Genomic DNA, 85,834 nt, shown 5'->3' on the forward strand with positions numbered 1-85,834 from the left:
TCTTTACCGGGATGCGTGCGACCTTTTCGGCGCCGCGCAGTTTGACGCCGGCTTCCACCTTGCTGGGGCGGGCGGGCGGGGTAAGGGTCTGGACGCTGTCTTGTACTGTAGTGGTCATGTCAATCCGATTCCAGGGTGATCGGTTCGGGGTAGCCCAGGCGCAGACTCAGGTGACGGACCAGAGACTCGCGGACCTCGTCGAAAGCTAGTGGCCCGGTCACCAGATCGCGGAGCTGGGTCATGGCCAGGCCGGCATAACCGCAGGGGTTGATCCGGCGGAAGGGTGCCAGATCCATGTCAACGTTGAGCGCCAGGCCGTGGAAGGACCGGCCATTGCGGATGCGCAGGCCCAGGGAGGCGATCTTGGCGCCATCCACATAGACACCCGGCGCATCGGCCCGGGCCGCGGCCTGCACGCCCCAGTCGGCGAGCAGTGCGATCAGGCTGTCTTCCATGGCACTGACCAATTCTCGCACGCCCAGGCCCTTGCGGCGAACATCCAGCAGCACATAGGCGATGAGCTGACCGGGACCATGGTACGTGACCTGGCCGCCGCGATCGACCTGCACCACCGGAATGTCACCCACGGCGAGCAGGTGCTCGGGCTTGCCGGCCTGCCCCTGGGTGAACACCGCGGGGTGCTGCAGCAGCCAGAGTTCGTCGGGGGTCGCGGGGCCGCGCTCGTCGGTGAAGCGGCGCATGGCCTCCAGGGTCGCCTCGTAGGGCCGCAGGCCCCAGCGGCGCACGCCCAGGCTGGCCGGGGCGGGAGTGCTCATCAGATCACCATGTGCACGCGGCCGGTGGCGCGCAGATCCTGGTGGATGGCCTGCAGCTGATCCACGCCGGTGGCGGTGATGAGCACCTGTACGGAGAGGAAACGGCCGTTACGACTGTCGCGGGTCACCAGGGTGTCGCGCTCCAGATCCGGTGCATGGCGCTGGACGATGTCGAGCACCAGCTCGGCGAAGTCGGCACCGGCATCGCCGATCACCTTGATGGGATAGCGCGGGCAGGGAAATTCGATCTTTGGGGGTTGAACGTCTTCGGTCATGCGGACTTCCAGGCCGATCGCTGTCGGCAGGGGGTGAAAGGCCCGCGGATGCGGGCCTTTGCAGGGTGACGGATCAGTTGAACAAGCCGTAGAAGAACAGGCGAATGCTATCCCACAGGCGACGGAAGAGGCCACCCTCCTCGACCGGCTGCAGGGCAACCAGGTCGGCGGTGTGCACCACCTTGTCATCCAGCTTCACCTCGACCTTGCCGATCACCTGGCCCTGGGCGATGGGTGCGATCAGCTGCGGATTGAGCACCATCTCGGCGTGCAGCTTCTTGGCCTGGCCGCGCGGCAGGGTCATGGTCAGGTCGTTGGCCAGACCGGCCTGGACTTCGCGGGTGTCCCCCTTCCATACCGGCGCCTTGGCCAGCTCGGTGCCCTTCTTGTAGAAGGACTGGGTTTCGAAGAAGCGGAAACCGTAGGTCAGCAGCTTCTGGGTCTCGGCGGCGCGGGCCTGTTCGCTGTTGGTGCCGAACACCACGGCGACCAGGCGCATGCCATCGCGCACGGCCGAGGCCACCAGGCAGTAGCCGGCTTCGTCGGTGTGGCCGGTCTTCAGGCCGTCGACGGTCTTGTCGCGCCACAGCAGCAGGTTGCGGTTGGGCTGCTTGATGTTGTTCCAGAAGAATTCCTTCTGGGAATAGATGGCGTAGTGCTGGGCATCGGCATTGATGATGGCGCGCGCCAGGATGGCCATGTCATGGGCCGAGGAATAGTGATTCGGGTCCGGCAGGCCGGTGGCGTCCATGAAGTGGGTGTTCTGCATGCCCAGCTTCTGCGCGGTGGTGTTCATCATGTCGGCGAAGGCGTCTTCGCTGCCGGCGATGTGCTCGGCCAGGGCGACGCTGGCGTCGTTGCCGGACTGGATGATGATGCCGTGCAGCAGGTCACCGACCGACACCTGGGTGCCGACCTTGATGAACATCCGCGAACCACCGGTACGCCAGGCGTGCTCGCTGACGGTGACCATGTCCGATTCCTTGATGCGCCCCCGGTTGATTTCCAGGGTGGCGATGTAGGCGGTCATCAGCTTGGTCAGGCTGGCCGGCGGCAGGCGCTGGTCGGAGTTGGATTCGGTGAGCACGGCGCCGCTGTTGGCATCCATGAGAATCCAGGCCTTGGCGGCCAGCTGGGGCGCTGCCGGAACCATTGTCTCGGCCGCCCAGACGGCCGGGACACAGGCGATCGTTACTAGGAGGAGCAGGCGTCGAGCGAGTTTTGCGATTGTCATCCGAATCTCTGAAAGGTTGGGGTATGGCAGGAGCAGCGGACCCAGACCGCTCGGTCCACGTCGATCCGCGCGAGGCGGATCACGACGGCTGGGGCCGGCGACTGGGCGTCATGAAGCATCCCTGCTTCAATCCGGTTGCACGAGAGACGCCTGACCCAGGCGGGCCACGCGTACGCTGTTCTGGAGCTGGGAGACCTCAGCCGGCTGGACCGGTCCGAGGCGGACCCGATGCAAGGTCTGCTGGTTGCGCACCGTCGAACTGATGAACACCGGGGCACCGGTCAGGTCGCTGAGCTTGTCCTTGAGCAATTCCGCAGCGTCCGGATTGGCGAAGGCCGCCACCTGCAGATAGAGCCCAGCGGCTGGGGCAGAAACGTTTTTTTTTGCGTCGACGGCTGCGGGCGTCACCGGTTCGGCATGCTGGTTGACCGGTGGCGTATAGGTCTCGATGGCGCCGAAGGTCTGCGTCTCGGTGGTCTTCTGGGCCACCGGTGCCTGGCGCGGCTGGGCCAGCACCATGGGCACCGCCTGGCCACGCTGGGCCCAGTACTGCTGCGGATCGATGCCTTCGACGCTGACCCGGGCGGTGCCGATCTCGGCGTAGCCGAGCTTCTTGGCGGCGGCGAAGGACAGGTCGATGACCCGGTCGGAATAGAAGGGACCGCGGTCGTTGACGCGCAGGATGACGCTGCGGCCGTTGTCCAGGTTGGTGACCCGCACATAGCTGGGCAGCGGCAGGGTCTTGTGCGCCGCGGTCATGCCGTAGAGGTCGTAGGTCTCGCCGTTGGCGGTGGCCTGACCGTGGAACTTGGTGCCGTACCAGGAGGCGGTGCCGGTCACCCGGTAGTTGCGCGAATCGGTCAGCGGGAAATAGGTCTTGCCCAGCACGGTGTAGGGATTGTTCTTCAGCGGCCCGTTGTAGGGCATGGGCACGGCGTCGGGGATCCGGCTGACGTCCACGTCCCACCAGGGCGCGCCGTCACGGTGCGGACGCAGGTAGCCGCCCGGCCCGGCCACGCCCTTGCTGGTCGGCTTGGGCGCCTGGCTGGAGCAGCTCACCAGCAGCAGGCCGACGCCCAGGCAACCGGCCAGGCGCGCCAGGGCAGTCAGGCGCATCACGGCTTGGCACCCTCCGCGGCATGGCGCTCGGCGATGGCGTTCGCCAGATCGGTCACCGCCATGGCGTACATGACGCTGCGGTTGTATCGGGTAATGGCGTAGAAATTGGGCAGGCCCATCCAGTACTCCGGTCCCTTGTCTCCGTCGAGGCGGAACGAGGTTACACGCAAATCGTCACGCAGGGCAGGGTCTTGGGCGTTCCAGCCCAGGGCGCGCAGCTCGGCGACGCTCTTGACCGGCTCGATCCCGGCCACCACGCCCTCCTCCACCCGCTCGCCACTGACCTGGGCGCGGATGGCGGTCGGTCCGCGACCGGACCAGCCGTGGCGCTTGAAGTAGTTGGCCACGCTGCCGATGGCGTCGGTGGGATCGGACCAGATGTTGATGTGGCCGTCGCCGTCGAAATCCACCGCATAGGCGCGGAAGCTGCCCGGCATGAATTGCGGCAGGCCCATGGCGCCGGCATAGGAACCGGTGAGGCTGAGCGGATCGACCTGCTGTTCGCGGGCCAATAGCAGGAATTCGCGCAGCTGGCTGCGGAAGAAGGGCGCGCGGGGCGGATAGTCGAAGGCCAGGGTCGAGAGCGCGTCCAGCACCCGGTAGTTGCCGGTGTTGCGACCGTAGAAGGTTTCCACGCCGATGATGGCGACGATGAACTGGGCCGGCACGTCGTATTCGCGCTCGGCGCGGGCCAGGGCTTCTTCGTGGGCCTTCCAGAAGTCGACGCCCTGGGCGATGCGCCGATCGGTGATGAAGATGGGCCGGTATTCGCTCCAGGGCTTGACCCGCTCGGCCGGTCGCGAGATGGCGTCGAGGATGGCCTGCTTGCGCTCGACCTCGCCGAACAGCGCCTGCAGCTGTTCCGGGGCGAAGCCATAGCTCTGACTCATCTCGGCGATGAAGTCGCGCGTCAGCGGTGCCGCGTCGTAGTCACCCGCGACGACGCCGGTCGTCACGCCCATCGCCCCCGCGAGCCCGAGGCTCAGCAGGCAGCGACGCATCCATCCCATTGTCGGCATCTAACCCTTCTTTGTTGCGTGTTAAACCTGGGCGATCCACTTGCGGTGCGTGTGGATCGACATCAAAACTCCGAACCCGGTGAACAAGGTGACCACCGAGGTGCCGCCATAGCTGATGAATGGCAGCGGTACGCCCACCACGGGCAAGAGCCCGCTGACCATGCCGATGTTGACGAAGACATAGACGAAGAAGGTCATGGTCACGCCGCCGGCGAGCAGCTTGCCGAACAACGTCTGGGCCTGCACCGTGATGGTCAGGCCGCGACCGATCAGCAGCAGATAGAGCACCAGCAGCAGGCAGACGCCGACCATGCCGAACTCTTCGCCGAGGACGGCAATGATAAAGTCCGTGTGACTTTCCGGCAAAAAATCCAGATGAGACTGGGTACCCAGCAGCCAACCCTTGCCGAACACCCCGCCCGAGCCGATGGCGGCCTTGGACTGGATGATGTTCCAGCCGGCGCCCAGCGGATCCATCTCCGGATCGAGGAAGGTCAGGATCCGGCGCTTCTGGTAATCGTGCAGGACGAAGAACCACATGGCCACGGCCATGGGTACCGCGGCGCTCACCGCGCCGATCAGCCAGCGCCACTGCAGGCCGCCGACGAACAGCACGAAGCCGCCCGAGGCCAGCACCAGCATGGCGGTGCCGAGATCGGGCTGGTCGAGGATCAGCACGAAGGGCACCACCACCAGCGACAGGCTGACCAGGCTGTGCTTGAAGTTGGGCGGCAGGCTGCGCTTGGACAGGTACCAGGCCATCATCATGGGCATCAGCAGCTTCATGAATTCCGACGGCTGGAAGCGGATGACCCCGGGAATGTTGATCCAGCGGGTGGCACCCATGGCGTTGTGGCCCATGACGTCCACCACCACCAGCAGGGCCACGCCGATCACATAGCCGAGGGGCACCCAGCGTGCCATGAAACGCGGTTCGAGCTGGGCGACGACGGCCATGGCCACCAGCCCGAGGCCAAAGGAGCTGGCCTGCTTGAACAGCAGGTCGAGATTGCGCCCGCCCGCGGAATAGAGGACGAACAGCCCGGTCGCCCCCAGCATCAGCAGCAGGATCAGCAGCGGCCCGTCGATGTGCAGGCGCTGCAGCAGGGTGGCGCGCCGCTTCATCACGTCCCCTTCGGGGATGGTGCGATCGAAGTTGGGAGCAAGACTCATGGCTGCACCTTGGTCGCGGCGGCGGTGGCCGCGGCGGTAGTGGGCTTGGCGTACTCGGCCTTGAGATGGCCCTGGTCATCAAGCAGCCAGGCATCCAGTACCTGGCGCACCACCGGGGCGGCCACGCCGCTGCCCGACTCGCCGTTCTCGACCATCACCGCCACGGCGATCTGCGGATTGTCGGCCGGGGCGAAGGCGACGAACAGGGCGTGGTCGCGGTGCCGCTCCTTGAGCGCCGCCGAGTTGTACTTCTCGTTCTGGCGAATGGCGACCACCTGGGCGGTACCGCTCTTGCCGGCGATGCGGTACTGGGCGCCGACATTGATCTTGTGGGCGGTGCCGCGCGGATTCTGCACCACCATTTCCATGCCGTGGACGGCCCTGTCCCAGTAGGTCGGGTCCCTGAGCTCGATGTCGGGCATGGGATTGCTGTCCACCGGCGGCTGGCCATCGAGGGTCCTGGCGAGGTGCGGACGGATCCACTTGCCATGGTTGGCGATCAGGGTGGTGACCTGGGCCAGCTGCAGTGGCGTGGTCTGCATGTAGCCCTGGCCGATCCCGAGGATCAGCGTCTCGCCGGGGAACCAGGCCTGGCGGCGGGTGGCACGCTTCCACTGGCGCGAGGGCATCAGGCCCGGTGCCTCCTCGAACATGTCCAGGGAGACCTTCTGGCCGAGACCGAACTTGCCCATGTACTCGGAGAGGCGATCGATGCCGATCTTGTGGGCGAGATCGTAGAAGTAGGTGTCGTTGGATCTCATCAGCGCCATGTCCAGATCCACGTAGCCGTCGCCGCCGTGGTTCCAGTTGCGGTACTTGTGATCGTAGTTGGGCAACTCGTAGTAGCCCGGATCGAAGACCCGCGCCTGGGGCGTGGTGGCGCCGCTGTCGAGACCGGCGATGGCCACCGCCGGCTTGATGGTCGAACCGGGTGGATAGAGGCCGCGCAGCACCCGGTTGTAGAGCGGGCGATCGATGGAGTCGCGTAGCTCGGAATATTCCTTGAAGCTGATCCCGGTGACGAAGGGATTGGGGTCGTAGCTCGGCTGGCTGACCATGGCCAGCACCTCGCCGGTCTTGGGCTGGATGGCGACGATGGCGCCACGGCGCCCACCCAGGGCGGCTTCGGCGGCGGCCTGCAGGCGTGAATCGATGGTCAGGACGATGTCCTTGCCCGGCTTGGGGTCGGTGCGATTGAGTACCCGCAGCACCCGGCCGCGGGCATTGGTCTCCACCTCTTCGTAGCCCACCTCGCCGTGCAGCTCGGGCTCGTAGAAGCGCTCCACGCCGGTCTTGCCGATGTGGTGGGTGCCGCTGTAGTTGACCGGATCCAGGCGCTTGAGCTCCTGTTCGTTGATCCGCCCGACATAACCCACCGAATGGGCGAAGTGCTCGCCCATGGGATAATGACGCACCAGTTGCGCCGTCACCTCGACCCCGGGCAGGCGGAACTGGTTGACGGCGATCTTGGCGATCTGCTCCTCGGTCAGCTCGAACAGCACCGGCACCGGCTCAAAGGGACGCCGGCCCTGCTTCATGCGCTTCTCGAACAGCTCGCGATCTTCCTCGGTCAGGCCGAGCACCTGCACCAGGGTATCGAGGGTCTGCCGCCAGTTGTCGGCCCGCTCGCGGGTGATGGTCAGGCTGAAGCTGGGGCGGTTGTCGGCGACGATGATGCCGTTGCGGTCGTAGATCAGGCCACGGGTGGGCGGGATCGGCTGGACATGGACCCGGTTGTTTTCCGACAGGGTCGAGTGGTAGTCGTGCTGGATGACCTGCAGGTAGTACATGCGCGCCACCAGTACGCAGGCGAGCACGAGAAAGAGCACCGCCCCGACCGTCACGCGGGCGCGGACGAGCTGAGCGTCTTTCTCGTGGTCCTTGAGGCGTATGGGTTGCGACATCGCAGGTACGGACTACTTGTGATACGGATGGCCGGCCAGTACGGTCCAGGCGCGATAGAGCTGCTCACCGACGAGGATGCGCACCAGCGGATGCGGCAGGGTCAGCGGCGAGAGCGACCAGCGCTGTTCACTGCGCGCCTGCACCTCGGGCGCGAGACCCTCGGGACCGCCGACCATGAGGTTGACGGTGCGGGCTTCCAGGCGCCACTGCTGGAGTGTTTCAGCCAGTTGCTCGGTGCTCCAGGGCTTGCCGGTGACCTCCAGGGTCACCACGCGTTCGCCCGGTTGCACCTTGGCCAGCATGGCCTCACCCTCCTGGCGGATCAGCCGGGCGACGTCGGCGTTCTTGCCACGGGTCTGCAGCGGGATCTCGACGAGTTCCAGCGGCAGTTCCGGTGGCAGACGCTTGACGTACTCGTGCCAACCCTCTTCGACCCAGCGCGGCATGCGCGAGCCGACGGCGATGAGACGCAGGCGCACCGGCGTTATTCGCCGTGGGCGGCGCGGCTCTGCTCGGCACCGCGCCAGAGGCGCTCGAGGTCATAGAACTCGCGGGTGGTCGGCAGCATCACGTGGACGACCACGTCACCGAGGTCGAGCAACGCCCATTCACCGCCTTCCAGGCCTTCGCTGCCCAGCGGGCGTACGCCCTGCTGCTTGACCTTTTCCAGCACGTTGTCGGCCAGCGACTTGACGTGGCGGCTGGAGGTGCCGCTGGCGATGACCATGATATCGGTCACGCTGGTCTTCTCACGGACGTCCAGGGAGATGATGTCCTGGGCCTTCATGTCTTCCAGGGCGGCGATGGCCACCTGGACGAGTTGTTCGCTTTGCATGGTGTAACTCTTACCTCGGTTCGGAGGACGCCGGATAGAGGCCGTGCGTCCGGATGTAATCAAGCACGGCATCGGGCACCAGGAAGCGGATGGACTTCCCGGTGGTCAGGAGGCCGCGGATCTGGGTGGCGGACACCGCGAGCGGGTTCTGCCAGATAAAGGTGATCTGCCCGCCCGGTCCCTTCAGGGCCTGGGGATCGGGCTGACTGCGCGCCGCCAGGAAATCGCGCAATTCCTGGCAGGGCTCGCTGTCGGCGTCGGGTCGTTGCAGGACCAGGATGTGGCACAGCTCCAGCAATTCGCGCCAGCGGTGCCAGCCCGGCAGGCCGCAGAAGGCGTCCCAACCCAGCATGAGCAACAGCTGCACCTCATCGCCGAGTTCGGCGCGCAGGCTTTCCAGGGTCTCTATGGTATAGGAGTGGCGCGTCCGGCGCAGTTCCCGGTCATCGACCACCAGGGTCGCGACGTCGGCCACCGCCAGTCGCACCATCGCCAGGCGATCCTCGGCGGAGACGCTGGGCGCCTCGCGATGGGGCGGCCGGGCGCTGGGGATCAGCCGCAGTTCGTCCAGCGCCAGGGCCTCGGCCACCTCGAGTGCGGCGCGCAGGTGACCGATGTGCACGGGATCGAAGGTACCGCCGAACAGGCCGATGCGGGTGGGCAGGCTGCTCATCAGCTACGGACGTGACCGTCGCCGAAGACCACGTATTTCTCGCTGGTCAGCCCTTCCAGGCCCACCGGCCCGCGGGCGTGCAGCTTGTCGGTGGAAATGCCGATCTCGGCGCCCAGGCCGTATTCGAAGCCATCGGCGAAACAGGTCGGCGCATTGACCATGACCGAACTGGAATCGACTTCGGCCAGGAAGCGCCGCGAACGGCCGAGACTTTCCGTCACGATCGCATCGGTGTGATGGGAGCCGTAGTGGTTGATGTGCTCGATCGCCCGGTCCAGACCATCGACGATGCGGATGGACAGGATGGGCGCCAGATATTCGGTGGACCAGTCGGCCTCGGTGGCGGGCAGGGCCTGGATCAGGTCCCGCGTACGCTCGCAGCCCCGCAACTCCACGCCCCTCTCTTCGAAGCGGCGCGCCATGGCCGGCAGGAAGGCCTCGGCCACCTTGGCATCGACCAGCAGCGTTTCCATGGCACCGCAGATGCCATAGCGGTAGCACTTGGCGTTGAAGGCAATGGACTCGGCCTTGGCAAGGTCAGCAGCCTCGTCGACATAGACGTGGCAGATTCCGTCGAGGTGCTTGATCACCGGGACGCGGGCATCGTTGCTGATGCGCTCGATCAGATTCTTGCCACCCCGCGGCACGATGACGTCGACGAACTCGGGCATGGTGATCAGGGCGCCGACGGCAGCCCGGTCGGTGGTCTCAACTACCTGGACTGCAGCGGCGGGCAAGCCGACCTCGGCCAGCCCTTTCTGAATGCAGGCGGCGATGGCGCGATTCGAGCGAATGGCTTCGGAACCACCGCGCAGGATGGTTGCGTTGCCCGATTTCAGGCAGAGACTGGCCGCGTCGATCGTCACGTTGGGCCGGGATTCATAGATGATGCCGATGACCCCCAGCGGCACGCGCATCTTGCCGATCTGGATCCCGGACGGCCGAGCGCTCAGGTCACGAACGGCGCCTACCGGATCCGGCAGGGCGGCAACCTGCTTGAGGCCGTTGATCATCGCGTCGATCCGCGCCGGCGTCAGCGTCAGGCGATCAAGCAGTGCCGACTCGAGTCCAGCAGCCGTAGCGGCCGCGACATCCTCGGCATTGGCGGCGACCAGCGCTTCGCGATCGGCACCCAAGGCATCTGCAATGGCGTTCAGCGCCAGGTTCTTCTGGCCGGTGGACGTACGAGCGAGGACCCGCGACGCAGCACGGGCAGCCTGGCCAAGACGGGTCATGTAGGCGGAGACGGACTCGGTCATGGTCGGCGGCCTGCGGAAGACGGTGGGAAAGCCGCAGAGTATAGCGTCGCCGGGCCCTGCGCGGCCAGCGCCGGGGGGCCTGGCGGTGGCATTCGTCTGCGCTATTTGGTTGACTCGCCACGGCCTGTCGGGAATCATCCCCGGCTGTATTTGCCGTTCAGCTTGCGTTCAGCTATTCCCTAATAGCCGAAATCGTTCCAGCTCTGCGCCAGGTGCTGCAGCGACGCCTACCAGCCTTCACGGAAAGAACCATGCCCAAGCACCTCACCTTGTCACTTGGTCTGCTCGCCCTGCTGATCCATGCCGACGCGACCTGGGCCGCCGCTGCCGACGCCGCGCCGACCGCGGCCGCCGTCCAGGCGCTGGAAGCCCAGCTGAAGAAGACGCCCCAGGATCCGGATGCCCTGGGCAAGCTGGGCAGTGCCCGCCTGGCGCAGCAGCGCTGGACCGATGCCGAGCAGTTGCTGACCCAGGCCGTGCAGAAAGGGGGCAAGACCTGGCAGCCGGCGCTGGACGAGGCGCGCTACCATCACCTGCTGGAACGCGCCCACGCGGCCGAGAACAAACGCGAGCTGGACCAGGCGCGGGATCTCAGCGTGGAAGCCATCCGGCTGAAGCCCGAAGCGGTCGAGGCGCAGCTGTTCCTCGCCGGCATCCAGAGCCAGAAACGCCAATGGGAACTGGCCGAGGCCACCTACCGCCAGGTGCTGATGCGCGAGCCGGCCAACGTCGACGCCTACTATGGGCGCATCGCCGCGCTCAACGAGCTGGGCCGCACCGAAGAAGCCCTGCAACTCACCAAGAATCTGCAGCCGAGCGCCAAGAGCCCGATCAAGGGCCTGGATCGCCTGCGCGCCGGCCAGGCCATGCAGGAAGCCGAAGCCGCCGAAGCGCGGGGCGATCTGCAGGGCGCCTCGCGGCTGCTCGAACAGGCGCGCAAGGAAGCCCCGGAAGATCCCTGGCTGCGCCTGGCCCAGGCCCGCCTGGAGGTTCGTCAGGGCCGGCCGCGCGCCGCCCGCGATCTGGTGGACAGCCTGGTCAAGGATGGCGCCCAGCGCCCCGAGGTGCTCTATGCCAGCGCCCTGCTGTCCAACGAGCTGGGTGAATACCCGCGCGCCATGCAGACCCTGATGCGCATTCCCCAGGCGCAGCGTTCGCCGGACATGAACGCCCTGGCCGCGCGCATCACCTTCAACGAACAACTGGCCGAAACCGTGGCCCTGGCCAAGCAGGGTCGCCGCGAGGAAGCGCGCAGCCTGATGCAGCGCCTGGAAGCCCGCGCCGGCCGCAATCCGGATCTGATCGGCGACCTGGCCGAAGCCTTCGCCACCGCCGGCGATCCCGAGCACGGCCTGGCCCTGCTCAAGCCGATGATCACCGGCGATACCCGCCCGGCACCCGCCATGCAGCTGCACTACGCCAGCATCCAGCTGCAGCTGAACCAGGACCAGACCGTGGGCAATGTCCTGCGCGACCTGCAGGGGGTGGTGCTCGACAGCGGCGAGAAGCAGCAGTACGACGACCTCCTCGCCCGCTACCGCATTCGTCAGGCCGATCGCCTCACCGACCAGGGCAAGCTGGCTGCCGCCTACGACACCCTGGCGCCGGCGCTCAAGGCCCGTCCCGACGACAAGGCCGCCCAGGCCGCCCTGGCACGCATGTACCTGGCCAGCGGCGACACCCAGAAGGCCCGCCAGCTCTATCGCGACGTGCTCAGCGACCAGCCGAAGGACGCCGAGCTCTATCTGGGCGCCGCCGAAATCGCCGCCAAGTCCCAGGACAGCGTCACCGCCCGCCAGTACCTGGACCAGGCGGTCAAACTCGGCCAGAGCGATCCCCTGGTGCTGCGCCGCGCCGCCCTGCTCTACCGCGACATCGGCATGGCCGGCACCGCGACCGGCCTGCTGGAGCAAGTGGTGCAGGTGGAGCGCAAGGATCGCGAGTCCGCGGCCCGCGCCGCCGGCGCCAGTGACAATCCCTTCGCCACCCTGCCCGGGCAGACCCGCAGCGATGACGCCCTGGCCGCCGTTCCGGCCGCCGCGGGTGGCAACGCCGCCGGCGGCGACTACGCCTGGAGCGATCCGCTGCAGGCGCAGAAGGCTGCCAACAACCCCTTCAACGACCTGTCCGTGGTACCTACCAGCAGCCTGTCGAGCAGCCTGGCCACCGAGCAGATCCTCGGCCAGCTGCAGCGCGAGCGCAGCATCCGCATCACCCAGGGTCTGAGCGTACGCAGCTACGATCCCAGCGGCAGTTCGCGCCAGACCACCGTCAGCGCACCGCTGGAGATCTCCTTCCCCGCCGGCGACCAGCGCCTGGCCGTGCGCGTCACCCCGACCCGCATCAACGACAGCAGCAGCGACGGCAGCCAGAAGGAAAACGGCGTGGCGGCATCCATCGCCGTGGAAGATGCCGGGCGCGGGCTCAAGGGCGACATCGGCGTCTCGCCGGTGGGCCTGAGATACAGCACCGTGGTCGGCGGCGCGACCCTGGAACGTCCGCTGAGCAGCCTCAGCGAGAACCTGCTCTATGCCATGAGCGTGTCGCGGCGTTCGGTGACCGATTCCCTGGCGTCCTACGGCGGCATCCGCGATCCGCGTACCGGCCAGGAGTGGGGCGGCGTCACCGCCAATGGCGGCCTGGCGCGGCTGAGATACGACGATGGTCGTTACGGCTCCTACATCTACGGCGCGGCCCATCGTCTGACCGGTCATGACGTCAAGGACAACGACCGCTTCGAGATCGGCACCGGCGTCTACTACTACCTGCGCAATGGCCCGGACAGCCTGTTCACCGTGGGCCTCTCGGCCACCGCGATCGGCTATGACAACAACCAGAACCACCTGACCTACGGTCATGGCGGCTACTTCAGCCCGCAGCGCTACTTCGCCATCGGCGTACCCCTGGTGTGGGCACAGCGGGGCGATCTCTGGGCCTATCAGGTGCAGGGCATGCTGGGCGTGCAGACCATTCGCCAGGACGCCGCGGATCGCTATCCGGACGACGCTGCCCTGCAGGCGGCCGCGGAAGCCGCCGGCGAAGGCCAATACGGCAGCAAGAGCAAGACCGGCGTGGCCTACAGCCTCTCCGCCAATGGCGAATACCGCCTCAGCGGGCAGTTCGCCCTGGGCGGTCGCCTGGGCATGGACAATTCCCAGGACGAGCGCGACGTCAACGGCAACCTCTATCTGCGCTACTTCTTCGAAGAGCAGGAAGGCCGACCGCAACTCTCGCGGCCGCAGCCCTACCGCTCGCGCAACGAGGAATAAGGAAAAAGGCCCGCACCCGCGGGCCTTTTTTTGCCTCGGCACGCGGTCCGTTGCCGCCGAAACAACCGCTCGTCCCCACGCTCGTCGCCCCCGCGACCGCCCCGTCCCCGGGCCACGCCTTTCGTCCGCACGGCGCCAGGCGTGACGTTGACGGCTGCTTGAGGTGATCTAAACATTGAAGTGAACCGGCGCTAAAAAGCGAGACTATCCGTTCGCTCCGCTTCAATGCCCGCATACGCATTTTCAATTGGTGCGTCACGAACTCCGCGTGACAGTATCCGCAAAAAATGACACCTGATGGCTTTTAGCCATAATTTTGACGTCAAGCACCTGCCCAAACCCTTCACCTTTTCGGAATCCGCCATGGTCCGTTCGCTGGATATTGCCAATCTGTTCCGCTCCTTCGGCGGTGATCCCCAGCGTTACCATGAGTTCGAAACAGCCGAGCCGGCGCTGCACGAAGCGACCCCGCCGGCCGCGTCGCAGCCACAGCCACAGCCACAGCCACAGCCACAGCCACAGATCGTGCCGAGCGCCCAGGGCGAAGCGGTCATCACGATGGCCGAGGCGGCCAGCCAGGCGGAACCGGGCGCCCTGCCTCCGCTGTCGCGAGAGCTGGCGCAGCTGCATAGCAGCCGCCAGGCCAGCCAGGCGGTCGTCGCCCTGGATCAGGCGCTGAGTCGCGCGCTGCCGCCACTGGCCAATCCGGTCCTGGCGTTGATGTCGGCGCGCGGCGGCACGGGCAAGACGGTCATCGCCGCGGGGCTGGCCCAGACGCTGAGCCGCAGCGGTCAACCGGTGCTGCTGGTGGAGCTGGATAGCCAGAACGTGCTGTCTTCGCTGTTGCTGCAGGAAGCTTCGTCCACCACCGGCTCGATCAGGGCGCCGCTCTCCGTCTGTCTGGCGGTGGACGACCGCCTGCGCCTGGTGCCCTTCGGTGCTCCCGACGAGCTGGATCTCCAGGCCCTGGAACAGGCCCTGGCCACCGACACCCAGTGGCTGACCCGACGCCTGCAGGCGCTGGACGTCCCGGCCGATACCCTGGTGATCCTCGATTGCCCCACCGGCTCGACGCCTCTGAGTCGTCAGGCCATGGCCCTGGCCACCCGGATCCTGGGGGTAACGACCGCGGATGCGACCGGCTACGCCAGTCTGCCGCGCCTCGAACGCCAGTGGCAGCGCTGCAGCGGTCAGGTCACTCCGCTGCACCTGCTCAACCGGGTCGATCCCGCCCGGCCCCTGAGCCAGGATATCGCCGCCATCGTGGCGCACTCCTGGGGCGAACGCCTGCTGGGTGTTCTGCCGGAAAGCCCCGACCTGGAACAGGCCCTGGCGCTGGGCCAGGGCCTGGCCAGCGTCCAGGATGCCTGGGCACGCGGCCTGGCCGAGCTGGGCGAGGAATTGCTGGGCGATCGCCGCTCGCCCGCGCTGCACGCCGCGCGCGCCTAGCCATGAGCTTTCTCGACCGCCTGGAACAGGTTCGCCAGCGCCGCGCGGCGCGTGCTGCCGAGGCAACGTCCACCCCGCCAGCGGCGCCTTTGTGGCTGCAACTGCTGGCCTGGACAGCCGCCGCGTTGCTGGGCGTTCTGCTGGTGAGCGTGCCCCTGGCACTGGAAGAGCAGGCGCTGTTCGCCATCGGCTGCTTCGGCGCGGCCCTGCTGCTGCGCCGGCTGCCCGGGCGGCTGCCGGTGATCGCGCTGGTGCTCTTGTCGCTGCTGGCGTCACTGCGCTACCTCTACTGGCGCCTGACCAGCACCCTGGGCTTCGAGACGCCGCTGGAGATGGTGCTCGGCTACGGACTGGTGGCCGCCGAACTCTATGCCCTGGCGGTGCTGGTGTTCGGCTATCTGCAAACCATCTGGCCGCTGCGCCGCACCCCGGTCCCGCTGCCGGAGGATCCGCTCACCTGGCCAACCGTGGACGTCTTCATCCCCACCTACAACGAAGCCCTGAGCATCGTGAAGCTGTCGATCCTGGCTGCCCAGGCCATCGACTGGCCGCGTGACAAGCTCAGGGTCCACGTGCTCGACGACGGCCGGCGCGAGGATTTTCGCCTCTTCTGCGCCACGGCGGGAGTCTCCTATCTGGTGCGGGAAAACAACGAGCACGCCAAGGCCGGCAACCTCAACGAAGCGCTCAAGGTGACCGATGGCGAGTACGTCGCCATCTTCGATGCCGATCACGTACCGACGCGCTCCTTCCTGCAGGTCTGCCTGGGCTGGTTCCTCAGGGACCCCAAGCTGGCCATGCTGCAGACGCCGCACTTCTTCTTTTCCCCCGACCCCTTCGAGAAGAACCTCAAGACCTTTCGCACCGTGCCCAACGAAGGCGAACTGTTCTACGGCCTGGTGCAGGACGGCAACGACCTGTGGAACGCCACCTTCTTCTGCGGCTCCTGCGCGGTGATTCGCCGCTCGATGCTCGAGGAGGTCGGCGGGGTGGCCACCGAGACGGTGACCGAGGACGCTCACACCGCGCTGAAACTCAATCGCCTGGGCTACAACACGGCCTACCTGGGCATTCCCCAGGCCGCCGGTCTCGCTACCGAGAGTCTGTCGCGGCACATCGCCCAGCGCATCCGCTGGGCCCGCGGCATGGCGCAGATCTTTCGTACGGACAATCCGCTGCTGGGCAAGGGCCTCGCCCTCGGGCAGCGGCTCTGCTACCTCAACGCCATGCTGCACTTCTTCTATGGCCTGCCACGCCTGGTGTTCCTTACCGCGCCCCTGGCCTATCTGCTGTTCAGTGCGCAGATCTTCCACGCCTCGGCGTTGCTGATCACCTGCTACGTGCTGCCTCACGTACTGCACTCGAACCTGACCAACTCGCGTATCCAGGGCGAATTCCGCCATTCCTTCTGGAACGAGGTCTACGAGACGGTGCTGGCCTGGTACATCCTGCGGCCCACGCTGCTGGCGCTGATCAACCCGCGGCTGGGCAAGTTCAACGTGACCGACAAGGGCGGCATCATCGCCAGCGATTACTTCGACTGGGAGCTGGCGCGCCCCTACATCGCGCTGCTGGCGCTCAATCTGCTCGGCCTGGGGGTGGGCATCGGCCGGCTGTTCTTCGGCGATCCCGAGGCGGTGACCACGGTCGCCATCAACCTGGTCTGGACCCTCTACAACCTGGTGATCGCCAGTGCCGCGGTGGCCGTGGCGAGCGAGACACGTCAGGTGCGCGCCGAACCCCGCGTGGCCGCCACCTTGCCGGCCGGACTCATCCTCGCCGATGGCAGCCGCCTGGACTGCAGCACCCTGGACTTTTCCCAGAGCGGCCTGGGGCTGAAGCTGCCCGAGGGTGTCCAGCTGCCCGAGGGCTGTGCGGTCCAGGTCGAGCTCAGTCGCAATGGCCGCAGCCGACGCTTTCCCGCCACCGTGGCCTTCAGCCGCGCCGGTGCCGTGGGCACTCGCTTCGGCGACCTCAGCGTCACCGAACAGCGCGAACTGGTACGCATGACCTTTTCCCGGGCCGACCTCTGGGCCGAGGCCTGGGGCAATCACCGTCCGGATTCCCTGCTGGGCTCGCTACGCGAGGTCAGCCTGATCGGCCTGCGCGGCGTCGCCGACCTCAACCGCAACCTCTGGCGGGTGAGCAGCCGTTCCTGGCGCAAGACACCCCCTTCTACCGCTCCCCTGGATCGCCCATGACCGTGTCGCTCCGCTTCGCCCCGCTCCTGCTTGTCGCCCTGGCCGGCGCGCCCACCCTTGCCCTGGCCCAGACCGCTCCCCCGGTAGCGGTGGCCGGCACTGGCTACGACAACAGCTTCAAGCAGCTCGGCGCGGTCTATCCCTTCAACCTGCGCGGCATCGATAGCCGCGACGGGGTCAGCTTCGACGTCCGCGCCGACGAGATCGTCAGCGCCGCCAAGGTGACGCTGAACTACACCTATTCCCCGGCGCTGCTGCCGGAGCTGTCCCAGCTCAATGTGCTGGTCAACGACGAGGTCGCGGCCAGCATTCCCTTGCCCAAGGAAACCGCCGGCACGCCCCAGACCCGGGTGGTGGACATCCCGCCGCGGCTGATCACCGAATTCAATCGGCTGAGCATCCAGCTGATCGGCCACTACACCATGCAGTGCGAAGATCCGCTGCATTCCAGTCTCTGGGCCAAGGTGAGCAACGGCAGCCGCCTGGATATCCAGGTCAGCCATCTAGACTTGGCACCGGACCTGGCACGCCTGCCGCAGCCGTTCTTCGATCGCCGCGATGCCCGCCAGCTGGAGCTGCCCTTCGTCATCGCCGGCGCGGCCGACAATGGCACCCTGGAAGCCGCCGGTACCCTGTCGTCCTGGTTCAGTGCCCTGGCCAGCTATCGCGGCGCGCGCTTTCCCAGCAGCCAGACCGCCCTGCCAGCCAAGGGCAATGCCGTGGTGCTGGTCACCAGCGAGGAACGTGCCAAGACCCTGGGCCTGAGCCTGCCGGCACCGGCGGGGGCGCGGGTCGATATCCTGGTCAATCCCTTCGATCCCCAGGGCCAGTTGCTGGTCATCTCGGGACGCGATGCCAACGAACTCAAACGCGCGGCCGCCGCCGTGGCGCTCGGTCATCAGACCCTCGCTGGCCAGAGCATGACCATCGACACCCTGCAGATGCTGCAGCCGCGCAAGCCCTACGATGCCCCCAACTGGCTGCCCAGCGATCGTCCGGTGCGCCTGGGCGAGCTGGCGACGCCCAAGGAGCTCGCCGTCTCCGGCTACGCTCCGGGTACCGTGTCCGTGCCGTTGAGGCTGCCGCCGGATCTGTTCCTCTGGCGCAACCAGGGCCTGCCGCTGCACCTCAGATACCGCTACACCCCTCAGCCCGTAGCGACCAATTCCTCGCTGCTGGTGAGCTTCAACGACCGTTTCGTGCAGTCCATTCCCCTGCCGTCCCAGGAGCACCTGAGCCAGGGCCTGCTGGGTCTGATCAAGGACGAGGAGTTGCCCCGCGAAGCCGAGGTGCGGTTGCCGCTGGATGGCGAAGCCCTGCAGGCGCGTCTGCAATTCCGCTTCATGTACGACTATCTCAAACAGGGTGAATGCCGCGACGTCATCATCGACAACATGCGCGGCACCCTGGAACCGGATTCCACCCTGGACCTGTCCGGCTATCGGCACTTCATCGCCCTGCCCAACCTGGGCGTGTTCAAGGACAGCGGCTTTCCCTTCACCCGCCTGGCCGATCTGAGCGAAACCGCGGTGATCCTGCCCGACACCCCCAGCGCGGCGGAAATCGACACCTACCTGAACGTGCTCGGCCGCTTCGGCAGTTCCACCGGCTATCCCGCCGCCGCGGTGACGGTGGCCCGCGCTGGCGAGGTCGAGGGCCTGGCCGACAAGGACCTGCTGCTGATCGCCAGCGGCGCCGACCAGCCGCTGCTGCAACGCTGGGCCGCCCAGTTGCCGGCCGGCTTCGCCGGCAACGGCCAGCGCTTCGAGGTTTCCGACCTGGCCTTCAAGGTGCGCCAGTGGTTCAGCAGTGACAACGAGATCAGTCTGGAGCGCAGCCGCGCGGCGCTGAGCGCCAGTGGTGGTGCCGGTGGCGCCTTCGTGGCCGGCTTCGAGTCACCGCTGAAGAGCGGTCGCAGCGTGGTGGCCCTGGTCGCATCCCGCCCGGAGGGCCTGGCCGACATCAGCCGCGCCCTCACCACCCGGGAGGACTATGCCCAGGGTTTGCAGGGCAGCCTGGCCATGGTGCGTGGTCAGCAGGTGGAGAGCCTGGTAGCCGACGAGACCTATCACGTCGGCAGCCTGGGGCCGCTGCTCTATGTCCGCTGGCAGCTGGCGCGTCATCCCCTGTTGATGCTGGGCCTGAGCGCCCTGGGCGTGGCCCTGCTGGCCGGCCTGCTGTATGCGGCGCTGCGCGCCCGTGCCCGTCAGCGGCTGGAGCGCTAGACCATGACCCGTGCACCGCTGCTGGCTACCCTGCTGACCGGTCTGCTGCTGCCACCGCTGGCCCTGGCGGCCGGCACCCCCGAAACGCTGCTCATCGAGCAGGGTCACTTCTGGCAGGCGCGCAAGAACGCGCCCCGCGCCCAGGAGACCTGGAACAAGCTGCTCGAACTGGATGCGCAGCAGCCCGAGGCGCTGTACGGCCTGGGGCTGATCGAGGTACAGGCTGCGCGTCTGCCAGCGGCCCAGGCCTATCTGCGTCGCCTGCAGGCGCTCAAACCCCTGCCCCAGCAGGCCTTGCAACTGGAACAGGACATCGCCCTGGCCAGTGGCGACAACCCCCAGCGCCTGGTGGATGCCCGCCAGCTCGTCAGCGAAGACAAGCCCGTACAGGCACTGGCGCTCTATCGCCAGCTGTTCGCCGGTCGGCCGCCCCAGGGCGATCTGGCGCGGGAGTACTACGACATCCTCGCCTATACCCCCAATGGGTGGCAGGAAGCCGGTCCGGGTATCGAACGCCTGCGCAAGCTGCGGCCCCAGGATCCGGCATTGATGCTGATCCAGGCCAAGCACCTGGCGCGCTTCCCGGCCAGTCGCAGTCGCGGCATCCAGGCCCTGGCCGAGCTCAGTTCGCGCAAGGACATCGGTGGTGAGGCCGCCGAATACTGGCGTCAGGCGCTGGTCTGGAGCGGTCCGCCTGGTCCGGCCGAGACACCGCTGTTCGAGGCCTACCTGCGCCAGCATCCGGATGACGCCGAGTTGCGCGCCCAGCTGGACAAGGGCCGTGCCCTGAGCCGTAGCGGCGGCCTTGATCCGCAACTGGCGCGCGGCATCGAAGCCTTGCGCCGCAATGAGCTGGGCGAGGCCGAAAGCGCCTTCCAGGCACGCCTCAAGACGGCCCCTAACGATGCCAACGCCCTGGGCGGACTGGGTATCGTCCGCCAGCGCCAGGAGCGCTTCAGCGACGCCGAGGATCTCTTGAGCCGCGCCAGCCGCCAACCGGGCGGTGCGCGCTGGCAGGCGCCCCTGGCCGAGGTGCGCTACTGGGCCCTGCTCGCCCAGGCCCGCAAGGCCCAGCAAGCCAACGACTTCACTACCGCCCGCGCCCGGGTGGAGCAGGCGCTGCGGCTGGATGCCAAGCGTCCGGAGGCACCGCTGGCCCTGGCCGGGCTGCAGGCCCAGACCGGCCAACTGGATGCCGCCGAGGCCGGTTATCGGCGAATCCTGCAGCAGGATCCGCGCAATCTCGAAGCCCGTCGTGGCCTGATCGACCTGCTCGCCGAAAGCGATCGTCCCGCCGAGGCCCTGCGCCTGCTCGACACCCTGACGCCAGCCGAGCGTGCCAAGCTCGGCAACCTGGATCGGCTCAAGGCCACCCAGGCCCTGCAGGAAGCCAAACTGGCCGAAGGCCGTGGCGATCTCCAGGGCGCCCGGCGCGCCCTGGAAGACGCCCGGCGTGCCGATCCGGACGATGTCTGGACCTTGCTTGCCCTGGCCCGTCTGCAGCTGCGTCAGGGCCAGGCCCAGGCCGCCCGCCAGACCCTGGACAGCGGCCTGGCCAAGGATCCCCAGCGTCCCGAGGCGCTCTATGTACGCGCCCTGTTCGCCTTGGAGCAGAACGATCCCGCGGCGGCGCGCGAGCTGCTCGGTCGCATCCCGTCGGCCCAGCGCAGCCCGGCCATGAACGGCCTGGCCGCCGATCTCGACTTCGACGCCAAGGTCAGCGCCGCCCGCGACCTGGCCCGCCGCGGCCAGCAGCAAGCCGCGCGCCGCCAGCTGGCAACCCTGGAACCGCAGGCCGGCGAACGCGCCGCGGCCCTGGGCGGCCTGGCGGCGGCCTATGCCGAAGCAGGCGACGTCGAGCGCGGTCTGCGCCTGCTGCGCGATGTCCTGGCCCGCGAGCACACGCCCGATCCCGCCTTGCGCCTGCAATATGGCGAGGTGCTGCTGCGCAGTGGCGCAGACGACGAGGTCAACGCCCTGCTGCACGAGCTCCAGGGTCAGCGCCTGAGCGCCGCCCAGCGCCAGGGCTATGAAGACCTGCTCTATCGCTACCGGGTGCGTCAGGCCGACCAGCTGCGCGAGCGTGGCGATCTGGTGACCGCCTACGACACCCTGGCGCCGGCCCTTGCCCAGCGCCCGGACGACGATCTGGTCAACACCGCCCTGGCGCGGCTCTACCTCGCCAATGGCGACGCCGACAAGGCGCTACGGCTCTATGAACCGCTACTGCGCCGCGCGCCCGACAATCCCCGCCTGCAACTGGGCGCGGCCGATGCCGCCGTGCGCGCACGAGACACCGCCTTTGCCGAACGCGCCCTGGATCGCGCTGTCGCCCTGGGCGCCGACGACGTGGCGGTGCTGACCGATGCCGCCCGCCTCTATCGCCAGCTGGGCCGGGAAGGCCGGGCCACCGAGTTGCTGCGTCAGGTGGTTGCCGTGCAGCGCCGGGATGCCGAAACCGCACGCCCCCTGGCGGATGCACCCGCCAATCCCTTCGGTCCACGACGCGGTAGCGCCACGCTCGCCAGCCAGGCCATTCCGCCGACCGCCGACCAGTTGCTGGTGGCGGCCAAGACCGCCCCGCCAGCGGACGTAGCCGAGGCCCCGCGCGACAGCGCCGCCGAACGCGCCCTCGACGACCTGCTGCAGACGCGCAGCGCGCGGATCACCCAGGGCCTGACCGTGCGCAGCAACGATAACGAGCGCGGCCTCGGCAAGCTCACCGACGTGGAAGCGCCACTGGAGATCGACTTCCCGCTGGGCGACGTGCGCCTGGCCGTGCGGGTGACCCCGGTCAGCCTGAACGCTGGCAGCGTCGGCCGCGATGCCCGCAGTCGCTTCGGGGGCGGTCCGGCCGCCACCCAGGCCGCGCCGGAGGGTTCACCGGGCAGCCAGAGCGACAGCGGCGTCGGCCTGGCGGTGGCCTACAGCGATCCGCAGCTCGGCCTCAAGGCCGACGCCGGCACCACGCCCCTGGGCTTTCTCTATTCGACGCCAGTGGGTGGGGTAAGCCTGGACCGGCCGCTGACCGACCACAGCCGCTATACCCTCTCCGCCTCGCGCCGGGCGGTGATCGACAGCCTGACCTCCTTTGCCGGCAGCGAAGACACTCGTACCGGTCAGCAATGGGGCGGCGTGACCGCCAACGGCGTGCGCGGCCAGCTCGGCTATGACGACAGCCAGTTCGGCGCCTATGCCTATGCTTCCTGGTACCGGCTGCTGGGCAACCATGTCGCCGACAACAGCCGCACCGAATTGGGCACCGGGCTGTATCGCTATCTGATCAACAGCGAAGACAGCCGCCTGACCCTGGGCCTGTCCCTCACCGGCATCGCCTACGACAACAACCAGGCCTTCTTCACCTACGGCCATGGCGGCTACTTCAGTCCGCAGCGCTTCTATGCCCTGGGCGTGCCTTTGACCTGGTCGCAGCGTACCGACCGCTGGACCTGGCAGCTGCGCGGCGCGGTGGGCGTGCAGCGCATCGTGCAGGACGGCGCCGACTTCTACCCGACCGACGCCCGGCTGCAGGCCGCGGCGAGCCAGGCGCTCGGCGCCCCGGCGGTCTATGGCGGGCAGAACAAGACCAGCCTCGGCTACAGCCTCCATGGCGCCACCGAGTACCAGCTCGGGCGCCAGCTGTTCGTCGGCGGCAACCTCGGCGTCGACAACGGTCGCGATTTCCAACAGCTCAATGGCGGCGTCTATCTGCGCTATACGCTGGAACCCCAGGACCGTGCACTTGCCCTGCCGGTCAGTCCCTATCGTTCCCCCTACGACAACTGATTCACGGAGCTCCCATGGCAGCCAGCCTCCTCACCGGCCTTACCATTCTCATGATCGGCGACAGCCACCTGGCCACGCCCGACTACCTGATCGGCACCCTGCAGGACAGCCTGGTGCAACAGGGCGCCAAGGTGCACACCCTGGGTATCTGCGGCACCAACGCCGGGGACTGGCTCAAGGTCACCCCCGGCACCTGCGGCGGCGCCGAGCGGCGCAACGGCGACAAGGCCGTGGTGCTTGGCGGCAAGGCCGCCACCCAGCCGATCAGTGAACTCATCGCCACCGACAAGCCCGACCTGGTGCTGATCGTCATGGGTGACACCATGGCCAGCTACACCAATCCGAGCTTTCCCAAGACCTGGGTCTGGCAGCAGACCACCAGCCTGACCAAGGCCATCGCCGCCACCAAGACCCACTGCGCCTGGGTCGGCCCGACCTGGGGCACCGAGGGCGGCAAGTACGGCAAGACCTTCGAGCGGGTCAAGCTGATGTCCGGCTTCCTCGCCAGCAACGTCGCGCCCTGCAGCTACATCGACTCGCTGAGCTTCGCCAAGCCCGGCCAATGGGCGACCATCGACGGCCAGCACCTGACCGGTCCGGGCTACAAGTCCTGGAGTTCGGCCATCGTCGACGCCCTCAACAAGCTGCCCGCCGACAAGCTCAAGGGAGCCGCCCAGTGAAGGCCCTGCTGCTGCTCGGCCTGCTGGTGGGCGGGATCGCCCAGGCCGAGGTGTCCCTCTACCCCACCGGTCCCAGCGAAGACTCGGCCTTCCTCCGCTTCGTCAACGCCGGCAGCCAGCCCCTGGCGCTGCAGGCCTCCGGCTCCGCCGCGCGGCTGCAGCTGGAGGCCGGCAAGCCGGTCTCCGACTACCTGACCGTGCCGGCGACCAAGACGATCAAGGGCGAACTGGTCCAGGGCGCGGCCAAGGCGCTGCTTGAGCTGACCGTGGCCGCCGGTGAATTCGCCACCCTGGTGGTCCTGCCCGGCACGCCGCTGGCGCAACGCCTGGTGCGCGAGCAACCCGACGACTTCAACGCCCTCAAGGCCTCGCTGGCCTTCTACAGCCTGGATCCGCAGTGCGCGAGCCCGGGTCTGCAGGCGGTCGGGCGCAATGCCGAGATCTTCAAGAACGTGGTCGACGGCACCCTGCAGCGCCGCAGCCTCAACGCCGTGGCGCTCAAGGTGCAGCTGACCTGTGCCGGCCAGGCCACGGGCGAGGCGCTGGACCTGGGCGAACTCAAGGCCGGCGAGCGCTACAGCGTGCTGCTGCTGCCCGGCGCCAGCGGTCCGCGGCTGCTCGCCACCCAGGACGCTATCGCCCACTAAGGACAGCCGCTCGATGGTCTTCGCCTCGCTGGAATTCCTCACCCTCTTCCTGCCGCTGTTCCTGCTGGTCTATGCCCTGGCGCGGCCCGGCGGGCGCAACGGGGTGCTGCTGGTGGGCAGCTGGCTGTTCTATGGCTGGCTGAGTCCGCTGTTCCTGCTGCTGCACATGGCCCTGGCGTTGCTGGCCTGGGTCGGCGGGTTGCTGGTGGATGGCGCGCGCGAAGGCTCGCGAGCAAGGCTGCGGCTGCTCGCCGGGCTGATCGTGATCAACCTGGCGGTGCTCTGCTGGTACAAGTACGCCAACATCGTCGCCGCCACCTGGAGCCAGGTGCTGGTGAGCGCCGGCGCCCTGCCGCTGGACTGGCAGAAGGTGGCCTTGCCGGCCGGACTGTCCTTCATCGTGCTGCAGGCCATCTCCTACCTGGTGGATGTCCATCGTCACGTGGTCCCGGTGGAGCGCAGCTTCGTCAACTACGCTACCTACATCTCCATGTTCGGCCATTCCATCGCCGGGCCGATCATCCGCTACGACTGGGTGCGCCGCGAACTCAACCAGCGCTGGTTCAATCGCGAGAATTTCGCCCTCGGCGCGCGCCGTTTCATGATCGGCATGTGCATGAAGGTGCTGGTGGCCGACACCCTGTCGCCACTGGTGGATGTGGCCTTCCACCTTGACCAGCCGTCTTTCGCCGACGCCTGGATCGGCTGCCTGGCCTATTCGCTGCAACTGTTCTTCGACTTCGCCGGCTACAGCGCCATGGCCATCGGCCTGGGCCTGATGCTGGGTTTCCACTTCCCGGAAAACTTCAACCGGCCCTATCTCGCCCGCAGCATCCAGGACTTCTGGCGGCGCTGGCACCTGTCACTGTCCAGCTGGCTGCGCGACTACCTCTACATCTCCCTGGGCGGCAACCGCGGCGGTCGCTGGCGCACCTATCGCAACCTCTTTCTGACCATGGCCATCGCCGGTCTCTGGCACGGCGGCGACAGCTGGAACTACCTGCTCTGGGGCATGCTGCACGGCCTGGCGCTGTGCCTGGACCGGCTCTGGGACGAACTCGGCGGCCGCCCGCTGCCGCGGCTCCTGGCCCATGGCCTGACCCTGCTGTTCGTGGCCCTGGCCTGGACGCTGTTCCGCGCGCCGAACTTCGCCACGGCGCTGTCCATGTACGCCGGCCAGTTCGGCCTGCACGGCTTCGCCCTGGGCGATGCCCTGGCCGTGACCCTGAGACCGGTGCACGGCCTGGCCGCCGCCCTGGGCGTGGCCTGCGTCCTGGCCCCGCTGTGGCAGGCGCGCATCGAGGCGCGTCTGCCCGGTAGCGCCCTGCTGCGCGGTGTCGGTGCCCTTTGGCCGGTAGCCGGCTTCCTGCTCTGTTTCGCGCTGATCGCCAGCCGCGAAGCCGTGCCCTTCCTCTACTTCCAGTTCTGAGGCCGCCGTCATGAGCGCTCCCGCCCTGCCGCCCTCACCCGCACCCCAGCCGCCCAGCGCCAGCAGCATACGCCTGGCCCCGCTCGCCGGGGTGGTCTTCGCCCTATTCCTGGCGATCGGCCTGCTGTCCTGCGCCTGGGCGCTGCTGACCGATCGCCTCTCGCTCTGGCCGGAACAGGTGGATCGCCACGCCCTGCTCGAAGGCGAGCTCACCCACCACATCGCCAAGGAACTGGCCAAGGCGCCGCTGCCGGAAGCGGCCGCCCGCCTGGAGCGCGGCGCCAGCTGGCTGCTGCTTGGCGACAGCGGACCGCGGGTGCGCCAGGGTTGCCCCGGGTGGCTGTTTCTCGCCGAAGAACTCGAGGTCCCGCGCCACGCCGACGTTAATGCCCGGGCCCGCGCCCAGACGGTGATCGAGCTGCGCCAGCAACTGGCCGCCCGGGACATCCAGCTGCTGGTCGCCGTGGTGCCGGACAAGAGTCGCATCGCCGCCGACCAGCGGTGCGGACTGCGACGCCCCGCTGCCTTCGCCAACCGGGTCGCCGACTGGACGCGGATGCTGAGTGCCGCGCGCGTGCCGGTGCTCGACCTGACCACGGCACTCACGCCCCTGGGCAGCGCCGCCTTCCTGCGCACCGATACCCACTGGAACGAGGCCGGTGCCGAGGCCGCGGCCCGCGCCCTGGCGCTGCGCATCCAGGCGCTGCCCTTCCAGGCCAGCCCGGCACGGACATTCGCTCGCACGCTGCTGGCGCCGGCACCGCGCCCCGGAGACCTGGTGCGCCTGGCCGGCCTGGACTGGCTGCCGCCACGCCTGCAAACCGCCCCCGAGGTGCTGCGCCTGACCCAGGTCGACAGCCGCGCCCCGGCCGAGGCCAGCGATGACCTGTTCGGCGATGGCGACCTGCCCAACGTCGCGGTGATCGGCACTTCCTTCTCGCGCAATTCCAATTTCCTGCCGTTCCTGGAGCAGGCCCTGGGCGCCAGCGTCGGGCGCTTCGCCAAGGACGGCGGGCATTTCGCCGGCGCGGCGCGCGACTACTTCGCCAGTCCCGCCTTCCGACAAACCCCGCCACAGTTATTGGTCTGGGAAATTCCCGAGCGCGATTTACAATCCCCCGGCCCCGAGGCGTTGCGTCTCGATCCGCGTCCTTGAGGCAACCAAGGCTTTCTCCATGGGTCTGAGGACGCAACCCCCAGCCCCAGGAAGCCTTTCGATGACGGAACTGCTAGACGGCCTGACCCAGTGGATCAACCAGCACCACCAGTGGCTGGGCGTGGCCATCTTCATCATCTCCTTTCTCGAGTGCCTGGCCCTGGCCGGGCTGGTGGTACCCGGCACGGTGATCCTGTTCGCCGTGGCCATCGCCGCCGGCAATGGCGCGCTCAACCTCTTCGATACCCTGCTGCTGGGCTTTCTCGGCGGCATCCTCGGCGACGCGGTGTCCTATTTCATCGGTCGGCGCTTCCATGAAGGCATCCGCCGTCTGCCCGGACTGCGCACCCATCCGGAATGGATCGGCTCGGCCGAGGGCTTCATCCACAGATACGGCGTGGCCAGTCTGCTGGTGGGTCGTTTCATCGGTCCGCTGCGCCCGCTGCTGCCGCTGATCGCCGGCATGCTCGACATGCCCCTGGTCAAATTCGTCAGCGTCAGCCTGGTGGCCGCCGCCGGCTGGTCCATCGCCTATCTCGGCCCGGGCTGGGTGACCGGTGCGGCCTTCCGCCTGCCGCTGCCGGAGGGCTTCTGGCAACAGGCCGGCATCGTCTTCGGTGGTGCGGCGGTGCTGCTGACGGTGGTGGCCCATGGCGCCTGGCGCGAGCGCGCTGGCACCACGCTGATCAGCGGCGCCCTCTGCCTGGCCGGGCTGCTGGCGCTGCTGTTCGGCTGGCACCACCTGCGCGCCTTCGACGAAGGCCTGATGGCGCTGGTCCAGGAGCATCGCGAAGGCTGGCTCAACCTGGTCGCCGTGGTCATCACCCGCATGGGCGATTTCCGCACCCAGCTGATCCTGGCCGCCGTGCTGATCCTGGTGCTGGCCGCCTACCGCCAGTGGCGCCCGCTGCTGTTCGCCCTGGGCACCACCCTGGGGACCGCCCTGGCCAACGGCCAGTTGAAGAATCTGCTGGCCCGCGCCCGCCCCGACGTGCTCGCCGAGCCGCTGACCACCTACAGCCTGCCCAGCGGCCACAGCTCGGCCTCCTTCGCCTTCTTCCTGACCCTGGGCATCCTCGTCGGGCGCCGCTACGGTCCGCGCGGGCGCCTCGCCTGGCTGGTGATCGCTGCCCTGCCAGCGGTACTCATCGCCCTCAGCCGCGTCTACCTGGGCGTGCACTGGCCCACAGACGTCCTCGCCGGTGCCCTGCTCGCCGGGGGCTTCTGCGGCCTGAGCCTGGCGCTGCTGCAGAAGACCGGCGGCAATCGCCTGGAGCCGATTCCGACGCGGACCTGGTGGGTGCTGCTGCCACTGGTGGTGCTGGTGCTGGCCTTCGCCGCCGGCTGGGCCCTGCCAGCGTCCATCGAGCGCTATGCGCCCCGGCTGTAAGGCCGCCGCCAACCAAAAAATCCGCTCAGGTTCCTGCAGTTTCGCCTCTCTTGTGGTCTGAACGCCTGGAATTGCAGAGGTGGCCGGGGGAGGCTCGATAGATGGCAGCGCAGATTGCCGACTGGAACGAACTGGACTTTCTCGCCGGCGGCGGCGAGATGGGTGCCCGCTTGCGCACCCACGACTGGTCGGATTCGCCCCTGGGCCCGCCGTCGCAGTGGCCGCAATCGCTACGCTCGGCCCTGAGCATCTGCCTGAATTCCAGCTTTCCCACCGCCATCTACTGGGGCCCCGACCTGCTGCTGCTCTACAACGATGCCTGGGCACCGATTCCCGCGGAACGTCACCCCTGGGCCTTCGGACGTCCCGCCCAGGAGGTCTGGCAGGACATCTGGCCGGTGGTCGGACCGCAGTTCGAGCAGGTCCTGAGCAGCGGCCAGGGCTTTTCGGTCTTCGACCAGTTGCTGCCGATGGTGCGCCAGGGTGTGGCCAGCGAGACCTACTGGAACTACAGCTTCACGCCGATTCGCGGTGAGGGCGGCGAGATCGCCGGGATCTTCAACCAGGGCCACGAGACCACCCAGCGCATCCTCGACGAGCGCCGGCGCGCCGCCGAGGCCGCGCGCCAGCGGCGGATGTTCGAGCAGGCGCCCGGCTTCGTCGCCATCGTGCGCGGGCCGGACCACGTCTTCGACTTCGTCAATGTCGCCTACAGCCGCCTGTTCGATGGCCGGCCCCGTGAAGGCCTTACGGTGCGCGAAGTCTTTCCCGAATTGCAGAGTCAGGGCTACCTCGAGTGGCTCGAACAGGTCTATCGCAGCGGTCGCCGCTTTGTCGCCGAGCACCAGCCCCTGCGCCTGGAGACCGTGGGCGAACCGGTGCGCACCCTGTATCTGGATTTCATCTACGAACCCCTGACCGACGAAACCGGCCAGGTGATCGGCATCTTCTGCCAGGGGCAGGACGTCACCGAGGCCCATCTGGCCCGGGCTGCCCTGGAAGCCAGCGAACGACGCTTTCGCACCGCCCTGGAAATCGAGACGGTGGGTGCCCTCTGCTTCGATGCCGAGGGCCGGCTGATCGATGCCAATGACGCCTTCCTGCGCATGAGCGGCCATGACCGCGCGGACCTGGCCGCCGGGCGCATCGCCTGGCCGGCACCGAGACTGCCACGCGCCGACGCCCAGGCGCCGCCCGAGGAGCGTTGCTATCGACGCCGCGACGACTCGACCGGCTGGGCCCTGGTGGCCGCCAAGCGCCTGCCCGATGGCAGCGCCTTCGAATTCCTGGTCGACATCAGCGACCGCAAGCAGGCCGAAGCCGAGTTGCGCGAGGAAACCCGCACCCTGGAAGCCCTCAAGCGCATCGACACGGAACTGGCCAGCGAGCTGGATCTGGCGCATCTGGTGCAGACCGTGACCGATGCCGGGGTGGAATTGACGGGCGCCCACTTCGGCGCCTATTTCAGTCATCAGGTCACCGGCGATGGCGGCGGCCTGCGGCTCTTCACCCTATCCGGTGCCGAGCGCGTCGATTTCGAGTGCCTTGGCGAGCCCGGCGCCACGGCCATGTTCGCCCCCACCCTGGAGAACGCGGGCGTGGTGCGAGCCGACGATGTGGCTACCGATCCGCGCTATGGCCAGTCCGCACTGCACCAGGGCCTGCCGCCTGGACGTCCGCCGGTGCGCAGCTATCTGGCCGTCGCCGTGGTGGCCCGTGACGGGACGGTGCTGGGTGGACTCTTCTTCGGCCATGCCGAACCAGGGCGTTTCAGCCTTCGCCATGAACGGCTGATGGCGGCCCTGGCCGCTCGCGCGGCCATCGCCATCGAGCAGGCCCAGTTGTTCCAGGCGGTGCGTACCGCCAACGAGACCCTCGAACAGCGCGTCATCGAGCGCACCGCCGAGCTGACCCAGGCGCAGCAGGCGCTGCATCAGGCGCAGAAGATGGAAGCCATCGGCCAGTTGACCGGTGGCATCGCCCATGACTTCAACAACCTGCTGGCCGGCATCATCGGCAGCCTGGAACTGATCGAGCGCCGTCTGCAGCAGCAGCGTACCGACCAGCTCGACCGGCTGCTCGGTGGCGCCCAGGCCTATGCCGCACGCGCCGCCTCCCTGACCCAGCGGCTGCTGGCCTTTTCCCGGCGGCAGACCCTGGAACCCAAGCCCACCGACGTCAACGAGCTGATGCTGGCCATGGAGGAATTGATCCGCCGCAGCGTCGGCCCGGCGATCGACGTCCAGGCCGAGCCGGCGGAACCGCTGTGGTCCACGGTGATCGATGCGGTGCAACTGGAAAGCGCCCTGCTCAACCTGGCGATCAATGCCCGGGATGCCATGCCCCACGGAGGACAGCTGCGGTTGTCCACGGCCAATCTGCCCGAGGACGCGCCTGAGCGACCGGACGATCTGCCTGCCGGAGACTATGTGCGGGTCAAGGTAAGCGACACCGGTAGCGGCATCGCGCCGGAAATCCTGGAACGGATCTTCGATCCCTTCTTTACCACCAAGCCACCGGGTCAAGGCACCGGATTGGGCCTGTCCATGGTGCATGGCTTCGTGCACCAGTCGGGTGGCCAGATCCAGGTCGATACCACGCCTGGCATAGGGACCTGCATCTCGCTCTATCTGCCGCGAGCGCCGGAAGGCGACGCCCGCACGTCCTGAGCGACGCCTGGCGGCGCCGCTCAGCCGATGCTAGAGGCCGGCACCATGGGGCGTGGTGCCGCCCTTCATCTGCGATTGCAGGTAGTTCTGCAGGCCGATCTTGTCGATCAGGCCCAGCTGCTGCTCCAGCCAGTAGGCATGATCTTCCTCGGTGTCTTCCAGCTGCACCACCAGGATCTCGCGGGTGACGAAGTCCTTGTGCTGGTTGCACAGGGCCACGCCCTGGGCCAGGGCTTCCCGTACCTCGTATTCCAGCGCCAGGTCGGCGCGCAGCATTTCCGGTACGGTCTGGCCGACGGTGATGGCATTGGGACGCATGTCCGGCGTGCCTTCGAGGAACAGGATGCGGCGCAGCAGCGCATCGGCGTGCTGGGTTTCCTCTTCCATCTCGTGGCCGATCCGCTCATACAGGCGCATCAGGCCCCAGTCCTCGTACATCCGCGAATGGATGAAGTACTGGTCGCGTGCCGCCAGCTCGCCGCGCAGCAGCTGGTTGAGGTAGTTGATGACGTCCGGATGGCCTTGCATGAAAAGAGTCCTGTGCTGTTCAGTGCCCAGTTTAGCGCGCTGGCGCCCAGAGGACGCCGTTCATCGCCCGACCACTGGGGCCGTTCGTCTCATCGCAGCGCTAATCGTTCTGCTTCACGATCAGCTTAGCCACGGCGGTGGCGGCTCTTCGCGCACACTGGGCTCATCCTGTTCGCGACGCGCCGCCTGCCGTCGTTCCTCGTCACGCCGCGCCGCCTCGATCTCGCGCATCACCGCATGGACATCGGCCTGGTCTTCGCGCTCGGCGAACTCGCCGGTCAGGCGGGTATTGGCGAACAACTCGCCCTTCTCGAACAGCGCCCACATCTCCGGCGCATAGCGGGTCGTGCGCAACTCAGGCGCGAAGCGGCCAAAGTAGAGCGCCATGTTCTCCACATCCCGCGCCAGCAGGCGGAAGGCGTGGTTGTTGCCGGCCGCGTCCACCGCCTGGGGCAGGTCGATGATGACCGGGCCGTCCTCGGCCAGCAGCACGTTGAATTCGGAAAGGTCACCGTGGACCAGTCCGGCGCAGAGCATGCGCACGATCTGGCCGATCATCAGCTCGTGATAGCGCAGTGCTTCCTCGGCGGTGAGGGTCACGTCGTTGAGTCGCGGCGCGGCCTCGCCATTGCCGTCGGTGACCAGGTCCATCAGCAGCACACCGTCGAGGAAGTCGTGGGGCTTGGGTACCCGTACCCCGGCGTCGGCCAGGCGATAGAGCGCCGTCACCTCGGCGTTCTGCCAGTTGTCCTCGCGCTCGCGCCGACCGAACTTGGAGCCCTTGGCCATGGCGCGGTTTTCCCGACTGCCACGCACCTTGCGCCCCTCCTGGTACTCGGCGGCCTGGCGGAAGCTGCGCTTGTCGGCCTCCTTGTAGACCTTGGCGCAGCGCACCTGGCTGCCGCAGCGCACCACGTAGACCGCCGCCTCCTTGCCACTCATCAGGGGCCGTATCACCTCATCGACCAAGCCGTCCTCGATCAACGGCTCGATGCGTTTGGGAGTTTTCATCGCCGGTTCCAGCTCCTTCTTGTCGGTCGTCACAGGGGGACGTGTGAGGCAAGTTTCAAGCCAGACGCTGAGAAAGGGAAGTCGGCGTCGCCCCTGAGCGTGCGACTCATCGAAGCGGACAAGATTCCTCGGCCGTGACCGACTGCGTGTTCAACCCCCGAAGAAGGCCAGGAAACGCCGCCACTCGGCCTGGGCCACGGCCAGTTCCACCGGGGCGAAGCGAACCTCGTGATGGGCCGGGCACTGGGCCAGGCGCGCCAGGTCCAGTGGATGGATGAAGCCCAGCAGCGGATAGCCGCCCATGGTCTGGCGATCGGCCATGAGCACGATGGGCTGGCCGTCGGGCGGTACCTGGATGGCACCGGTCACCACCCCCAACGACCACTGGCGGCGGGGCGGCGCCAGGGGTACGTCGCCAGCCAGGCGGATACCCATGCGATCGGATTGCGGACTGATCCGCCAGGGTTGCGTGAACAGCGCCTGCTGCTGCGCCGGTCCGAAGGCCTCGGCGTCGCCGCCAAGGATCACCCTCAGCGTCGGCACCTGGCGATAGTCCGGCACGAAGCGCGCAGCCGGACCGCAGCCGTGGCTATGCAGCTCGCTCACCGCCGCACAGGTCAGCCGCTGACCGGCCGCGAGCGGCGCGCCCCTGCCCTCCAGCCCACCCAGGCCTTCGCGGCGATTGCTGGCCACGCTGCCCAGGGTCGCCGGCGCCTGGAAACCGCCACCGGCGGCGGCCAGGTAGGCGCGCTGTCCGGCCTGGGCGAAGCCCAGGCGCAAGCGCGCGCCGGCCTGTACCGGAAAGCACGACCAGGCCGGCAGCGGCTCGCCATCCAGCCGGGCGTCCAGCGGCGCACCGGTCAGCGCCAGCCAGGTGCCGGTCTCGCTTTCGAATTCGGCACCGCCCAGGGCGATCTCCAGCAGCGGCGCCGTTACCGGATTGCCCACCAGCCGATTGGCCCAGCGCGCGGCATGGCCGTCCATGGGCCCCGAGGGCGCCACGCCCAGGTGTTGCCAGCCCTGGCGCCCCAGGTCCTGCAACAGGGTCAGGGGACCGGACTTGATGACCTTGAGACCACTCATGGCTGACCTCCCTGGGCGCGAAAGGCGGCTTCGTCCACCGGGACGAAGCGCACCCGATCCCCGGGCGCCAGCAGGCACGGCGGTTCGGCCTGGGCATCGAAGACCGTCCACAGGCAGCGGCCGATGAGATTCCAGCCGCCCGGCGAGGCCTGCGGATAGACCGCGGTCTGGCGCTCGGCGATGGCCAGACTGCCGGCGGGCACGCTGGTACGCGGCGTGCTGCGCCGGGGCAGCGCCAGGCGCTCGTCCAGCTCGCCGAGAAAGGCGAAGCCCGGCATGAAGCCGATGGCGCCCACCTGATAGTCACGCCCACTGTGGAGGCCAATGACCTCGGCCGCGCTCAGGCCACAGCGCTCGGCCACCTCGGCCAGGTCGGGACCGGCATAGAGCGTCGGCACCTGGTGCAGACGCCCGCCCTCGCCCGCCTGCGCGGCGCCCGGCCAGTCGGCCAGCAGGGGGGCGAGGCCGGCCTGCAGCTCGACCAGGGTCAGTTGCAGGGGATCGTAGTGCACCAGCAGGCTGGTCCAGCCCGCCACCAGATCGGTCACCGCCAGGCCGAAGCGCTGGCGAATCCGTTCGCCCAGGCGGGCGATACGCGGGGGCAGCTCGGCGTCGGGATGCTCGGCCAGCTCGAGCAGCAGCGCCGCGACGCCAAAGGGTTTGCCGACGATCATAGGGCATCCAGTGCGGCGCGCAGCCGACGCAGCACTGCCAGGGATTCGGCATTGTCGCCATGCACGCAGAGGCTGTCGGCCTGCAGCCGCATGGGCTGGCCATTGAAGCCGGGAAAGTCCTCACCGCGGGCGATGGCGACGGCCTGGGCCAGGATGCGCTCGGGGTCATGGTGAACGGCGCCAACCTGGCCACGCGGCGCCAGGGAACCGTCGGCCAGATAGGCGCGATCGGCGAAGGCTTCCAGCAGCAACGGCACCCCGGCGGCTTCGGCCAGTCGGCGCTCGCGGTCATTGTCGGCCTTGGCCAGCACCATCAGCGGCAGCCCCTGGCGATAGCGGGCGCAGGCAGCGAGCGCGGCGGTGAGCAGGGCATCATCCTTGACCAGGGCGTTGTAGAGGGCGCCATGGGGCTTCACGTACTCGACGCGCACGCCTGCGGCGCGACAGAAGGCGTCCAGCGCGCCGATCTGGTAGAGGATCATGGCTTCCACCTCGGCCGGGGTGCAGGCCATGGGCCGCCGACCGAAACCCACCAGATCGGGATAGGCCGGATGGGCGCCGATCTGCACGTCATTGGCCACCGCCAGGGTCACGGCGCGCTGCATGGTCAGGGGATCGGCGGCGTGGAAGCCGCAGGCCAGGTTGGCCTGGTCGACCAGGGGAATGGCATGGGCGTCGTCGCCCATGGACCAGGCACCGTAGCTTTCACCGGAATCGCAATTGAGGAGCAGGCGAGCGGACATGACAGGATCCTCTGAGGAAGTAGCTGGAGTGTCGGAAAGCCGGGGCGCCGCTGTCCAACAAAAGATTCCGGGCGCTGGCGATAAGAAGCCGTTGAAACACCCGGGCTAGACCAGCACCGGCAAGGCGCGCTCCGGGCCCAGCCGCGTACACCAGTCGGCCACCACCGTCTGGCTCAGGGCCACCACCGCCTCGCTCAGCGCCAGGCCAGCGCCGCCATGCCAGCTGGCCTGGACATCGAAGGGCGGCGGCCCGGCCAGTGGCAAGGGCATCAGGCTGCCACGGGCCAATTCCTCGATCACCAGGGCCGGCGGCAGGGCGCCGATGCCGAAGCCCTCGCCCATCAGCTTGATGATGGCCGCCACCGAGTTGATGCAGCAGACCCGTGGTTCGGCGATGCCCTCGCGCTGCAAGAGGCCGAGGATGTCCTGGTGCGGTCGCGAATGGCGGGAAAAGGTGATCAGGCGCTCGCCAGCCAGTTCGGCCAGATTGGCGTAGGGTCGCGCCAGATGACTGTCACTGGCCACCAGCCAGCGCACCGGATAGCTGGCGAGGTGCAGATTGCGGATGCCCTCGGCGCGCAGCAGATCGGTCTGGAAGATCAGGTCGAGCTGCCCGCGCGCCAGTTGCTCGGCCAGATTCAGCGCCGTGTCCGCGGTCAGTTCCAGCTCGATGGCCGGATAGGTCTGGGTGACGGCGGCGATCAGCTGATCCAGCCAGCTGTGGATCACCGTATCCATCACGCCGATGCGCAGGCGGCCCTCCAGGGTCTGGCCATGCCCCAGGGCCTCGTGCAGCTCGCGCTGGGTGGCCAGCATCCGCTCGGCGTAACCCAGTACCCGATGACCCTCGGCGGTCAGACTCACACCGCGGGAATCGCGCAGGAACAGCTGCACGCCCAGTTCGCTCTCCAGCACGGCGATGCGACTGGAGATGGCAGCCTGGGTGGTGGACAGCTTTTCCGCCGTCAGACGGAAACTGCCGAGCCGGGCGACCCAGACGAAGGTATCGAGAAAGCGCAGATTCATGGGGACCTCGACAAGGCTATCCCGCCACTTTACCCCCACCAGCAGCCTTGTCTGCCCCGCTTTTCCCTATCGGCGGCGAACAGTTTTATTTGCTGGACGCCACCTCCACCGGCGGCGAAAGATGCCAGCCGGCGTTATGCCACATGACGCCTGACAACAATAACGAGCCGTGCCTGGGGCACTGCCTGGATCAGCCGAAGCCGTCCGCGGCTTCCTACCGTCCGCCGCACCGTCTGCCCGGAGCGCGGTGGACCCGCTGGAGACATCCACCCATGCAAACCACCGTCAACCTCTGGCCGCTGCTGGGCGTGCTGGTCATCGTGGTCGGCTTCCTGCTGAGATTCAATCCGCTGCTGGTGGTGGCCCTGGCCGCCGTGGCCACCGGGATCGCCGCCCAGTTCAGCCCCGAGGCGCTGCTCGCCGCCATCGGCACCGGCTTCATCAAGGCGCGCGCCCTGCCGCTGATCATCCTGCTGCCACTGGCGGTGATCGGCCTGCTCGAACGCCACGGCCTGCGCCTGCATGCGCAGAACTGGATCGCGCGTTTTCGCAACGCCACCGTCGGCCGCCTGCTGATCTTCTATCTCTTCGTCCGCGAGACCACCGCCGCCCTGGGGCTGACCAGCCTCGGCGGCCATCCGCAGATGGTGCGGCCGCTGCTGGCGCCCATGGCCGAAGGCACCGCCGAAAAGATCCACGGCCGCCTGCCCGAGGCCCTGCGCCAGCGGCTGCTGGCCTTTTGCGCCGCTACCGACAACATCGGGCTGTTCTTTGGCGAGGACATCTTTGTCGCCTTTGGCGCCATCGCCCTGATGCACACCTTTCTGCTCGGCGCCGGACTCGATGTCGAACCCCTGCACATTGCCCTCTGGGGCATTCCCACGGCGCTCTGCGCCTTTTTCATCCATGCCCTGCGCCTGCACCGCTTCGATCGCCAGCTCTACCGCGAGCTGACCGCGCGCAAGGAGGTGCAGCCATGATCCTGTCGATCCAGTATCTGTTCTGGCTGGCCGGCGCCATCCTGGCGCTGACCGCGGTCATGACCCTGGCCGATCGTCAGCATCCCAAGCGCTGGACCAGCGGCCTGTTCTGGAGCCTGTTCAGCCTGGTCTTCCTGATCGGCGATCGCCTGCCGCCGGCCTGGGTGGGCGCCGGGGTGCTGCTGATGGCGGTGCTGGCCGGCTGCGGCGCGGTGGGCAGTGGTCACCACGTGACGCGCCCGGAACGCGAGACCCGTGCCAGCGCCGGCCGCCTGGGCAATCGCCTGTTCATTCCGGCCCTGGCGATTCCCGTGGTGACGGTGATCGGCAGCGTGCTGCTCAAGGACGTGCAGATCGCCGGCCTGCCACTGCTCGATCCCAAGAACGTCACCTTCGTCTCCCTCGGCCTGGGCGCCCTGGTGGCCCTGGCGCTGGCCTGCTGGCTGACCCGTGACACCCCGATCCAGGCGATGCGCGAGTCGCGCCGCCTGACCGATGCCCTGGGCTGGTCGCTGGTGCTGCCCCAGGCCCTGGCCATGCTCGGCCTGGTCTTCACCGATGCCGGCGTCGGCAAGGCGGTGGCGCATCTGGCCACCGCCTACGTGGCCCTCGATCTGCGCCTGGTGGCGGTGGTGGTCTATGTGGTGGGCATGGCCGCCTTCACCGTCATCATGGGCAACGGCTTCGCCGCCTTCCCGGTGATGACCGGCGGCATCGGCGTGCCGGTGCTGGTGGGTGTCTACCATGCCGATCCGGCGGTGATGGCCGCCATCGGCATGTTCTCCGGCTACTGCGGCACCCTGATGACGCCCATGGCGGCCAACTTCAACATCGTCCCGGCGGCCCTGCTGGAACTGGACGACAAAAACGCCGTGATCAAGGCCCAGGTCCCCACCGCCCTGGCGGTGCTGGCCTGCAACGTGGTGCTGCTCTATCTGCTGATGTGAGGTCCCATGACCCTGTTGCTCACCGGTTTCGCCCCCTTTGGCGGCGAGGCCCTCAACCCCTCCTGGGAAGCCGTGCGCCGCCTGGATGGCGAATGTCTCGGCGATCTACCGGTGGTCGCGGCGCAGCTGCCGACCGCATTCGGCGCGGCGCTCCGGGTCCTGGATGAGCTGCTCGACCGCCATCGCCCGACCCTGGTGGTGGCGGTCGGCCAGGCCGGCGGGCGAGCCGAGCTGTCGCTGGAACGCATCGCCATCAATGTCGACGATGCCCGCATTCCCGACAATGCCGGGCGCCAGCCGATCGACGAGCCGGTGGTGGCCGGCGGCCCCGCGGCCTACTTCAGCACCCTGCCGATCAAGGCCATGACCCGGGTCCTGCGCGACGCCGGCATCCCCGCAGCGGTGTCCCAGACCGCCGGCACCTTCGTCTGCAACCACGTCTTCTACGGCCTGCAGCATCGCCTGCAGGGCAGCGGGGTACGCGGTGGCTTCATCCACATCCCCTACCTGCCGGCCCAGGCCGCACACCAGCACGGGGCGCCGTCCATGGCCCTGGAGACCCTGGTCGCCGGCCTGCGCCTGGCGCTCACCTGCGCGGCGACCACCCAGGCGGACCTGCGCGAAGGTGGCGGGCAACTGGACTGACACCCGCAGGCGCGGCGGCGGAGGACCACCCGGTCCGGCTGGCCTACAATGCGCCCTCCGCCGCCGCTGCGATTAGCCCATGTCCACCCTGCTTGCCGACTGGCGTCATCCCCTGCTGCACCGTCGCGTCTGGGCCCTGGCCGCGCCGATGATCCTGTCCAATCTCAGCGTGCCGCTGGTGACCCTGGTCGACAGCGCCATCGCCGGCCATCTGCCCGAAGCCCGCCAGCTCGCCGCGGTGGCCATGGGCGGCGCCTTCTACACCGCCCTGCTCGGCATCCTCGGCTTCCTGCGCATGGGCACCACCGGTTTCGCCGCCCAGGCCAGCGGGCGGCGCGATGGCGCCGCCCTGCGCCAGATTCTCCTGCAGGCCGGCCTTCTCGGGCTGGGCCTGTCGCTGCTCCTGCTGCTGGCCGCCAGCCTGGCGCTGGAACCGCTGTTCGGCTGGCTCGGCCTGGATCCCGCCTTCGCCGACCTGGCCGCGCGCTTCCTGCACCTGCGCCTGCTCGGCCTGCCTGCCGCGCTGCTCAGCTACGCGGTGATCGGCTGGCTGCTCGGCACCCAGGATGCGCGCACGCCGCTGGTGCTGCTGCTCACCACCAATGCCCTGAATCTGCTGCTGGTGACCGGCTTCGTGCTCGGCCTCGGCGCTGGGGTACAGGGCATCGCGCTGGCTTCGGTCCTGGCGGAATGGAGCGGCATGCTGCTCGGCCTCTGGCTGGTGCTGCGCCGTCTGCGGCTGTGGCCCGGCCGGATCGACCGCCTGGCGCTGCGTCGCCTCGCCAGCTGGCGGCCGCTGCTGGCGGTCAATCGCGACATCTTCATTCGCTCCCTGGCGCTGCAGGCGGTATTCCTGCTGTTCGCCGCCCAGGGCGCCCAGCTGGGCGAGACCACGGTGGCGGTCAACGCCCTGCTGCTCAATGGCCTGCTGGTCACCGCCTTCGCCCTCGACGGCCTCGCCCATGCGGTGGAGGCCCTGGCCGGTCATGCCCTCGGCGCCCGCGAAGGCGCCACTCTGCGCCGGGTGCTGGTGATCGCCGGCGGCTGGTCGCTGCTGGCCAGCCTCGGCTTCGCCCTGGCTTTCGCCCTCGGCGGCGATCTGTTCGTCGCCCTGCAGAGCGACATCGCCGAGGTGCGCCAGGCGGCCCACGCCTACCTGCCCTATCTGGCCGTGCTGCCGCTGATCGCCATGGTCAGCTACCTGCTGGACGGCCTCTTCATCGGCGCCACCCGCGCCCGGGAGATGCGCAACTCGATGCTGCTGGCCCTGCTACTGGCGCTGCCGCTCGGCGGCCTGCTGCGCGGCCTCGGCAATCACGGCCTGTGGCTGGCCTTTCTCGCTTTCATGGCGCTGCGTGGCCTGATCTCCGCGCTGCTCGCCTGGCGCCTGGCCCGCCGCGAAGGCTGGCTCAGCGACGACGGCGGCGGCGGCTGATCCTGCGGAACCGCCGGGGCGGCGCTCCCCTCAAAGTCGGACATCCCCTGCCGAGAGCGCTGCCATGAGCGAAGACACCCGCGATCAGGAACCCCTGGACACCCCCGCCGACGGCGACGACGTCCCCGAGCACCAGAAGCCGGAAAATCTGGAAAAGCTCAAGGACTACGGCAAGGATCAGATTCCGCCCGGCATCGCCTGACGCCAACCCTGAACCCCTCGACAAAAGCCGTCGACAGCGGTGGCAAAGCCCCGGCGGAGCTCTTAGCATCCGTCGGGTTGAGTGGGCCTGCGGGCCTTCGTGAAGGGAATCCAGATCACCATGACCGTCAGGTCCTACCTGTCGCCTCTCCTTGCGCCCCTGTTGGCGCTGCTGGTGCTCGTCCCCGCGCCGGCCAGGGCCGTGGACGGCTACGCCGGCATTGCCTTCGGCACTGACCAGAAGGCCTTTCTGGCGAAAAAGCTCTGCACCTTCCAGCCGCGCAAGATCGATGTGGTCGGCGTCGAGTATTTCGAATGCACTGACCTCGGCTTCGCCGGTGAAAAGGTCGAGGCCGGCGCCTTCTTCATCGATGGCCGCTTCCTGCGCCTGTCCATCGTCACGCCCCTGGCGCAGTCCTTCCTGATTGCCGAAGGCCTCACCCAGAAGTACGGCAAACCCTCCTCCCAGTCGTCGGCCGCCGCCTTCGAGCGTCTGAACCAGGACGACGACGCCCAGGCCTATCTGGCCTTCGATCACGACACCGTCGTCTACAAGTTCAGCGCCCAGGCGGCGCGCAAGAAGCAGGTCCTGCTGATCTATACCTCGCCGCGCTACGAGCCCCTGCTCAAGGAGAAGCAGCTGCAGTTCGTCAAAGATTCCCTTTAAACATCCGGTTACAGCTCGTCGGACAATTGCCCCTCGGGCGGCCAAAGTGTCGTCCCGGTCACGCATCGCCGGAAACAGGCCATGAACAATGGCAGATAGCCACGGTCAGAACGCGGGCAAGGAGCCCCTTCCTGTAACCGGCTACTTACGGACGTCGTTCCTTCGGGAGTCCTACCATGACCGAACCTGTCGCCACGCGCGCCCTGGCGCCGCAGCGTCCCTGCTTTCGTTTGCCCCAGTGCTTTGGCCTCAGCTGCACAGGTTCTCTTTTGAAAAGGATCATTCAATGAACACTCGCAATCTCTGGGTCGACTATGCGAAAGCCATAGGCATCGTGCTGGTCGTCTATGGCCATGTCGTCCGCGGCCTGCTCAACGCCGGCATCCTGCAGGACGCCGAATTCCACGGCCTGGTGGACAGCGTCATCTACAGCTTCCACATGCCGCTGTTCTTCTTCCTGTCCGGCCTGTTCTTCTACAACTCCTTCGTCAAGCGCGGCACCGGCGGCCTGCTGGTGAACAAGATCGACACCATCGTCTATCCCTTCCTGGTGTGGTCGCTGCTGCAGGGTTCGGTGGAGGCGCTGATGTCGCGCTACACCAACGGCGGCGTGAGCTTCAGCGAAGTCCTGACGGTCTGGGAGCCACGCCAGCAGTTCTGGTTCCTCTATGCGCTGTTCCTGGTGTTCTGCCTGGCCATGCTCGCCTATCGCTGGGCCAAGCCGCTGGCCTTCTTCGCCGTGTTCGCCTTTGGCGCCCTGGTCTATCTGTTCCAGAACGCCGGCCCGGAAGACTTCTTCTTCACCTTCACCGCGCAGAACTTCGTGTTCTTCGCCTTCGGTGTCTGGTTCAACAACTTCAAGCAGGCCATCGAGGAGCAGGCCGGCCGCGTGATGCTGGGTTCGGGTCTGCTGTTCGTGGTGCTCGAATACTGGTTCCACGGCCTGCTGGGCCTGGTCTACACCGATCGCGGCCTGGCCACCCTGGTGCTGGCGCTGAACGGCATCGTCTTCGTCAGCGCCACCTGCATGGTGCTGGCGCAGCGGCCGCTGCAATGGGTACTCACCCTGGGCGCGCTGTCCATGCCGATCTACGTGATGCACGTACTGAGCGGCAGCGGCGCCCGCATCATCCTGAGCAAGGGCCTGCATATCAACGACGGCCTGCTGCATATCGTCGCCGGCTGCGCCTTCGGCATCCTGGTGCCGGTGGCCATCGCCAAGCTGCTGGAAGCGCGCGGCATCAACGGTCTGTTCGAGGCGCCGGCGTGGATCTCCGCCCGGCGGTGGCTTCGGCCCAAAGCAGAAACCCCCCGCCCCGCCGTCTGAGTGATGGCACCGGCCAGGGCGCCCGGCGCGCCCGGCCGGAGCGACAGCCCTCTCGAATCACCGCGCGAGCGCCAACAAAAAACCCGCTACCAGTTGCCTGGTAGCGGGTTTTTTGTGCCTGAAGCTCTGGGGACTTCAGCCGCTGGCGCGGATCACTGGCTGGCCAGCACCTGGCCGTTCTTCACTTCCAGCTGCTTGCCCGGCTCGTGGTCCATGCGGACCTGGCCGATCTTGCCATCCAGCAGGTACTTAACGTCATAGCCGACCACCTGGTCCTTGCTATCATTGACCGTGCTGCAGCGGGTCTGGCTGGTGGTGTAGGTGTCGCGGTTCTGCATGTATTCCTGACCCTTGTTGCCGGCGTAACCACCGCCAACGGCACCGGCGATGGTCGCCAGGGTCTTGCCGCTGCCGTTGCCGACCTGGTTGCCCAGCAGACCGCCGACGACCGCGCCTACGGCGGTCCCGGCGATCTGGTGCTGGTCCTGAACCGGCCGACGGTGAGTTACCGCGACCTCCTTGCAGACCTCGCGCGGGGTCTTGACCGTTTCCTTGACCGGCTGGACGGCGACGACCTCGGCGTACTGAGGCCCGCGGTCGACGAAACTGTACGCCACGGCGCCACCTGCGGTGGCGACGATGGCTCCCAGAACCGTACCTACGAGCATCGACTTGTTCACTACAACCTCCTGACTACTCTGTCATAGCGGGCACCTGGCCCTTTGCCATGCCTGGGACATCAGGGACGCTCGTCGAGTTCCTTGGCTTGCGGCGGGATCAGGTCTTCGCTCTTCAGGTCCAGCCAGATCAGCACCACGTTGGCGATATAGATCGACGAGTAGGTACCGGCCAGCACGCCGATGAACAGCGCCAGCGAGAAGCCGAACAGGTTGTCGCCGCCAAAGAACAGCAGCGCCGCCACGGCCAGCAGGGTCGAGATCGAGGTCGCCAGGGTACGCAGCAGGGTCTGGGTGGTCGAGACGTTGATGTTCTCGATCAGACTGGCCTTGCGCAGCACCCGGAAGTTTTCCCGCACCCGGTCGAACACCACGATGGTGTCATTGAGCGAGTAGCCGATGATGGCCAGGACCGCTGCCAGCACCGTCAGGTCGAAGGTGATCTGGAAGAACGACAACAGACCCAGGGTCACCACCACGTCGTGCACTAGCGAAATGATGGCGCCCACGGCGAACTTCCACTGGAAGCGGAAGGCCACGTAGAGCAGCACCCCGCCCAGGGCCAGCAGCATGCCCAGGCCGCCCTGGTCACGTAGCTCCGCGCCCACCTGCGGACCGACGAACTCGGTGCGGGTCAGGGAAAAGCGCTCGGTGCTCGCCTTCTGCAGCGCGCCGGTCACCTGCTGACCCAGCTGCGGGTTGTCACCCGGCATCCGTACCAGCACATCGGTGGTGGCGCCGAAACTCTGCACCACGGCTTCTCCGAAGCCGGCGCCCTGCAATTCCTGACGGATCTTGCCAAGGTCGGCGGGCTGCTCGTAGCGCAGCTCGATCAGGGTACCGCCGGTGAAATCCAGGCCGAAGTTCAGTCCCTTGTAGAACCAGCTGAACAACGCCAGAACGGTCAGGAGGGCGGTGATGGCGAACGCGATATTGCGTACGCCCATGAAATTGATGGTCTTTTTCATCGCCGCGTCCTCAAATCCACAGCTTCTTGACGTTCCGGCCGCCATAAATCAGGTTGACCATGGCACGGGTCACGAAGATGGCGGTGAACAGGGAGGTGAAGATACCCAGCGACATGGTCACGGCGAAGCCCTTGACCGGCCCGGTGCCCATGGCGAACAGGATGGCGCCCACCAGCAGGGTCGTCAGGTTGGAGTCCAGAATCGCCGTGAAGGCGCGACTGAAGCCCTCATGGATGGCGCGCTGGATCGGCATGCCGTTGGCGATCTCTTCGCGGATCCGCGAGAAGATCAGCACGTTGGCGTCCACCGCCTGGCCCATGGTCAGGACGATACCGGCGATACCCGGCAGGGTCAGGGTGGCATGCAGGATGGACATCAAGGCCATCAGCAAGACCATGTTGAAGCCCAGGGCGATGGTCGCCAGCAGCCCGAAGAAGCGGTAGATGGCAATCAGGAACAGCGAGACGAAGACCATGCCCCACAGCGAGGCGTCGATGCCCTTCTCGATGTTGTCGGCGCCCAGGCTCGGGCCGAGGGTGCGTTCTTCGGCGAAGTACATGGGTGCGGCCAGGCCACCGGCACGCAGCAGCAGCGCCAGTTCCGAGGCCTCGCCCGAACCGTTCAGGCCGGTGATGCGGAAGCTGTTGCCCAGGGCCGACTGGATGGTCGCCAGGCTGATGATGCGCCGCTCTTCCTCGAAGCCGGGCACCGCCACTTCCTTCTGCACGCCATCCACGGTCTGGGTGGTGTAGCGGGTGACCGGACGCTGCTCGATGAACACCACCGCCATGCTGCGGCCGACGTTGCTGCGGGTAGCGCGGTTGATCAGATCGCCGCCATGGCCATCCAGACGGATGTTGACCTGGGGCCGGCCGTTTTCGTCGAAGCTGGCCGAGGCGTCGGTGACCTGGTCACCGGTGATGATGACGTTACGCTCCAGCGGCACCGCCGGGCGACCGGGCTCGCGGAATTCGAAGCTCTCGGTGGAGGCCCGCGGGGTGTCCGCGGTGGCGGCCAGGCGGAATTCCAGGTTGGCGGTCTTGCCGAGGATGCGCTTGGCTTCGGCGGTGTCCTGCACGCCCGGCAGCTCGACCACGATGCGGTCGGCGCCCTGACGCTGCACCAGCGGCTCGGCCACGCCCAGTTCGTTGACCCGGTTGCGCACCGTGGTCAGGTTCTGGGTGACGGCATAGTTGCGGATCTCGCGCAACTTGGCCTCGGTCAGCTGCAGACGCAGCACCTGCAGGTCGCCCCGGGTATCGGTGGTGAGCTCGAAATCAGTGTAGTTCTTGCGGATCAGGCTCTGCGCCTGCTGCAGGTCGGCGGCGTCGGTGAAGCCGAGCTGCAGGGCACCGTTCTGGTCGGGCATGCTGCGATAGCGCACCTTCTCGCGACGCAGCAGGGTCTTGACCTCGTTGTCATAGACCTTCAGGCGCGCATCCACGGCCTTGTCCATGTCAACCGCCAGCAGGAAGTGCACACCGCCGGACAGGTCCAGGCCGAGCTTCATCGGGCTGGCGCCCAGCTTGCGCAGCCACTGCGGCGTGGTAGGAGCCAGGTTCAGGGCAACCACGAAGTCGTCGCCGAGGGTACGCCGGACCACTTCCTGGGCCGGCAGCTGATCATCGGCGCGGGTCAGGCGGATCAGCACCCGGCTGCCATTGGCGTTGAGATCACTGGACTTCACGGCGAGCTTCGCCTGCGCCAGGGCCGCGTCTACACGCTGGACCTCGGCGGGGGTCACCGCGCGTTCGGTGCTGGAAGCGCTGATCTGCAGGGCCGGATCGTCGGGGTACAGATTAGGAACCGAATAGATGGCGCCCACGACCAGTACGGCCAGGATCAGCAGGTACTTCCAGAGGGGATATTTGTTGAGCATGACACCGCCCGAGATAAAGGCGGGGCGCCTTGCGCGCCCCGGTGTTAGCTAGATTGAGGAAGGCTCAGAGCGCCTTCAGGGTGCCTTTCGGCAGGGTCGCGGCAATGGCGCCCTTCTGGAATTTCAGTTCGACGTTGTCGGACACTTCCAGCACCACGAACTCGTCGGTGACCTTGTTGATGCGGCCGGCGATACCACCGGTGGTCACCACTTCGTCACCCTTCTGCAGGCCGCCGATCAGGTTCTTGTGATCCTTGGTGCGCTTGGCCTGGGGACGCCAGATCAGGAAATAGAAGATCACCACGAAGCCGATCAGGAAGATGAACTGAATGTATTCACCTCCCGGTGCAGCGTTGGCGGCCGGCGCGGCAGCTTCCTGGGCCTGGGCCGTGGAAATCAGAAAACTCATTGCACTACTCCTTGCAGAGTTGGATGACGGAAAAAGAAGAGATGCCGGGGGTCGCTCGCAGCCGTTCCGACCGCCTCGGGACCCCGCTCACGCACCCGGCGAAGGACGCGCGAGCGCCGTTTCGCCTGGACGATCGGACAGGGGCTTTCAGCGGTCGAGCGGCGGCGTAGGCAGGCCGCGCCGTGCATAGAAGGCGTCCACAAAGTCGGCCAATTTACCCTCTTGGATAGCCTGGCGCAAACCGGCCATCACGCGCTGGTAATACCGCAGGTTGTGGATCGTATTCAGCATACTCCCCAGCATTTCCCCGCATTTATCCAGATGGTGCAGATAGGCCCGGGAGAAATGTTTGCAGGTGTAACAGTCGCAGGTGGGATCCAGCGGCGTCTCGTCGTGACGGTGCACGGCGTTGCGCAGCTTGAGCACGCCGGTATCGATGAACAGATGGCCGTTGCGGGCGTTGCGGGTGGGCATCACGCAGTCGAACATGTCGACGCCGCGGCGTACGCCTTCCACCAGGTCTTCCGGCTTGCCCACGCCCATCAGGTAGCGCGGCTTGTCCGCCGGCAGGTGCGGTGGCAGGAAGTCCAGCACCCGGATCATCTCTTCCTTGGGCTCGCCCACCGACAGGCCGCCGATGGCATAGCCGTCGAAGCCGATGCCTTCCAGCCCCTCCAGGGATCTCAGGCGCAGTTCTTCGTGCATGCCGCCCTGGACGATGCCGAACAGCGCCGAGGGATTGTCGCCATGGGCTTCGCGGGAGCGCTTGGCCCAGCGCAGCGACAGTTCCATGGAACGACGCGCGGTGTCGAAGTCCGCCGGATAGGGCGTGCACTCGTCGAAGATCATCACGATGTCCGAGCCCAGGGCGCGTTGCACCGCCATGGATTCCTCGGGGCCCATGAAGACCTTGGCGCCGTCCACCGGCGAGGCGAAGTAGACGCCCTCCTCCTTGATCTTGCGCAGCGCGCCCAGGCTGAACACCTGGAAGCCGCCGGAATCGGTGAGGATCGGCCCCTGCCACTGCATGAAGTCGTGCAGGTCGCCATGGCGCTGGATCACCTCGGTCCCAGGCCGTAGCCAGAGATGGAAGGTGTTGCCGAGGATGATCTGGGCACCGATATCGGCGACGCTGTCGGGCAGCATGCCCTTGACCGTGCCGTAGGTACCGACCGGCATGAAGGCCGGGGTCTCGACCACGCCGCGGGGAAAGGTCAGGCGACCGCGACGGGCCTTGCCCTCGGTGGCCAGCAATTCGAAATTCATGAAACTCATATCAGCTCTCCGGGCCCTGGGCCCCGGGATTGCGGGTGATGAACATGGCGTCGCCATAACTGAAGAAGCGATAGCCCTCGGCCACGGCCGTGGCATAGGCGGCCATGGTCTCGCGGTAACCGGCGAAGGCCGACACCAGCATCAGCAGGGTCGACTCGGGCAGGTGGAAGTTGGTCACCAGCGCATCGACCACGTGGAAGGGCCGGCCGGGATAGAGAAAGATGTCCGTCTCGCCAGCGAAGGCCTTGAGCTCGCCGTCACGGGCGGCGCTCTCCAGCGAACGCACGCTGGTGGTGCCGACCGCGACCACCCGGCCGCCACGGGCGCGGCAGGCGGCCACGGCATCCACCACGGCCTGGTCGACCTGCAGCCACTCGCGGTGCATGTGGTGGTCTTCGATCTTTTCCACCCGCACCGGCTGGAAGGTACCGGCACCGACGTGTAGGGTGACGAAGGCGGTCGTCACGCCCTTGGCGCGGATGGCGTCCAGCAGCGGCTCGTCGAAGTGCAGTCCGGCGGTAGGCGCGGCCACGGCGCCGGCATTGCGCGCATAGACGGTCTGGTAGCGCTCGCGATCCTCGGCTTCGTCGGGCCGGTCGATATAGGGCGGCAGCGGCATGTGGCCGACCCGCTCCAGCAGCGGCAGCACCGGCTCGGCGAATTTCAATTCGAACAGCGCCTCGTGGCGCGCCACCATCTCGGCCTCGGCGCCGCCGTCGATCAGGATGCGGCTGCCCGGCTTGGGCGACTTGCTGGAGCGCACATGGGCCAGCACCCGCTCTTCGTCCAGCACCCGCTCCACCAGGACCTCCAGCTTGCCGCCGCTGGCCTTCTGGCCGAACAGCCGCGCGGGTATCACCCGGGTGTCGTTGAACACCATCAGGTCGCCGGGTCGCAGATAACCCAGCAGATCGGCGAAGTGGCGATGACTCAGCTCACCGCTGGGGCCGTCGAGCACCAGCAATCGACTGCCGCGGCGCTCGGCCAGCGGATGACGGGCGATGAGGGATTCGGGGAGGTCGAAATGGAAGTCGGCGACGTGCATGGCAGGTAGATCTCGAAAGGCCGCACAGCTTACCGGAAGCGACCTTTTTCACCAAAGCACTTTGGATTGACCGGGCCTGCCCGCGTCCCTATACTCCGCCGCCATTGCCCCGGTGGCGGAACCGGTAGACGCGGCGGATTCAAAATCCGTTTCCGAAAGGAGTGGGAGTTCGAGTCTCCCCCGGGGCACCAAGTTGTACCTTCCAGGCCGCCGCTGAGAGGCATGGAAACTGAAGAAACCGCCCATTGAGGCGGTTTTTTTGTGCCTGGCAATCGACCGTGCAAGAGTTGGTATCGCCGGGTCATCTGCCGCCTTGCAGCAAAAGACTGCGCCCCTAGTAGCAGCGACTAGACTGCCCTGACCGGTCCGCCAACGTCTCGTCCAGCGCAGGGCGAGCGTCCCTGGAGCCGGACCTTCCATCACCGGAGCCAACCGATGATCAAACTCGTCGTTGTCGCTGCACTCCTACTGCTCGGCGGCTGCGCTGCCAAGGTTACCTCCTCTGCGGATCAGACGCCGATTCCTGTCTATGCCGATGCCAAAACCACGCTGGTGGTGCTGTTCAAGGCCGATGCCAAGGTTCAGGCCAACGAAAAATGGCCGCTGCTGAAGAGCGAATGGCTGGAGGCCCTGCGTATCCGGGGCCAGGCCAAGGGGCTGCAGGTCCTGACCGAGCGGCCGAAGGCGGCAGCGACTCTAGCCACCATCGAGGTTACCAACTTTCGCTACATGAGCTCAGGCCTGCGCTATTCGGTGGGAGTGATGGCGGGTAATGCCTGGATCAGCGCCCAGGTGCGCTACCAGGACGCAACCTCGGGGGAAACTCTGGCGACGCGCAACTACGACACCTCGTCCAGCGCCTGGGAGGGTGTATTCTCGGCGATGACGTCCGATCAGATTAAGGCGCTGGCGACCACGATCGTCGATGACGTGACCATCAACTCAAGCAGCAAACCACGCCGAAGCCCTTAGTAAGCGCCGCTTACCCGCCCAGTGAGCCCCCGACTGCTCGTCCAGGCTCACCGGCGGCGTTACCTATCCTCACCCGAGAAGACTGTGTGAAACCGCTCCTGCTATGCCTCGCCCTGCTACTGACCGGCTGCAACCACTACAGCCCAGCCGGCTCCGTCTGCGAACCCAGTCCGCTGAGCGGCGAGGACTGCAAGCACCGGCAGGCGGTCGGTGACCACCTGATGGACAAGTATCGGGAATGGCAACGTTACCAGTAGGCTGGTCCCTGCCTGAGCTTTGCCGAGACCGGAAGATGCGTTTGTGCCCTCCCCTGCTGCTCGTCCTACTGCTGATCCTGGGTGGCTGCGCCGTGCAGCAACCGGCCCAGCCAGCCGGTGCTGGCATAGACCTGAGTCGCTCGCCCAGCTGGACGCTGCAGGCCCGGTTGCACAGCGCCCTCTATGGTTGCGAATTGCTGGTGCTGCACGGCAACAACGCTCGCCTGGCGGGCGAGCAAGGGCGGCTGGCGGACTTTCGTCAGCGGCTGAGCAGTTGCCAGACCCGGGCCGCTGCCGAAGAGAAGTCTGCTACGGACCAGTTACCCGCCGGCCAGGATCGACTGCTGCGCAATGCGCAGAAGGCCTATCTGGCCGCCTGGCAGAGCTATCTGGCCGGGCTCACCATCGATCATCCGGCCGACTTGCAGCAGAAGCAGTCTTATCTTAAGGCGCGTTCAGCGCTGCTCGACGTGGCGACAGAAGCACCCGGACATCCGCGCTGAGCCCTGGAAACGACCGGATAGCCAGCTGACCACCGGCAGCTGAAACGCAGGGGCAAAGCATGCAATAGTAAGACATCGATACGGACGCGAGATCTTGCGCATGGAAACGCTCTCCCCCCTCTCCCAGGTGGCGGTCAAGGACCTGGAAACGGCCCAGACCCCCGCCCGCTTCTCTCCGGCCTTCATCGAGCGACTGCTCTCGCGTTGCGAGACGCGCATTGACGAGATGGAAGCCTGCCCCGACATGAGCGCGGATCTGCGCCTGATCCACATGCAGAACGTCGATCTGCTGGTGCGTACCGTGGTGGGCGAATGCCGCCATCGGGATCAGATCCGCCGGGTGCAGCGGATCCTGAACTTCTGCGAAGCGCACGCCGGCTGGTTGCAGCCGCAGCCGGCAGCGAGCAAGGGCGCCGCCTAGAGAGCGGCGCTAGCCGGCCCGGCGCAGCAACAGCACCCCGGCCACGGCGCAGAGCAGCGCCGGTGCCAGCACGGCCAGCAGCGGCGAGAAGCCGAACACCAGGCTGGAGGGCCCGAGCAGATCCTGGAAGATCCGCAGGGCGAAGCCGATGATCACCCCGGTGAAGATCCGCTGGCCCAGGGTCACCGAACGCAGCGGACCGAAGATGAAGGAGATCGCCATCAGCACCAGGGCGGCGGTCACCAGCGGCTGGAAGATCTTCGACCAGAACGCTAGCCAGTAGCTCTTGTTGCTCAGTCCCTGATCGGCCAGGTAGTGGATGTACCACCACAGCCCGGAGATCGACAGCGCATCCGGCTCCATGATCACGGTGTCGAGCACCTGCGGTGTCAGCTCGACGTTCCAGATCACCTTGGGCTCCTGGCGGATGCTGGTCTGGCGATTGCCGAAGTCGGTGATGCTGACGTTTTCCAGCTCCCAGTGATCGCCGCGATAGATGCCGCGCTGGGCGAAGCTGGATTGCAGCAGGTGGCGATTGTCGTCGAATTCGTAGCGCGTCACGCCCAGCAGCAGGCCATTGGGCTGCACCGCGTTGACGTGGGTGTACTCGTGCCCCTGACGATGCCAGAGGCCATGGCGCGAGCTCTGCGCCTTGCCGGCGCTCTGCGCCAGGGCGCGGCCGCTCTGCGCCAGGTTTTCCGACCAGGGCGCCACGTACTCGCCGACCAGAATGCCAGCGATGAGCAGCACGAACATCGGCTTCATCACCGCCCAGACGATGCGTCCCAGGGAAACACCGGCGGCGCGCATCACGATCAATTCGCTGCTGCTGGCCAGGGTGCCCAGGCCGATCAGGCAGCCGATGAGCGCGGCCATGGGCAGCATCTCGTAGGCGCGCCGCGGCGAGGTCAGGAGGACGAACTTGAGCGCCTCGGCGACGCCGTAGTTGTCATCGAAGTCGCCGAGCTGGTCGATGAAGGCGAACAGCAGGGCCAGACCGACGATCACGCCCAGCACCGCGAGGATGCTGACGAAGACGGTGCGCCCTATGTACCAGTCGAGCTTGTTCATGCCGCCACCTCCGGCTTGTGACCGCGCAGACGCGCCTTGAGCGGTTCCCAGAAGGCCAGCAGCAGGCCGAGCACCAGGAACAGCAGGTGCACGCCCCACAGGCCGATGGCCGGTGGCAGGCGGCCCTTGTCCAGGGCGCCGCGGGCGGCGATCAGCAGCGACAGGTAGGCCATGTACAGCAGGATTGCCGGCAGCAGCTTGAGGAAGCGGCCCTGGCGCGGATTGACCTTGGCCAGGGGCACGGCGATGAGGGTCACGATGAACACCAGGATCGGCAGCGACAGCCGCCATTGCAGTTCGCCGCGATACTGCAGCTCGTTGCTGCGCATGAGTTCGCCGGTGGTGACGGCGTCACGCTCGCTGATGTCCTCGCTGACCGCGGGCTTGGGCAGGAGCACGCCATAGGTGTCGTACTGCACCGCGCGGTAGTCGGCCTGGCCGGGGACGCCGTCGTAGCGGAAGCCGTTCTGCAGGATCAGGTAGCGACTGCCGTCCGGGTGAATTTCCTGCCGGCCGGTGTCGGCCACCAGCACGCCTACGCCACGGTCCTTGCCACCCACGGTGGAGGTATTGCGCTCGGAAATGAAGACGCCGCCCAGTTGGCTGCGATCCGCCGAGAGGCGCTCGGTGTAGGTGACCCGCGAGTTGTCCCGCAGCGACTGGAAGCGGCCGGGTTCGAGGGTGTCGAACTCGGTCATGGCGTCCTGCTGGTTGAGGATGGTGGTGACCTTCTGCACGCCCAGGGGCGCCAGCGACAGACTCAGCCAGGCGACCACCAGGGCCACCAGCGCGGCGGGCGCCATGCTGTAGGCCAGCAGGCGGCGCGGACTCAGGCCGGTGGCGGTCAGCACGGTCATCTCGCTATCCAGGTACAGTCGGCCATAGGCCAGCAGGAAGCCGAGAAAGAGCCCCAGCGGCAGGATCAGCTGCAGGAAGCCCGGAATGCGGTAGGCCATGATGAGCAGCAGCACACCCGGATCCAGCAGGCCCTGAGCCGCCTGGGCCAGGTACTTGATGAAGCGGCCGCTCATGATGATCACCAGCAGCACGGCACTGACCGCACCGAGGGTGGTGAGAACTTCTCGAGACAGATAGCGGAAGACGATCAAACAGGATTCTCCAGGGTTGTCAGGCTCTGGCGCGAACGCTCACACTAGCTCGGCTGCATGGCTTGCGTTGCAAGGCCCACCCGTTGAAGGCCGATCGCCGGGAAAGGCCCTGGCGAAAGCCCCGCATTATATCCTGCGAACTCATGTGTTTGTCTTGGGGAGCTTCTCCTAATGGAATTCGTCGTCAAAAACGCTCGTCCGGAAACCCTGAAAACCGCCACGCTGGTCGTGGCCGTCGGTGAAGGCGGTGCGCTCGACGCAGCGGCCAGCGCCGTGGACGCTGCCACTTCCGGCGCCCTGAGCGCGGCCGTCAAGCGCGGCGACATCGCCGGCAAGGCCGGCCAGACCCTGCTGCTGACCAACCTGCCCGGCCTCAAGGCCGAGCGCGTGCTGCTGGTGGGTAGCGGCGCCAGCGAAGGGCTGTCTGACCGCCAGTACCGCAAACTGGCCAGCGGCGCCCTGAGCGTGCTCAAGAGTCTGGGCGGCAGCGACGCCGCCATCGCCCTCGGCGATGTGCCGGTCAAGAATCGTGACGGCTATGCCCGCCTGCGCCTGCTGGCCGAGACCCTGGCCGACGGCGACTACGTCTTCGATCGCTTCAAAAGCAAGAAGGCCGAGCCGCGGCCGCTGAAGAAGCTGACCCTGGTCACCACCAAGGCCTCCCAGCCGGAAGCCGAACGCGCCCTGGCCCATGCCCTGGCGATCACCCACGGCACCGCTTACGCCAAGGACTTCGGCAACCTGCCGCCGAACGTCTGCAACCCGGTCTATGTGGCCGATCAGGCCAAGGCCCTGGGCAAGCAGTTCAAGGACGCCGGGCTCTCCGTCGAGGTGCTCGACGAGAAGAAGATGCGCGAACTGGGCATGGGCTCCTTCCTCGCCGTGGCCCAGGGCAGCGCCCAGCCGCCGCGCCTGGTGGTGCTGCAGTACAAGGGCGGCGCCAAGAATGCCCAGCCCTACACCCTGGTCGGCAAGGGCATCACCTTCGACACCGGCGGCATCAGCATCAAGCCCAGCGCCGGCATGGACGAGATGAAGTACGACATGTGCGGCGCCGCCAGCGTCCTGGGCACCTTCCGCGCCCTCATGGAGCTCAAGCCGGCGATCAACGTGGTGGGCCTCCTGGCCCTGGCCGAGAACATGCCCAGCGGCACCGCTACCCGTCCGGGTGACATCGTCACCAGCATGAGCGGCCAGACCATCGAGATCCTAAACACCGACGCCGAAGGCCGCCTGGTGCTGTGCGATACCCTCACCTACGCCGAGCGCTTCCAGCCCAAGGCGGTGATCGACATCGCCACCCTCACCGGCGCCTGCATCACCGCGCTGGGTTCGCTGGTCTCGGGCCTGATGGGCAACGACGACGCCCTGATCGACCAGGTCAAGCAGGCCGGCGATCGCGCCGACGACCGCGTCTGGCAACTGCCGCTGCACGACGAATACCAGGAGCAGCTGGACAGTCCCTTCGCCGACATGGCCAACATCGGCGGCCCCAAGGCCGGCACCATCACCGCGGGCTGCTTCCTGGCGCGCTACGCCAAGGCCTATCCCTGGGTGCACCTGGACGTGGCCGGTACCGCCTGGATCAGCGGCGGCAAGGACAAGGCCGCCACCGGTCGTCCGGTCCCGCTGCTGGTGCAGTACCTGCTCGACCGCACCGCCGAGGCCTAAGCACCTGCTCAAAGTCTGCTGCGCGTCGGCCAAACGGCGTTGAAAGACCTTCGGAATGCTCATTTACGTTTTGTAAACTCGAGCGCGAGTCCGATCCGCTTCCTCAGGTCTTTTCGCCTTGTTTGGCTCTAGCTCGCGAGACTTTGAACACGCGCTAACGCCTATAGAGGCCGCGACGCCCCTACGTCGCGGCCTTGCCGTTTCCCTCCCCTTCTTCGTGATCCGCCATGACCCGTGTCGACTTCTATGTTCTGCCTTCCACCGATCCCGCGGCGCGGCTGGCCTTCGCCTGTCGGCTGGTGGACAAGGCCTGGAAGCAGGGCATGCCGGTCTATGTGCATTGCGCCGACGCCGAGCAGCGCCAGCGCCTGGATGACCAGTTGTGGGCCTTCCGCCCGGACAGCTTCATTCCCCACGATCTTGCGGAAACATCCAGCGACAGCCCGGTGGTGCTCGGCCTGACCACGCCCGCCGAGCAGAGGGGTGAGCTGCTGATCAACCTCAGCCTGGCGCCGCCGCCCTGCCATGCGGGTTTCGCTCGGATCGCCGAAGTGGTCGTCGAAGCCCCCGAAGTCCGCCAAGCGATGCGCGAAGGTTTTCGCTTCTACCGCAAGCTTGGCTATGCTCTACAGGACCATCAGCTGTCACGTGTCTGATTTCATGACCAGCACCAAGCCTCCCGCGCACGTCCTGCAAGACCTCGAAGCCATCCGCCAGGTACTCGACAAGAGCCGTAACACGGTCCATCCGAGCAGCGCCGATGGTATTCCCATCCTCTCCGATGTCATCGCGCCCAGCGCCGAGCGGCTCAAGGCCATTCCGCCGCTGCTCGACCAGATCGTGCCGGACGTGATCGAAGAGGTGACGCCCAGCGCGCCCCATGAAGACCTGGCCCAGGTGCGCCTGCGCCAGGAAGCACCGGCCATCCTCCAGGAACTGCTCGACGAGCAGTTGCCACGCCTGGAAGCCGAATTGCAGCGCCGTCTCCAGCAGCGCCTGGAAGAACTGCTGCAGCGTCCCTGAGCGCGGGGCGCCAAGGCGCCCTGCCGTCGGCGGGCCGGAGTCGCTATACTCGGAGGCTTTCCTCTTCCAGCGACAAAAGCCCCCTCCATGGACAAGACCTACCAGCCGCACGCCATCGAAACCTCCTGGTACCAGACCTGGGAACGCCAGGGCCATTTCGCGCCCCAGGGGTCGGGCGAGCCCTACACCATCATGATCCCGCCGCCGAACGTGACCGGCAGCCTGCACATGGGCCATGGCTTCAACAACGCCATCATGGACGCCCTGATCCGCTTCCGCCGCATGCAGGGTCGCAACACCCTCTGGCAGCCGGGCACGGACCACGCCGGCATCGCCACCCAGATGCTGGTGGAACGCCGCATTGGCGCCGAGGGCCTGTCGCGCCATGACCTGGGCCGGGAGAAATTCCTGGAGAAGGTCTGGGAATGGAAGAACGAATCCGGGGGCAACATCAGCCGGCAGATCCGCCGCCTGGGCTCCTCAGTGGACTGGTCGCGCGAGCGCTTCACCATGGACGAGGGCCTCTCCGAAGCGGTCAAGGAAGCCTTCGTGCGCCTGCACGAGGACGGCCTGATCTATCGCGGCAAGCGCCTGGTCAACTGGGACACCAAGCTGCACACCGCCATTTCCGACCTGGAAGTGGAAAGCCATGACGAGAAGGGTCACCTCTGGCACCTGCGCTATCCGCTGGCCGATGGCGCCCGCACCGCCGAGGGCATGGACCATCTGGTGGTCGCCACCACCCGCCCCGAGACCCTGCTGGGCGACGCCGCCGTGGCCGTGCACCCGGAAGACCCGCGTTACAAGGACCTGATCGGCCAGTACGTCGAGCTGCCCCTGGTGGGCCGGCGCATCCCCATCGTCGGTGACGACTACTGCGACCCCGAATTCGGCACCGGCTGCGTCAAGATCACCCCGGCCCACGACTTCAACGACTATGAAGTCGGCAAGCGACACAACCTGCCGCTGATCAACATCTTCGATGCCGATGCGGCCGTCCTCCCCGGCGCCCAGGTGTTCAACCTGGACGGCAGCGTCAACGGCATGTTCGACGCCACCCTCCCCACCGCCTACGCCGGGCTGGACCGCTTCGAGGCGCGCAAGCGCATCGTCGCCGACCTGGAGGCCGCCGGCCGCCTGGAAAAGATCGACGACCACGCCCTCAAGGTGCCCAAGGGCGACCGCTCCGGCACCGTGATCGAGCCCTGGCTGACCGACCAGTGGTACGTCTCCACCAAGCCCCTGGCCGAGAAGGCCATCGCCGTGGTCGAGAGCGGCGAGGTGCAATTCGTGCCCAAGCAGTACGAGAACATGTACTTCAGCTGGATGCGCGACATCCAGGACTGGTGCATCAGCCGCCAGCTCTGGTGGGGCCACCGCATTCCCGCCTGGTACGACCAGGCCGGCAACGTCTACGTCGGTCGCGACGAGGCCGAGGTACGCGCCAAGCACAACCTGGGTGACATCGCCCTGCGTCAGGACGACGACGTGCTGGACACCTGGTTCAGCTCAGGCCTGTGGACCTTCTCCACCCTGGGCTGGCCCGAGCAGACCGAGGCGCTGAAGACCTTCCACCCCACCGACGTGCTGGTGACCGGCTTCGACATCATCTTCTTCTGGGTAGCCCGGATGATCATGCTGTCCACCCACCTGACCGGGCAGATCCCGTTCAAGACCGTCTACGTCCATGGCCTGGTGCGCGATGGCCAGGGCCAGAAGATGTCCAAGTCCAAAGGCAACGTGCTCGACCCGCTGGACATCGTCGACGGCATCGACCTGGACACCCTGCTGGAGAAGCGCACCAGCGGCCTGATGCAGCCCAAGCTGGCCGAGAAGATCGCCAAGCAGACCCGCGCCGAATTCCCGGACGGCATCGCCAGCTACGGCACCGATGCCCTGAGATTCACCTTCTGCTCCCTGGCCACCACCGGCCGCGACGTCAAGTTCGACATGGGTCGCGTCGAGGGCTACCGCAACTTCTGCAACAAGCTGTGGAACGCGGCGAACTTCGTCATGGAGAACGTCGAGGGCCAGGATACCGGCGTCAACGACGAACCGGTCGAGCTGTCCTCGGTGGATCGCTGGATCATCTCCCAGCTGCAGCGCACCGAGGCCGAGGTGACCCGTCAGCTCGACGCCTTCCGCTTCGACCTGGCCACCCAGGCGCTCTACGAGTTCGTCTGGGACGAGTACTGCGCCTGGTACCTGGAACTGGTCAAGCCGGTGCTGTGGGACGAGAACGCCTCCATCGAGCGTCAGCGCGGCACCCGCCGTACCCTGGCGCGGGTACTGGAAGTGGTGCTGCGCCTGGCGCATCCCTTCATGCCCTTCATCACCGAGGAAATCTGGCAGCGCCTCAAGGCGCCGGCCGGTGTCCAGGGCGAGACCCTGATGCTGCAACCCTGGCCGGTGGCCAACGAGGTGCGCATCGATGCCGCCGCCGAAGGCGACATCGAGTGGGTCAAGGCGCTGATGCTGGGCGTACGGCAGATCCGTGGCGAGATGAAGATCTCCATGGCCAAGCGCATCGACATCATCGTCGCCAATGCCAGTGCCGAGGACCAGCGCCGCCTGGCCGACTTCGAGCCGCTGCTGAACAAGCTGGCCAAGCTGGAATCGGTCCGCGTCCTGGCCGCCGGCGAGGAAGCGCCGATGTCAGCCACCACCCTGGTGGGCGAGATGGAAGTGCTGGTGCCCATGGCCGGCCTGATCGACAAGGACGCGGAGCTTACGCGCCTGGACAAGGAGATCGGCCGCCTGGAAGGCGAGGTCAAGCGCGTCGGCGGCAAGCTGGCCAATGAAGGCTTCGTCGCCAAGGCCCCAGCCGAGGTGCTGGAGAAGGAGCGCGCCAAACTGGCCGAGGCCGAACAGGCCCTGGCCAAGCTGGTGGACCAGCGGCAGCGCATCGCGACGCTGTAACGCAAACGCCGCAGTCGGATACGACTGCGGCGTTTTCTCTTATGCAGGTCGGTCAGCCGTCACCCCACTGCCTGGGAAGCCGACAACGAGGTAGCGAGTTGGAAGCCCTCGCCGATCCATGCCAGACTGACTCGAATCTCCTCTGCCGAGGTCAGGACCTTGGAACGCGACGTCATTCTGGCCAAGCTTCGCCTCAGCAAGCCCTATCTGGCCGCGCGCTACGGGCTGGTTTCACTCGCCCTGTTCGGCTCGGCTTCGCGAGGAATGGCCAGAGCCGACAGTGACATCGACATCCTGGTCGACTTCGACGGACCGGCCACCTCGGAGCGTTACTTCGGCGTGCAGTTCCACCTCGAAGATCAGCTGGGGCACCCCGTCGATCTGGTTACTGAAAAAGCGCTACGCGGCGAGTTACGTCCGCTCGTGGAGCGAGATGCCATCCATGTCTGAGGAGCGCCTCTGGACTTTCTATATAGAGGACATGATCGACTTCACTAAGAAGGCCATTACCTATTGCGCGGGATTGAGCAGGACTACCTTCGTGGCCAATACCCTGGTCTATGATGCGACGCTGCGCAATCTCGAGTTGATCGGCGAGGCGGCGACACGCATCCCAGCGGTAGTGCGTGAGAATTACCCAGACATTCCCTGGCGCCAGGTCATAGCGACGCGCAATCGACTGATCCATGGTTACCTGGGTATCGACGACGACATCCTCTGGAGCATCATCCGGGACGATCTGCCCGGGCTGCTGGATCAGCTTCGCGCCGTGAGAGACGCTAACTGAGGGTGCCTTGAGCCGGACGGAAGACACGCTTTCCCCACGAGTCTCGGATCCTCTTCCAACTGTTTTGAAATCAACGCTTAGCGCTCATCAGGATCAATGACATGGACGTGAGCAAGACCAAGACCAGCTTCTATCGCCGCCTCTATGTGGCCTGGCTGGTGTCCAGCGGCACCGCCACCAGCGTGCCGGCGTTGATGGCCGCTACCGGGATGCCAAGGCGCACGGCCCAGGACACCCTGCTGGCGCTGGCCGATCTGGATATCGACTGTCAGTTCGTGCAGGGCGACGGCGCGCGCAACAACGCCGGCGGCTACGAGATCCGCGACTGGGGCGCGGTGGATCCGCGCTGGGTCGAGCGGGAGTTGCCGCGGATCAGGACGGTTCTGGGTTATCCCTGACGGCTAGAAATCCAGCACCTGCACCACGTCATAGGCCGGCGTCTCATAGGGATGCGCCCCCTTGAGCGCCGCCACGGCCTGGCGGGCGACTTGCTCGTCGGCCAGTACCAGTTCCACCCGCCATTCGACGACCTGTTCGAGACTGCCGTGCTCGCCCAGGTGCGGCTGGCTGCCTGGCAGTGGACGGAACTGGCCGAGGCCCTGGACCTGCCAGCAGCAGCTGTCGTACAGGCCGATGCGGCCAGCGCCCACGGCGAAGATCGCCTGCTTGACGGCTTCCAGGTGGGAGTCGGGGACATAGAAGCAGAGTTTGAGCATGGTGACGCTCTCCGGCTGGGCGACCCTCACCCCAGCCCTCTCCCTGAGGGAGAGGGGGTAAGAGCGCAGCGGCGGATGCCGGGTGGCTCGCCGTCGGTTTGGAAGAGAGCCTATGAGCCAGGCTCACCCGACCGCAGGTCGAGCAAGCCTGGCCAGACGCCGAACCCTCAGTCGACCCAGACCCGCGCATTGCGGAACAGGCGCATCCAGCCGCCGTCCTCGCCCTGCCAGTCGGCGGGAATCCAGGAGTTCTGCACGGCACGGAAGCAGCGCTCAGGGTGCGGCATCATCAGCAGGACGCGACCGTCCTGGCTGGACAGCCCGGTGATGCCCAGCGGCGAGCCGTTGGGGTTGGCCGGATAGGTCTCGGTGACCTTGCTGTGGCCATCGACATAGCGCAGCGCCACGGTGCCGGAGACGTCAGCGGCGACCAGCGCCTGCTGGTTCGGATACTCGGCGAAGCCTTCGCCATGGGCGATGGCGATGGGCAGCCGCGACCCGGCCATGCCGGCGAGGAACAGCGAAGGGGAATCCTGCACCTGGACCATGGCCACCCGCGCCTCGAACTGCTCGGAGCGGTTGCGCACGAAGCGCGGCCAGAATTCGCTGCCGGGCACCAGCTCGCGCAGGTTGGCGACCATCTGGCAGCCATTGCACACGCCCAGGGTGAAGGTGTCGGTGCGCTCGAAGAACTGCTGGAAGCCGTCACGGGCACGGGCATTGAACAGGATGGACTTGGCCCAGCCACCGCCGGCGCCGAGGACGTCGCCATAGGAGAAGCCGCCACAGGCGACCACGCCCTTGAAGTCCGCCAGGTCGATGCGACCGGCGAGGATGTCGCTCATGTGCACGTCGATGGCGGCGAAGCCTGCGCGATCGAAGGCCGCGCCCATCTCCACCTGACCGTTGACGCCCTGCTCGCGCAGGATGGCGACCTGCGGCCGCACGCCCTTCTTGATGTAGGGCGCGCAGATATCTTCGTTGGGGTCGTAGGCCAGCTTGGCCGACAGCCCCGGATGATCTTCTTCCAGCAGGGCATCGAATTCCTGCTGGGCGCACTCGGCGTTGTCGCGCAGGCGCTGGATCTGGAAGCTGGTCTCGCTCCAGACGCGCTGCAGCATGCGCCGCTCGGCCCGGTAGAGGTGCTCGTCGTGGTAGTGGATGTTGATCTCGTAGCCGTTGACCGGGTTGCCGATCACCGCCACGCAGTCTTCCAGACCGGCCGCGCTGAACTGGGCCAGCACCTCGTGGGTGAAGTCCTGGGGCACCTGGATGACGGCACCCAGTTCTTCGGCGAACAGCGCGCGGGTCAGCTCGTCACGGTCGGCGGCCAGGGCGTCCAGGCGCAGGGCCAGGCCGCAGTGACCGGCGAAGGCCATTTCCACCACCGTGGTGATGAGGCCACCGTCGGAACGGTCGTGGTAGGCCAGCAGCAGGCCGTCCTGATTGAGACCCTGGATCACCGCGAAGAAGGCCTTGAGGTCTTCGGCCTGGTCGACGTCGGGGGCCTGCTGGCCGAGCTTGCCATGGGTCTGGGCGAGGATGGAGCCGCCCAGGCGATTCTGGCCGCGACCCAGATCGATGAGGATCAGGTCGGTCTGGCCCTTGTCCAGGCGCAGCTGGGGGGTCAGGGTGCGACGGATGTCCTGCACCGGGGCGAAGCCGGTGATCACCAGCGACAGCGGCGCGGTGACGCTCTTGTCTTCGCCACCGTCCTGCCAGCGGGTCTTCATGGACATGGAGTCCTTGCCGACCGGGATGGTGATGCCCAGCTGCGGGCACAGCTCCATGCCCACCGCCTTGACGGTTTCATAGAGACGCGCGTCTTCGCCGGGGTGGCCAGCAGCGGCCATCCAGTTGGCGGACAGCTTGATGTCGCCGAGCTTCTCGATGCGCGCGGCGGCCAGGTTGGTGATGGTCTCGCCGATGGCCATGCGGCCGGAAGCAGGCGCGTCGAGCAGCGCCAGCGGGGTGCGCTCGCCCATGGCCATGGCTTCGCCGGTGTGGACGTCGAAGCTGGTGGCGGTCACGGCGCAGTCGGCCACCGGCACCTGCCAGGGGCCGACCATCTGGTCGCGGGCGACCAGGCCGGTGATGGTGCGGTCGCCGATGGTGATCAGGAAGCTCTTGCTGGCCACGGCCGGGTGGCGCAGGACGCGCTCCACCGACTCGGTCAGGTCCAGGCCGGCGCCGTCGAAGGCGTCGCCCAGTTCGGCTTCCCGGGTGGCGCTGCGGTGCATGCGCGGCGGCTTGCCGAGCAGGACGTCCAGCGGCATGTCCACGGCGTTGTTGCCGAAGTGGCTGTCGGCCACGGTCAGCTGGCGCTCCTCGGTGGCTTCGCCGACCACGGCGAAGGGGCAACGCTCGCGTTCGCAGATGGCCTTGAAGGTCTCGAAGTTCTCGGCGTCCACGGAGAGCACGTAGCGCTCCTGGGACTCGTTGCACCAGATCTCCAGCGGACTCATGCCCGGCTCGTCGTTGGGCACGTTGCGCAATTCGAAACGACCACCGCGACCGGCATCGTTGACCAGCTCGGGGAAGGCATTGGACAGGCCGCCCGCACCCACGTCGTGGATGAAGGTGATGGGGTTGTTTTCACCCAGCTGCCAGCAGCGGTCGATGACCTCCTGGCAGCGGCGCTCCATTTCCGGGTTCTCGCGCTGCACCGAGGCGAAATCCAGGTCGGCGGAGCTGGCGCCGGTGGACATGGACGAGGCCGCGCCGCCGCCCAGGCCGATCAGCATGGCCGGACCGCCCAGCACGATGAGCTTGCCGCCCACCGAGATGTCGCCCTTCTGCACGTGGTCAGCACGGATGTTGCCCAGGCCGCCGGCGAGCATGATCGGCTTGTGATAGCCGCGCACCTCGGGACCGCGGGGGGTCTCGATCTGCTGCTCGAAGGTGCGGAAGTAGCCGGCCAGGGCCGGGCGACCGAATTCGTTGTTGAAGGCGGCGCCGCCCAGCGGGCCTTCGATCATGATGTCCAGCGGGGTGACGATACGCTCGGGCTTGCCGTAGGGCTGTTCCCAGGGCTGCGCGAAACCGGGGATGTTCAGGTTGGAGACGGTGAAGCCGGTCAGGCCCGCCTTGGGCTTGGAGCCGCGACCGGTGGCGCCTTCATCGCGGATCTCGCCGCCGGAACCGGTGGAGGCGCCGGGGAAGGGGGCGATGGCGGTCGGGTGGTTGTGGGTTTCCACCTTCATCAGGATGTGCACGGGCTGGCTGTGCGCGCCGTATTCGCGGGACTCGGCGTCGGGATAGAAGCGCCCGGCGGTGAAGCCTTCCATGACCGCGGCGTTGTCCTTGTAGGCGGACAGCACGCCGGCGCGGTTCAGCTCAAAGGTGTTCTTGATCATGCCGAACAGCGACTTCTCCTGGCTCTCGCCGTCGAGGTCCCAGCTGGCATTGAAGATCTTGTGCCGGCAGTGCTCGGAGTTGGCCTGGGCGAACATCATGAGTTCGATGTCATGGGGATTGCGCCCCAGGGCGGTGAAGCTCTTGACCAGGTAGTCGATCTCGTCATCGGCCAGGGCCAGGCCCAGCTCGAGATTGGCCTGCTCCAGGGCAGCGTGACCACCGCCGAGCACGTCCACCGCGGTGAGCGGCCTGGGCGTGGCATGGCTGAAGATGTCGGCGGCGGCGTCCAGGGTCGGCAGCACGCGCTGGGTCATGCGGTCATGCAGGGCGGCGGCCAGCTGCGCGTGGGCAGCGGCGTCCAGTTCGCCGGCGACATAGTAGGCCACGCCGCGCTCCAGGCGCTCGATCTGCGCCAGGCCACAGTTGTGGGTGATGTCGGTGGCCTTGCTCGACCAGGGCGAGATGGTGCCCAGGCGGGGCACGATGAGGAACAGCGCGCCGCTGGGTTCTTGCTGGGGGACGCTGGGGCCGTATTGCAGCAGTCGGCCGAGGATGCCCTCTTCCTCCGCGCTCAGGGTGCCGGCGACTTCGGCGAAATGAACGAACTCGGCATAGAGCCCGGAGACACCGGGAACCAGGCGAGTCAGCTGGTCGAGAAGTTTGCCGTGACGGAACGAAGATAGAGCGGGAGCGCCGCGCAGGATCAGCATCGGGGACAGCCTCGGGGCCAAGTCACTTTGGGGCCGTGCATTCTAGCCTAAAGGCGCGCCGGGGACACCTTCCGGCGACGAGGGTTCATGCAGCCTTACCACCACTCTTGTATGTATAAAATGGGCGCTGTGCCACTTCTCGCGTATACTGCCCGCCGTTACGGCCTGCCGCGCCCCATGGACGCGGCTCCCCATTGGGCTCAGGATAGAGCCTTTGGCCGGACCGGTGGCGCGGAGCGTCCCGACCATAACGAGTGCCCGGAGGGGCCGACCGATGAGGCGCGTCAGCAAGGCGCCAGTGCCGTTTTGATGCCGTATGGCCGAGCTAGCCCATTTGAATAGAGCCTTCAAGCGATTCGCCTGGCTTACCCTGCCCTTCCTCGCCTTGCTCATGAGCTGCGGGGAGGCCGACGTGCCTGCGCCGCCCAAGCCGACCGCGCTGGAGCAGGTGCAGCAGGCGGGTGTGCTGCGCGTGGTGACGCGCAACAGTCCGGCGACCTACTTCCAGGACCGCAACGGCGAGACCGGTTTCGAATACGAACTGGTCAAGGGCTTCGCCGAATCCCTCAAGGTGCGCCTGGAAATCAGCACCGCCGACAACCTCGACGACCTCTTCAATCGCCTGACCGCGCCGGACGGCCCGGTGATCGCCGCGGCCGGCCTCACGCCCTCGGTCAATCGCCAGAATCTGAAATTTTCCCGCAGCTATCTGGACGTGGTGCCCCAGGTCATCTACCGCAACGGCACCGTCCGCCCCAGCACCCCCAAGGATCTGGTCGGCAAGCGCATCCTGGTGCTCAAGGGCAGCAGCCAGGCGCAGCAGCTCAGGGCGTTGCAGGCTCAGGTAGCGGGACTCACCTTCGACGAATCCGATCAGGTGGAGGTCAGCGACCTGTTGCGCATGGTCGACGAAGGCCAGATCGACCTGACTCTGGTGGATTCCAACGAACTGGCCATGAACCAGGTGTACTTTCCCAACGTGCGGGTGGCCTTTGACCTGGGCGACAACCAGGGCCAGGCCTGGGCACTGCAACCCGGGGAGGACAACAGCCTGCTTGATGCGGTCAACGCCTACCTGGACAAGGTCCGCCGCGACGGCACCCTGCAGCAGCTCAAGGAGCGCTACTACGGTCACGTTGACGTCCTTGGCTATGTGGGCGCCTACACCTTCGCCCAGCACCTGCAGGAACGCCTGCCCAAGTACGAGAAGCACTTCCGCAAGGTGGCGCAGAAGCATCAGCTGGACTGGCGCCTGCTCGCCGCCATGGGCTACCAGGAGTCGCTATGGACCCCGGACGCCACCTCCAAGACCGGGGTGCGCGGCCTGATGATGCTGACCAACAACACGGCCCAGGCCATGGGCGTCGCCAACCGCCTGGATCCGGAGCAGAGCATCACCGGCGGCGCCAAGTACTTCGACCAGATCCGCGACGAGTTACCCGACAGCATCCACGAACCGGATCGCACCTGGTTCGCCCTGGCCACCTACAACATCGGCATCGCCCATATCCTCGACGCCCGCCGGCTGGCCGAATCCCAGGGCCTGGACCCGGATCGCTGGCTGGACGTGAAGAAGATGCTGCCGCGCCTGGCGCAGAAGCAGTGGTACAGCAAGACCCGCTACGGCTACGCCCGCGGCGGCGAGACGGTGGAGTTCGTGCAGAACGTGCGCCGTTATTACGACATCCTCACCTGGACCACCCAGCCGCAGATGGAAGGTCAGCAACTGGCCAAGACCGGCCTGCACGTCCCCGCCATCGCCGACGACCGCCCCGCCCGGGAAACGCCCCAGGATATGTGAGGGCCGCCGCGCTCGGACCCTCGTAGCGTGGAAAACCGCGCCAGCGTTTTCCACCGGCAACCTCCGGCACCATCCCGCGTGGACAAGGCTGCGCCGTTGTCCACCCTACATAGCTGAACGTCGGTTGGGCTTCGCCGAGCTCCACCCAACCGACGAAAAGCCCTACCCCCTGGGCTTCTGGATCAACTTGTCCACGGCGCGGGCCGCGGCGACCATGCCGAAGGTGGCGGTGACCATCATCACCGCGCCGAAGCCGCCGGCGCAGTCCAGGCGGACGCCTTCGCCGACGAAACTCTTCTGCTGGCAGACGCTGCCGTCCGGCTTGGGATAGCGCAGCTGCTCGGTGGAAAAGACGCAGGGCACGCTGTAGTGGCGGCTGGGATTGCGCGAGAAGCCGTAGTCGCGACGCAACAGCGAGCGTACCCGCGAGGCCAGGGGGTCGTTGTAGGTGCGATTGAGGTCGACCACCTCGATCTGGGTGGGATCGATCTGACCGCCGGCGCCGCCGGTGGTGACGATGGCGATCTTGCGTCTCTTGCACCAGGCGATCAGCGCCGCCTTGGAGGCCACGCTGTCGATGCAGTCCAGCACCAGGTCGAGTTCTTCGGTGATGTAGTCGGCCATGGTCTCGCGGGTGACGAAGTCCGCCACCGCCTTGACCGCGCAGGCCGGGTTGATGGCCTGGATGCGCTCGGCCATCACCGTGACCTTGGGCCGCCCCACCTGCCCTTCCAGCGCATGCACCTGGCGATTGGTGTTGCTGACGCAGACGTCGTCCAGATCGAACAGGCTGATACGACCGACGCCGCTGCGCGCCAGGGCCTCGGCGGCCCAGGAACCCACCCCACCGATGCCGACCACGGCGACGTGGCTGGCGGCCAGGCGCTCGACGGCCTCCTGCCCATAGAGCCGGGCGATCCCGCCGAAGCGTTGTTCATCGAACGTCATGAAGGCTTTCCACAAAAGCCACAGTATAGGTTTTCCTTTACCATACCGCTCCCCCTTGAACCCTAGCCGCCTCCCGGGACCCGCCATGACCACCGCCCTCACCCCCACCCTGGAACTCGCCTGCGACCTGATCGGCCGGGCTTCGGTCACGCCGCTGGACGAAGGCTGCCAGGCCCTGATGATGCAGCGCCTGGAGCGCCTGGGCTTCGCCCTCGAACCCCTGCGCATCGAAGAGGTGGACAACTTCTGGGCGCGCCGTGGCGGCGAGGGTCCGGTGCTGTGCTTCGCCGGTCACACCGACGTGGTGCCCACCGGCCCGCTGGAGGCGTGGCAGCAGGCCCCCTTCAATGCCCATGTGGATGCCGACGGCATGCTGCGCGGTCGGGGCGCCGCCGACATGAAGGGCAGCCTGGCGAGCATGATCATCGCCGTGGAGCGCTTCGTTGCCGACCATCCCGATCACCATGGCGCCATCGCCTTCCTCATCACCAGCGACGAGGAAGGCCCGGCCCTGCACGGCACCCGCGCCGTGGTGGAGCGCCTGCGCGCGCGTGGCGAGCGCCTGGACTGGTGCATCGTCGGCGAACCCTCCAGCACCCGCCTGCTGGGGGACGTGGTCAAGAACGGACGCCGTGGCTCGCTCAACGGCCGCCTGACCGTGCGCGGCAAGCAGGGTCATGTGGCCTATCCGCACCTCGCACGCAACCCCATCCACCTGGTGGCCCAGGCCCTGGCGGATCTGGCCGCCGAGCAGTGGGATGACGGCAACGCCTTCTTCCCGCCCACCAGCTTCCAGATTTCCAACCTCAATTCCGGCACTGGCGCCGGCAACGTGGTGCCGGGCGAACTGCAGGCGCTGTTCAACTTCCGTTTCTCCACCGAATCCACGGTGGAAGGCCTGCAGGCCCGCGTAGAGGCCATCCTCGATCGCCACGGCCTGGACTGGCACATCGACTGGTCACTGTCCGGCCTGCCCTTCCTCACCGAGCCGGGCGACCTGCTCGACGCCGTCTCGGCCAGCGTGGAAGCGGTCACCGGCTATCGCCCCGAAGCCTCCACCAGCGGCGGCACCTCGGATGGTCGCTTCATCGCCACCCTGGGCGCCCAGGTGGTGGAACTGGGTCCGGTCAACGCCACCATTCACCAGGTGGACGAGCACGTCCTGGCCAGCGACCTGGATCTGCTGACCGAGGTGTACTACGGCACCCTGGTACGGTTGCTGGCATGAAGCTGACCTGTCCGCTCTGCCAGGCCCCGCTGGGCGAACTCGAGGGTGGCGTCGGTTGCGCCGCCGGCCATCGTTTCGACCGTGCCCGCCAGGGCTATCTGAATCTCCTACCGGTGCAACACAAGAAGAGCCTGGACCCGGGCGACAACGCCGCCATGGTCGAGGCACGCCGACGCTTTCTCGATGCCGGTCACTATGCGCCCCTGGCCGAGCGCCTTGCGCACCTGGCCGCCGAACGCGCGCCCCAGCGCTGGATCGACGTGGGCTGCGGCGAAGGCTTCTATACCGCGCGCCTGGCCCAGGCCCTGCCCGCCGCCGACGGCTATGCCCTGGACATCTCCCGCGAGGCGGTGCGCCGCGCCTGCCGGCGTACCCCGGCCCTGACCTGGCTGGTGGCGAGCATGGCGCGCCTGCCGCTGCCGGACGCCAGTTGCCAGCTGCTGGCCAGCGTCTTCAGCCCCATCGACTGGAGCGAAGCCCAGCGCGTGCTGGCACCCGGCGGCGGCATCCTGCGCCTGGGGCCGGCCAGCGCCCACCTGCTGGAGCTGCGCCAGCGGCTCTATGACGAGGTGCGCGACTATGCCGAAGACAAGCACCTCCAGGATCTGCCGCCGGACCTGGAACTGGCTCACAGCGAGGGGCTCGAATTCGTGCTGCCACTGGCCGAGCGCCAGACCCGCGAAGACCTGCTGGCCATGACGCCCCACGGCTGGCGCGTCAACGCCGAGCGCCGCGAGCGGGTCCTGGCCGAGCCCTTCGAGGTGCGGGTGGCAGTACGTTACGATTGGATCATCAAATCCGGAGCCTAAGCCCCATGCGCCAGCCCGATATCGAAATCTACCTCAAGGACGTCGATCAGGACGCCATCTCGGCCTGGCTCGAACAGGTGTTCGCCATGCCCTGCGTCTGGCAGGCGCACGGACAGACCTTCAAATGCACCCTGCGCTATGGCGGCGAGTCGATTCCGGTGACCTGGCTGCCGAAGGCAGTCGGCAAGTGGCACAGCCTGCTGCTGGAAAGCGATGTGTCGCCCTGGGTGGATGACCTGGCCTGCGCCCGCGATGCCTATGCAGCCCTCCAGGTACAGGTGCGCTGCGCCCCGAGCGGCTGGAGCGAGGAAGAAGAGGAAGAAGCCGCCGATCGCTGGCTGAAGGTGACGGACGCGGGCGTCGAAGAGATTGTCTGGCGCACCGAGTGAACTGAAGGCGCGAGGAGCCTTGCGCTCCTCGCGCAACGGATCTAGACCTGGGCGACGTCTTCGGCCTGGAGACCCTTCTGGCCCTCGATCACCGAAAACTCCACCTGCTGGCCTTCGTTCAGGGAACGATGACCTTCACCGCGGATGGCGCGGTAGTGAACGAACACGTCGGCACCGCCTTCGCGTTGAATGAATCCATATCCCTTGGCGTCATTGAACCACTTGACGGTCCCGGTTTCGCGTTGCTCACCCATCACATCTCTCCGAAGCTTTCTGGATTTCCTATCCCCGCTCGCCACAAGCTGGGCGCTCGGGTTGCTTTGTTGTATCGGTACAGATCGCTCGCCGGACCGGTCGCCAGGCTGGCAGCCCGATTCCGACCATCGGCAAGAACCTGCCGATGCCTTATAAAGCATAGCTTTCCCGGCAAAAGCAACGTTCTTTACGCAAAGTGCCAGCATGGCTGAAAGCCGCGCCAACGCCGGGTTTTCGACGATCTGAGCGGCATTTTTTCGACAACGGGGACAAGCCGCCGACTGCCGGGTCGAAGAGAGAACAACACGGGCGGTTTTACGCCCGCCAGGCCATCCGGCACACTGCCGCCCCGTCACTCCGGTAGCCCTCCATGACCCGTTCGCCGCTGCGCCTGCTGGCCTTCTCGCTGCTCAAGCGCCTGCTCTATCTCTGGGTCCGCTCCGAGACCACCCAGGCGGCCAGCCTGCTCAGCCGCATCGATCCCGCCAGGCCGGTGCTCTATGTCCTCCCCGAGGCCTCGTTGAGCGATCTGGCGGTGCTCGACCGGGAATGCCGCAAGGCCGGCCTGCCGCGACCGCTACGCCCGCTGGTGCTGGGTAGCAAGACAGAGCCACTTGCCTACTTCAACGCCACCGGCAAGGCGAACTGGCGCGGGCGCCCCGCCCGGCGCTCGGTACCCCCTACCCTGCGCCGGGTGGTGGCCGCGGTGACCGAGCAGCAGCTGGAAGACGTCCAGCTGGTACCGGTCAGCGTCTTCTGGGGCCAGTCGCCGGATCGCGAGACCAGTCCCTGGAAACTGCTCTGGGCGGACAACTGGGTGGTGACCGGACGGCTGCGCAAGCTGGCGCGCATCCTGGTACTGGGCCGGCTGACCCGGGTGCAATTCTCCAAGCCGCTGTCGCTGGGCGAACTGGCCAGCCAGCGTCCCGATCCGCAACGCCTGGAGCGCCTGGTGATGCGGCAGCTGCGCATCCACTTCCGCAACGTGCGCCAGGCGGTGATCGGCCCGGACCTGTCGCACCGCCGTACCCTGTTGCGCGGCCTGCTCCGCGCGCCCCAGGTACGGGCGACCATCGCCCACGAGATTGCCCAGCGCAAGGCTACCCCCGGGCGCATCGAAGACGAGGCGGCGCACTATGCGCGCGAGATCGCCTCGGACTTCTCCTATCCGGTGGTGCGCTGCCTGGACGTCGGCCTGCGCTGGTTCTGGAACAGCATCTATGACGGCGTCACGGTCAGCCACATCGAGCGGATCCAGGAGATGGCGCCCGGTCATACTGTGGTCTACGTCCCCTGCCACCGCAGCCACATCGACTACCTGCTGCTGTCCTACCTGCTGTTCCAGAACGGCCTGACCCCGCCGCACATCGCCGCCGGCATCAACCTGGACATGCCGGTGGTGGGCAACATCCTGCGCCGTGGCGGGGCCTTCTTCATGAGGCGCAGCTTCAAGGGCAACGCCCTCTATGCGGCGGTGTTCAACGAATACCTGCACAGCCTGTTCAGCCGCGGCTTCTCCACCGAATACTTCGTCGAGGGCGGTCGCTCGCGCACCGGACGTACCCTGCAGCCACGCACCGGCATGCTGGCCATGACCCTGCGCAGCTTCCTCCGCGATTCGCGGCGCCCTATCGTCTTCGTACCGGTGTACATCGGCTACGAGAAGGTCTTCGAGGGCCGCACCTACCTGGGCGAGTTGCGCGGCGCGGCCAAGAAGAAGGAATCCATCTTCGACCTGGTCAAGGTCTTCGGCGCCCTGCGCCAGCGCTTCGGTCGGGTCTGGGTCAACTTCGGCGAGCCCATCCCGCTGCAAGGCTTCCTCGATGCCCGCCGTCCGGGCTGGCGCGACGAACCCCTCGACGAAGACCTGAAGCCCGCCTGGTTCAATTCGGTCACCCACGAACTGGGCGAGCGGGTGGTCCGCCGCATCAATGCCGCGGCGGCCGTCACCCCGGTCAACCTGGTGGCCCTGGCGCTGCTCTCGACCAACCGCCAGGCCCTCGACGAAGGCGCCCTGATACGCGCCATCGACCTCTATCTGGATCTGCTGAAGCGGGTGCCCTACTCCACCAGCGTCACCCTGCCCGAGGGCGACGGCCAGGCGATCATCGAAGAGGTACGCGACCTGGGTTTCCTCTCCGAGCAGCAGGACGCTCTGGGACGCATCCTCTACCTGGACGAGCAGAACGCGGTGCTGATGACCTACTACCGCAACAATGTCCTGCACCTCTTCGCCATCCCGGCGCTGATCGCCAGTTTCTTCCAGAACACCGGGCGCATGACCCGCGAGCTGATCCACAGATTCGCCCTGGCGCTCTATCCCTATCTGCAGGCCGAGCTGTTCATCCACTGGGAGCGCGAGGAGCTGCCGCTGGTGCTGGACGGCTGGCTGGAGGCCATGGTGGAGCGCGGCCTGCTGCGCATCGAGGACGACGTCTTCGTGCGTGCGGCGCCCAGCTCGCGGCAATTCGTCCGCCTCACCCTGCTGGCGCGGGCCATCCTGCAGACCCTGCAGCGCTACTACATGACCACCGCGCTGATCCTCAACCACGGCCAGAACAGCCTGACCGCGCCGCAACTGGAAGAACTCTGCACCGTGATGGCCCAGCGGTTGTCGGTGCTGCATGGCCTCAATGCGCCGGAATTCTTCGACAAGTCGCTGTTTCGCCACTTCATCCAGACGCTGCTGGCCGAGGGTGTGCTGCGCAAGGCCGACGACGGCACCCTGGGCCATCATGAATTGCTCGGCGAACTGGCCGAAGGCGCCGGCAAGCGGGTGCTGCCGGCGGAGATCCGCCTGTCGATCCGTCAGGTGGCGCTGGACCGACCCGATGCGCCCGACCTGCCGGATCCCGAATCCCCTGCGGTCGCCGGCAACTAAGCCGGCGTCCATGGGTCACAGCAGTCGATTTCAGTCCAGGATCTACCCATGAAAAGAATCGCCACCTTGCTCGCCACCTCGCTGCTGCTCAGCGCCTGTAGCGGGCTGCGCCCCGGTCCCGCGACGCCACCGCCGTCCGCTGGCCAGCCGCTGCCGCCCACCGAGCAGCCGCAGACCACCACGCCTGGCGTGCCGGCCCAGCCGAGCATGACCAGCCTCAGCGGCCAGGCCACCTTTACCGCCAACGAGCCGGTGCCGCCCACCGCCAAGCTCACCGTCAGCCTCTACAGCGCCAGTGCCGGCGACACCCCTGCCGGTCGCCTGGCCCAGCGCACCCTGTTCGTCAAGCAGCCCGGCCAGGTGCCCTTCCGCCTCGACTACGCCCCGGCCAAGGTCAAGAGCGGCGAGCGCTATCTGCTCAGCGGGCGCATCCTGCTCGGCGGTCGCCCGCTGTATCTGACCCAGGAGCCGGTGGCCGTGGACCTGAGCAATGGTGGCGAAGTGGAGTTGCCGCTGCAGTCGGTGCGTTGAGGGCCTAACGGCTGGGGTGGCGTGCTCGCTGGGCGAACAATCCGCCTGCCGCACTCTCCCGAGACAACCAGCCGTCTATTTCGGCTGAGGACCAGGGCCCCTCCTACGCCAGCGGTGGCAGCGCCCAGTCGATAGGGGTGAGGCCGGCGTTGCGCAGGAATTCATTGGTGCGGCCGAAGTGGCCGTTGCCGATGAAGCCGCGGTGGGCCGACAGCGGCGAGGGATGCGCCGACTTGAGGATCAGGTGCTTCTGGGGATCGATGAGCGTCTGCTTGCTCTGGGCATGGCTGCCCCAGAGCAGGAACACCAGGTTCTCCCGCTCGGCGCTGACCACCTCGATGATGCGATCGGTGAATCTCTGCCAACCGGCCTTGGCGTGGGAACCGGCGTTGGCCTGTTCCACGGTCAGCGAGGTATTGAGCAACAGCACGCCCTGCTCGGCCCAGTGCTGCAGATAGCCGTGGTTGGGAATGGGCAGGTTCAGGTCGCGCTTGAGTTCCTTGAAGATATTCTGCAGCGACGGCGGCGCCGGTACCCCAGGCTGCACCGAGAAGCTCAGCCCATGGGCCTGACCCGGACCGTGATAGGGGTCCTGGCCGAGGATGACCACCCTGACCTGATCCAGAGGGGTGGTATTGAGGGCATTGAAGATCAACGGCCCGGGCGGATGGATGACCTTGCCCGCCGCCTTCTCGCGCCTGAGGAATTCGCTCAGCTGACGCATGTAGGGCTGCTCGAATTCGTCGCGCAGCGCGGCTTTCCATTGGGGGTCGAGCTTGATGCGATCGTCGTCCACGATTCGAGGCTTCCTGGTCAAGACAAGGGCACCCTAGAAAAGCCGGCTGCCCCTGTCAAACCCGCTACCAGCGCGGACCGTAGCGCGGGCCCCAGCCGGGCGGACCATAACCCGGACGCGGTCCCCAGCCCGGCGGTCCCCAGCCGGGACCCGGACCCCAGTGAGGCGGTGGTGGCGGTGCCGGTCGATAGTAGTAGCCATAGCCATAGGGCCGCACGATGACCGCGGGCGGCGGATAGGCCGGCGTGCCGTAGAAGACCGCCGCGGGCGGTGCCGGACGGCTGTAATAGCGCGGGGACGTGTCGTAGACGGTGCAGCCGGTGAAGGTCAGGGCACAGAGCGACGCCAAGAGGAAATGGCGCATGGGGAATATCTCCAGAACGGCCCGGATGGGCCTGGACAAAGCTTAAGCCCTGGCCAGGCGCCGCGCCCGGTTATCGCGCGTTCATTCAGCCGGGATTAAGAGACGCGGGTCGGCTCTCCTCCCGCTCGCCCAGGTAGTCCTGCAGCCGCGCCTGCAGATGGGGTACGGCCTGGGGATGGGCGAGGAAGTCGGCGATGCTCATCAGCTGCCAGTGCTGGCCTTCGTCGCCAAAGCGGATGGCGGCGAGTTCGGCGGGATGCAATTGCCCGGCGAACAGCCAGCTAGGCAGATAGCCGGGTTGGCGCGGCGGATAGCAACGCCCCCAGGTCAGCCGCGCCTCGTCCAGCACCAGGCCGAATTCTTCTTCCAGCTCGCGCAGGGCGCAGCGCTCGGGCGTCTCGCCGTCTTCGCGACCACCGCCGGGCAGGTCCCAGAGGGCCGGCCAGGGGATGTCGGGCTTGTCATCACGCTGATAGACCAGGATCTGCTCAGCGCAGAGCAGCGCCAGCTTGGCACCGTTGAAGGCATGGCGGGACATGAGGAGGCCTCCGTTGGCGACGGGGAGACCGGCAGGCCTCCCCGCCTGGACTCAATAACCCAGCTGCTTGAGCAGGGCACCGGGTGCCTGCTTGGCCGGACGCTCATAGAACTTCAGCAATTCGGCGGCGCGATTGCTGAAGAAGCCATCCACGCCACGGGGCGCGAGACGCGCGTAGTCCACCGCCGAGTCCACCGTATAGGCATGCACCAGCAGACCCCGCTCGTGGGCGACGTCGTTCATCCAGGGCTTCACCAGGTCCGCATAGCTCTGGTCGCCACCCTCCTCCAGGGCCGCCGAGGGGCCGATGCCGATGGCGCCATGGGCCTTGGCCCACTCGATCCAGGCGGTGAAATCGCCTTCGGAGCGCACCTGCTGCTTGGCGTAGTAGGCCGCCTTGCTGGCCTCGCCCGACTCGGCGTAGCTCGGCCCGGGCTTGGCCGGGATGTAGTCGTCGCCCAGCCACAGCAGCAGGATCTTCGGCGTCTTCGGCATCTCCTTCTGCAACAGCTCCAGGCTGCTCTTCTCGAAGGTCTGCAGGATCACCCGCCCGGGCATGGCGGCGACGCCGGTGGCACCCGGCTTGGGCTTGCCGAGCCAGCCGCGCTGGGTCAGCTTGGCCTTGAGGTCGCGCTCGATACCCGGAAACAGCTTGGGTTGCTTGGTTTCGATGTAGAGACCCGGCTTGTTGCGACCGCCTTCGGCGATGTCGATGACCTCGTCGAGGGTAAGGATCCTGAGTCCGGCGAACTTTGGCCGGGCGCGGTCGGGATGGGCCTGGTTGAACCAGCTGCCGGCGTCCAGCGACTTGAGTTCGGCCAGGGTGAACTGGCTGACCGGGGCCTTGGCGCGGTCGGGGAAGCGCTTGGCGACATCGGTGGTACGTTCCAGGGTGTCGTCGTGCAGGGCGATGAGCTGGCCGTCCCTGGTGCGCTGCAGGTCGAGCTCCAGGTAGTCGGCGCCCAGTTCCCGCGCCACCAGGTAGGCCGGCGCGGTGGATTCGGGGGCGTCGAAGGAGGCGCCGCGATGGGCGATCACCGCCGGCCAGGGAATGCCGGCCTGGCGGGCCAGGGTCTGGCCGACATCGGCTTCGGTGGCCAGGGCCAGTTGGCTGACCAGCAGGGTGCCGGGAATGAGGGTACGGATCAGGGTGCGCAGAGCAGTTATTGTCATGGGTTCCTCGGGTGGTCCGACGATCGGAGCTAGGATGCAGCTTGCACCCTGGTTGCGACAGTACGCAGACCCCCAGCGTAGCGGACGTTACCCAGGTCGCAATTCCCGGTACTCTGCCGCCCGCTTCGCCCGACGAGATCACCATGGCCGCATCGCCCATCCCCTTCGATCCCACCCGCTGCCCGCTGTGCGGCCAGGCCAACAGCTGCTTCCTGGCGGCCGGGGGCGAGATCCGCGACTGCTGGTGCCTGCAGACGCCGATCGATCCCGCCGTCCTGGACCGCCTGCCCGCGCAAGAGCGCGATCGCCGCTGCCTCTGTCCGGCCTGCGCGGCAGGCGTCGCGAGCGAACCTCGCTGATGCGCCTGGACCGCTGGCTGGGCAACCGACCCGAGCTGGGCCGGCAACTAGGGCGGCGCCTGCTCGCCGAGGGCCGGGTAAGGGTCAACGGCACCACCACCCTGCGGGCCGAGCAGGAGGTGTTCGCCTTCGACCGCATCGAGGCCGACGAGCGCCTGCTGCAGGACGGCCCCGGCGGTCGCTACCTGATGCTGCACAAGCCGCGCGGCTGCGTGAGCGCCACCGTCGACGCCCGCCATGCCACGGTGCTGGACTGCCTCGCCCCGGACCAGCGCGCCGATCTGCACCTGGCCGGACGGCTGGACTTCAACACCACCGGCCTGCTGCTGCTCACCAACGATGGCCAGTGGTCACGCGGCCTCAGTCATCCGCGTCACAGGCAGACCAAGCGCTACCGGGTCACCACCGCCGAGGTCATCCCGCCGCAGCTGGTGGCCGCCTTCGCCGAAGGGCTCTACTTCGCCTATGAGGACCTCACCACCCAACCGGCGCAGCTGGAGTTGCTGGACGACCACAGCGCTTTCCTGACCCTGGTCGAAGGCCGCTATCACCAGGTCAAGCGCATGTTCGGCCGCTTCGGCATCGAGGTCATCGCCCTGCATCGCGACCGCATCGGCGAGCTGGCGCTGGATTCCGCCCTGGCCGAGGGTGCCTATCGTCCGCTCACCTGCGCCGAGGTGGCCCTGCTACGTCCGGCGGACTAGGGGAACAGGAGTCTGGGGACATCGGTCGGGATGCAGACACGCACCACCCTGGAGACTTCCCATGCGTATCGACATCCCCTCCCTCGGCTTTGGCGGTGCCCCGCTGGGCAACATGTTCCGCGAGGTAGGCGACGCCGACGCCCGGGCGACGCTCGAAGCCGCCTGGGACGCCGGCATCCGCCTCTATGACACCTCGCCCCACTATGGCGCCGGGCTGTCGGAGCGACGTTTTGCCGAGGTGCTGGCCGACAAGCCGCGCGACGACTTCGTCCTCTGCAGCAAGGTCGGCCGCCTGCTGGAACCGGCCGACCGGCCGGAAAATGCGCCGCCGTTCGTCAACGAACTGCCCTTCAAGCGGGTGCTCGACTATTCCGCCGACGGCGCCCGCCGCTCCATCGAGGCCAGTCTGGAACGCCTCAAGACCGACCGCCTCGATCTGGTGTGGATCCACGATCTGTCCGAGGACCAGCATGGCCCGGCCTGGCGCGACTACTTCGCCCAGGCCATGCAGGGTGCGGCCAAGGCCCTCACCGAGATGCGCGAGGAAGGGCTGATCCTGGGCTGGGGCCTGGGCGTCAACCTGGTGGAACCCTGCCGCCTGGCGCTGGAGCAGAGCGATCCCGATGCCTTCCTGCTGGCCGGTCGCTATTCCCTGCTGGATCATCGCGAAGCCCTGGACACGCTCTTTCCCGAATGCGAACGCCGCGGCGTGGGCATCGTGGTGGGTGGGCCCTACAACTCCAGCCTGCTCGCCGGTGGCAAGCACTACAACTATGCCGAAGCCGAACCGGCACTGCGCCGCAAGGTCGAGTTGATCAAGGGCGTCTGCCAGGATCACGGGGTGGACATCCGCGCCGCGGCCCTGCAGTTCTGCCTGGCCCATCCCACGGTGGCCGCCACCATTCCCGGCAGCAGCACGCCAGAGCGGGCCCGGCAGAACGCCGAACTGCTACGGGCTCCCATCCCTGCCGCCTTCTGGCGCAACCTGCGCGAGATCGGCGTGCTGCCGGAAGACGCCCCGACGCCCACGTGAGCCGTATAGCCTGTTTAAAGCCTGCTGCGCGTCGGGCAAACGGCGTTGAAAATGCCTCCGGAATACTCATTTACCGACTGTAAACTCCGCTTCCTCAGGCATTTTCGCCTTGTTTGTACCTAGCTCGCGAGACTTAAAACAGGCTCTAAAAGGGTGGCTGTGCTAGGCTCGCCGCCCCTTTTCCACCCTGCCTGCCTTCATGACCTCGCCCCGCCGCCCCCTTCCTGGCCGCCCTGCGCCCCTGCATCCACGCAATCGCCACCAGGGCAGTTACGACTTTCCAGCGCTGATGCGCACGAGCCCGGCGCTCAGGCCGTTCGTGGCGCCGACGCCGCGGGGCAATCTGTCCATCGACTTCACCGATCCCCAGGCCGTCCGCGCGCTCAACCGCGCGTTACTGGCGCTGCACCATGGCGTGCGCGATTGGGACATCCCCGCCGATTTCCTCTGCCCACCGATTCCCGGCCGGGCGGATTACCTGCACCACCTGGCCGACCTCCTGGCCGAGGACAATGGCGGCAAGATTCCCCGGGGTGCGACGACGCGCTTGCTGGACGTGGGTACGGGCGCCAATGGCGTCTATCCGCTGATCGGCTTCAAGGAGTACGGCTGGCATTTCGTTGGCAGCGACATCGCCCCGGCGGCGCTGGCTGCCTTCGGCCGCACCCTGGCGGCCAATGCGGATTGCGCCGCCGCCATCGAGTTGCGCCGCCAGCCGGATCCCCAGGCCATATTCGCCGGTATCCTGCAACCCGGTGAGCGCTACGCCGCCACCCTGTGCAATCCGCCCTTCCATGCCAGCCCCGACGATGCCGTGCGCGGCAGCCGGCGCAAGTGGAAGAACCTGGGCAAGACCACCGGCAAGCAGGTACCCCTGCTCAATTTCGGCGGCCAGGCGGCTGAACTCTGGTGCCCCGGGGGCGAGGCCGTCTTTGTCGAGCGGATGATCCGCGAGAGTCGCGCCTTTGCCGGTCAGGTCGGCTGGTTCACCTGCCTGGTGTCCAAGGTCAGCAATCTGCCGCCGTTGCAGGCGGCACTGCGCCGCGAACAGGTCAGTGAAAGTCGCGTGGTGGTCATGGCCCAGGGCCAGAAGCAGAGTCGCTTTCTCGCCTGGCGCTTCGCCTGATCGACCTCTCCACACTTGAACGACGACCCTCCGGCGGCTTTCCGGCCGCTTTCGTCGGTGCCGCCGGCTGCTCGCGGAAAGCCGCCCAGACCGCTCCGGTTCGCCTGGAGCGGCAGCTGGCGGGACTTTGACTGTCGTCACAGAGGATTAGACTAAAGGCTAATAGGCAAAGCCAATGAATTACGGGCTAGGCAGCCCTAACCCTTCCCTTTAAAATGTCCGGCAACAATTACGCCACGCGCACGCAGCCGCGCCCGAGACCTCTGTCTCCGGTCAGCCGCTGCCAAGGCCGCGTCTTGCGTTTTTGCTCCGACTCCTCCGGTGACTCATGAGAGAGGGGCGGTGGAGGGAAAAGAACCTGCCCTTGCGTGTTTCCGGCTGCATTCTGCCTTGCCCACTGCACATCCCCCCATGTGCCATGGTGCCGCACCGCACCGAAACTCGATAAGCAGACCCAGCTTCTATCGAACGAGAGATCACATGCTGAAGAAAATGACTGGCGCGCTGCTCGGCGTCGCCATCGCCTCCGCCCTGGGCACCGCACAGGCCGAAGACACCAAGAAGGTCGACGTCCTGCTGATCGGCGGCGGCATCATGAGCTCCACCCTGGGCATCTGGCTGAACGAGCTGGAGCCGAACTGGACCATGGAAATGGTCGAGCGCCTGGACCAGGTCGCCGACGAGAGCTCCAACGGCTGGAACAATGCCGGTACCGGCCACTCCGCCCTGGCCGAGCTGAACTACACCCCGGAAGACAAGGACGGCAAGGTCACCATCGCCAAGGCCATCGAGATCAACGAAGCCTTCCAGATCTCCCGTCAATTCTGGTCCTGGCAGGTCAAGAACGGTGTCCTCAAGGACCCGAAGAGCTTCATCAACAGCACCCCGCACATGAGCTTCGTCTGGGGTGACGAGAACATCGCCTTCCTGAAGAAGCGCTACGAGGCGCTCAAGGCCAGCCCGCTGTTCTCCGGCATGCAGTTCTCCGAAGATCCCGCGCAGATCAAACAGTGGGTTCCGCTGATGATGGAAGGTCGCGATCCCAAGCAGAAGATCGCCGCCACCTGGAGTCCGCTGGGCACCGACGTCAACTTCGGTGAGATCACCCGCCAGTTCGCCGCCAACCTGCAGTCCAAGCCGAACTTCAAGCTGAACCTGTCCAGCGAAGTCGAGAACATCACCCGCAATGCCGACGGCAGCTGGCGCGTGGAGTACAAGAACCTCAAGGACGGCAAGAAGACCGAAACCGACGCCAAGTTCGTCTTCATCGGCGCCGGCGGCGGTGCCCTGCACCTGCTGCAGAAGTCGGGCATCCCCGAAGCCAACGACTACGCCGGCTTCCCGGTGGGTGGTTCCTTCCTGGTCACCGACAACCCCGAGATCGCCCAGCAGCACCTGGCCAAGGCCTACGGCAAGGCGTCGGTGGGCGCACCGCCGATGTCGGTACCGCACCTGGACACCCGCATGCTCGACGGCAAGCGCGTGATCCTGTTCGGGCCCTTCGCCACCTTCTCCACCAAGTTCCTCAAGCAGGGTTCCTACCTGGACCTGCTGACCAGCACCAACACCCACAACGCCTGGCCGATGGTCCGCGTGGGCGTGGCCGAGTACCCGCTGGTGGAATACCTCGCCGGTCAGCTGATGCTGTCGGATGACGACCGCATGGCCGCCCTGCGCGAGTACTTCCCCAACGCCAAGAAGGAAGACTGGCGCCTGTGGCAGGCCGGTCAGCGCGTGCAGATCATCAAGCGCGACGCAGACAAGGGTGGCGTGCTGAAGCTGGGCACCGAGATCGTCGCGGCCAAGGACGGCAGCATCGCCGGCCTGCTGGGCGCCTCCCCGGGTGCCTCGACCGCCGCGCCCATCATGCTGAGCGTGCTGGAGAAGGTGTTCAAGGACAAGGTCGCGACCCCGGAGTGGCAAGCCAAGCTGCACCAGATCGTGCCCAGCTACGGCACCAAGCTGAACAGCGACCCGGCGCGCGTGCAGCAGGAGTGGAACTACACCGCCGAAGTCCTGCAACTGGCCACCCCGCCGGTCGCCACCGGCACCGAGAACGCCAAGGCCACCGCCAGCGCCCCGCGCGCCGAAAAGGCCGCCAACGACATGGCGCTGTAGATCGCTGCCAGGCCCGCTGCGCGAGCGGCGGGCGCTTCGCGATGACCAGAAGGCCCCACCCCGACCCGGCGTGGGGCTTTTTTTCGTCCGCCGCTTGCCCGGGATAGAGCCCTTGCGCCCGCTCAGGCCCTGTGACGAAAACCGCAACGACGTGAATTTTTTCCGGTCAGACAGGCACTAAAAACTGCAGCGATACGCCAAGGCAGGTCGTTGCACGCCACAATGGTGATCTATCCTCGAGCCTTAACCGTTACCTGAATCTGGAGACACGATGACGGCACATCCCGCCCCGGGCATCCTGCATACCCGAGAAGGCCAGCGCCTGGCTGATACCGATGCCGCCGCCTGGCGGCAGTGGGGGCCCTACCTGAGCGAGCGCCAGTGGGCCACGGTCCGTGAAGACTACAGCGCCGATGGCGACGCCTGGCGCTACTTCCCCCATGACCATGCGCGCAGCCGCGCCTATCGCTGGGGCGAAGACGGCCTCGCCGGTTTCTGCGACAAGGCTCAGCAATGGTGCCTGGGCATCGCCCTGTGGAACGAGCGCGATCCCTTCCTCAAGGAACGGCTGTTCGGCCTGACCAACGCCGAAGGCAACCATGGCGAGGACGTCAAGGAGCTGTACTTCTACCTGGACGGGGTACCGAGCCATGCCTACCAGAAGATGCTCTACAAGTATCCCCACGCCGCCTTTCCCTATGCCCAGCTCACTGAGGAAAACGCCCGACGCGGCCTGGAGGATCGCGAATACGAGATCCTCCATACCGGCGTCTTCGCCGAGGATCGCTATTTCGACGTCACCGTCGAATACGCCAAGCACACCCCCGACGACATCCTCATGCGGGTCACCGTGGAAAACCGCGGGACCGAGCGCGCCAGCCTGCGAGTGCTGCCGCAGATCTGGTCTCGCAACACCTGGGCCTGGACCGGCACCCCGCCGCGCTCCATGCTCAGCCTGGAGGGGGACCAGGTCCGCGCCAGCTATTTCGACCGGCCCGACCTGGTGGTCAGCGCCTGGGGCCCGCGCGAGGCCGAGTGGCTGTTCTGCAACAACGAAACCAACCTGCCCCGCCTGACCGGTGAAGCTGCCGAGGGCCCCTTCAAGGACGGCATCAACGACTACGTGGTGCGCGGCGCCCGCGAGGCGATCCGCCGCGACTTCGGCAGCAAGGCGGCCGCTCATTTCGCCGTGGAGCTGGAGGGTGGCGCCAAGACCGTGGTCTACCTGCGCCTGGCGCCGACCAATGCGCTGTCGGTGGATGCCGATGCGATCTTTGCCGAGCGCATCGCCGAGGCCGATGCCTTCTATGCCGCCCTGCAGGAAAAGATCGCCGATCCCGATGCGCGCCTGGTGCAGCGCCAGGCCCTGGCCGGCCTGCTCTGGTCCAAGCAGCTCTACTACTTCGAGGTCAATCGCTGGCTCGATGGCGATCCGGCCCAGCCGACGCCGCCGGCGCAGCGCCAGCGCATCCGCAACGGCCACTGGCGCCACCTGCTCAATTTCGACATCGTCTCCATGCCGGACAAATGGGAGTACCCCTGGTACGCCTCCTGGGACCTGGCCTTCCAGGCGGTGGCCTACGCCCTGATCGATCCCGGTTTCGCCAAGCAGCAGCTGCTGCTGCTGGTGAAGGACAGATTCATGCATCCCAATGGCCAGCTGCCGGCCTACGAGTGGAATTTCGAGGACGCCAATCCGCCGGTGCATGCCTGGGCCACCTGGCACGTCTACCTGCAGGAAAAGTCTCTGACCGGGGTGGGCGACCGGGTCTTTCTCGAACGCGTCTTCCACAAGCTGCTGCTGAATTTCTCCTGGTGGATCAACCGCAAGGACACCGAGGGTCGCAACATCTTCCAGGGCGGTTTCCTCGGCCTGGACAACATCGCCCTCTTCGACCGCTCGGCCCCCCTGCCGGAGGGCTATCACCTGGACCAGGCCGACGGCACCGCCTGGATGGCCGCCTATGCGCTGGACCTGATGCGCATCGCCCTGGAGCTGGCCAAGGAAAATCCGGTGTACGTCGATCTCGGGGTGAAGTTCTTCGAGCACTTCCTGCACATCGCCGGCGCCATCAACCACAGCGATGATCGCGAAGACGGCCTCTGGGACGAACAGGACGAATTCTTCTACGACGTCCTGCACAAGGCGGATGGCAGTGCCGAGCCGTTGCGCCTGAGGTCCATCGTCGGCCTCATCCCGCTGTTCGCGGTGCAGGTGCTGGAACAGCGCGAGCACGAAGGCCTCCCCGGCCTCGGCGGACGACTGCGCGGCTTCCTGCGCCAGCGTCCGGATCTCGCCCGACTGGTCTCGCGCTGGACCGAACCCGGCCAGGGCAATAGATTCCTGCTCTCGCTGCTGCGCGGCCACCGTACCAAGCTGCTGCTCAAGCGCATGCTGGATGACAACGAATTCCTCTCCGAATACGGCATCCGCTCGCTGTCCAAGGCCCACGAACAGCAACCCTTCGAGATGCGCCAGGCCGACGGCAACCTGCTCAGCGCCCGCTATCAACCGGGGGAATCGGATTCGCGCCTCTATGGCGGCAACTCCAACTGGCGCGGGCCATTGTGGATGCCGATCAACTACATGCTCATCGAGTCGCTGCACGAGTTCCACCGTTATTACGCCGACAGTTTCTCGGTGGAATACCCCAGCGGCTCCGGCTACCTGGCTAATCTGGAAGAGGTCGCCGACGGCCTCAGCCAGCGCCTGACGCGGCTGTTCCTCAAGGACGCCGACGGCAAACGCCCGAGCATGGTCGACTATCCACAACTGCAGAACGATCCGCGCAGTCGCGACCTGGTGCTGTTCCACGAGTATTTCCACGGCGAAAACGGCCGCGGACTCGGGGCCTCCCACCAGACTGGCTGGAGCGCCCTGGTGGCGCTGCTGCTGCAACCCCGCCGCTAGTCCGCTAACGCCCAGGCGCCGGGAGCGACCGGCGCCTGGGCGAACTGCGGCAAGGCTACAGTTTTCCTCTGTCGCCCTGGATACTATGCTCTAGCCAGAGACCCCGCCTTCGCGAGCCCGCATGACTCACCCCGATGACGCCCAGCGTCTCCAAGCCCTGAGCGAGCTGCAGATTCTCGATAGCGGTGTCGAAGCCGCCTACGAGGACATCGTCGCCCTGGCCTGCCAACTGACCCGGGCGCCGGTGGCCTTCATCACCCTGGCCGATCGGCAGCGTCTCTGGTTCAAGGCCTGCCAGGGCATGACGGTGGCCGAGGTACCGGCCGACGCCTCGCTCTGCCACCTGGCGATCCGCACCCCTCGCCAGCCTTTTCTGGTGGAGGATCTGCAGAGGGACCCGCGCGTTTCACACCTGAGGGCGGCACCCGGGCTGGAGCGGATGCGCGCCTACCTGGGCATTCCCCTGCTCGACCGGCACGGGGTCGCCCTCGGCACCCTCTGCGTGATGGACGACCGGGTCCGGCGGTTCGAGGCGGCTCAGGTCGACAACCTGCAACGGCTGGCTCGGCAGGTCATCATCCTGCTGCAACAGCGCGAGACCCTGCGCCAGCTGGAAGAGCTGGACATCAACTTTTCCGCCTTCATGAACAACGGGCCCTTCATCGCCTACATCAAGGACCGCGACTGGCGCTACCGCTATGTCAACGAGCCCTTCCTGCAGCAGCTGGAACTGACCCGTGACGAGGTCCTCGGCCAGGACGACTTCACCATCTGGCCAGAGGCGGCGCCACGTTTCCGCCAGGTCGACGAGCAGGTGATGAACGAACTCAAGCCGAGCCGACTCGTCGAGCGCATGACGGCCCCGGATGGTCGACGCCTCTTCTGGCAGTCCTACAAGTTTCCCCTGGTCACGCGGCAGGGCATCGCCCTGGCGGGGCTGTCGGTGGACGTCACCGAGCATATCGAGCAACAGCACATGCTGGAGGCCTCGCAGCGCCAACTGCTGGACATGATGCAGGCCGCCGAGCAACGCAGCGTCACCGATGCCCTGACCGGTCTGTTCAACAGACGCGCCTTCGACCTGCGCCTGGCGGAGCATCTGCGGCGCGCCGAGGACCAGGGCACGCCGTTGTCCATGCTGCTGATCGACGTCGATCACTTCAAGACCTACAACGACGCCTTTGGCCACCAGGCCGGTGATACCGCATTGCAGACGGTCAGTCAGCTGCTGCTACAAAGCTGTCGCGACAATGACGCCTGCTTTCGCTACGGCGGCGAGGAATTCGCCATCCTGCTGTCGGGTGCCGATCTCACCGCGGCCCACTTGGTGGCCGAGCGTTGTCGGGCTGCCGTCGCCAACCATGCCTGGTCACGGCGCGCGGTGACCCTGAGCGTTGGTATCGCTACCTACAGGACCGGGATGGATGCCTACACCCTCACCGAAGGCGCCGACCGGGCGCTCTATGCGGCCAAGAACGCCGGTCGCAACCGCATCGCTGCGGAACCCGGACCTTAATCGCCCGCTGTCCTTGAATCGCGCCCAACAAAAAACCCGCCGAAGCGGGTTCTTTGTTGCGACCATCCCAACATCCTGTCAGGCGCCATCCTGGCCTGGTCTTCATCCGTGACCTCAGAGCTGCGCATCCTGCGCCGCTGATAGGTGAC

At 66.9% G+C, this 85,834-nt stretch carries 75 protein-coding genes, 1 tRNA gene and 1 pseudogene; 43 read left to right on the top strand and 34 right to left on the bottom strand.

Annotated elements, in window-relative coordinates; all coding sequences use genetic code 11:
- The 12 genes and pseudogenes from OMP44_RS20745 to OMP44_RS20800 all read right to left on the bottom strand — a co-directional run.
- Positions 1–118, bottom strand: a pseudogene (locus OMP44_RS20745) (lipoyl synthase); the annotation flags it as partial.
- Position 119: 1 nt separating this feature from the next.
- Positions 120–776 (bottom strand): lipoyl(octanoyl) transferase LipB, encoded by a 657-nt coding sequence (gene lipB / locus OMP44_RS20750; RefSeq protein WP_183631280.1) that lies wholly within the window; start codon positions 774–776, stop codon positions 120–122.
- Positions 776–1,051 (bottom strand): DUF493 domain-containing protein, encoded by a 276-nt coding sequence (locus OMP44_RS20755; protein WP_133863157.1) that lies wholly within the window; start codon positions 1,049–1,051, stop codon positions 776–778. The genes lipB and OMP44_RS20755 overlap by 1 nt, the downstream gene beginning before the upstream one ends.
- Positions 1,052–1,124: 73 nt before the next feature.
- Complete coding sequence (locus OMP44_RS20760; protein ID WP_133863156.1) at positions 1,125–2,285, bottom strand: D-alanyl-D-alanine carboxypeptidase family protein; 1,161 nt, start codon at positions 2,283–2,285, stop codon at positions 1,125–1,127.
- A 126-nt stretch (positions 2,286–2,411) separates the two neighbouring features.
- Positions 2,412–3,401, bottom strand: a complete 990-nt coding sequence (locus tag OMP44_RS20765; RefSeq protein ID WP_133863161.1) for a septal ring lytic transglycosylase RlpA family protein — start codon at positions 3,399–3,401, stop codon at positions 2,412–2,414.
- Positions 3,401–4,405: a lytic murein transglycosylase B gene (gene mltB / locus OMP44_RS20770; RefSeq protein WP_371099744.1), complete on the bottom strand. Its 1,005-nt coding sequence runs from the start codon at positions 4,403–4,405 to the stop codon at positions 3,401–3,403. Before mltB ends, OMP44_RS20765 begins: the two co-directional genes overlap by 1 nt.
- 39 nt (positions 4,406–4,444) lie before the next feature.
- On the bottom strand, positions 4,445–5,548 hold the full coding sequence (gene rodA / locus OMP44_RS20775) for a rod shape-determining protein RodA (RefSeq protein ID WP_280311076.1): 1,104 nt from the start codon (positions 5,546–5,548) through the stop codon (positions 4,445–4,447).
- A 44-nt stretch (positions 5,549–5,592) separates the two neighbouring features.
- Positions 5,593–7,500, bottom strand: a complete 1,908-nt coding sequence (gene mrdA, locus OMP44_RS20780; RefSeq protein ID WP_187978592.1) for a penicillin-binding protein 2 — start codon at positions 7,498–7,500, stop codon at positions 5,593–5,595.
- A 12-nt stretch (positions 7,501–7,512) separates the two neighbouring features.
- The gene (rlmH, locus tag OMP44_RS20785) at positions 7,513–7,980 is read right to left on the bottom strand and encodes a 23S rRNA (pseudouridine(1915)-N(3))-methyltransferase RlmH (RefSeq protein ID WP_007159668.1); all 468 of its coding nucleotides are present in this window, start codon (positions 7,978–7,980) and stop codon (positions 7,513–7,515) included.
- Positions 7,981–7,985: 5 nt separating this feature from the next.
- A complete protein-coding gene (gene rsfS, locus OMP44_RS20790; protein WP_007159669.1) occupies positions 7,986–8,336 on the bottom strand; it encodes a ribosome silencing factor in 351 nt (116 codons plus the stop codon).
- Positions 8,337–8,346: 10 nt separating this feature from the next.
- Complete coding sequence (nadD, locus tag OMP44_RS20795; protein ID WP_280310938.1) at positions 8,347–9,009, bottom strand: nicotinate-nucleotide adenylyltransferase; 663 nt, start codon at positions 9,007–9,009, stop codon at positions 8,347–8,349.
- The gene (locus OMP44_RS20800) at positions 9,009–10,268 is read right to left on the bottom strand and encodes a glutamate-5-semialdehyde dehydrogenase (protein ID WP_280310940.1); all 1,260 of its coding nucleotides are present in this window, start codon (positions 10,266–10,268) and stop codon (positions 9,009–9,011) included. The genes nadD and OMP44_RS20800 overlap by 1 nt, the downstream gene beginning before the upstream one ends.
- A gap of 251 nt (positions 10,269–10,519) precedes the next feature.
- Between OMP44_RS20800 and OMP44_RS20805 the strand changes: the two genes are divergently transcribed.
- The 11 genes from OMP44_RS20805 (at position 10,520) to OMP44_RS20855 (ending at position 31,169) form a co-directional block, all read left to right on the top strand.
- On the top strand, positions 10,520–13,537 hold the full coding sequence (locus OMP44_RS20805; RefSeq protein ID WP_280310942.1) for a cellulose biosynthesis protein BcsC: 3,018 nt from the start codon (positions 10,520–10,522) through the stop codon (positions 13,535–13,537).
- A gap of 297 nt (positions 13,538–13,834) precedes the next feature.
- Positions 13,835–14,986 carry a cellulose synthase operon protein YhjQ/BcsQ gene (locus tag OMP44_RS20810; protein ID WP_280310944.1) on the top strand — a complete coding sequence of 384 codons (1,152 nt, stop codon included), beginning with the start codon at positions 13,835–13,837 and terminating at the stop codon, positions 14,984–14,986.
- Positions 14,987–14,988: 2 nt separating this feature from the next.
- A complete protein-coding gene (bcsA, locus tag OMP44_RS20815) occupies positions 14,989–17,187 on the top strand; it encodes a UDP-forming cellulose synthase catalytic subunit (RefSeq protein ID WP_280310947.1) in 2,199 nt (732 codons plus the stop codon).
- Positions 17,184–19,412: a cellulose biosynthesis cyclic di-GMP-binding regulatory protein BcsB gene (gene bcsB, locus OMP44_RS20820; RefSeq protein ID WP_280310949.1), complete on the top strand. Its 2,229-nt coding sequence runs from the start codon at positions 17,184–17,186 to the stop codon at positions 19,410–19,412. The genes bcsA and bcsB overlap by 4 nt, the downstream gene beginning before the upstream one ends.
- Before the next feature lie 3 nt (positions 19,413–19,415).
- A complete protein-coding gene (locus tag OMP44_RS20825) occupies positions 19,416–23,198 on the top strand; it encodes a cellulose biosynthesis protein BcsC (RefSeq protein ID WP_280310951.1) in 3,783 nt (1,260 codons plus the stop codon).
- Positions 23,199–23,212: 14 nt separating this feature from the next.
- Positions 23,213–23,878 carry an SGNH/GDSL hydrolase family protein gene (locus OMP44_RS20830; protein ID WP_280310953.1) on the top strand — a complete coding sequence of 222 codons (666 nt, stop codon included), beginning with the start codon at positions 23,213–23,215 and terminating at the stop codon, positions 23,876–23,878.
- Complete coding sequence (locus tag OMP44_RS20835; RefSeq protein ID WP_280310955.1) at positions 23,875–24,525, top strand: alginate O-acetyltransferase AlgF; 651 nt, start codon at positions 23,875–23,877, stop codon at positions 24,523–24,525. The genes OMP44_RS20830 and OMP44_RS20835 overlap by 4 nt, the downstream gene beginning before the upstream one ends.
- Before the next feature lie 13 nt (positions 24,526–24,538).
- The gene (locus OMP44_RS20840; protein WP_280310958.1) at positions 24,539–25,954 is read left to right on the top strand and encodes an MBOAT family O-acyltransferase; all 1,416 of its coding nucleotides are present in this window, start codon (positions 24,539–24,541) and stop codon (positions 25,952–25,954) included.
- A gap of 10 nt (positions 25,955–25,964) precedes the next feature.
- Positions 25,965–27,110, top strand: coding sequence for an alginate O-acetyltransferase AlgX-related protein (locus tag OMP44_RS20845; RefSeq protein ID WP_280310960.1), 1,146 nt, complete (start codon positions 25,965–25,967; stop codon positions 27,108–27,110).
- 61 nt (positions 27,111–27,171) lie between these two features.
- On the top strand, positions 27,172–28,500 hold the full coding sequence (locus OMP44_RS20850; protein ID WP_280310962.1) for a bifunctional DedA family/phosphatase PAP2 family protein: 1,329 nt from the start codon (positions 27,172–27,174) through the stop codon (positions 28,498–28,500).
- A 101-nt stretch (positions 28,501–28,601) separates the two neighbouring features.
- Entirely contained in the window at positions 28,602–31,169 is a 2,568-nt protein-coding gene (locus OMP44_RS20855; RefSeq protein ID WP_280310964.1) for an ATP-binding protein, read from the top strand.
- Between the two features lie 30 nt (positions 31,170–31,199).
- On the opposite strand, the gene bfr is transcribed toward OMP44_RS20855, so the two are convergent.
- The 6 genes from bfr to OMP44_RS20885 all read right to left on the bottom strand — a co-directional run bounded on the left by bfr (position 31,200) and on the right by OMP44_RS20885 (position 36,234).
- The gene (gene bfr, locus OMP44_RS20860) at positions 31,200–31,697 is read right to left on the bottom strand and encodes a bacterioferritin (RefSeq protein WP_007159675.1); all 498 of its coding nucleotides are present in this window, start codon (positions 31,695–31,697) and stop codon (positions 31,200–31,202) included.
- Between the two features lie 120 nt (positions 31,698–31,817).
- Entirely contained in the window at positions 31,818–32,708 is an 891-nt protein-coding gene (locus tag OMP44_RS20865; RefSeq protein ID WP_017642530.1) for a PA4780 family RIO1-like protein kinase, read from the bottom strand.
- A gap of 150 nt (positions 32,709–32,858) precedes the next feature.
- Entirely contained in the window at positions 32,859–33,791 is a 933-nt protein-coding gene (locus OMP44_RS20870) for a 5-oxoprolinase subunit C family protein (RefSeq protein WP_280310967.1), read from the bottom strand.
- On the bottom strand, positions 33,788–34,465 hold the full coding sequence (pxpB, locus tag OMP44_RS20875; protein ID WP_273862732.1) for a 5-oxoprolinase subunit PxpB: 678 nt from the start codon (positions 34,463–34,465) through the stop codon (positions 33,788–33,790). The genes OMP44_RS20870 and pxpB overlap by 4 nt, the downstream gene beginning before the upstream one ends.
- Positions 34,462–35,208, bottom strand: coding sequence for a 5-oxoprolinase subunit PxpA (locus OMP44_RS20880; RefSeq protein WP_273862733.1), 747 nt, complete (start codon positions 35,206–35,208; stop codon positions 34,462–34,464). Before OMP44_RS20880 ends, pxpB begins: the two co-directional genes overlap by 4 nt.
- Positions 35,209–35,313: 105 nt before the next feature.
- On the bottom strand, positions 35,314–36,234 hold the full coding sequence (locus tag OMP44_RS20885) for a LysR family transcriptional regulator (protein WP_027597217.1): 921 nt from the start codon (positions 36,232–36,234) through the stop codon (positions 35,314–35,316).
- A 272-nt stretch (positions 36,235–36,506) separates the two neighbouring features.
- Here OMP44_RS20885 and OMP44_RS20890 point away from each other — a divergent pair, with 272 nt between their 5' ends.
- From OMP44_RS20890 to OMP44_RS20920, 7 genes are all read left to right on the top strand, one after another.
- Positions 36,507–37,214, top strand: coding sequence for a DUF969 domain-containing protein (locus OMP44_RS20890; protein ID WP_273862734.1), 708 nt, complete (start codon positions 36,507–36,509; stop codon positions 37,212–37,214).
- Positions 37,211–38,161 (top strand): DUF979 domain-containing protein, encoded by a 951-nt coding sequence (locus tag OMP44_RS20895; RefSeq protein ID WP_133863144.1) that lies wholly within the window; start codon positions 37,211–37,213, stop codon positions 38,159–38,161. Before OMP44_RS20890 ends, OMP44_RS20895 begins: the two co-directional genes overlap by 4 nt.
- A gap of 6 nt (positions 38,162–38,167) precedes the next feature.
- Entirely contained in the window at positions 38,168–38,806 is a 639-nt protein-coding gene (gene pcp, locus OMP44_RS20900) for a pyroglutamyl-peptidase I (protein WP_280310971.1), read from the top strand.
- A 79-nt stretch (positions 38,807–38,885) separates the two neighbouring features.
- Positions 38,886–40,241 (top strand): MATE family efflux transporter, encoded by a 1,356-nt coding sequence (locus tag OMP44_RS20905; protein WP_273862735.1) that lies wholly within the window; start codon positions 38,886–38,888, stop codon positions 40,239–40,241.
- A 64-nt stretch (positions 40,242–40,305) separates the two neighbouring features.
- Positions 40,306–40,443: a hypothetical protein gene (locus OMP44_RS20910; protein WP_007159685.1), complete on the top strand. Its 138-nt coding sequence runs from the start codon at positions 40,306–40,308 to the stop codon at positions 40,441–40,443.
- 120 nt (positions 40,444–40,563) lie between these two features.
- Positions 40,564–41,109, top strand: coding sequence for a hypothetical protein (locus tag OMP44_RS20915; protein ID WP_273862736.1), 546 nt, complete (start codon positions 40,564–40,566; stop codon positions 41,107–41,109).
- A 286-nt stretch (positions 41,110–41,395) separates the two neighbouring features.
- Positions 41,396–42,436 (top strand): acyltransferase family protein, encoded by a 1,041-nt coding sequence (locus OMP44_RS20920; protein WP_133863140.1) that lies wholly within the window; start codon positions 41,396–41,398, stop codon positions 42,434–42,436.
- Positions 42,437–42,588: 152 nt separating this feature from the next.
- Here OMP44_RS20920 and OMP44_RS20925 read toward each other — a convergent pair whose 3' ends face one another.
- From OMP44_RS20925 to queA, 6 genes are all read right to left on the bottom strand, one after another.
- The gene (locus tag OMP44_RS20925; RefSeq protein WP_133863139.1) at positions 42,589–43,116 is read right to left on the bottom strand and encodes a glycine zipper 2TM domain-containing protein; all 528 of its coding nucleotides are present in this window, start codon (positions 43,114–43,116) and stop codon (positions 42,589–42,591) included.
- A 59-nt stretch (positions 43,117–43,175) separates the two neighbouring features.
- Positions 43,176–44,081 (bottom strand): protein translocase subunit SecF, encoded by a 906-nt coding sequence (secF, locus tag OMP44_RS20930; protein ID WP_187978578.1) that lies wholly within the window; start codon positions 44,079–44,081, stop codon positions 43,176–43,178.
- A 10-nt stretch (positions 44,082–44,091) separates the two neighbouring features.
- Positions 44,092–45,960 (bottom strand): protein translocase subunit SecD, encoded by a 1,869-nt coding sequence (gene secD / locus OMP44_RS20935; protein ID WP_273808566.1) that lies wholly within the window; start codon positions 45,958–45,960, stop codon positions 44,092–44,094.
- A 64-nt stretch (positions 45,961–46,024) separates the two neighbouring features.
- A complete protein-coding gene (yajC, locus tag OMP44_RS20940; RefSeq protein ID WP_007162951.1) occupies positions 46,025–46,369 on the bottom strand; it encodes a preprotein translocase subunit YajC in 345 nt (114 codons plus the stop codon).
- A 147-nt stretch (positions 46,370–46,516) separates the two neighbouring features.
- Positions 46,517–47,635: a tRNA guanosine(34) transglycosylase Tgt gene (gene tgt, locus OMP44_RS20945; RefSeq protein WP_051226203.1), complete on the bottom strand. Its 1,119-nt coding sequence runs from the start codon at positions 47,633–47,635 to the stop codon at positions 46,517–46,519.
- A gap of 10 nt (positions 47,636–47,645) precedes the next feature.
- Complete coding sequence (queA, locus tag OMP44_RS20950; RefSeq protein ID WP_273862737.1) at positions 47,646–48,689, bottom strand: tRNA preQ1(34) S-adenosylmethionine ribosyltransferase-isomerase QueA; 1,044 nt, start codon at positions 48,687–48,689, stop codon at positions 47,646–47,648.
- A gap of 106 nt (positions 48,690–48,795) precedes the next feature.
- On the opposite strand from queA, the gene OMP44_RS20955 reads away from it, so the two are divergent.
- The 5 genes from OMP44_RS20955 (at position 48,796) to OMP44_RS20975 (ending at position 50,842) form a co-directional block, all read left to right on the top strand.
- Positions 48,796–48,880: transfer RNA gene (locus OMP44_RS20955), tRNA-Leu, on the top strand.
- Positions 48,881–49,124: 244 nt separating this feature from the next.
- A complete protein-coding gene (locus OMP44_RS20960) occupies positions 49,125–49,661 on the top strand; it encodes a hypothetical protein (RefSeq protein ID WP_273861989.1) in 537 nt (178 codons plus the stop codon).
- Positions 49,662–49,747: 86 nt separating this feature from the next.
- Complete coding sequence (locus OMP44_RS20965) at positions 49,748–49,918, top strand: hypothetical protein (RefSeq protein WP_273861990.1); 171 nt, start codon at positions 49,748–49,750, stop codon at positions 49,916–49,918.
- A 35-nt stretch (positions 49,919–49,953) separates the two neighbouring features.
- A complete protein-coding gene (locus OMP44_RS20970) occupies positions 49,954–50,421 on the top strand; it encodes a hypothetical protein (protein WP_280310981.1) in 468 nt (155 codons plus the stop codon).
- Between the two features lie 100 nt (positions 50,422–50,521).
- Positions 50,522–50,842 carry a hypothetical protein gene (locus OMP44_RS20975; protein WP_280310983.1) on the top strand — a complete coding sequence of 107 codons (321 nt, stop codon included), beginning with the start codon at positions 50,522–50,524 and terminating at the stop codon, positions 50,840–50,842.
- Between the two features lie 9 nt (positions 50,843–50,851).
- On the opposite strand, the gene lptG is transcribed toward OMP44_RS20975, so the two are convergent.
- Positions 50,852–51,913, bottom strand: coding sequence for an LPS export ABC transporter permease LptG (gene lptG, locus OMP44_RS20980; protein ID WP_133863132.1), 1,062 nt, complete (start codon positions 51,911–51,913; stop codon positions 50,852–50,854).
- A complete protein-coding gene (gene lptF / locus OMP44_RS20985; RefSeq protein ID WP_273808555.1) occupies positions 51,910–53,022 on the bottom strand; it encodes an LPS export ABC transporter permease LptF in 1,113 nt (370 codons plus the stop codon). Before lptF ends, lptG begins: the two co-directional genes overlap by 4 nt.
- Positions 53,023–53,193: 171 nt before the next feature.
- Between lptF and OMP44_RS20990 the strand changes: the two genes are divergently transcribed.
- The 7 genes from OMP44_RS20990 to OMP44_RS21020 all read left to right on the top strand — a co-directional run bounded on the left by OMP44_RS20990 (position 53,194) and on the right by OMP44_RS21020 (position 59,820).
- Positions 53,194–54,693 (top strand): leucyl aminopeptidase, encoded by a 1,500-nt coding sequence (locus tag OMP44_RS20990; RefSeq protein ID WP_133863130.1) that lies wholly within the window; start codon positions 53,194–53,196, stop codon positions 54,691–54,693.
- 227 nt (positions 54,694–54,920) lie between these two features.
- Positions 54,921–55,349: a DNA polymerase III subunit chi gene (locus OMP44_RS20995; RefSeq protein ID WP_280310988.1), complete on the top strand. Its 429-nt coding sequence runs from the start codon at positions 54,921–54,923 to the stop codon at positions 55,347–55,349.
- A 4-nt stretch (positions 55,350–55,353) separates the two neighbouring features.
- A complete protein-coding gene (locus OMP44_RS21000; RefSeq protein ID WP_187978568.1) occupies positions 55,354–55,716 on the top strand; it encodes a hypothetical protein in 363 nt (120 codons plus the stop codon).
- Positions 55,717–55,803: 87 nt separating this feature from the next.
- Complete coding sequence (locus OMP44_RS21005) at positions 55,804–58,635, top strand: valine--tRNA ligase (RefSeq protein ID WP_280310992.1); 2,832 nt, start codon at positions 55,804–55,806, stop codon at positions 58,633–58,635.
- Between the two features lie 159 nt (positions 58,636–58,794).
- Positions 58,795–59,085 carry a nucleotidyltransferase family protein gene (locus OMP44_RS21010; protein ID WP_273808550.1) on the top strand — a complete coding sequence of 97 codons (291 nt, stop codon included), beginning with the start codon at positions 58,795–58,797 and terminating at the stop codon, positions 59,083–59,085.
- Between the two features lie 31 nt (positions 59,086–59,116).
- On the top strand, positions 59,117–59,422 hold the full coding sequence (locus tag OMP44_RS21015; protein WP_280310994.1) for a HepT-like ribonuclease domain-containing protein: 306 nt from the start codon (positions 59,117–59,119) through the stop codon (positions 59,420–59,422).
- A 101-nt stretch (positions 59,423–59,523) separates the two neighbouring features.
- Positions 59,524–59,820: a winged helix-turn-helix domain-containing protein gene (locus OMP44_RS21020; RefSeq protein ID WP_280310997.1), complete on the top strand. Its 297-nt coding sequence runs from the start codon at positions 59,524–59,526 to the stop codon at positions 59,818–59,820.
- A 3-nt stretch (positions 59,821–59,823) separates the two neighbouring features.
- Here the strand turns inward: OMP44_RS21020 and OMP44_RS21025 are convergent, their stop codons facing one another.
- On the bottom strand, positions 59,824–60,138 hold the full coding sequence (locus OMP44_RS21025) for a YqfO family protein (protein ID WP_280310998.1): 315 nt from the start codon (positions 60,136–60,138) through the stop codon (positions 59,824–59,826).
- A gap of 167 nt (positions 60,139–60,305) precedes the next feature.
- Positions 60,306–64,205 (bottom strand): phosphoribosylformylglycinamidine synthase, encoded by a 3,900-nt coding sequence (gene purL, locus OMP44_RS21030; protein ID WP_280311000.1) that lies wholly within the window; start codon positions 64,203–64,205, stop codon positions 60,306–60,308.
- A 316-nt stretch (positions 64,206–64,521) separates the two neighbouring features.
- Here purL and mltF point away from each other — a divergent pair, with 316 nt between their 5' ends.
- Positions 64,522–66,006: a membrane-bound lytic murein transglycosylase MltF gene (gene mltF / locus OMP44_RS21035; RefSeq protein WP_133863121.1), complete on the top strand. Its 1,485-nt coding sequence runs from the start codon at positions 64,522–64,524 to the stop codon at positions 66,004–66,006.
- Positions 66,007–66,168: 162 nt separating this feature from the next.
- On the opposite strand, the gene tcdA is transcribed toward mltF, so the two are convergent.
- Positions 66,169–66,954 carry a tRNA cyclic N6-threonylcarbamoyladenosine(37) synthase TcdA gene (gene tcdA, locus OMP44_RS21040; RefSeq protein ID WP_285389870.1) on the bottom strand — a complete coding sequence of 262 codons (786 nt, stop codon included), beginning with the start codon at positions 66,952–66,954 and terminating at the stop codon, positions 66,169–66,171.
- A gap of 85 nt (positions 66,955–67,039) precedes the next feature.
- Here tcdA and dapE point away from each other — a divergent pair, with 85 nt between their 5' ends.
- From dapE to OMP44_RS21055, 3 genes are read left to right on the top strand one after another with little or no spacing between them, the layout of a single operon-like run.
- On the top strand, positions 67,040–68,182 hold the full coding sequence (dapE, locus tag OMP44_RS21045) for a succinyl-diaminopimelate desuccinylase (RefSeq protein ID WP_280311003.1): 1,143 nt from the start codon (positions 67,040–67,042) through the stop codon (positions 68,180–68,182).
- Positions 68,179–68,991 carry a putative RNA methyltransferase gene (locus OMP44_RS21050; RefSeq protein ID WP_280311005.1) on the top strand — a complete coding sequence of 271 codons (813 nt, stop codon included), beginning with the start codon at positions 68,179–68,181 and terminating at the stop codon, positions 68,989–68,991. The genes dapE and OMP44_RS21050 overlap by 4 nt, the downstream gene beginning before the upstream one ends.
- Before the next feature lie 5 nt (positions 68,992–68,996).
- Positions 68,997–69,380 carry a hypothetical protein gene (locus OMP44_RS21055; RefSeq protein ID WP_133862935.1) on the top strand — a complete coding sequence of 128 codons (384 nt, stop codon included), beginning with the start codon at positions 68,997–68,999 and terminating at the stop codon, positions 69,378–69,380.
- 41 nt (positions 69,381–69,421) lie between these two features.
- Here the strand turns inward: OMP44_RS21055 and OMP44_RS21060 are convergent, their stop codons facing one another.
- Positions 69,422–69,634 (bottom strand): cold-shock protein, encoded by a 213-nt coding sequence (locus OMP44_RS21060; RefSeq protein WP_133862934.1) that lies wholly within the window; start codon positions 69,632–69,634, stop codon positions 69,422–69,424.
- A gap of 371 nt (positions 69,635–70,005) precedes the next feature.
- Here OMP44_RS21060 and plsB point away from each other — a divergent pair, with 371 nt between their 5' ends.
- Complete coding sequence (plsB, locus tag OMP44_RS21065; RefSeq protein WP_280311007.1) at positions 70,006–72,516, top strand: glycerol-3-phosphate 1-O-acyltransferase PlsB; 2,511 nt, start codon at positions 70,006–70,008, stop codon at positions 72,514–72,516.
- Between the two features lie 48 nt (positions 72,517–72,564).
- Positions 72,565–73,047, top strand: a complete 483-nt coding sequence (locus OMP44_RS21070; RefSeq protein WP_280311010.1) for a YbaY family lipoprotein — start codon at positions 72,565–72,567, stop codon at positions 73,045–73,047.
- A 103-nt stretch (positions 73,048–73,150) separates the two neighbouring features.
- Here the strand turns inward: OMP44_RS21070 and ung are convergent, their stop codons facing one another.
- The 4 genes from ung to OMP44_RS21090 all read right to left on the bottom strand — a co-directional run bounded on the left by ung (position 73,151) and on the right by OMP44_RS21090 (position 75,918).
- Positions 73,151–73,846 carry a uracil-DNA glycosylase gene (gene ung / locus OMP44_RS21075; RefSeq protein WP_133862944.1) on the bottom strand — a complete coding sequence of 232 codons (696 nt, stop codon included), beginning with the start codon at positions 73,844–73,846 and terminating at the stop codon, positions 73,151–73,153.
- A 61-nt stretch (positions 73,847–73,907) separates the two neighbouring features.
- The gene (locus OMP44_RS21080; RefSeq protein WP_007163043.1) at positions 73,908–74,207 is read right to left on the bottom strand and encodes a hypothetical protein; all 300 of its coding nucleotides are present in this window, start codon (positions 74,205–74,207) and stop codon (positions 73,908–73,910) included.
- Between the two features lie 85 nt (positions 74,208–74,292).
- Positions 74,293–74,745: an NUDIX hydrolase gene (locus OMP44_RS21085; protein WP_280311014.1), complete on the bottom strand. Its 453-nt coding sequence runs from the start codon at positions 74,743–74,745 to the stop codon at positions 74,293–74,295.
- 51 nt (positions 74,746–74,796) lie between these two features.
- Positions 74,797–75,918: a glycerophosphodiester phosphodiesterase gene (locus OMP44_RS21090; RefSeq protein WP_133862929.1), complete on the bottom strand. Its 1,122-nt coding sequence runs from the start codon at positions 75,916–75,918 to the stop codon at positions 74,797–74,799.
- 143 nt (positions 75,919–76,061) lie between these two features.
- Here OMP44_RS21090 and OMP44_RS21095 point away from each other — a divergent pair, with 143 nt between their 5' ends.
- The 7 genes from OMP44_RS21095 (at position 76,062) to OMP44_RS21125 (ending at position 85,685) form a co-directional block, all read left to right on the top strand.
- Positions 76,062–76,277, top strand: a complete 216-nt coding sequence (locus OMP44_RS21095; protein ID WP_187978556.1) for a cysteine-rich CWC family protein — start codon at positions 76,062–76,064, stop codon at positions 76,275–76,277.
- Positions 76,277–76,981 carry a 16S rRNA pseudouridine(516) synthase gene (locus OMP44_RS21100; RefSeq protein WP_133862927.1) on the top strand — a complete coding sequence of 235 codons (705 nt, stop codon included), beginning with the start codon at positions 76,277–76,279 and terminating at the stop codon, positions 76,979–76,981. The genes OMP44_RS21095 and OMP44_RS21100 overlap by 1 nt, the downstream gene beginning before the upstream one ends.
- A 61-nt stretch (positions 76,982–77,042) precedes the next feature.
- Entirely contained in the window at positions 77,043–78,014 is a 972-nt protein-coding gene (locus tag OMP44_RS21105; RefSeq protein WP_280311017.1) for an aldo/keto reductase, read from the top strand.
- A 199-nt stretch (positions 78,015–78,213) separates the two neighbouring features.
- Positions 78,214–79,140, top strand: a complete 927-nt coding sequence (rlmF, locus tag OMP44_RS21110; protein ID WP_280311019.1) for a 23S rRNA (adenine(1618)-N(6))-methyltransferase RlmF — start codon at positions 78,214–78,216, stop codon at positions 79,138–79,140.
- A gap of 480 nt (positions 79,141–79,620) precedes the next feature.
- On the top strand, positions 79,621–81,258 hold the full coding sequence (gene mqo, locus OMP44_RS21115) for a malate dehydrogenase (quinone) (RefSeq protein WP_133862924.1): 1,638 nt from the start codon (positions 79,621–79,623) through the stop codon (positions 81,256–81,258).
- A 271-nt stretch (positions 81,259–81,529) separates the two neighbouring features.
- Positions 81,530–84,169, top strand: coding sequence for an MGH1-like glycoside hydrolase domain-containing protein (locus OMP44_RS21120; RefSeq protein WP_273862001.1), 2,640 nt, complete (start codon positions 81,530–81,532; stop codon positions 84,167–84,169).
- Between the two features lie 121 nt (positions 84,170–84,290).
- Positions 84,291–85,685, top strand: a complete 1,395-nt coding sequence (locus OMP44_RS21125) for a GGDEF domain-containing protein (protein WP_273862000.1) — start codon at positions 84,291–84,293, stop codon at positions 85,683–85,685.
- Positions 85,686–85,834 lie beyond the last annotated feature (149 nt).

The sequence above is a fragment of the Pseudomonas flavocrustae genome, from assembly GCF_029872515.1.
Lineage (GTDB): Bacteria > Pseudomonadota > Gammaproteobacteria > Pseudomonadales > Pseudomonadaceae > Chryseomonas > Chryseomonas aestiva.

Coding starts and splice junctions, on each gene's coding strand:
- lipB (WP_183631280.1), bottom strand. CDS start 776: ATGAGCACTCCCGCCCCGGCCAGCCTGGGCGTGCGCCGCTGGGGCCTG.
- OMP44_RS20755 (WP_133863157.1), bottom strand. CDS start 1,051: ATGACCGAAGACGTTCAACCCCCAAAGATCGAATTTCCCTGCCCGCGC.
- OMP44_RS20760 (WP_133863156.1), bottom strand. CDS start 2,285: ATGACAATCGCAAAACTCGCTCGACGCCTGCTCCTCCTAGTAACGATC.
- OMP44_RS20765 (WP_133863161.1), bottom strand. CDS start 3,401: ATGCGCCTGACTGCCCTGGCGCGCCTGGCCGGTTGCCTGGGCGTCGGC.
- mltB (WP_371099744.1), bottom strand. CDS start 4,405: ATGCGTCGCTGCCTGCTGAGCCTCGGGCTCGCGGGGGCGATGGGCGTG.
- rodA (WP_280311076.1), bottom strand. CDS start 5,548: ATGAAGCGGCGCGCCACCCTGCTGCAGCGCCTGCACATCGACGGGCCG.
- mrdA (WP_187978592.1), bottom strand. CDS start 7,500: ATGTCGCAACCCATACGCCTCAAGGACCACGAGAAAGACGCTCAGCTC.
- rsfS (WP_007159669.1), bottom strand. CDS start 8,336: ATGCAAAGCGAACAACTCGTCCAGGTGGCCATCGCCGCCCTGGAAGAC.
- nadD (WP_280310938.1), bottom strand. CDS start 9,009: ATGAGCAGCCTGCCCACCCGCATCGGCCTGTTCGGCGGTACCTTCGAT.
- OMP44_RS20800 (WP_280310940.1), bottom strand. CDS start 10,268: ATGACCGAGTCCGTCTCCGCCTACATGACCCGTCTTGGCCAGGCTGCC.
- OMP44_RS20805 (WP_280310942.1), top strand. CDS start 10,520: ATGCCCAAGCACCTCACCTTGTCACTTGGTCTGCTCGCCCTGCTGATC.
- OMP44_RS20810 (WP_280310944.1), top strand. CDS start 13,835: ATGGCTTTTAGCCATAATTTTGACGTCAAGCACCTGCCCAAACCCTTC.
- bcsA (WP_280310947.1), top strand. CDS start 14,989: ATGAGCTTTCTCGACCGCCTGGAACAGGTTCGCCAGCGCCGCGCGGCG.
- bcsB (WP_280310949.1), top strand. CDS start 17,184: ATGACCGTGTCGCTCCGCTTCGCCCCGCTCCTGCTTGTCGCCCTGGCC.
- OMP44_RS20825 (WP_280310951.1), top strand. CDS start 19,416: ATGACCCGTGCACCGCTGCTGGCTACCCTGCTGACCGGTCTGCTGCTG.
- OMP44_RS20830 (WP_280310953.1), top strand. CDS start 23,213: ATGGCAGCCAGCCTCCTCACCGGCCTTACCATTCTCATGATCGGCGAC.
- OMP44_RS20840 (WP_280310958.1), top strand. CDS start 24,539: ATGGTCTTCGCCTCGCTGGAATTCCTCACCCTCTTCCTGCCGCTGTTC.
- OMP44_RS20845 (WP_280310960.1), top strand. CDS start 25,965: ATGAGCGCTCCCGCCCTGCCGCCCTCACCCGCACCCCAGCCGCCCAGC.
- OMP44_RS20850 (WP_280310962.1), top strand. CDS start 27,172: ATGACGGAACTGCTAGACGGCCTGACCCAGTGGATCAACCAGCACCAC.
- OMP44_RS20855 (WP_280310964.1), top strand. CDS start 28,602: ATGGCAGCGCAGATTGCCGACTGGAACGAACTGGACTTTCTCGCCGGC.
- bfr (WP_007159675.1), bottom strand. CDS start 31,697: ATGCAAGGCCATCCGGACGTCATCAACTACCTCAACCAGCTGCTGCGC.
- OMP44_RS20865 (WP_017642530.1), bottom strand. CDS start 32,708: ATGAAAACTCCCAAACGCATCGAGCCGTTGATCGAGGACGGCTTGGTC.
- OMP44_RS20870 (WP_280310967.1), bottom strand. CDS start 33,791: ATGAGTGGTCTCAAGGTCATCAAGTCCGGTCCCCTGACCCTGTTGCAG.
- pxpB (WP_273862732.1), bottom strand. CDS start 34,465: ATGATCGTCGGCAAACCCTTTGGCGTCGCGGCGCTGCTGCTCGAGCTG.
- OMP44_RS20880 (WP_273862733.1), bottom strand. CDS start 35,208: ATGTCCGCTCGCCTGCTCCTCAATTGCGATTCCGGTGAAAGCTACGGT.
- OMP44_RS20885 (WP_027597217.1), bottom strand. CDS start 36,234: ATGAATCTGCGCTTTCTCGATACCTTCGTCTGGGTCGCCCGGCTCGGC.
- OMP44_RS20890 (WP_273862734.1), top strand. CDS start 36,507: ATGCAAACCACCGTCAACCTCTGGCCGCTGCTGGGCGTGCTGGTCATC.
- OMP44_RS20895 (WP_133863144.1), top strand. CDS start 37,211: ATGATCCTGTCGATCCAGTATCTGTTCTGGCTGGCCGGCGCCATCCTG.
- pcp (WP_280310971.1), top strand. CDS start 38,168: ATGACCCTGTTGCTCACCGGTTTCGCCCCCTTTGGCGGCGAGGCCCTC.
- OMP44_RS20905 (WP_273862735.1), top strand. CDS start 38,886: ATGTCCACCCTGCTTGCCGACTGGCGTCATCCCCTGCTGCACCGTCGC.
- OMP44_RS20910 (WP_007159685.1), top strand. CDS start 40,306: ATGAGCGAAGACACCCGCGATCAGGAACCCCTGGACACCCCCGCCGAC.
- OMP44_RS20915 (WP_273862736.1), top strand. CDS start 40,564: ATGACCGTCAGGTCCTACCTGTCGCCTCTCCTTGCGCCCCTGTTGGCG.
- OMP44_RS20920 (WP_133863140.1), top strand. CDS start 41,396: ATGAACACTCGCAATCTCTGGGTCGACTATGCGAAAGCCATAGGCATC.
- secF (WP_187978578.1), bottom strand. CDS start 44,081: ATGAAAAAGACCATCAATTTCATGGGCGTACGCAATATCGCGTTCGCC.
- secD (WP_273808566.1), bottom strand. CDS start 45,960: ATGCTCAACAAATATCCCCTCTGGAAGTACCTGCTGATCCTGGCCGTA.
- yajC (WP_007162951.1), bottom strand. CDS start 46,369: ATGAGTTTTCTGATTTCCACGGCCCAGGCCCAGGAAGCTGCCGCGCCG.
- tgt (WP_051226203.1), bottom strand. CDS start 47,635: ATGAATTTCGAATTGCTGGCCACCGAGGGCAAGGCCCGTCGCGGTCGC.
- queA (WP_273862737.1), bottom strand. CDS start 48,689: ATGCACGTCGCCGACTTCCATTTCGACCTCCCCGAATCCCTCATCGCC.
- OMP44_RS20960 (WP_273861989.1), top strand. CDS start 49,125: ATGATCAAACTCGTCGTTGTCGCTGCACTCCTACTGCTCGGCGGCTGC.
- OMP44_RS20970 (WP_280310981.1), top strand. CDS start 49,954: ATGCGTTTGTGCCCTCCCCTGCTGCTCGTCCTACTGCTGATCCTGGGT.
- OMP44_RS20975 (WP_280310983.1), top strand. CDS start 50,522: ATGGAAACGCTCTCCCCCCTCTCCCAGGTGGCGGTCAAGGACCTGGAA.
- lptG (WP_133863132.1), bottom strand. CDS start 51,913: ATGAACAAGCTCGACTGGTACATAGGGCGCACCGTCTTCGTCAGCATC.
- OMP44_RS20990 (WP_133863130.1), top strand. CDS start 53,194: ATGGAATTCGTCGTCAAAAACGCTCGTCCGGAAACCCTGAAAACCGCC.
- OMP44_RS20995 (WP_280310988.1), top strand. CDS start 54,921: ATGACCCGTGTCGACTTCTATGTTCTGCCTTCCACCGATCCCGCGGCG.
- OMP44_RS21000 (WP_187978568.1), top strand. CDS start 55,354: ATGACCAGCACCAAGCCTCCCGCGCACGTCCTGCAAGACCTCGAAGCC.
- OMP44_RS21005 (WP_280310992.1), top strand. CDS start 55,804: ATGGACAAGACCTACCAGCCGCACGCCATCGAAACCTCCTGGTACCAG.
- OMP44_RS21015 (WP_280310994.1), top strand. CDS start 59,117: ATGATCGACTTCACTAAGAAGGCCATTACCTATTGCGCGGGATTGAGC.
- OMP44_RS21020 (WP_280310997.1), top strand. CDS start 59,524: ATGGACGTGAGCAAGACCAAGACCAGCTTCTATCGCCGCCTCTATGTG.
- OMP44_RS21025 (WP_280310998.1), bottom strand. CDS start 60,138: ATGCTCAAACTCTGCTTCTATGTCCCCGACTCCCACCTGGAAGCCGTC.
- purL (WP_280311000.1), bottom strand. CDS start 64,205: ATGCTGATCCTGCGCGGCGCTCCCGCTCTATCTTCGTTCCGTCACGGC.
- mltF (WP_133863121.1), top strand. CDS start 64,522: ATGGCCGAGCTAGCCCATTTGAATAGAGCCTTCAAGCGATTCGCCTGG.
- tcdA (WP_285389870.1), bottom strand. CDS start 66,954: ATGACGTTCGATGAACAACGCTTCGGCGGGATCGCCCGGCTCTATGGG.
- dapE (WP_280311003.1), top strand. CDS start 67,040: ATGACCACCGCCCTCACCCCCACCCTGGAACTCGCCTGCGACCTGATC.
- OMP44_RS21050 (WP_280311005.1), top strand. CDS start 68,179: ATGAAGCTGACCTGTCCGCTCTGCCAGGCCCCGCTGGGCGAACTCGAG.
- OMP44_RS21055 (WP_133862935.1), top strand. CDS start 68,997: ATGCGCCAGCCCGATATCGAAATCTACCTCAAGGACGTCGATCAGGAC.
- OMP44_RS21060 (WP_133862934.1), bottom strand. CDS start 69,634: ATGGGTGAGCAACGCGAAACCGGGACCGTCAAGTGGTTCAATGACGCC.
- plsB (WP_280311007.1), top strand. CDS start 70,006: ATGACCCGTTCGCCGCTGCGCCTGCTGGCCTTCTCGCTGCTCAAGCGC.
- OMP44_RS21070 (WP_280311010.1), top strand. CDS start 72,565: ATGAAAAGAATCGCCACCTTGCTCGCCACCTCGCTGCTGCTCAGCGCC.
- OMP44_RS21080 (WP_007163043.1), bottom strand. CDS start 74,207: ATGCGCCATTTCCTCTTGGCGTCGCTCTGTGCCCTGACCTTCACCGGC.
- OMP44_RS21085 (WP_280311014.1), bottom strand. CDS start 74,745: ATGTCCCGCCATGCCTTCAACGGTGCCAAGCTGGCGCTGCTCTGCGCT.
- OMP44_RS21090 (WP_133862929.1), bottom strand. CDS start 75,918: ATGACAATAACTGCTCTGCGCACCCTGATCCGTACCCTCATTCCCGGC.
- OMP44_RS21095 (WP_187978556.1), top strand. CDS start 76,062: ATGGCCGCATCGCCCATCCCCTTCGATCCCACCCGCTGCCCGCTGTGC.
- OMP44_RS21100 (WP_133862927.1), top strand. CDS start 76,277: ATGCGCCTGGACCGCTGGCTGGGCAACCGACCCGAGCTGGGCCGGCAA.
- OMP44_RS21105 (WP_280311017.1), top strand. CDS start 77,043: ATGCGTATCGACATCCCCTCCCTCGGCTTTGGCGGTGCCCCGCTGGGC.
- rlmF (WP_280311019.1), top strand. CDS start 78,214: ATGACCTCGCCCCGCCGCCCCCTTCCTGGCCGCCCTGCGCCCCTGCAT.
- mqo (WP_133862924.1), top strand. CDS start 79,621: ATGCTGAAGAAAATGACTGGCGCGCTGCTCGGCGTCGCCATCGCCTCC.
- OMP44_RS21120 (WP_273862001.1), top strand. CDS start 81,530: ATGACGGCACATCCCGCCCCGGGCATCCTGCATACCCGAGAAGGCCAG.
- OMP44_RS21125 (WP_273862000.1), top strand. CDS start 84,291: ATGACTCACCCCGATGACGCCCAGCGTCTCCAAGCCCTGAGCGAGCTG.